Here is a 115,343-nt window from a genome sequence, read left to right on the forward strand (position 1 = left end):
ACCACCCGATCAACCGTCCGGTTCACGATCCCGTCACGGGCCGCGTCATCCATGGTTACGGCCTGCTTCAGCCACGCGTGACACCATCGCTGACGACGGGCAAGGACGCCTCCGTCTTCCAGCGCGTCTTTTCTATCAATCGCGGTATTGACCCCTACGTCTTTACCGTATCCGACGTTTATCAGGACCTCACGTCCGAAGGCACCTTCACCGGCAAGGGCCTTTACGATGTCGATGCCTTCGAGACGGCCCTCAAGGGTCGCATCGATGAAAATGCCGTTTTGTCCCACGACCTTCTCGAAGGCTCGTTTGCGCGCTGCGCACTTGTGACCGACGTGGAACTGGTCGAAGACTTCCCGACCCGTTACGAAGTCGAAGTCTCGCGTCAGCACCGGTGGGCGCGTGGCGACTGGCAGCTTCTGCCTTACATCATGGATGCCAAGCGCGGCGTGACAGCTATCGGCCGCTGGAAGATGGTCGATAACCTGCGCCGCTCGCTGACGCCGATTGCATGGTTTGCAGCCTCTGTCCTCGGCTGGTATTTCATGGGCCCGCTCGGTGCGCTAATCTGGCAGATTCTGCTGATTTTCTCGCTGTTCGTCGCTCCCACCATATCGCTGCTATCAGGCATCGTGCCGCGCTCCACCGATATCGTACCGCAGGCGCATTTTCACTCGATGTGGGCAGAAATCCGCGCCACCAATGCGCAGGTCGCACTGCGTATTGTCTTCATCGCCGACAGCGCCTGCTTGATGGCCGATGCCATCGCTCGTTCGCTTTACCGCTTGTTCGTCAGCGGCAAGCTTATGCTGGAATGGCGCACAGCCGCCAGCATCCAGTCCAGCGCGCAGGGCAGCATTTTTGATTATTATCGCCAGATGTGGCATGCGCCTGTTGCAGCCCTTCTCGGCCTGGCGCTTGCTTCCCTTCCGGGTGACAACGCGTTTCTCGTTGGCCTTCCCTTTGCTCTGCTATGGATTCTATCTCCGGTCGTCGCATGGTTTGTCAGCCAATCTGCCGAGACCGAAGACCGTCTGTTCGTATCCGAACATGTGTCGAGCGAGTTGCGCAAGATCGCGCGCCGCACATGGCGTTACTACGAAGCTTTCGTGAATGCGAAAGAGAATTATCTGCCGCCGGACAACTATCAGGAAACGCCGGAGCCCGTCGTTGCCAGCCGCACGTCGCCGACCAATATCGGCGTCTACCTGCTGTCGGTCATTTCGGCACGTCAGTTCGGCTGGATCAGCNTTTCCGAAACCGTCGAGCGGATGGNAAAAACCATCGAGACGGTTGAAAAGATGGAGAAATATCGCGGCCATCTCTACAACTGGTATCACACCGATACCTTGCAGACGCTTGGCCCCCGTTATGTCTCCGCGGTCGATAGTGGCAACCTTGCCGGCCACCTGATCGCCATCTCGTCAGCCTGCCGCCAGTGGGCGGAAGCGCCGTCGGCCCATCTTCAGGGAAATCTCGATGGCATCGGCGATGTCGCCGGTATCCTGCGCGAGACGCTGAAAGAACTGCCCGATGATCGAAAGAACCTGCGGCCTCTGCACCGCCGCCTGGAAGAGCGGATCATCGGTTTCTCCAACGCTCTCGCATCGGTCAAGCGCGAGCATGAATTCGCGTCGATCCGTGTCATCAATCTTGCAGTGTTGGCCCGAGATATCCAGAAGCTCGCATCCAACCTCAATCTCGAGGTCAAGTCGGAGCAAAGCGCTGAGGTCACCCGTTGGGCACAGTCACTGCTCGATTGCTGCGAAGCGCATATTTCCGACAGCGCCTTCGATCTTTCCACCATCGATCCGCTGCGGGATCGTCTGAACTCGCTTCGCGATCGCAGCCGCAATCTCGCCTTCTCGATGGACTTCGCGTTCCTGTACCGCAAGGATCGTCGCCTGCTGTCCATCGGCTACCGCGTGGATAGCCAGGAGCTGGACGAGGCCTGCTACGACCTTCTGGCGTCAGAATGCCGCCTGACCAGCCTGTTTGCGATTGCCAAGGGCGATCTGCCGACGGAACACTGGTATCGTCTCGGTCGTCAGGTCGTGCCGATCGGCGCACAGGGCGCGCTCGTCTCCTGGTCCGGCTCGATGTTCGAATATTTGATGCCTCCGCTGGTCATGCAGGAGCGTCACGGCGGTATTCTGAACCAGACCAACAATCTGATCGTCAAGGAACAGATCAGCCATGGCCGTCGCCTCGGCACACCGTGGGGTATTTCCGAAGCGGCGTTCAACGCCCGCGATCACAACATGAACTATCAGTATACCAACTTCGGCGTGCCGACGCTGGGCCTGAAGCGCGGCCTTGGCCAGAACGCGGTCATCGCGCCCTATGCCTCGATCCTCGCCTCGCAATACGACCCGGACGCGGCTCTGGAGAACCTCGACAAGCTGCGCAAGCTGGGTGCTCTCGGCCAGTACGGTTTCCACGATGCTGTCGACTTCACACCGACCCGCGTGCCGGATGGCAAGGTCTGCGCCATCGTCTACAACTATTATGCCCACCACCATGGCATGTCGATTGCGGCTGTCGCCAACGTGGTCATGGACGGCGTATTGCGCGAACTCTTCCACGCCGATCCGGTGATCGAAGCAGCCGAACTGCTGCTTCAGGAAAAGGCACCGCGCGAAGTGCCTGTCATGAGCGCCAAATACGAGCCGGAAACACCTGGCAAAGAACAGGCGGATCTCTTGCGCGCAGAAGTGCGCACCATCAACGATCCTGCCGTGCGTGACCGTGAGGTCGTATTCCTGTCGAACGGTCACTATTCGACCATGCTGACGGCAACGGGTGCCGGTTATTCCAAGTGGAATGGTCAGGCGATATCGCGCTGGAAGGCCGATCCGACCGAAGATCGCTGGGGTACCTTCCTGTTCCTGCGTGATACGACATCCGGGCAATGGTGGAGTGCAACAGCCGAGCCACGAGTTGCCGAAGGCGAAAAGACCAAGACCGTCTTCTCGGACGACAAGGTCGAATTCCACAAGACGGTGGGCGATCTGCAAAGCGTGGTCGAGTGCATCGTCGCTACCGAACACGATGCCGAAGGCCGTCGCGTGACGCTCCTGAATGTCGGTTCGGAAGATCGTTATATTGAAGTGACGTCCTATCTGGAGCCCGTCATCGCAAATGAAGACGATGACAATGCTCATCCGCTCTTCTCGCGTATGTTCGTGCAGACCGAGATCGGCAAGCGTGGTGACGTCATCCGCGCATGGCGCAACAAGCGCAGCCCGAGCGAACCCGGCACTGTTATCGCGCATCTGGCTGCCGATAATGCCGGTCCCGCCCGTCCCACCGAGTATGAGACGGATCGTGCCAAATTCATCGGTCGTGGACGCTCGCTGGGTGAAGCTGCGGCTTTCGATGCGGCGGCTACGCTTTCCAACACGGATGGGTTTACGCTCGACCCTATCCTGTCACTTCGTCGCGTCGTCCGCGTCCCGGCGGGCAAGAAGGTCAGCGTCATCTTCTGGACGATCGCCGCACCCAACCGCGAAGACGTGGACAAGGCCATCGACCGCTACCGCCACCCGGATGCCTTCGCGCATGAATTGGTGCATGCCTGGACCCGCACACAGGTGCAGATGCGCCATGTCGGCGTGACCTCGCAGCAGGCAGCTGCCTTCCAGCATCTGGCCCGTTACCTCGTCTATCCCGACATGCATCTGCGCGCCGACTCCGATACGCTGAAAACTGGTCTCGGCTCCCAGCGCTCCCTATGGCCGCTGGCAATTTCCGGGGATTTCCCGATCTTCAGCCTGCGTATCAATGACGACATGGACATGGATATCGCCAAGGAAGCCTTGAGCGCGCATGAATATCTGCGCGCCCGTGGCGTTATCTTCGATCTCGTCATCGTCAACGAGCGGGCCGCCTCCTACGCGCAGGATATGCAGCACGCCCTGGACTTCATTTCCGAGGCACAGCGCCGCATCAACCCGGCAGATGGCGGCAGGCAGCATGTCTTCTCCGTCCGCCGCGATTTGATCGATGAGGAAACATGGTCGGCGCTGCTGGCTGCATCGCGTGTCGTTCTTCACGTTCGCAACGGCAAGATTGTGGATCAGGTCAACCGCGCAGTATCTCTGTTTGCGGCCCATCGTGGGCCGGAAGGCAGCGACACTGCACAGGCTCGCCTTCCAGCACCGATGTTCCCGCATGCGGAGCCGGTCGAAGACGCGCATGATCTCGATTTCTGGAACGGCTTTGGCGGCTTTACCAAAACTGGTGACGAATATGTCGTGCGCCTACACGGTGGCCAATCGACGCCGCATCCTTGGATCAACGTCATCTCCAACGAGAAGTTCGGCTTCCACGTTTCTGCTGAAGGTGCTGCCTTCACATGGAGCCGCAACTCGCGTGACTATCAGCTGACCCCATGGAGCAACGACCCCGTCGTCAACCGTCCGGGCGAGGCGATCTATGTCGCGGACGTCGACAGCGGCAAGATATACTCACCGTTTGCCGCACTGTCTCGTAACCCGGAAGCGATTTTCGAAACCCGTCATGGCCTCGGCTATTCCGTGTTCCGAAGCATTGAAGACGGTCTCGATATAGAAGTCACCCAGACGGTTGATCGTGAAAAGCCGGTCAAGCTGTCTCGCCTGACGGTTCGTAACGTCGGCACACAGAACCGCCGCCTGAAGACCTATGGTTATGTCGAATGGGTTCTGGGCAACAACGTCCAGAAGTCTGCACCGTTCATTCTCAGCTCTCATGATGAGGAAAGCGGCGCGCTGTTTGCGTCCAACCCCTACAGCATCGACTATAATGCCCGCACCGCTTTCTTGGCGTTGGAAGGCCCGGCTGGCAGCTTCACCACCAGCAAGCGCGAGTTTATCGGCCGCTATGGCTCGATCCATGCTCCGCAGGCTGTGTTGTCGGGTGCTGCCCTGTCTGGCAGCCTGGAACTCGACGGCGCGCCTTGCGCCGCCGTCATGCAGGAAATCCACCTGAAACCGGGCGAAGAGAGGCACCTGTTGTTCTATGTCGGTGATGCCGATACCGCAGAAGAAGCACGCGCACTGGTGAAGGATATTCGCCAGTCAGACTTCAACGCGGTGCTGGACGCCAACAAGACATTCTGGAACGGCTTTATCGGCCAGTTGCACGTGTCCACACCGGATGCCAGCTTCAACCACATGGTCAACAGCTGGCTGCCATATCAGGCACTGGCCTGCCGCATCATGGCGCGCACCGCATTCTACCAGTCCAGCGGTGCCTTCGGCTTCCGTGATCAGCTGCAGGATACGCTGGCGTTCCTGCTCTATCAGCCGGACCTCGCGCGTGAGCAAATCCTGCGCGCCGCCGGTCGACAGTTCCCGGAAGGTGACGTTCAACACTGGTGGCTGCCACTGACGGGCGCCGGTGTCCGCACGACCATCTCCGACGACGTCGTCTGGCTGGCCTATGCCACCCACCAGTACATCGTCGCCACCGGCGACAAGGGCATCCTTGAGGAAAGCATTCCGTTCCTCAAAGGCCCTGCCTTGACGCCCGGCCAGCACGACGCTTTCTTCCAGCCGGAGACGACGGACAATGCCGTCAGCCTCTACGAGCACGCCGCACTGGCGCTCGATCTGGCCATTTATCGCACCGGAGAAAACGGCTTGCCGCTCATCCTCGGCGGCGACTGGAATGATGGCATGAACCGCGTAGGCGTCGCCGGCAAAGGCACCAGTGTGTGGCTCGGCTGGTTCCTGTCTGGAACGCTTCGCGATTTCATTGAAATTGCCGAAGAGCGCCGCGATCTGGACCGCGTCGAAAAGTGGAAGACCCATCGCGACAAGCTGCGGGCATCGCTCGAAACCGCTGGCTGGGACGGCGAATATTACCGTCGCGGTTATTTCGATGACGGCACCCCGCTCGGTTCCATCACCAGCGAGGAATGCCGCATCGATTCGCTCGGCCAGAGCTGGAGTGTTCTGTCAGGCGAAGGCGAAGAGCAGCGTTCCGCGCAGGCCATGGACGCCGTAATGAAGGAGCTCGTTGACGAGGAAACGGGCATCATCCGTCTCTTCACGCCGCCCTTCAAGCGCTCTCCGCAGGATCCCGGCTACATCAAGGGCTATCCACCGGGTGTCCGTGAAAACGGCGGCCAATATACGCACGCCGCCACCTGGGTCGTTCTGGCGCTGGCCAAACTGGGCCGCAACGAGGATGCATGGAAATGCTTCTCGATGCTCAACCCGGTCAACCACGCGCTCGACCGCTCGGCTTCGGAAACCTACCGTGTCGAACCCTATGTGGTGACGGCGGATGTCTATGGCGAAGGTGCCTATGCTGGCCGTGGTGGCTGGAGCTGGTACACCGGTTCTGCCGGCTGGCTCTACCGCGCTGCCGTCGAAGGCATTCTCGGCATCACCCGCGTCAACGGCACGCTGCACATTGCACCGTCCTTGCCGGAGGCATGGGATAACTTCTCTGCAAGGATCACGCTTGAAGGCAAGGTCCGCGAAGTCTCGGTCAAGCGCACCGTTGGTTCGCCGGATATCGAAGTATCCGTCGATGGCAAGCCAGTCACGGGCAAGGACAGAGCAATCCCGTTCGATTAAGGGTTCGGGGCTTCGGCCCCAACCGCTCAACAAAAAGCCACGGCTCCAGACGGTGCCGTGGCTTTTTCATTTTGATGAAGGTTCGCTCAGCGTGTGCCGAAAATCGCCGATCCCACCCGCACGCTCGTCGCGCCGAATTCCACCGCAGTTTCGAAATCACCCGACATGCCCATGGACAGNTTTTCCAGTCCGCATTCTCCGGCAAGCTTTGCCAGAAGCGCAAAGTGTGGACCGGGATTTTCATCGGCGGGCGGAATGCACATCAGACCTTCCACATTCAACGCCAGCTCATCCCGGCACATCGCAACAAAGGCGACCGTCTCACGCGGGTCGATACCTGCCTTTTGCGGCTCCAGCCCGGTGTTGACCTGAACGTAGAAACGCAGCGCCCGCCCCTGCTTCTTGACTTCTTCGGCAAGTGCTTTGGCAATCTTCTCGCGATCGACGGTTTCGATCACGTCGAACAGCGCAACCGCATCCGCCGCTTTGTTGGATTGTAGCGGCCCGATCAGATGCAGCTCGATACCAGCGGTCTTTTCCTTCAGAGCGGGCCACTTGCCCTGCGCTTCCTGAACGCGGTTTTCGCCGAAAGTGCGCTGGCCGCAATCGATCACGGGCTGGATCGCATCGCCATCGAATGTCTTGGACACCGCAACGAGACTGACACTACCGGCTTTCCGCCCTGCTTTTTCCGCAACCGCTTCAATCCGCTGCGTGACATCCAAAAGGCGCGCTTCGATTTCCATGACCAGACCTTCATTTAAACTCGAGGAGAGTGGGTTCAGTAGCCGCCGTTGGGCTTGATGCCAAGCGCCATTGTCACCATTTGAACGCTGTCACCCAAGATTGCACCCGCAGCAGCCCCGCCAAACTTGACGCATACGCCGTTTCGTGGTGAAGGTCAGCGCGAATTTTCCCCTTGATACCCGGATTTCAGAAGTATGGCCATCGAACGTTATAATCCTCGCGACGCAGAGCCGCGCTGGCAGCNAAAATGGAACGAAGACAATGTCTTCGTGACAGATAACAGCGATGCCCGTGAGAAATATTACGTTCTCGAGATGTTTCCATATCCATCCGGCCGCATCCACATGGGACATGTCCGCAACTATGCGATGGGTGACGTCGTTGCCCGCTACAAGCGTGCGCGCGGTTATAACGTGCTGCACCCCATGGGCTGGGACGCCTTCGGCATGCCTGCGGAAAACGCCGCCATGCAGAACAACGTCCATCCCAAGGACTGGACCTATCAGAACATTGCCAGCATGCGCGGCCAGTTGAAGTCCATGGGCCTGTCTCTGGACTGGACCCGTGAATTTGCCACTTGTGACGTGGAATATTACAGCCAGCAGCAGGCGCTGTTCATTGACTTCATGGNAAAGGGTCTGGTCTATCGCAAGCAGTCCAAGGTCAACTGGGACCCGGTCGATCATACCGTGCTGGCCAATGAGCAGGTCATCGACGGGCGCGGCTGGCGCTCCGGTGCCTTGGTCGAACAGCGCGAATTGACGCAATGGTTCTTCCGCATCACCGATTTCAGCCAGGACTTGCTGGACGAACTGGATCAGCTCGACCAATGGCCGGAAAAAGTCCGCCTGATGCAGAAGAACTGGATCGGCAAGTCGGAAGGCCTGTCACTGCGCTGGCAGACGGTGGCCTCCACCGCGCCTGCGGGCTTCAACGACATTACGGTTTACACGACCCGCCCCGACACGCTGTTCGGCGCATCGTTCCTGGCCATCGCCGCCGATCACCCCTTGGCCAAGACCCTGTCGGAGACCAACGCTGACATCGCTCAGTTCTGCGACGAATGCCGCCGCCAGGGCACGTCGCTCGCTGCTCTTGAGACAGCCGAAAAGCGCGGTTTCGATACCGGCGTCAAGGTCGTTCATCCGCTCGACCCGTCTTGGGAACTGCCTGTTTACATCGCCAATTTCGTGTTGATGGATTACGGCACCGGTGCCATCTTCGGTTGCCCGTCCGGCGACCAGCGCGATCTGGATTTCGCCCGCAAATACAATTTGCCGGTGGTGGCCGTTGTCATGCCGGAAGGCGAAAACGCTGAAACCTTCGGCGTTGACGATACCGCCTATGTCGATGACGGCGTCATGATCAATTCGCAGTTTCTCGATGGCATGACAACGACGGAGGCTTTCGAAGCCGTCGTGTCGAAACTGTCAGCGCAGACACTGGCCGACGCGCCACAGGCTGAGCGCAAGGTCAATTTCCGTCTGCGCGACTGGGGTATTTCCCGCCAGCGCTACTGGGGTTGCCCGATCCCGGTCATCCATTGCGAAGTCTGCGGTGTCGTTCCGGTTCCAAAGAAGGACCTGCCGGTCAAACTGCCTGATGACGTGACCTTCGATGTGCCCGGCAATCCGTTGGATCGCCACCCCACATGGCGTCATGTTTCCTGCCCGCAATGCGGCCATGCAGCACGGCGCGAAANCGACACGATGGATACATTCGTCGATTCGAGCTGGTACTTCACACGCTTCACAGCGCCTTGGGAAAGCCAGCCGACCGACCCGAAGGTCGCCAGCCATTGGCTGCCGGTGGATCAGTATATCGGTGGCATCGAACACGCGATCCTGCATCTGCTCTACTCGCGCTTCTTTACACGCGCGATGAAGGCCACCGGCCATGTGGACGTAAAGGAGCCCTTCAAGGGCCTGTTTACGCAAGGCATGGTCGTGCACGAAACCTATCGTCTCGGCGAAGGCCAGAACGGCCAATGGGTTGTGCCTGCCGATATCCGCATCGAGGAAGTGGACGGCGCACGCCGTGCCTTCCTCTTGTCAGGCGGTGACGAGGTTCAGATCGGCTCCATCGAAAAGATGTCGAAGTCGAAGAAGAACGTTGTCGACCCCGACGATATCATCGCCTCCTACGGGGCCGATACCGCTCGCTTCTTCGTTCTGTCGGACAGCCCGCCCGATCGTGACGTGATATGGTCGGAAGCCGGTGTCGAAGGCGCACACCGCTTCGTACAGCGCGTCTGGCGCATCATCGGCGAGGCGGCGGATGAGTTGAAATCCGTCAAACCGGCTCCAGCCACGCAGGGCGAAGGACTTGTGGTCTCCAAGGCTGCCCACAAGACGCTGAAAGCAGTGCAGGACGATCTGGACAAGCTGGCCTTCAACAAGGCGATTGCCCGCATCTATGAACTCGTCAACACGCTGGCCGGTCCGTTTGCGGATATCGCCAATGGTGGCAAGGCAGACGATGTAAAGGCCGCCGCGCGTGATGCCGCCGAAATCCTCATCCGCCTGATTGCACCGATGACGCCGCATCTGGCCGAGGAATGCTGGACGGCGCTGGGCAATGACGGCCTTGTTGCGCAAAGCCCATGGCCTGCCTTCGTGCCTGCATTGATCGAAGAAAATGACGTCGTCATGCCGGTTCAAATCAATGGCAAGAAGCGTGGCGAATTGACAATCGCGCGCGATGCGGATCAAGATGCCGTCAAAGCGGCGGTGATGGAACTGGATGCCGTGAAAGCGGCGCTGGCCGGAGCCGAGCCGNAAAAAATCATTGTGGTGCCACAAAGGATTGTGAACATTGTTGTCTGATGCCTATTCCAAATGGGGCCGCATAGCAGCCGCAATCTCTGTCGTTTTGTGCGCTGGCATCCTTGCAGGGTGCCAGGTCCGCCCGCTCTATAGCCAGGCCTCCGGTACGCGTGAGAAGTTCGAGACCGTGAACTTTTCGTCAGCTGAAGACCGGATCACGCAGGAAGTTCGCAACCATCTCGTCTTCCTCGCTTACGGCGGTGCTGGCGCTCCGAAAACCAAGGAATACGACGTCAAGCTGACAGTGACATCCAGCGCGACCTCCACCGAGGTCACCGACGACACCAGCCTGTCTGTCAGCAAGAACAACTATGATGGTCCCTATCCAGGGCGTGTCAGCATGACAGGCAAATATGTGATAACCCGTATCTCCGATGGTCAGGTTCTGCGCGCAGCAACCCGCACCGTCACTTCCATGCTCGACCTGCCGCAGCAGGAATTCGCCAAACTCCGCGCTATCAGGGATGGCCAAAACCGTGCGGCACGGGAACTGGCGGAAATCATCGGTACGGATATCGCCGCCACGCTCGGCCGCTAAGAACCGGCTGATGACGGAAATAAAATCCCATGAATTCGAACGCTTCGCCGAAAAACCGGCGGAGCGTTTTCGTGTTTTTGTCCTCTACGGACCTGACCGCGGTCTTGTCTCCGAACGTGCGTCCCTCATCGCGTCGAGAACCGGCATCGATCCCAACGATGCTTTCGCATCGCTGAAGATTACCGCTGCCGATCTGCAAGGTGATCCCGGCCGTCTTCTGGATGAGGTCAATGCCATTGGCCTTTTCGGCGGCGAAAAGCTGGTCTGGGTCAAGGGCGCCGCCAATGAAAAGGCGCTGGTAGACGCCCTGCAGATTCTGTCGGAAACCCCACCCGAATCGAGCTTCCTCATCATCGAGGCAGGCGATCTGAAGAAAGGCACCGGCCTTCGCAAGATCTCAGAGCCATCACGCGCCATTGCCGCCATTCCCTGCTACGCCGACGATGCCCGCGCATTGAACGCGCTGATCGATCAGGAGTTCTCGACCGAGCACCTGCGCATCGCACCCGCCGCTCGTCAAAGACTGACGGAATCGCTTGGCGGCGACCGTATTGCATCGCGCAACGAGGTGCGCAAGCTGGCGCTCTATTGCCGGGGCCGCGATGTGATCGAAGAAGACGATGTCATGGCCATTATCGGTGACGCGAGCGCCGTGTCCGCCGACGATGCCGTCGATGCGATTCTCAAGGGTGACCGCAACGCCTTCTTTCACGCCACCCAGAAAATCATCGCCTCCAAAACGCCGATCTTTCTGGTCCTGCAAGGTTGCCTGCGGCAGTTCCAGCTGCTGGACCAGATGCGGGCCGAAATGGACGACAAGAAACAGCAGGCCGGTCAGGTCATGCTGACGCTCGGGCGCGGCGTCCACTTCCGTCGCAAACCGATCATCGAACGCGCGCTGCGCACATGGCAGCCAGCGGCGATTGCGCGTGAAATGAACCGATTACAGTCAGCCATACTCCAAAGCCGCCAGCGACAAAGCCTGGAGGAAAGTGTGGCCTTGCTGACCCTGCTCTCAACCACGCTACAATCCGGGCGTGGTAGCTGACGATAACCGAATACGAAAAAGCCTCCACGGTGCAAACCGGGAGGCTTTTTTAAATCCTGTGACAGATGATGGATCAGTCGCCCTTACCCGGCTCAGCCGNAAAATATAGATCGAGCTTGCCGCTGACGCCGTCCATCTCCTTGGCTTCGGGCATCGGATCGCGCTTGATGGTGATGTTGGGCCAGATTGCCGCATATTCGGCATTCAACGTCAGCCACTTGTCGAGACCTGGCTCCGTATCCGGCTTGATTGCCTCTGCGGGACATTCGGGTTCGCACACACCACAATCGATGCACTCGTCCGGGTTGATCGCCAGAAAATTCTCACCCTCGTAGAAGCAGTCGACAGGGCACACTTCAACACAGTCGGTATATTTACAGCGAATGCAATTATCAGTCACGACATACGTCATGATGGACTCCAGAATATGCAAGGCCGGGTCATTGAGCTATCGAACACAAGCCCTCGCCCGGAATTCAGAAAGGGCATTTTTGCAAGTGAGGTAATGCCTTTACCAAGAGATAGCAAGGACAAACGTTTCTGAAAAACCAGCCTATATGAGTGATTTATTCCAGGCCAAGTCGACGTCTTTGGGTTGGATAGCTGCCAAGGTCCATCACTCGAAGCCTTCGCCGCTATCGGAAATAAACCGGTCGAGTGCACGGCGCTCTTTCTTCGTCGGGCGTCCGCTACCTGGCTCTCGCATCGCCTGCTCGAATGGTGTCATGTGGTCGCTTGGTGCGGGTGGTGGGGTCTGGTCGTCGTAGAGAAGCTTGGCTTCCTCATAAGGACCACGTCGCTCGCCGGAAGCCAGAACGACAAGAATACGGCTCGAACGCTCGAAGGAAAGTTCCAGCTTATCACCCAGCTTCACCAAATGGCTGGATTGGCGAACGGCATTGCCGTTGATCCGTACATTGCCGGATTGAATGTAGCTCTGGGCAAGGGAGCGGGATTTGACCATACGGGCGAAGAACAGCCACTTGTCGAGGCGCTGACGGCCTGCATCCTGTGGCTGTTGCNTTTCACCCATACCTTACTTCTTCAGCTGGTCCTTCAGAGCAGCGAGCTTGGCGAAAGGCGAATCCGGGTCCAGCGGCTTCTCCTTGCGCGGTGGCTTGGCTTCGAAACGCTGCTGACCCTGCGGCTTGCCGCCACGGTCGTTGCGATCAGGTCTGTCCTTGCGCTCGCCACGATCGGGACGATCATTGCGATTGTTGTTGCTGTTGCGGTCTGGACGACCACCGTCGCGTTTGCGGTCGCCGTCACGCTTGCGATCACCATCGCGGGCAGCGCCATCACGACCGGCATTGTCACGCGGCGCAGGCTTGCGGTCTTCGCCACCCTCTGCACGGCGTTCTCCCTGGCCACGGTTGCCGGGACGCCTGTTGTCGCTGCGCTGGGTGTCGTTACGACCGCCGGGACGCCACAGCAGAACCGGCTTCGGTTCGGTGACTTCGGCAGGTGCAGCGTCAGCGGACGGCTCCTGCGCCGTCTCAGTGGCTTCAGTTGCTGCTGCCGCTTCTTCTTCCGTTGCAGCGGCAGGCGCTTCTTCCGCCTTCACGTCGGCAGGAGCCTCCGCAGCGGACGTGTCTTCCGAAGATGTTTCTGCATCAGCGTCATCATGTGATGCCGTCTCTTCAGACGGCGCAGCGTCGGCAGACGCTTCAGTCTTTGCAGCATCGGTAGTCTGGCCAAGGAAGATCGCAGCCTCTTCGGCGCTCACCTGATCGGCACGGTAACCAAGACCTTTGAGAATTTCTTCCATATCGTCGAGTGTCGCACCCAGAATGGACAGCATGGCGGTGGTCGTTGTGAAACGACGTCCGTCATAAGCACCTTCAGGACGCGCCTGTGCACCCGGCTTCCACTGCAACAGTGGACGGATAAGATCGGCAAGGCGTTCCAGAATGTCGATACGCACGGCGCGCTTGCCCAGGAAGCGGAAGCCCGCAAGCTTGTAGAACATGCGCTCATAGCTGGCATCCGTCACCACAGACGTGCGGCCGGCGGCAAGAACCGGGATGAGATCACCGTAACCGGGCTTGCCCAGACCATCGTTCTTCAGCGCCCACAGCAGCGTCACCAGCTCCGCCGGAGCAGGCTTCAACAGCGCAGGCAAGAAAACGTGGTAGGCGCCAAAGCGAATGCCGTAGCGGCGCATGGAGGCGCGCGCATCCTGATCCAGCGTCTTGACCTCTTCGGTCACGTCGCGACGGAACAGGACGCCGAGATTTTCCACCAGCTGGAACGCCAGACCCTTTGCCAGACCCTGAAGGTCTTCGGCGCGGGAAATATCGTCCAATGGCTTCAAGACGGTTGCGATCTGGTGGTTCACGAAACGCTCGATGCGGGCAACGGCGTGATCACGCGCATTGCCGCTCAACTGTTCGTCGGCCAGCATGATGACACGCGGCTTCATGATATTGTCGCCAGCGGTCAGACGAGCGACGGGTTCACCCAACCAGCGGACCAGCCCATCAGAGCTCAGCGCGAGATCGCTGTTGCCACTGGCATGCAGGCGCGCGGCACGCGCCTCGTATTCCAAAGCAAGCGCCTTCTGCGCTGCGCCTTGCACAGCCTTGGCATCTGGACCTTCAGCTCCGGCCACCGGTGTAAACCGGAAACCCGCCAATTGGCCGACATGATGTCCTTCAACAAAGACATCACCATTCACACTGATTTCAGCTTCAAGCATCGCATTCTCTCTTAGGCGCCTCATGAGCACAGATGTCCTGCGATCAACAAAGCGTTTCGTCAACCTGTCATGTAAGGCATCGGACAATCGATCTTCGATTTCCCGAGTCTTTTCTTGCCAGTGTGTCGGATCGGCAAGCCATCCTGGGCGGTTTGATACATACGTCCATGTTCTGATCTGCGCAATCCTTGCAGATAGCGTATCGATCTCTCCGTCGGTGCGGTCCGCCCGCCGCACCTGTTCGGCCATGAAATCCTCATTAACGGCTCCACGTTTGACGAGGTCGAAGTAGAGGGTCGAAATCAAGTCGGCATGCTGTGCCGGCGCGATGCGGCGAAAATCCGGTAAGGCACAGGCCTCCCACAGTTTTTCCACGCGCGCAGCATTGGTGGTTATGTCCACGATTTCAGGATAACGCGCAAGATGTTCCAGCGCCTGCTGGTCGATTGCGGGCAATGCGCGCGTCAATCCCTGAATGGTTGGAGGCGTATCGAGGCTCGCCCGCAAATTTCCAATAGATGAATAATCGAAGTTCTTGGTGCGCCATTGCAGCACTTTGACCGAATCGAACTGATGTGATTCGACCCGGTGCACGAGCTCGTCATCGAAGGGATCGACCTGACCCGTCACCCCGAACGTACCATCGCGAAGGTGGCGACCGGCACGACCGGCAATCTGCCCCATCTCGCCGGCATTCAGATTGCGGAACTGATAACCATCGAACTTGCGGTCCTGCGCAAAGGCAACATGATCGACATCGAGGTTGAGACCCATGCCGATGGCATCGGTCGCGACCAGATATTCGACGTCACCGGACTGATAGAGACCGACCTGTGCATTGCGTGTTCTGGGGGAAAGCGCACCCAGCACCACAGCCGCCCCGCCACGCTGGCGGCGCACCAGTTCGGCAATGGCATAGACCTCGTCGGCGGAAAACGCGACGATGGCCGTGCGCTGCGGCAGGCGGGTGATTTTCTTCTGTCCGGCGTAGAATAATTGCGAAAGCCGGGGCCGCTCCACCACGACAATACCCGGCAAAAGCNTTTCCAGAATAGGTCGCATGGTGCCAGCGCCCAGCAGCAGCGTTTGCTCACGACCACGAAGATGCAGGATGCGATCGGTAAAGATATGGCCGCGCTCGAGGTCTCCGGCCAGTTGCACCTCATCGATAGCCACAAAGGCCGCCGTGGTTTCACGCGGCATCGCCTCGACCGTGCAGACTGAATAGGGTGCCTTGGGCGGAGTGATTTTTTCTTCACCGGTAATCAGCGCCACGTTGGGCGCACCGACCTTTTCCACCAGCCGCGTATAGACTTCACGGGCAAGCAGCCGCAACGGCAGGCCGATCACGCCGCTTCCATAGGCAACCATGCGCTCGATGGCATAATGCGTCTTGCCGGTATTGGTGGGTCCAAGAACGGCCGTAACACCGCGGCCGCTCAAGATCATGGGGCGAGAATTCAACGTATTATCCGTAAGATCGACTGAACTGCTGTTTTAGAACCATTCGGAAACGTTCCGTCCGCCTCTTGTCACCACACATGGCAATCGTGAAGGTCAAAGGCAAGGAGGGAACACGCGAAAGGCGCATCGGCCAAGGGTTTTGCCTGNTTTAATGCGACTGGAACATCTTGTGAACGAATCAGAGACGAATCGCTAAGGTTGTGGATTCAGCTTTTGTTCACGGCAACATCTGGTCTGCACGAAGGTTGTTACCACCAAATCCTGAATCGACATATCTGGATTAAAGCGGCTGACCGGCCAACAATCGCGGCCCGCCTTTGTCGGTGGTGCCTGCCGCCTGTCCGATGAAATAGGATTTGAGACCCGGAATCCGGTCCACGATCCCCAGGCCGAAGTCACGCGCAACACGAATGGGTCCGACATCGTTGGAAAACAACCGGTTCAGCACATCGGTGGTAATGCCCATGCGCACCGTATCGAACCGCCGCCATGACTGGTAACGCTCCAGCACGTTCAGCGAGCCGATATCGAGGCCCAGACGATCTGCCTCGACAATCGTTTCAGCAAGGGCTGCCACATCCTTGAAGCCGAGATTGAGCCCCTGGCCCGAAATCGGGTGAATGCCGTGCGCCGCATCACCTGCCAGCGCAAGACGCGGTGCCACGAAAGCGCGGGCCAGCGTCAGACCCAGCGGAAAAGCCCGCCGTGGGCCAACCGGCCTGATAGGGCCAAGCTTGTGGCCGAAGCGGCGTTCCAGCTCTTCCTCGAACACCAGATCGTCTGCTGCCACCAATTGATCGGCGTCAGCAGTGCGCTCCGTCCACACCAGCGACGAACGATTGCCCTTCAAGGGCAGAATGGCAAAGGGGCCGGACGGCAGGAAGTGCTCTTCGGCGCAGCCATTATGCGGGCGCTCATGTTCCACCGTCGTGACGATGCCGGATTGATCGTAGGCCCAATGTACCGTCTTGATGCCGGCCATATCGCGAAGCGCCGAGCGGACACCATCGCAAGCCACCAGCAGCCGTGTCTCGAACGTGGAGCCGTCGGACAGCGTGATAAGATTGCTGCGATGTCCGGCCTCGAAGCCGGAAACACTCAGGCCATGGCGGATGGTCACGCCCAGCCGTTCGCACAGCCCGCGCAACGCCCCCACCATGGCGACATTGGACACCATATGCGCAAAAGGCTGGCCGTCTGCCACGTCGCCATCGAAGGTCAGAAACACCGGGCGGACCGGGTCGGAGGTCTTGGAATCCGTTACGATCATCTTGTTGATCGCCTGCGCTTCCGGCAACAACTCGGTCCATATGCCGAAAACATCCAGCATCCGCGATGCCGCGGCGATGATCGCGGACGCCCGCATGTCCTTCTTCCAGACATTATCANGGGCAGCCTCGATGACCTCGACATTCAGATGTGGCGCGCCCTGCTTGATGGCGACAGCAACGCCAAGTCCGACATATCCGCCGCCTGCAACAACCACATCCAACATCATGACTTCTCCCGCATTCTTGTGAATCTCACAGCTCCACTATAGACCATCACCAAAGGTCTTCCTACAGCCGGAGCATGTCGAAAATGTCGCGCCCTCTCGAAAATACAGCGCCGATGGAAAAACTGATTTCCACGCTCGATCTCGAAAAGCTCGAGGAAAACCTGTTTCGCGGCACAAGCCCACAGGTTGGCTGGCAGCGTGNTTTCGGTGGTCAGGTCATCGCCCAGGCGCTGATGGCCGCGCAACGCACCGTGCAAGACGACCGTTTCGTCCATTCCCTGCACGCCTATTTCATGCGCCCAGGCGATCCCCTGGTGCCGATCATCTATCAGGTCGACCGCATCCGCGACGGGGCAAGCTTCAATACACGGCGCATCGTCGCCATCCAGCATGGTCACGCGATTTTCTCCATGTCGGCATCTTTCCAGATCGATGAGGGTGGCTTCGACCATCAGGCAACAATCCCCACCGTTCCCCAGCCGGAACAGTTGATGAGCGAAGAGCAGATGCGCGACGCCTTTTTGGCCAAGGCGCCGCCCGCCATCCGGAAATACTGGGNAAACAAGCGCCCCATCGAGATCAGACCGGTTTCGTTGACGCATTACATCTCGAAGGAAAAGCTCGATCCGCATCAGGACATCTGGGTCAGAGCGGTCGGCAATGTACCGGATGACCGACACTATCAGGCGGCGGTTCTCGCCTATCTTTCCGACATGACATTGCTCGATACATCGCTTTACGCTCACGGCACGACGATCTTCGACCCCGCCGTTCAGGCCGCAAGCCTAGACCACGCCATGTGGTTTCACCGACCCTGCAAACTGGACGACTGGCTGCTCTATAGCCAGGACAGCCCCAGTGCGTCAGGCGCGCGCGGATTGACGCGCGGCAGCCTTTTTACACGCGACGGCATCCTGGTTGCTTCCATGGCTCAGGAAGGCCTGATCCGCAAAATGGCAAATGATTAAATATTAAGCAATTTTTGAATTTCGCATATTAATTTTGCATGAATGGCGCAGGCCCGTGCCTANTTTACAGACTTATTTATTATAACCTATATTTTTCAATAACTTNAAAAAACATCATCAAACTGGCACACGCCTTGAATGTACGAGGTCAGTCGCTGTTATCGATCGGCCAGCGGCAGGAGGGTCGGCTCCATGCCGAGGACAAACNAAGGATGGGAAACCAGATGAAAATTGTGATGGCCATTATCAAGCCGTTCAAGCTGGACGAGGTGCGCGAAGCACTTACCGCTGTCGGCATTCAGGGCCTGACCGTGACCGAGGTCAAGGGTTACGGTCGCCNAAAGGGACACACCGAAATTTATCGCGGCACCGAATATGCGGTCAGCTTTCTTCCCAAGTTGAAGATCGAAATCGCCGTTGCCTCCGATCTCGTGGAGAAGGCCGTCGAGGCAATCGCGTCCTCCGCCAAGACCGGGCAGATCGGCGACGGCAAGATTTTCGTCTACTCGATTGAACAGGCCGTGCGCATCCGTACCGGCGAAACCAACACAGAAGCGCTTTAAGCTCGGCTGACAGGGGAGTTTTCAAACCATGCGATTCAACAAAATTTCAACACTCGGTCGGCTCAGCGTCGGCGCCGGCGCGGCGGCCCTTCTCGCCCCCGCCTTTGCGTTTGCGCAAGACGCCGCGGCTCCGGTTGCAGCTGCCGCCGCAGCCGTTCCTGATAAGGGCGACACCGCCTTTATGTTCCTTTCCACCATCCTCGTCCTGTTCATGGCGATTCCTGGCCTTGGCCTGTTTTACGGCGGCCTCGTTCGCTCCAAGAACATGCTGTCCGTTCTGATGCAGTGCACCGTCATCGCCGCTTCGGTCATGATCATCTGGGTCGTCTACGGCTATTCCTTCGCCTTCGGCGGTTCCGAAAGCCCGTTCTTCGGCGGCTTCGCCAAGATGTTCCTCTCCGGCGTCACCAAGGACAGCACGGCTGCGACCTTCTCGCAGGGCGTCGTCATTCCTGAATACATCTTCGTGATGTTCCAGATGACGTTTGCTGCCATCACACCGGCACTCATCATCGGTGCGTTCGCGGAACGCATCAAGTTCTCCGCCTCCATCCTGTTCTGCATTCTTTGGGTCACCTTCGTTTACTTCCCGATTGCGCACATGGTCTGGGACGCGAAGGGCTACCTCTTCGGTCTCGGCGCGCTCGACTTCGCTGGCGGCACGGTTGTTCACATCAACGCCGGTGTTGCCGGTCTGATCGGTGCGATCATGGTCGGCAAGCGTACCGGCTTCGGCAAGGACATGATGGCACCTCACTCCATGACGCTGACCTATGTCGGTGCAGCCATGCTCTGGGTTGGCTGGTTCGGCTTCAACGCCGGTTCCAACCTCGAAGCCTCCGGCGGCGCGATGCTTGCAACCGTCAACACCTTCGTTGCAACGGCAGCAGCTATCCTGTCGTGGTGCCTGGTTGAAACCTTCACACGCGGAAAAGCATCCATGCTGGGTGCAGCATCTGGCATGATCGCCGGTCTGGTTGCCGTTACGCCTGCGGCCGGTATCGTTGGCCCCATGGGTGCCATCGTCATGGGTATCATCGTCTCTCCGCTATGCTACTTCTTCGTCTCCGTGGTGAAGAACAAGTTCGGCTATGACGACACCGCAGACGTCTTCGGCGTTCACGGCGTTGGCGGCATCTTCGGCGCTCTCGCAACCGGCATCTTCGCAAGTGNCTCGCTCGGCGGCATCGGTTATGCCGGCGAACAGACGATGAGCGGTCAGTTCATGGTTCAGGTACAGGCCGTCGTCATCACGCTTCTGTGGACCGGTATCGGCTCTGCGATCCTCTACAAGCTCGTTGATCTCATCGTTGGTCTGCGCGTTCCAGTCGAAGCCGAACGCGAAGGTCTCGACCTCGCATCGCACGGCGAAGCAGCTTACCACTCTTGATAAGAGAAACGCCGGGCCGGTCAGCGGCCCGCGCATAAAGACGAGAAGCCCGGCACATCGCCGGGCTTTTCGTTTTAAAAGCCATTGGTGATGCCTGANTTTGCATGGTTAATGCCATATTAACCACCCACCCGCTATTTTGCCCTGTCATCCCGTCTCGCCACCTGTGGCCGGACTTCGGAAGCAACGAAAAAACGACAGGTTCAGCATATGGACAGAGTGACGTCTCCGGCTTTCAATGGTCGCGATAACCGCTTCGTACTGACGGCATTCGTCGTGCGCCAGATCATGGCTCTCTGCGGCTTTGCCGTGCTGGCCGTGCTGGCGCTCGGCATCACCGCATTGGCCACGTGGAATGTCGCAGATCCCAGCCTGTCCTACGCCACCGGCAACGAGCCCACGAACCTCTTAGGCCATGGCGGCGCCATCTTTGCCGATATCATGATGCAATTCCTCGGTCTGTCCGCGCTCATCGCCATGCTGCCAATTCTCGCATGGGCGTTTGCGCTGATCTCGGGCCGAAATTTCAACCGCATTCCTGTCCGCCTCGTTGCCTGGATCAGCGGCGCTTTCATCGCTTCGGCCTCTCTCGGCTGCTTTCCCGCCCCTTTGACATGGCCGCTACCCAATGGCATCGGCGGCGTCATCGGTGATATGATCCTGCGCTTCCCGGCCCTTTTCATCGGCGCTTATCCCACCGGCACCTTCGCCACGGTTCTCGGCGTCATTTTCGCCGTTCCCGCAGCCTGGCTCATGCTGTTTGCCTCCGGCCTGCTCGGCGCACCTGACGATGTCGAAGAGGTATTCGTTCCTCAGGCGTCAGCAACCAGCAAGGCCCGCAAGGTCGAGGAGCTAGACGACGAAGGAGACGATGGCGACGGCTTCTTCGCCAACCTGCTCGCCTTCGGCGCAATCGCCCACTATTGGTACATCACCCAGGCCCGTTTCCGCCGCCTGTTCGGCCTGAAGCCGAAGTCGATGCGCGGTGATTTCGAGCAACCCTACGACTTCAACGATTACGAGTTCGGCACGCTGAACGAGCCATCGCGCCTGAAAACGGCCATCAACCGGCTGGATCGCGCCGACCCCTCCTTCGAAGAACGCGCCGAAGCCCGCGCACGCATCGACGTATCACCGCCACCGATTTCGATGGGTGATGAAGACGACGACAGCCTGCCCGCGGGTGTCCTCTCCGGCGACACGCAGTTTTCGGCCCGCCCGCCCGCAGGCCAGACCCGCATCACGCCGCCATCGGCACGTCCAAAGCCCAGCGAGCGCCTTGCCCGCGATGCACAGCCATCCTTCATCGCCAGAGACGGTTTTCAGCTTCCCTCCGTTCATCTTCTCGCTGAGCCCAAGAGCGTCGTGCGCGACAGCACGTTGAACGCAGATGTTCTCGAGCAGAATGCCCGCAGGCTGGAAGGCGTGCTGGAAGATTTCGGCGTCAAGGGCGAGATCATCCATGTTCGCCCCGGCCCCGTCGTCACCATGTACGAGCTTGAACCCGCACCCGGCATCAAGTCGTCGCGCGTCATCGGCCTGGCAGACGACATCGCCCGTTCCATGAGCGCGATTGCCGCCCGCGTCGCCGTCGTGCCCGGCCGCAATGCCATCGGTATCGAACTGCCAAACAAGGTGCGTGAGACGGTCTATCTGCGCGAACTCGTGGCGTCGCGTGATTTCGNAAACAACAAGGCCAAGCTGCCCATGGCACTCGGCAAGACCATCGGCGGCGAAGCCGTCATCGCCGATCTGGCCAAGATGCCGCATCTGCTGGTCGCAGGCACCACCGGTTCCGGTAAATCGGTGGCGATCAACACCATGATCCTGTCGCTGCTCTATCGCATGACGCCGGAACAGTGCCGCCTGATCATGATCGACCCGAAAATGCTGGAATTGTCGGTCTATGACGGTATTCCGCATCTGCTCTCGCCCGTCGTTACCGATCCGAAAAAGGCCGTCGTCGCGCTGAAATGGACCGTGCGCGAAATGGAAGAGCGCTACAAGAAGATGTCGAAGATCGGTGTGCGCAACATCGATGGCTTCAACACCCGCGTTCAGCAGGCGCTCGACAAGGGCGAGGTGCTGACCCGTACCGTGCAGACCGGCTTCGACCGCCAGACCGGCGAAGCCATGTACGAAACAGAAGAATTCGATCTGAAGCCCCTGCCCTACATCGTCGTCATCATCGATGAGATGGCCGATCTGATGATGGTGGCTGGTAAGGACATCGAAGGTGCGGTGCAACGTCTGGCCCAGATGGCGCGTGCCGCCGGCATCCACGTCATCATGGCCACACAGCGCCCTTCCGTGGACGTCATTACCGGTACCATCAAAGCCAACTTCCCGACGCGCATCTCCTTCCAGGTCACCTCCAAGATCGACAGCCGCACCATCCTGGGCGAACAGGGTGGCGAACAGCTGCTCGGCATGGGCGACATGCTCTACATGGCCGGTGGCGGACGCATTCAGCGTGTCCACGGCCCCTTCGTTGCCGATAACGAGGTCGAAGAGATCGTGTCCTATCTCAAGACGCAAGGCTCGCCGGATTATCTCGAAGCCGTCACCGAAGACGATGACGAAGAGGATGGCGGCGGTCCGGCAGGCACCGGCAATCTGGCCGAGTCCGAAGACCCTTACGATCAGGCAGTTGCCGTTGTGCTGCGGGATGGCAAGGCATCGACATCCTATGTCCAGCGCCGTCTGGGCATCGGTTACAATCGCGCCGCGTCGCTCATCGAGCGCATGGAGCAGGAAGGCATCATCGGTCCCGCCAACCACGCGGGCAAACGCGAAATCCTGGTGCCGACCGAACAGGATTGATTAGGGAACGGCAAACAACGCAACGGTGGCTGAATACCGTGTTCCCTCACGGAAATATCAGCAACCAAGGCGTGGTTTCGGCGTTATATCAAACTGCCTATGTCATGAAGCCGCCGCGNTTTTTCGGCATACGGAATGCGATGAAGGAGNAAAGAATGAAAAAGAATATTCCGGTCGCGTCCGCGCAGTCTAACGCCTTTGAAGGCAACATGACGCGCCGTGGTGTGATGACCCTGTTTTCGGCGACAGCAGCGATGGCCGCTCTCCAGCCCTTCGCCGCCTTCGCACAGGCCGATGCGGCAGCGCAGAAGATCGCCAGCCACTTTTCTTCCGTCAAAACCATGATGGGCGAATTCGTACAGTTCGGCCCGCGCGGTGAGCAGACGGGTGGCAAGTTCTATATCGCCCGCCCCGGCAAGCTGCGGTTCAACTATGAAGACCCATCCCCCATGCGCGTCATTTCCGATGGCAAGAATGTCGTGATCGGCAACAACAAGCTGAAAACCTGGGATCTCTACCCGCTGTCGAAGACACCTCTCAGCCTGCTTCTGTCCGACAAGATTGATCTCGGAAACCAGAAGGTCCGCGATGTCAAACAGGAATCAGATCTGACGACCATCGTCCTTGGCGACAAGAGCGTCTTCGGCGATTCGACCATCACGCTCATGTTCGACCCAAAAACCTTCGATCTGCGCCAGTGGACCACCACGGATGCGCAGAACAAGGATACGACTGTGATGANTTTCAACGTTCAGACCGGCATGGCCTTGGACGACAAGGTCTTCGCCATCGATTACGAAGAAGTCCGCGGTCGCGGTTGATCAAATCTTTAGGGTCGAGAAAAGCATTTCCGTTTTCTGCCTGATGTAATAAGCCTGCCTCCACCTTTTCTTGAAGGACAAACGGAGCGCAGGCATGACTTTTTCGATAACCACCTGGAACATCAACTCGGTGCGGCTGCGCATGCCGATCGTCGAGCAGTTTCTCGTGCGTTACAAGCCAGATGTCCTCTGCCTCCAGGAAACGAAATGCCCCAATGGCGAGTTTCCACTCAAGCCTTTGAAGGCTCTCGGCTACGAACACATCATCATCCATGGCCAGAAAGGCTATCACGGCGTGGCCATTGCCTCGAAACTGCCGCTGACCGAAGATCACCGGCAGGACTATTGCGGCATTGGCGACGCGCGCCACATATCCGGCGTCATCCAGGTCGGCTCGCGCAAGATCCGCCTGCATAATTTCTACGTTCCCGCAGGCGGTGACGAACCGGATCGCTCGATCAACCCGAAATTCGGTCACAAGCTGGATTTCATTGAGGAGATGAAGGCATTGAGCGCCGACGGCGTTCCCGGCACATCCTCTATCCTCGTCGGTGATCTGAACATCGCACCATTGGAAAACGATGTCTGGTCACACAAACAGCTGCTGNAAATCGTCAGCCACACGCCTGTAGAGACGGACGGCATGCTGGAGATCATGAAGAAGGGCAACTGGCTGGACCTGATGCGCCTGAACGTGCCGGAAACCGAAAAAATCTACACCTGGTGGAGCTACCGCGCCAAGGACTGGGAAGCCGCCAATCGCGGTCGCCGCCTCGACCACATCTGGTCCTCGCAAGACCTCGGCCCCTCACTGGACCGCATCGAAATCCTGCGCGAAGCCCGAGGCTGGAACCGCCCATCGGACCATGTGCCTGTGACGGCGCATTTCAAATTTTGAGACTTACGAGAAGCGGCCCTGCAGTGCCGTTGCGCCCGCTGAAAGCGCGGCGATATTGTCCCTGATACGGGTCATGACCACGTCCGCCACATTGGGAAATTCTTCGATCATGCGGTGAAAAAGAATGCGGGTGATGCGGATGACCTCGGAATCCTCCGAGGCGACGGCGGTATATTTGCGCTCGCAGAGCGTGAAGAGGGCCAGTTCCGACAACATCGTGCCAGCCGTTGGCGCTGCCTGAAGCTCCGCTTGTCCGCTCCGACCGGTGCTGTAGAGATGAAAGCCGCCACGGGCGATGACGAAAGCGCATTCAGAGGGCGAGTGCTCCCGAAACAGCGCCTGTCCCTGCGCAATCTTGCGGCGCTCGGCACCGAACGCAATCAGTCGCAACTGGTCGTCGCTCAAACCCTGAAACAGAGGCACCTGCGCCAAAAGCTGGATATCGTCGTTCAGTGCCATTTCGTTCGAAGNCCCGGATCACTCAAGAGTAGGATAGGTTTTCGAACAACGGCGCGGTTATGACAAGCCCGCGCCGCCAGAAATGTCGTCACGGCACAATCTTGTAGCCACCGTTTTCTGTCACCAGAAGCTCCGCATTCGACGGGTCGCGCTCGATCTTCTGGCGCAAACGGTAGACGTGGGTTTCGAGCGTGTGCGTTGTCACACCGGAATTATAGCCCCACACCTCTTCGAGCAGCACATCACGCGTCACGACGGCACTGCCAGCGCGGTAGAGATAGCGGATGATGGCCGCTTCCTTTTCCGTCAGGCGGATTTTCTTGCCGTCTTCGGTCGTCAGCAGCTTCTGGCTGGGCTTGAACTGGTAGGGGCCGACGGTAAACACCGCGTCTTCGCTCTGCTCATACTGGCGTAGCTGCGCACGAACGCGCGCCAAAAGCACGGCAAAGCGGAACGGCTTTGTCACATAATCATTGGCGCCAGCCTCCAGACCAAGGATCGTATCGGAATCCGTATCGTGGCCAGTCAGCATGATAATCGGGGCTTTGAAGCCGTTTTTACGCATCAGCTTCACGGCCTCGCGCCCATCCATATCAGGCAGACCGACATCCATGATCAGCAGATCGACCTGCGTGGATTTCGCTGTCTGAATTGCGTGATTGGCGTTGGCACCGGTGAGAAGATTGAACTCCTCATAGGGAGACAGTTGCTCGGCAAGTGTCTCGCGAAGGTCGTCATCGTCATCCACAAGGAGAAGTGTACGGGCCGTCATGGGATATCTCAGCCTTTCATTGTATAGTNAAACATGTCGCACAAAACTGCTTACTCGNTTTGCAGGAATGACATGCCTTTCGCTTTAGTGAGCCAATTCAGCGGTTTGAGGCCGCTACGTCAACCCTTCGTCGTAAGATTAGGCGGAGCTATGAGGTCACGTTGGCTCACCTGCAAAGCAAAATCTCGTGAGAACGATGCTCAAGAACAGAAAAAATCCGCCGAAATCGCCTGCGAAACTCATTCTCCGCGCCGCGCCGCGCTATAAAACCCGCGCTTTGCTTCAGCTTGGCCATCTCACATTTCAGGCCGCGATAGGCCGCAATGGCCGCACATGCCTCAAGCGGGAAGGCGATGGNAAAACACCGATGACCACCATGCCGATACTGTATGGTTTTCATCGCGGCGACAGGATTTCCGCTTTAAAAACATCGCTGACGATGCATCGCACCCGCTCCGATATGCTATGGTGCGATGCGCCTGCGGACCCCAACTATAACCGCCCTGCCAAAGCACCCTTCAAGCCAAGCCATGAGGAAATACAGCGGCAGGATGGTCTTTACGATGTCTGTCTCGTTCTCGACTGGAACATCACATCTCGCCGCCGCAATCTCGGTTCGGCGATCTTCATGCACATGATCCGGCCCGGTTATGAGCCAACAGCGGGATGCGTGGCGCTGCATCCTCGGGACATGCGCCGCATTCTACCGTTTCTGCGCAAGGGCAGAAAGATCATGGTCCTGTAGACAGGACGAGAACAGTTACTATTCCCGGCCTAGTCTCAATTCACTGCCACTCACGGATATCCACGAAGTGGCCGGCCACCGCAGCCGCAGCCGCCATGGCGGGCGAAACGAGATGGGTGCGGCTCTTGTAGCCCTGGCGCCCTTCGAAGTTGCGGTTGGAAGTGGACGCGCAACGCTCGCCGGGCGCAAGACGGTCGTCATTCATGGCAAGGCACATGGAGCAACCGGGTTCACGCCACTCGAAGCCCGCTTCGAGGAAAATCTTGTCCAAACCTTCCTTTTCGGCTTGCTCTTTCACGAGACCGGAACCGGGAACGATCATGGCAGATACGGTCGGCGCAACCTTGCGTCCCTCGACAACCTTGGCAGCAGCGCGCAAATCCTCGATACGGCCATTGGTGCAGGAGCCGATGAAGACGCGGTCGATGGCGATGTCCGTCATCTTCGTGCCCGGCGTCAGGCCCATATATTCCAGAGCGCGCTGCTTGGAATTGCGCTTGTTCTCATCCTCGATCACTGCCGGATCAGGAACTTCACCCTGCACGGACACGACGTCTTCCGGCGACGAGCCCCAGGACACGATCGGCGGCAGGTCGGCAGCATTGAGCACCACGACCTTGTCGTAATGCGCGCCCTCGTCGGACTTCAGTGTCTTCCAGTAGGCAATGGCCTGCTCAAGCACCTCACCCTTGGGCGAACGCGGCTTGCCCGTGATGTAATCGAAGGTCGTTTCGTCAGGCGCGATAAGCCCGGCGCGCGCGCCACCTTCGATGGTCATGTTGCAAACCGTCATGCGGCCTTCCATGGACAGCGAACGGATCGCTTCGCCAGCAAACTCGATAACGTGGCCGGTGCCACCAGCCGTACCGATCTCGCCGATGATGGCCAGGATGATGTCCTTTGCCGTCACACCGTCCGGAACCGCGCCATCCACACGCACCAGCATGTTCTTGGCCTTTTTCTGGATCAGCGTCTGCGTCGCCAGAACATGTTCCACTTCGGACGTGCCGATACCATGCGCCAGCGCACCGAAGGCGCCGTGCGTCGATGTATGGCTGTCACCGCAGACAATCGTCATACCCGGCAGTGTGAAACCCTGCTCCGGTCCGACGATGTGAACGATGCCCTGACGCTTGTCGCGCTCGGAGTAATATTCGACGCCGAATTCCGCAGCATTCTGCGCCAGGGCTTCGACCTGAATCCGGCTTTCCTCGTTCTTGATGCCCTCAAGACGATCCGAGGTGGTGGGAACATTGTGGTCCACCACCGCCAAGGTGCGGGTTGGCGAATGAACCGGACGACCGGCCAGGCGCAGCCCTTCGAAGGCCTGCGGGCTCGTCACCTCATGCACGAGGTGACGGTCGATGTAGAGAAGACAGGTTCCATCCGGGTCGCGGTTGACGACGTGATCATCCCAGANTTTATCATAGAGGGTGCGAGGTGCGCTCATGGCTATATCCATCGGATTTTGAAAAATTGAATTGGGTTCGCAGCAAAACTGACAGTCTCTTTGAAAGAGATATCAGGCAAACGTAAGTCGGCCGCCGAGCGCGCCGGAAATGCGCGCGAAAAACCGTGCCGGCAGACGCTTATGATCCTGCAGCACAAAAATGTTTTGCGCGAGACATCCGAATTTCGATCCCATTCATCCCTCATAGCAGATCGGCNTTTCAACGGCAATATTGCCGTACTGGGCGAAAACGCACGCCCGACCGACCGAAGATGGATAAAACTGCCATCTCGCACGTTAGCGTCTGTCAGAGCCATATCACGATGCTATAACGCTGTCGTGAAGGCGGGGGCAATGATCAGAGCATAGCTGCATATGTTGCAGTGAGAAGGAGGATACGTCTTGGTATCTGAAAAGGCACTTATTTCAAAAATCACCTGGCGGCTCATGCCGTTCCTGGGACTTCTCTATCTTATCGCCTATATCGACCGGCAAAACGTCAGCTACGCAAAGCTGCAAATGGTCGGCGATCTCGGCCTCAGTGAATACGCTTACGGTTTGGGCGCATCGCTGTTCTTCATCGGCTATTTCATCTTCGAAGTACCGAGCAACCTGCTGCTCACCCGCTTCGGCGCCAGTCGCTGGTTTGCCCGCATCATCATTTCCTGGGGACTGGTCACGATCGCGCTGGCCTTCACCAGCAGCCAGACCATGTTCTACATTCTGCGCTTCCTGCTGGGTGCCTGTGAAGCCGGTTTCTTCCCCGGCGTTCTCTATCTTCTGACGATCTGGTTCCCGCGTGACTACCGCGGCCGCATGGTCGGCCTGTTCATGANTTTCAGCGCGCTCGCCAATGCCATCGGTGCACCGCTGGGCGGCATGCTGCTCGATCTCGATGGCCTCATGGGTCTGGCAGGCTGGGAGTGGGTCTTCCTCGCCACCGGCGTTCCCGCCGTCATTGCCGGCATCTTCACCATCTTCTATCTGGACGACACGCCTGAGAAGGCAAAGTTCCTGACCCAGGACGAGAAGGACTGGCTGAACAAGAAGATCGCCTCTGAAAATTCCAACATGGAAGAACATGCCGAAAACGGCTTCCGGGCGTTGATCAACAAGCAGGTTCTGTTCATGTCGCTCTGCTTCGTCGGCTTTCCGTTGGCGGCTTATGGCCTCAGCTACTGGCTGCCGACCATCGTCAAGAGCTTCGGCGTGTCCAACACCACCAACGGCTTCATCAACATCATTCCGTGGATAGGCGTGGCCATTGCCCTTTACGCCATCCCGGCAGCAGCGGACCGCGCGCAGAACAAGATCCCCTTCATCGTCGGTCCTGCCTTTATCGGCGCCTTCTGCCTGTTGATGTCGGCGCTGGTGACGGCACCCGTCGTCCAGTTCACGTTTCTCTGCATCGCAGCCGCTGGCATCTTTGCTGGTCAGCCGGTGTTCTGGAGCCTGCCCGGTCGTTTCTTGAGGGGTGCAGGTGCAGCAGCCGGTCTTGCCGCCATCAACTCGGTCGGCAATCTCGGCGGCTTCGTCGCCCAGAACGTCGTGCCATGGATCAAGGACGAGACGGGCAGCACCATTGCCCCGATGTTCTTCCTTTCCGCCTGCCTTGCCGTGGCTGGCGTCTTGGTCATCATCGCCGGTCGCATGATTGCCAGACAGGAACAGGCACAAAACGCCCGCGCCTGAGTGAAGCTTTCCGCCGCTGGTTCCCTCAAGGTTACCAGCGGCGGAAATACTGCCTTCTTTCCCGCTTAACCGCCATTTCCTATGGTCTGCGCATCCACCGTCCGCATTCAGGAGATCACGATGTCCAGTTTCATCACCAAATTTGCACTGGTCGCAGCGCTGGCCTTGCCCGCCTCATCGTTTGCAGTCGTTTCCGCCCACGCCCAGGAAGCCGTCGTCAAGGCACCCGATGTCGAAGCCTTGTTCACCAGCCCCGACCCAAAGCTCAACGCCAACAAGCAGGTGACCTACAAGATCATCCGCGATCTTCTGGAAGCCGGCCATTGGGACAAGGCCGACCAATATCTGACCGAGCGTTATCTCCAGCACAATCCCAACGCCGCATCGGGCCGCGATGGCGTGATCAAGTTCTTCACCGAAGTCTTGAAGGTCGAGAAAAAACCGATCCCTGATAAAATCGGTTCACCCGTCGCCTTCGTCACGGCAGAAGGCGATCTCGTCACGGTCGGCTTCGTGCATGAGGTCAAGGACCCGAAAGACCCTGCCAGGACCTACACGACAACATGGTTCGACACATGGCGCTTCGTTGATGGCAAGGCGGATGAACATTGGGATTCCGCTTTGAAAGGGCAGTAAACCCTACCCGCGAGGACTGCGGCGCAGGGATTTTTCCACGCGCCGCAACACCAGCGAAAGCCCCAGCGTCAGGATGAGGTAGATATAGGCGACGATGGAATAGGTTTCGAAAAACCGGAACGACCCCGCCGCATAGACCTTGCCCAGCTGGGTAATGTCCATCACCCCCAGCACCGACACCAGCGAGCTGTCCTTGACCATCGACACGAAATCGTTGGAGAGCGGCGGAAAGATCGTGCGGATGGCCTGCGGAAAAATCACGAGTCGGAAGCGCTGATAGCGGTTGAGCCCCAGCGCCTTGGCCGCCTCGATCTGCCCCTGATCGACAGCTTCGATACCCGCCCGGAAAATTTCCGCGATGAAGGCGGCATAACAGATCGTCAGCGCCAAAATGGCCCGCCATGTCAGCGAAAAATCCCTTACCAGCATCGCCTCTACCCACCCGGCTTGAACAAGCGGCGTGATCATCCAGTTGAACAGGCTGACAAAGGCANGCGCGNCGACAAAGGCGATGTAGAACAGCACGACGAGAACAGGAATGCCCCGAACCGTCTCAATGTAGAAACGGGCGATCTGGCGCAAAACAATGCTGTCAGCCATGCCCAGCACGGCAATCACCAGCCCCCATAGCGAGGCCAGCGCGAAAGCCGTCAGCGTTACTGATACCGTCATGCCGATGCCCGTGATGACGGTGGAAAACACCTGCGCATAAATGCCGTTGACTGCAATCACGACAGCAAGCACCAGACCGATGCCGACAAGCGCCACCAGCCACCACGGAAAATCATCGGCAGTGGAAGATTTGGGCCGGGCGCTCACGCGCTTGCCTTTCGCTGGTCAGGTCGCATGTGCTTACTGGCCAAGCTTGTAGTCCAGAAACCACTTCTTATCGAGCGCCGCAAACGTGCCATCTGCTTTCAGCGCCGCAATTGCCGCATTCACAGGCGCCACCAGATCCGACCCCTTCTTGAAGATGAAGCCGAAATCGTCGCCACCCAGGGGACCGCCAATTAGCTTCAACGCACCATCGGAGGCATCGACATAACCCTTGCCCGCCACGCCATCCGTCAACACCAGATCGACATCGCCGGTTTTCAGCGCCTGCACGGTGGCGCCAAAGGTTTCCATCAACTTAACCCGCGGGTTCTGCTCGTTTCCGTCAAGCACGTCATAGACAACGGTATAAAACGGCGTCGTGCCCGCCTGCGCGCCCACCAGCCCCTTGTCGAAAGCGGCAAAGCTTTTCGCGTCGGTAAAGCGCGTCTCGTCGGCGCGCACCAGCATGAACATTTCAGAGCGCATGTAGGGATCGGAGAAATCCACCTTCTCTTTGCGCTCCTCCTTGATGCTGATGCCGGTCATGCCAATGTCGTATTGCCCATCCGACACCGCCTGGATCATCGCATCCCACGATGTGTTCTGATACTCGACCTTGAAATTCAGCCGCCTGGCGATCTCCCCCATCGCATCATATTCCCAGCCGATGGCGCTACCGGATTTCGGATCGACGAATTGCAGCGGCGGATAGGCGTTTTCGGTGACGACAACAACAGTCTTTCCCTTGAGGTCCGGCAGGTCGGCGGCAACGGACATGACAGGCGACATAAGCGTCGCGGCAATAGCGATGAGAAAAGAGCGTCTGAGCAATGTCGTGTCTCCTGCTGGCAATGCGGGAAAATGACATGGTTTGAAGTGTTAGGGCAAGAGCGCACTGATGGCAGGGCGCGTACTTGCCGTGGAGCAAGAGACGAAATACGAATCTTAAACTACTAACGCACCGTCTTGCTTGTAGAACTATTTATTGAGTTAGAATGTAGAACCTTCTGCTCAAGGCCCACACGCCAGTACTCACTTATAATGAACTTTAAGACTGGCTGCCCCCTTAGTTCCTCTACAAGATCGGCGTAATAGCCCTTCTCTTTCGCGAGCTCTGTAAGCTCTCTCGCTCGCAGTCTGGCTATGTAATCTTGGTCCGATGGTTCAACATAGTCACCGAGATATTTGATGTTCTCCTTCAACCAATCGCGGAGAAATTCACCGAATAAGGATTTCCGTTCCATTTGTTAGCATCCCCGTAAACTAGCGAATCCGATGTATTGATTACATAGGGAGCAACAGACCACGTTCAAAAGAAAAGGCGGCCCGAAGACCGCCTTTTTAAAGTTCCCGAAAAACGGAAAAGCTTATTCAGCTGCGCCTTCGGCAGGCTTTGCAGCCTCTTCAGCAGCCTTTGCTGCTGCGGCTTCTTCGGCTGCCTTGGCTTCAGCAGCTTCTGCTGCGGCCTTTTCAGCGGCCAGAGCCTGTGCTGCTGCAACCTTTTCAGCTTCGAGGCGTGCCTTTTCTTCGGCAGCAGCCTGACGCTCGCCGTCGTTGAGCTTGCGAGCGCGAACGCCGGTGTCTTCAACGATACGGGCAGACTTGCCGCGACGGTCGCGCAGGTAATAGAGCTTCGCGCGACGGACCTTACCGCGGCGAACGATTTCAACGCCTTCAACCAGCGGCGAGTAAACAGGGAATACGCGCTCGACGCCTTCGCCGTAAGAAATCTTGCGAACGGTGAAGCTCTCGTTGATGCCGCCGCCGGAACGGGCGATAACGACGCCTTCGTAAGCCTGTACACGGGTACGTGTACCTTCCGTTACGCGCACGTTGACGCGAACGGTGTCACCTGGAGAAAATTCTGGAAGCTTGCGCTTCGCTTCGATCTTGGCAGCCTGTTCGGCTTCCAGCTGTTCGATAATGTTGGTCATATTAACCTCTGAGTTCTTCTGAAACAGCCAGAGCGCTCAACTGTCATCCCTTGAAACCAGGTCTCGGGACCATGCCTTGCGGCAGGAGCGGGTTCACCATTCTTTGCTTGCGGTTAAAGGGGTAAACCCCAGTTCCACGCGGGCCATTACAGCAAGACAACGCATTTGTCATCCCNTTTGCAAGATTANTTTGTCGGTCACGACCTAATTGTCGTCCGTCCCATCACCGGATATGGAGTGACGGGGGCGCAAGATGCGCCGGGAGGGGTCATGTCATTCTTCATCATTCTGCTGCTGCTTGCCAGCGGCTTTCTGTCCGGCGCGGTCAATGCCATCGCAGGCGGAGGCACGTTTCTGACCTTCGGGGCCATGACGCTTGCCGGTATCGCCCCGATTTCCGCCAACGCCACCTCTTCCATCGTGCAATTTCCCGGCTACGTCACGTCCGTCATCGCCTATTGGCCGGAAATTAGGGCCCACTGGAAAGGTGCTGTTTTTCTGGCCCTGCTATCGATTGCTGGATCGACCGCTGGCGCGCTTCTTCTGTTGTCGCTGGACAACCCGGCCTTTCGCCAGCTCGTGCCCTGGCTCCTCCTCGCCGCCACACTTTTGTTTGCCTTGGGGCCATGGCTGCGTCCGCGCACGAATGCGCAGCGCTCGCCCGGCAGCGCCGCGAGCCTCATCGGACAATTCTTTACGTCGATCTACGGAGGCTTCTTCGGCGCTGGCATGGGCATCATGATGCTGGCGGTCCTGGGCCTGACATCAGGCGGGACCTACCATCACCTCAATGCTTTGAAAAATCTGCTCGCCGTCGTCATAGCCGCCGTCGCCATCGTGGTTTTCGTCGGCGGTGGTGTCGTGGCATGGCCCGCAGCGCTGATCATGATCCCGGCATCGGCCATCGGCGGTTATAGCGGCGTCTATATCGCGCGGCGCGTACCGCAATGGGTCATCCGCGCTTTGGTGATCTCGGTCGGTTTGTTGCTGTCGGTCTACTACTTCGTCTCGACCTGAGACGTTTTCGCCAGAAGGTCGGGGCGGCGCTCTTTCGTCAGCGCCAGCGCCTGCTCATGACGCCATTTTTCAACGGCCTTGTGGTTGCCGGAGGTTAGAACCGCTGGAATCTCGCGCTCTTCCCACACTTGCGGGCGGGTATAATGCGGATGCTCCAGCAACCCACCCTCGAAGCTCTCATGCACGCCGGAGAGATCGTTGCCCATCACACCGGGCAGAATGCGCACCACCGCATCCAGCAACGTCAGTGCCGCCGGTTCGCCACCGGAGAGAATATAGTCGCCGATGGAAACCTCTTCGAGGCCACGCGCATCGATCACCCGCTGGTCCACACCCTCGAACCGCCCGCAGATGATGATGACGCCGTCACCGGCGGCAATCTCGCGCACCCGCTCTTGGCGCAGCGGTAGCCCACGCGGGCTCATCAAGAGGCGGGGACGTGTATCATCGGTCGAGACAGCATCGATTGCCGCCGCCAGCACGTCCGGTTTCAGCACCATGCCAGCGCCACCGCCAGCTGGCGTATCGTCCACGCTGCGGTGCTTGTCTGCCGCGAAGTCCCGGATCTGGACCGGCTCGATCTGCCACTGGCCGCGCTCCAGCGCCCTGCCCGCCAGCGAATGGCCCAGATGCCCCGGAAACATGTCCGGGTACAGCGTCAGAACGGTTGCCTTGAATGTCATGTTATTTTTTCTTGCCGAAGATCGGATGATCCGGATCGTCCTTGCCGTCTTCAGGATTGTCGATCAGGCCAGCGGCAAACGGATCGATCAGAANTTTTCCGCCTTCGAGATCGATTTCCAGAACGGCGGCCTCGGAAAAGGGAATGAGCGTCGGACGGCGACCAGCACCTTTCAGCTCCAGCAGATCGCCAGCGCCGAAATCATGAACAGCGGCAACGGAGCCGTAGCTCTTGCCTTCGGCATCGACAGCCTCCAGCCCTTCAAGATCGGTATAATAGAATTCGTCTTCTTCAAGATCGTCGTCGGGCAGGTTGTCGCGCTCGATGAACAGTTCCAGTCCGTTCAGAGCTTCCGCCGCATTGCGGTCGTTGATGCCGCGAAAGCGCACGATGACCACGGTCTTCGCTTCGCGAATTTCAAGGATTTCGAACATCCGGCCATCGGCAGCAATCAGGTTGCCGTATTCTCCCAATGCAGTCGGATCATCCGTGAACGAGCTGACCCGGACTTCGCCACGCAGCCCTTGTGCCGCGCCAATCTTGGCCATGAGAATAGGGTTTTCCAGCTTTGCCATCGGTCGTCCGTTCCGGTGTTCGTCTTTTAAAGTCTGTGTACGGCATGTTGCGGTCAAAATAAACATAAACGGGTGGCGCGGAAATCCACACCACCCGTTCATATCGTGCCAACCGGACTTATTCGGCAGCAGTAGCTTCTGCAGCAGCAGCAGCGGCGTCATCGGCCTTCTGCTTCTTCTCGGCAATTCGCTCTACGGCCTTCTTGCCTGGCTTTGCCTTTTCAGGGTTGCTGCGGGCATCGCGCGTTACGATGCCGGCTTCTGCGAGGAAGCGCAGAACGCGGTCTGTTGGCTGTGCGCCCTTGGCAATCCATTCCTTGATCAGGTCGCCGTTGATCTGGATGCGATCAGCGTTGTCCTTGGCAAGCATTGGGTTCCAGGAACCGACCTTCTCGAGGAAACGGCCGTCGCGTGGCGAACGGGCGTCTGCAACGACGATCTGGTAGTACGGGCGCTTCTTGGAACCACCGCGTGCGAGACGAATTTTCAGTGCCATGTTGTTTCTCCTTAAGAATGGCTAGTCCGCCGGTCAGGCGGTCTTGTCGGTGCCGTTGTGTTCAGCGGCAATTGCTTCATGATGCCGGATGACTTCCTTGATGATGAAGTTCAGGAACTTCTCGGCGAAATCCGGGTCCAGATCGGCGTCCTTTGCCAGGCGGCGCAGGCGTTCGATCTGGTATTCCTCGCGCGCCGGGTCCGCCGGCGGCAATTCGTAGGTTGCTTTGAGAACGCCCACCGCCTTGGTGCGTTGGAACCGTTCCGCCAGCATATGCACCAGCGCCGCATCGATATTGTCGATGGACTGGCGATATTGCGAAAGTTGAGCCTTTACGTCTGCGTCGGTCATCACAGCTCTCACTTCTTCTTCCCAAAACCGGGCAGGCCGGGAAGTCCGCCAAGACCCGGAAGTTTCGGTCCGCCCAGACCGGGAAGACCGGGCATTCCACCAAGACCGGGCGGCATGCCACCCGGCTTGCCGAGACCGGCTGCTTCCGCCTGTCTCTGAAGGGCTTCAAGCTGCTTGGGGTCCATATTGGCCAGATCAGGCATGCCGCCCATTCCACCACCAAAACCCATCTTGCCCGCAAGGCCGCCCATCATCTGTTTCATGATGCCGCCCTTGCCCTTGCCGCCCATGGCTTTCATCATGTCGGCCATGCCGCGATGCATCTTGAGCAGCTTGTTGATTTCGGCGGCATCCGTGCCGGAACCGGCAGCAATGCGCTTCTTGCGGCTGTGCTTGAGCATGTCAGGATTGGCGCGTTCGGCCTTGGTCATCGATGAAATGATGGCGATCTGGCGGTCGAACATCTTGTCGTTGAGACCCGACGCCGCCATCTTGTCCTTCATGCCGGACATGCCGGGCATCAGACCCATAATGCCGCCCATGCCGCCCANTTTCTTCATCTGACCAAGCTGGTCGGCCAGATCGTTCAGATCGAACTTGCCCGACTGCATCTTCTTGGCCATCGCCGCGGCTTTTTCCGCATCGATGTTTTCAGCAGCCTTTTCGACCAGCGAAACAATGTCGCCCATGCCGAGAATTCGGTCGGCGATACGGCGCGGATGAAACTCGTCCAGCTCGCCCATGCGCTCGCCGGTACCGATCAGCTTGATCGGCTTGCCGGTGACGGCACGCATCGAAAGCGCTGCACCACCGCGACCATCGCCATCCATACGGGTCAGCACAAGGCCGGTAATGCCAACGCGCTCATCGAAGTTACGCGCCAGATTGACGGCGTCCTGACCGGTCAGACTATCCGCGACCAGCAGGATTTCGTGCGGTTTGGCGTTTTTCTTGATCTCCGCCATTTCCATCATCAACGGCTCGTCGATGTGGGTACGACCGGCGGTATCGAGGATCACGACATCATGGCCACCGAGCCTGGCAGCCTGCACGGCGCGCGAAGCGATATCGGTCGGCGATTGTCCGGCAATGATGGGCAGCGTATCGACGCCGGTCTGCACACCCAGCTGGCGCAACTGCTCCTGAGCTGCTGGACGACGCGTGTCGAGAGATGCCATCAGCACCTTCTTCTTGTCGCGTTCCGTCAGGCGCTTTGCAATCTTGCCTGTCGTGGTCGTCTTACCCGAACCCTGCAGACCCACCATCATGATGACGACGGGGGCCGCCGCGTGCAGATCGATCGCCACGCCTTCGGAGCCCAGCATCTCGACCAGCTCGTCGTGGACGATCTTGACGACCATCTGGCCGGGCTTGATGGCTTTGAGAACCGAGGCACCAACGGCCTTTTCACGCACCTTGTCGGTGAAGGAACGCACGACTTCCAGCGCAACGTCCGCTTCCAGAAGCGCACGGCGAACCTCGCGCAGGGCAGCCGTTACATCGGCTTCCGAAAGCGCGCCACGGCCGGTCAGTCCATTCAGAATGGAGCCAAGGCGGTCCTGGAGGTTTTCAAACATTGCGTCATCCTTCTTCGTTCCGGGGAACCCGAAACGTCGGTGCTTTTGCTGTCAAAAACAAGACGCATAGCCAAAAAGCACCCGANGGCGCTTCGCGCTGTCGGATGTTTGCCTCCGGGATCTTCTATACCTTGCGGGTCCCGGTCGGCGGCGTGCGGTCATGAAACTGCCAGCTGATTGGCGCGGATAAACAGGAAAAGGCCATTCGAGTCAAGGAAAACGTCACATTTGCCGCTTTACGCTTANTTTTTCGAGAGCTTGGCGGTATATTCCTGCTCATAGCGCCGGATGGCTTCATTGTATTTCAGCGTATTGGTCGAATCCTTTTTGGCCTCCATCGCCATGGCTCGCACCCAACGGCCCGCTTCCTGGGAATATTCATAGGGCGTCAGATTATGCTCTTCGAGAACGGCGGCGGGATCGATCTTGAGTTTCGTCGCCGCCTGCAGATGGCCCTGCACCCGTGCGTAATCATCCAGCGTCGCCAGCTTGCCCTCGATATCCACCTGCTCGGTCTTCGCAAACCGGCCACGGTTGGGATCGCCGAATGCCTCGCCGAACACACGCATGATATCGCCATTCGACCCTGACGTCTTCAACGCTTCGGTAAACGCCACATTGACGGCTTCAAACGACTGCTTGTTCAAACCAAGAACGGCAAACACCTCGGCCTCGTCCTGCTTGTTGGCAATGCGCCCATTCGCGGACGCCCATTCCTCGAACGTCACTCCATTGACGGGCGCTGGTAGCTGCTCGGCAGATACGGGCATCGCGAGCAACACCATGAGCAAAAATGGCAATGACAGAAATTTGATGATGGTCACGGTCTTGTCTCCCGGAAACAGGCATTGGCAAAATAATATCTACTGGAGGATGTATTTTAAACCCGGGAAGCAAAAAACGGCAAGACCGCAATGCGCCGCCATTGAATGCGCAGACGTGCAGACCTAAACTTGGAGAATGAAAAGACGCACCCTCTTCAAACTCTCTTTCCTCGGCGCGCTTCTGGCGGGTGGCGGTCTTTATGCGCGCCAGTCCAGCGCCAGCGCCTATTACAAAGGCCCGCTATCGGACCATTTCGATGGAGCGCGTTTCTTCAACCCCGGTGGCGAGACACCCAACGGTTTCATGGACCTGATGAAATGGCGGTTCGATGGCAACAAGGCGACATGGCCGGAGGCCTATCCCAGCCCGTTTCCCTTCGTCAAACCCGATGAGCGCGTCAACGGCAAAGACCTGCGCGTCACCTTCGTCGGCCATGCGTCCTTTCTCATCCAGACGGCGGGCATGAATATCCTCGTCGATCCCGTGTGGTCGGAGCGGACAAGCCCCTTCAACTTCGTTGGCCCCAAACGCGTCAACCCGCCCGGCATCAAGTTCAACGATCTGCCGCCCATCGACATCGTGCTGGTCACACACAATCATTACGACCATCTCGATCTGGAAACGCTACACCAGCTTCACATCGCCCATAAACCGCATTTCATCACGCCACTCGGCAATGATGTCGTCATTCGCACCCGCGTCGAGGCGGCGAAGATATCAGTGGGGGATTGGGGTGATGTGCTGAATGTGGCGCCTGATGTGAAAATTCATTTCGAGCCCTGCCATCACTGGTCGGCGCGTGGCCTGAATGACCGGCGCATGGCGCTGTGGGCGGCCTTCGTCATCGAAACACCGGGCGGTAAAATCTACCACATCGGCGATACCGGCTTTCACAGCGGCCTTAATTACCATGCCGCGCGCNAAAAACACGGCGGCTTCCGCCTCGCCAACCTGCCATTCGGCGCATATGAGCCGCGCTGGTTCATGAAAGGCCAGCACCAGAATCCGACTGAGGCCGTAGAAGGCATGAAAATTTGCGGCGCGGCTTACGCCTGCGGCCATCACTGGGGAACCGTTCAACTCACCGATGAGGCCATCGATGCACCGATCATTGCGCTTAAGGCAGCGCTGACGGAACACGGCGTAGCGGAAGATCGCTTCCGCCCCATGCATCCGAGCGAAGTCTTCGACGTACCCATGACATGAGGCTTGTGGGACAGGCGCTTTGACAGTTCAGCGCCTCGCTTTCACGTCCTGAGAGTTTCGCTCCCAAGCGTCTGCGTCGTCCCACAATACCCCAACGTCATTACTTCTTCTTGGTCGTGCTTTCGCTGGCTTTCACCTGCGATCCAAGTGTCGGTGCCGCCGCTTGTGCGGCCTTGTCTTTTTTAGGTTTTCTAACTTCTTTGTTGCTGCGAACTTGACCCTTGGCCATAGTATTTTCTCCCTGCTTCGTTCGCCAATTAGCGGACATCTGGAGAGCAAAGGCAAGCGGTTTATTATGGTGTTTTTTGGGTTGGGTGGATGCCACGGTGGCAGCTGCCATTCTGATATGCCCGATAGCAGCCTTGAAGGGCGATGGTGCGAGAGGGAAAAGGTCGGCGTATGCCGCTCACCCCCCTCTGTCCTGCCGGACATCTCCCCCTCAGGTGGGGAGATCGGTAAAAGGCACGCTGACTGCTCCAATCGTAGCCGTCAGAGGGATGCACCGGCAAAACAGGCTGTCGTCCCCGCCGCAACGTTCAAGATGTCCGGTGAGCCCGCCCCCAGCCAATCTCCCCACCTGAGGGGGAGATGCCCGGCAGGGCAGAGGGGGGTGAGCGGCACCCTCCAACGCCACAATAAAAATACTTCCCAACCAAATCAACACCTTACCCGAAAGCCCGCNAAAAACATCAAAAAATCCTCCACACGTTTCTCCACCTCCCGCGAATCACCCGCACAATTGTCCCGTTCCGCCCTCGGATACACCGCAAGGCGTTGCGGCGAGGCGGGACCGGCGCTGGTGACAGGGAGGTTACGCATCCTCTCTGTCACTGGGGTCCGGCAGCAATCCCCCCGGCGGCAACGGGAGGAGGAGGACACCGGTTTCGGACCGGCCRGTGTCATTCTCCCGATGNCCGACCTGGCCGCRTCGTGAGGTGAAGACTGAACGTCTTCGCCATACCGATGCATCCGCCAGGAGCTTGGTCGCCGGGTGTACCGACAGCTCATCGTCCCCCAGGTCGAACGCGACCACGGGGATTGAAGCGAAAGTCAGGCGGTACACAGGAACACGCTGCATCTGCCCCGCACTGTTGCGAAACAGCGCGGACGGATCGCAAGAGACTGCCGCATCCACCACGGACGYGGCAGCCCTTGCGRAMAACGGATCGATCCTTCCGCCCCTKGATWAYMGGCGCGGGAGCAAATCGAAGGCAGGTGCAGCCGAACTGGCAGGGCGRTCATCCAGCAATGGAGTTCGCCACCCGGATGGGAAGGGTCGGACCTTGRMYWTGTCCGACCGGTTCTCCGGCAAGGTTTCSCCTTTGCCATCCGGKTTCTGCCAGCCGTGGCAAGWGGATTGCTGTTTGGCCNAAAGAGCCGAACGGGGCGCTGAAAGGTGCCATTYTNTAMACKACCMAACGAGGCAGCTTGCAGCGNCCCGTCCGAAATACCATGGCCGCAAATGGTTRTGGGMMCWGAGAACAGATCAAGCCACGGGCAGGYGCTGCCGCGTGAACGGCGAAGCRTGCGTGTGTGGTGGCCGGGGTTTTTGACAGGATTGGATTTGGTGGCGGAGTGTATGTTTGCGTTTGCGGGTGTGGCTCACCCCCTTCTGCCCTGCCGGGCATCTCCCTCACAGGTGGGGAGATTGGCTGGGCGCTGGCTCGCCGGTTCGACCGCATCTTCAGCGCCAGCCCCTCCCGAAACTGATGAGAGGGGCTAGAGGTTGCCGCGAGTCGATCTNCCCACCTGTGGGGGAGATGCCCGGCAGGGCAGAGGGGGCGAGCTTGCTCCTGCACTAACGTCCTCTCGCCACTCCCCCGTAAACATCAACTGCGCACCGAGAGAACAGCGCTCACCAAACACTGGTAATTCCCCATCATTTCCGCCATATAGAGGCAACTGCGCAGCCACCCTGCGCGATCACCCCCAACAGGTTCAGGATCATGTCTGATACGGTCGAATTTGCGAAGATGAATGGGCTTGGTAACAAGATCCTTGTTGTCGATATGCGCGGCCGCAAGGATATGGTCACACCGCAGGCGGCGATTGCGCTGAACGCCCATGCTGAAACCGCCTTTGACCAGATCATGGCCATCCACGATCCGCGTGCGCAANGAACGGACGCCTATATCGATATCCTCAATTGCGATGGCACCAAGGCGCAAGCCTGTGGCAATGGCACCCGTTGCGTCGTGCAGGCACTGGCGTCGGAGACCGGCAAGAAGACCTTCACCTTCCAGACCGTTGCGGGCATTTTGAACGCCAGCGAACACGAAGACGGTATGATTTCCGTCGATATGGGCATGNCCCGCTTTCGCTGGGACGATATACCGCTGGCCGAGGAATTCCACGATACCAGCCGCATCGAGCTTCAGATCGGGCCGATCGACAACCCCGTTCTGCATTCGCCAGCGGTCATGTCGATGGGCAATCCGCATGCGGTCTTCTGGGTGAAAAGCGATCCCATGACGTTCGATCTCGAGCGCTTTGGTCCGTTGCTCGAAAACCATCCGATGNTTCCGGNAAAAGCCAATATCACGCTGGCGCAGGTCATCTCCGACACAGCCTTGCGCACCCGCACCTTCGAGCGCGGCGCGGGCCTGACGCTGGCCTGCGGCTCTGCCGCCTGCGCCGCTGCCGTTTCCGCCGCCCGCACCGGGCGCACGGGCCGCACCGTCGAGATCGATGTCGCCTCCAGCCCCGTTCGCATTCCGCTGACCATCGAATGGCGCGAAGACAACCACGTCGTCATGACCGGTCCCGCCGAGTGGGAATGGGCTGGCAGAGTCGATCCCGTCAACGGCACCTGGGCGCGCGATACGGCGCAGGAAAAGGCGGCCTTATGAGCGGCGTCGAGGTCATAACCTTCGGCTGCCGCCTCAACACCTACGAATCGGAAGTGATGCGGGCGCAGGCTGAAAAGGCAGGGCTGAACAATGCCGTGCTGGTCAACACCTGCGCAGTCACCGGCGAGGCCGTGCGTCAGGCCCGTGCCGCCATCCGCCGCGCCCGCCGGGNAAATCCGCATGCCCGCATCATCGTCACCGGCTGCGCCGCACAGACGGAAAAGCAGACCTTCGCCGAAATGCCGGAAGTGGACGCCGTGCTGGGCAATGAGGAAAAGCTGACAAGCGCTTCCTACCGCGCTTTGCCGGATTTCGGTGTTTCTGCCGAAGAAAAGCTGCGCGTCAACGATATCATGAGCATCAAGGCCACCGCGCCGCAGATGATCAAGCATATCGATGGGCATGTGCGCGCCTTCATTCAGGTGCAGAACGGCTGCGACCATCGCTGCACCTTCTGCATCATTCCCTATGGTCGCGGCAATTCGCGCTCGGTTCCCATGGGTGCCGTGGTCGAACAGGCCCGCAAGCTGACAGAAAACGGCTATTGCGAAATCGTGCTGACCGGCGTGGATGCAACAAGCTATGGCGCGGACCTGCCCGGTGAGCCATCACTTGGATATCTGGCCAGGACGCTGCTGAAGCAGGTGCCGGAGATTTTGCGGCTACGCCTCTCCTCCATCGACAGCATCGAGGCCGACAAGCATCTCATGGACCTGATTGCGGACGAGCCACGCTTCATGCCGCATCTGCATCTGTCACTCCAGCATGGCGATGACATGATCCTGAAACGGATGAAGCGCCGCCACATGCGCGCAGATGCCATCGCCTTCTGTCATCAGGTCAGGTCGTTGAGGCCCGAAATCGCATTCGGCGCGGACATGATCGCCGGTTTCCCGACCGAAACCGAAGAGATGTTCGAAAATGCCGCAACGCTTGCGGAAGAATGCGGCATTTCCAGCCTGCACGTCTTTCCCTACAGCCCACGCCCCGGCACGCCTGCAGCACGCATGCCGCAACTGGACCGAGGCCTGATCAAACAGCGTGCGGCCCGGCTTCGTGAACGTGGTAATATCTTGAGCCATGCGCATCTCGACCGGATGGTCGGCACCGAGCAGACCATTCTCGTCGAGAACAGAGGCTTTGCGCATACCAAAAATTTCACACTCGTTGCCGCCCCCGATCTTGCCGCCCGCACACTTGCGCAGGTGCGGATTACCGGTCACAACGGGAAACACTTAGATATGCAATGTCTGGCTGCGCAGGTCGCCTGACGGAACGATACGGAACGATCATGGCCCTCGGCTTCATCAAAAAAGTCTTCTCCTTCGGCAAGGACAAGACCGAGACAGACAAGCCGGACAGCGATGCCGCGATTGAAAAGGGCAACGAAAATGCCTCTTTCGAAGAGGTACTGATCGAAGCGGAAGCTCATGCGCCTGTAACCGACGATCCGGTTTCAGACCTTGAGATGGAAACCGCAGGCGGCCCTGCCCCGGACGCAACCATTGCTGATGAAGAACCAGAAGACGACAAGCCGCTTTTGCCGGGTCCTGAGCAGGCTGGCGATATGGGCATCGTGCCACTTTCACTGCTTCAGGCGGAAGCCGAAGCGGACGAGCTACCCGCAACGGACGTGAATGATCCAGACGCGCCACTCGACACACTGGCCATGGACGCCTTGCTGGATGAGGCAGAGGCCGTCACCGCGTCGGAGACGACCGAAACACCGGTTACACCATCCGTTCTGCCAAAAGGCTTTTCCTTGCCAAGCGAGCGCGTGGTGCTGGTCGAAGCTGAACCGGAGCAGAAACTCTCCTGGTTCCAGCGCCTGCGAGCAGGCCTGTCGCGCACCTCCATGCAGCTCACCAGCCAGATTTCCGCGCTCTTCACCAAGCGCAAGCTGGACGAAGACACGCTGGACGAGTTGGAGGATCTGCTGATCCAGTCCGATCTCGGTCTGGAAACCGCCATGCGAATTACTGGCGCGCTGTCATCGGAACGTTACGGCAAGGATGTCAGCGGCGAAGACGTTGCGCGCATCATGGCTGGCGAAATCACCAAGGTTCTGGCACCCGTCGCCAAACCGCTGGAGCTTGATCTGTCGCACAAGCCGCATGTCATTCTCGTCGTCGGCGTCAATGGCACCGGCAAGACGACCACCATCGGCAAGCTCGCCGCCAAGCTTTCCGGCTCGGGCCTCAAGGTAATGCTGGCCGCAGGCGATACGTTCCGCGCCGCAGCTATCGAGCAGTTGAAGATTTGGGCAGACCGCACCGGATCGGAATTCATCGGCACCAAGCTGGGTGCGGATGCGGCGGGTCTCGCCTATGATGCGTTTGAGCAGGCGCGGACCNAAAAATGCGACGTTCTCATCATCGATACTGCCGGTCGCTTGCAGAACAAGACCGAGCTGATGGACGAACTTGAGAAGATCGTGCGCGTGCTTGGCAAGCTCGACCCCGATGCACCGCACACGGTGTTGCAGACCTTGGACGCGACGACGGGCCAGAACGCTCTCAACCAGGTGGAAATTTTCCGCAATGTTGCAGGCGTGTCCGGCCTGATTATGACNAAATTGGATGGCACGGCCCGCGGCGGTATCCTCGTTGCCATCGCTGCCAAACACAAATTGCCGGTGTATTTCATCGGCGTCGGCGAAGGCGTTGACGATCTGGAGCCATTCGAGGCGGAAGATTTCGCCAAAGCGATTGCGGGAGTATGAGTATGGACGTGGAAAGCAATCAGCGCGAAAGCGAAAAAATGGTCCGCGAGATCAGCCCGCTGCTGAAATTCGTGCTGGAGCTTGGACCGCTGGTCGTGTTCTTCTTCGCCAATTCCCGCGGTGAATGGCTAGCAAACACATTTCCTGTGCTGACGGAATTCGGTGGCCCAATCTTCATTGCCACCGGTCTGTTCATGATTGCCACCGCTCTCGCGCTGACCGTATCATGGATTCTTACCCGTACCTTGCCGATGATGCCGCTGATCTCGGGCATCGTCGTCCTCGTCTTCGGTGCACTGACGCTCTACCTGCNAAACGATACCTTCATCAAGATGAAGCCGACCATCGTCAATGCGCTGTTCGGCGTCATCCTTCTGGGCGGGCTGCTGTTCGGCCATTCGTTGCTGGGCTACGTCTTCAACTCCGCTTTCAAGCTGAACGAAGAAGGCTGGCGCAAGCTGACATTTCGCTGGGGCTTCTTCTTCCTGTTCCTGGCGGTCCTCAACGAAGTTGTCTGGCGCGGATTTTCCACCGACACATGGGTCGCCTTCAAGGTCTGGGGCACGATGCCCATCACCATTCTCTTCACCATGGCGCAGATGCCGCTTATCATGCGCCATTCGGTTGAGCCGTTGACGAAAGAGAAAAAATGACCCCTGCGCAGATGCCCGGCTCCCGCCCCTCCTCCCATATCTGGTTTGGCGTGGCCGCAGGAATTTTGCTGTTGCAGATCGTCATTTTGTATTTCATGGGCCGCGTTCCCATCTGCGAATGCGGTTATGTGAAACTGTTCGAGCCGGGCGTGAACACGCCGGGCAACTCGCAGCATCTGGCAGATTGGTACACACCATCGCACATCATCCACGGCTTCCTGTTTTACGGACTGGCATGGCTGCTGTTTCGCAATCGTTCGATCGGTTTCCGTCTTTCCATCGCCGTCCTCATCGAGGCCGCCTGGGAACTTCTTGAAAACTCGCCCATCATCATCGACCGCTATCGCACCGCCACCATGGCGTTAGGCTACAGCGGTGACAGCATTCTGAATTCGGCGATGGACACGGTGTTCATGGTTACAGGATTCTTTTTCGCCGCCCGCGTGCCGATATGGCTGACCGTCGTGGTCGCCATTGTCTTCGAGATTTTTACCGGCTGGCTCATCCGCGATAATCTGACCTTGAATGTCCTAATGCTGGTAGCACCCATCGACGCCATCAAGGAATGGCAGAACGCGCTTCCGACACCTTAACTCAATCGGCGGCGGCGGCNTTTTCGATGGCGGGAATCATCTCCCGCTCATAGGTCGCGACATCGATAGGACCGACCTTCTTGTAGATGATAGTACCGTCTCTATCCACCAGATAGGTCTCNGGGATACCATAGACACCCCAGTCGATGGCCGCTTTACCGTTGGGATCGATGCCGATAGCGGCATAGGGATTTCCGAGTTCGCCCAGAAACCGCAAGGCATTGTCGGATTTATCCTTGTAGTTGATGCCGACAATGTTCAGCCGCTCATCCTTGGCCAGTTCCTTCAACATCGGATGTTCCTGCCGACACGGCACACACCAAGACGCAAAGACATTGACGAGGGTCAGCTTGCCCTTGATGGCCTCATCATTAAGAGCTGGAACATTGGCACCCTCCAGGGGCGGCAAAGACAAGGACGGGGCCTTGGTGTTGATCAACGCCGACGGAATGGCACTGACATCAAGGCCATTGACGTCCTGCTCATACAGCATTTTCGCGGCAATGGCGGCAAAGCCAGCAAAGGCCAGCAGCGGCAAAAGCGCCAGAACATAGCGCGCCTTCTTGCCCGAGGGTACGGGACCACGTTCCGTGTCTTTCATCATGGTGTCGGTTGCTCCACGGAGCCAGTGCGGCCCCGGCGGCGAATGCCGGAGGCTTCCAGCTCAGCCATTTCACGCTGGCGCGCGCGCCCGTCCATCATGATCCAGCCAATCAAAATGGCAACGATCAGCCCGGTCAGACCGTAGGACATGCCGATATAAAATGCGTGGCTCATGACTTGGCACTCTCCCGACTTGCCCGGCGCGCAGCCAGTCGGCGCTGGACGGCTATGCGTCTGCGCCAGATTTCGTTGCGCATGGCGGCGATGTGCAGGGTAAAGAACAGCAGCGTGAAGCCAATGGCCATGGTCAGCAGCGGCCATAGAAATTCAGAGGCTATCGCAGGTCCACCAAGACGCAGAACGCTGGCTGGCTGGTGCAACGTATTCCACCACTCCACGGAAAACTTGATGATCGGGATGTTGACGAAACCGACGAGGATGAGCACTGCACTGACGCGGGCCGCCTTGGATGGATCGTCCATCGCCTTGTTGAAGGCGATAAGGCCGAGATACATCAGAAACAGGATGAAGACGGACGTCAGCCGCGCATCCCAGACCCACCACGTGCCCCACATGGGCTTGCCCCATAGGGAACCGGTGATAAGTGCAATCAGCGTGAAGGCAGCACCAATCGGCGTTGCGGATTTATGCGCGACATCTGCCAGCGGATGCCGCCAGACCAGCGTGCCAATCGCCGCCACTGCCATGACGGTATAACACATCATCGAAAGCCAGGCGGCTGGCACATGCACATACATGATGCGCACGGTATTGCCCTGCTGATAATCACTATCGGTGGTGAAGGCCATATAGAGGCCTGCGGCAAGACAGAGCGCCGAAAGCGCGGCCAGCCATGGCAAAATGCGAGAGGCCAATGCCAGGAACCGCGTCGGGTTGGCAAGGTCGCTGAACTTGGTAATCGCAAGGCTCTTGTCGCTCATGGCGTCTTTCTACAGTGAGACCGGGGTTGCGGCAATTGATCCTTATCAATCCATGGAACTGCGCAATGCCAAAGCTGCGAAGAATGGACCGATGACCGATGAAAAAAGTGTGATGCCGATAAGGATCAGGAAGGGCGGCATGAAAGGTGCCGGATCCTGAACCGCAGCATAGGAGGCGCTGACCCCAAAGATCAGCACTGGAATGCAGAGCGGCAACACGAGAATGGACACCAGCAACCCACCGCGCGGAAGGGCTACCGCAACGGCAGCACCCACTGCCCCTATAAATGTTAGCGCCGGTGAGCCGACAAGCAAAGTCAGCATAACGGCACCGATGGCCACTTCACTCATATTCATGAACAGTCCAAGCAGAGGAGAGGCAATGACCAACGGCAGGCTGGTTGCCGTCCAATGCGCGAGGCATTTGACCAGAACGGTCNAAACGAGTGGANTTTCCTGCATGAGGATGAGATCAAGCGAACCATCGTCACGTTCCGCTTGAAACAGACGGTCGAGGCCAAGAAGTGCTGCGAGTAATGCTCCAATCCACACAATGGCTGGGCCGATGCGCGACAGAAGATTGAGGTCAGGGCCGACACCGAAGGGAATGACGGCGACGACGGTCATGAAGAAAAGAACGCCGATGAGCGCGCCGCCGCCAGCGCGGATGGAGAGTTTAAGGTCTCGGAGGAAGAGGGCGATCATGGGATGGTTTTCCCAAATGAGGATAGACCGCACCCAGTGGATAATGGATGGGTTCGATGGGTGTCGCTACCCCCCTCTGCCCTGCCGGGCATCTCCCCCACAGGTGGTGAGATCGACTCGCGGCGACCTTTCGGCCATCTCTTACGTCGAGAGTGACGTGGTGTCAGAGCGCCCAGCCGATCTCCCTCCTTGTNGGGGAGATGCCCGGCAGTGAAGAAGGGGGTAGCGGCAAACTCGACATTCATCACCACACCTCCTCCCCCACCCCAGCAAACCCCGTCATCCGCAATTCCTGCGCATTCTCCAACCCGAGCNGCTGATGGGTCGCAGCAATCACGATGCCGCCATTCGCCAAATGCCCTTCCACCAACGCCGTAAACATTGAATCTGCGCTCGCATCCAAAGCGGCAGTTGGTTCGTCCAATATCCATACCGGCCGCCATGCAACCAGCAGCTTGGCCATCGCGAATCGGCGTTGTTGACCTGCCGAGAGATAGCCGAATGGCAGATGAGTGATGCCGGACAAACCGACAATTTCTGCGGCCTTCTCGATGCCAACCGACGTGCCGCCACTGAAATCGCCCAGAAACGCCTTCCAGAAGTCGAGGNTTTCGNAAACGCTCAGTTCCTGCTTCATTGCATTTCGGTGGCCGAGATAATGGCTGGCTTCATGGGCGCGGGTGTCACTTTCGATCCCTTCGCCGGCTATCTTTACGGTCCCCGTTTCCGGCTGCAAAAGCCCTGCAATAACGCGTAAAAGCGTAGACTTTCCCGATCCATTCGGCCCCGTCAACATCAGAGCCTCACCACTCGTTAACTTGAAGGAAACATTCATGAATATCAAATCTTCGCCGCGACGGGCGGCAAGATTTTCTGCTGTCAGCAGCATGGCGTCATCTCGTTTAAGATTTTAATCATCTCGATGGCNAAAAAATCGATTAAGTTGTTTTCCGGTCTGGCACGTTTCTGAGAAATTATCTATATGGGTGTCAACCACGCCAGCGGTCGGCGTGATCATCATACGGCGCCGGACCTGACGTTGCGAAAGCAGCTTCTCGTGCGGACAGCGGAAATGACCGTACCCGCATCCTGATGTGCACCTGTGCACAGGGGTCCGCACGCGCGTGTTGGCTATCAGAGGAAGCGGGGTTTCTATCCGTGGCTAAATCTCTAGACAGTTTCAATTGTCGCTCCATTCTTACCGTTGACGGTAAGGATTATGTTTATTTCAGTTTGCCGAAGGCAGAAGCGAACGGCCTGACAGGCGTTTCCAAGCTTCCCTATTCGATGAAGGTTCTGCTTGAGAACCTGCTGCGTTTCGAAGACGGCCAGACCGTTACCAAGGAACACATCACGGCCGTTGCCGATTGGCTGAACAACAAGGGCTTGGTCGAAAACGAAATCGCCTACCGCCCTGCCCGCGTGCTGATGCAGGACTTTACCGGCGTTCCAGCCGTTGTCGACCTTGCCGCCATGCGCGATGCGATGGTGGCATTGGGTGGCGATCCTGAAAAGATCAACCCGCTGGTTCCCGTCGATCTCGTCATCGACCACTCCGTTATCGTTGATGAATTCGGCACGCCAACCGCGTTTGCCCGCAACGTGGAACTGGAATACGAGCGCAACGGCGAGCGTTACCGCTTCCTGAAGTGGGGCCAGCAGGCGTTCAAGAACTTCCGCGTCGTTCCGCCCGGCACAGGCATCTGTCATCAGGTGAACCTCGAATATCTCGGCCAGACCGTCTGGACCAAGGAAGAAGACGGCCAAACCATCGCTTACCCCGACACCTGCGTCGGCACCGACAGCCACACGACCATGATCAATGGCCTGGGCGTTCTGGGCTGGGGCGTTGGTGGTATCGAAGCCGAAGCGGCCATGCTTGGCCAGCCGGTGTCCATGCTTCTGCCTGAAGTCATCGGCTTCAAGCTGACGGGCAAGGTCAAGGAAGGCGTCACCGCCACCGACCTCGTTTTGACCGTGGTGCAGATGCTGCGCAAGAAGGGCGTTGTTTCCAAATTCGTCGAATTCTTCGGCCCCGGCCTTGATTCGATGACGCTGGCAGACCGTGCCACCATTGGCAACATGGGCCCGGAATATGGGGCGACCTGCGGTTTCTTCCCGGTTGACGGCGAAACCATCAACTACCTCACCATGTCTGGCCGCACCAAGGACCGCATCGCGCTGGTGGAAGCCTATTCGAAGGCGCAGGACATGTGGCGCACCGGCGACGGTGCCGAACTCGTCTTCANCGACACGCTGGAACTCGACCTCGGCGAAGTCGTGCCATCCATGGCTGGTCCGAAGCGTCCGGAAGGCCGCATTTCGCTGGAAGGCATCGCCTCCGGTTTTGCGACGTCCCTCGAAACCGAATACAAGAAGCCCGGCCAGCTCAACACCCGTTATGCGGTTGAAGGCGAAGAGTTTGATCTGGGCCATGGCGACGTTGCCATTGCCGCCATCACATCCTGCACTAACACGTCCAACCCTTCCGTTCTGATTGCAGCCGGTCTTCTGGCCCGCAACGCAGTGGCCAAGGGTCTGACATCCAAGCCTTGGGTCAAGACGTCGCTCGCACCGGGATCTCAGGTTGTTGGCGAATATCTGGNAAAGTCCGGTCTTCAGAAAGATCTGGATGCCATCGGCTTCAACCTCGTCGGCTTCGGCTGCACGACATGCATCGGCAACTCCGGCCCGCTGCCAGCACCGATCTCCAAGACCATCAACGACAAGGGTCTGATCACGGCTGGCGTTCTCTCCGGCAACCGTAACTTCGAAGGCCGTATCTCGCCGGACGTTCAGGCGAACTACCTCGCTTCCCCGCCGCTCGTCGTCGCTTACGCATTGGCTGGCACCGTTCAGAAAGACCTGACAACAGAGCCTCTGGGCGAAGACCAGGATGGCAACCCTGTCTACCTCAAGGACATCTGGCCGACATCTGCCGAAATTCAGGAATTTATCCTGAAGTACGTCACGCGCGAACTCTACGAGTCCAAATACGCCGACGTGTTCAAGGGTGATGAGAACTGGCAGGCCGTTCAGGTTCCTCCGGGCCAGACCTATGCCTGGGACGACAAGTCCACCTACGTTCAGAACCCGCCATACTTCGTGGGCATGGGCAAGACCGGCACCGGCCTGAAGAACATCAAGGGCGCACGCGTTCTCGGTCTCTTCGGCGACAAGATCACCACCGACCACATTTCTCCGGCCGGTTCGATCAAGGCTGCCTCTCCTGCCGGTGCTTATCTTACCGACAATGGCGTGGGCGTTGCCGACTTCAACCAGTACGGCACGCGCCGTGGCAACCACGAAGTGATGATGCGCGGCACGTTCGCCAACATCCGTATTCGCAACCACATGCTTGGTCCAAACGGTAAGGAAGGTGGCTACACCATCCACTATCCGTCCAAGGAAGAGATGTCGATTTACGATGCGGCCATGGCTTACAAGGCTGAGGGCGTTCCGCTCGTCATCTTCGCAGGCGTGGAATATGGCAATGGTTCTTCGCGTGACTGGGCTGCAAAGGGTACGAACCTTCTGGGCGTAAAAGCCGTCATCGCGCAGTCGTTCGAGCGTATTCACCGCTCCAACCTCGTTGGCATGGGCATCGTTCCATTTACCTTCGAAGACGGTACGACATGGGCCAGCCTCAACCTCAAGGGCGATGAGACCGTCGAGATCGATGGTCTCGAAGGCGATATCAAGCCACGCGAGAAGAAGATTGCCAAGATCACCTATGGCGACGGCACCGTGAAGGAAATTCCACTTCTTTGCCGCATCGATACGCTGGATGAAGTGATCTACATGAACAATGGTGGCATTCTGCAAACCGTTCTCCGCGATCTGGCTGCATAAGCGTCGCAACAGAATGAAAGAAAGCGCCGGGAGCAATCCCGGCGCTTTTGCGTGGAGCGATTGCGGAAATGTACCGATCTTTCGTGATCGGTCCTCACCCCATCGTGACTTTCTATTGAAGAGATATCAGCGCTATTTTCGCAGCGCATTCCGACGTGTATTGATAGCATCAATAGTCTGGGAAAGCGTCCAGACAAGGGTTTCGCAATGTCTCTGAAATATGGGTTTCTGACATTTGGTCTTTCACTGTGTTTCAGCGCGCTGACTGCCGTATCGGTTCAGGCGCAGGAACAACAGGTGAAGGGCGTTGTCGAGCTTTTTACATCGCAAGGCTGCGCATCCTGCCCGCCTGCAGACGAGGCGATGCGCAAGCTTATCCAGAGAGGCGACGTGATCGGCCTGTCCTATCACGTGGACTACTGGAATTATCTCGGCTGGGCGGATTCGCTGGCATCCAAGGAAAACACCGAGCGCCAGTATGGCTATGCACGGGCGCTGGGCCGTAACAACGTCTATACGCCGCAGGCCGTCGTCAACGGCCGCGATCACGTCAAAGGCGCCGATATGCAGGCGATCTATAACAGGCTGGACACCTTCAAGAGCGAAGGCGAAGGCCTGAGCGTGCCGGTGAAGGCGCAGCGTATCGAAGATGAGATTGCCATCGATATCGGGGCGGGCCAAGGCAAGGCGGAAGTCATTGTTGCCTATTTCACGCGCGAGCAGATCGTCGATGTCCAGAAGGGCGAAAACGAAGGAAAGAAGATTTCCTATTGGCACAGCGTTTATGACGTACAGACCGTTGGCATGTGGGATGGNAAATCAATGGTCGTGAAGTTGCCGGCAACGGTTATGAGCAAGGCCNAAAAACGGCGGCTGCGCGGTTCTGTTGCAGACCAAGGACGGTCAAGGCAATCCGGCCGCAATCATCGGCGCGAGCGTTCTTTCACCATCGGNAAACTAAAATAAGTCGCCTGTATAAGGTAGATCCGATCCGGGCATTGGGGGCTGGGGGTAAAGGGTCAATGCACCGGACCGGGTCATCTTGGTGCCTAGGCATCAATTGACGATAGCTGTATCCCACCCAAATCGGGCCATGATTTGACCGAAATAGGGCATTTGACGCCTGTTGGCCTGCCCAAATCATTACCATTATCAGTGCATTTTTGAAGCCGTGGCAAGACTTGCAATTTTGCCTGAGCGCCGTCAGACTGTCATTCCTGTGTCATATGCAGTTGAGCGAGGTTGCCTGATGACTGATCAGCCGGATTTGCAGCGTGCAGGTTCATCTCAAAAAGATAGCTCGTCCATCATCGATCTTCGGGAATACAAACAGAGCAAGGACGCCTTGCCGATAACCTTCCATCGCCGCGAGCTGGATGCGATCTTGCGCATTTATGGACGCATGGTGGGCGAAGGAGAATGGCGCGACTATGCCATCGACCACCTGAAGGACAGAGCTGNTTTTTCCGTCTTCAAGCGATCCGGTGAGATGCCGCTGTTTCGCATCGAGAAAAACCCGAAACTTGCCGCCAAACAGGGTGCGTTCAGCGTCGTCAATGTCGACGGTCGTATCTTGAAGCGTGGCCAGGATCTCCAACAAGTTCTGAAGGTCTTCGAAAAGGTTCTGAAACTGATAGAGTGAATGTTGCGCATACTGCGACAAACAAAAAAGGCGGCTCGGGAGCCGCCTTTCCATATTCTATCAATCAGACTTACTTGTCGCGATTTCCAAGAAACTGCAGCATGAACATGAATAGGTTGATGAAATMGAGGTAGAGCGTGAGCGCGCCCATGATGGCCTTACGGCCAGCTGTGGCAACGTCGTCACCGTCGAAATACATTTCCTTGATCTTCTGCGTATCATAGGCGGTCAGACCAGCGAAAATCAGTACGCCAATGGCGGAGATCGCAAAGCCCATGGCAGACGATTGCAGGAAGATGTTCACAACCGACGCGATGATGAGACCGAACAGACCCATGATCAGGAACGAGCCCATTCCGGACAGGTCCTTCTTGGTAGTGTAGCCGTAAAGCGATAGCGCGCCGAAGGAAGCAGCCGTGATGAAGAATGTCTGGACGATGCTTTGGCCGGTATAGACCAGGAAGATCGACGACAGGGAGAGACCCATCAGAGCGGCGTAACCCCAGAAGGTACCCTGTGCAGCCGGAACACTCATTTTCTGAATGCGGAAGCTGAGGAAGAATACCATGGCGAGTGGCGCGAGCATAACGACCCAGCGCAACGGCGAGCCGTATAGAGCAACACCGAGGCCGGTCAGCATCTTGCCGTTAGGAAGTGTAGCGGCAGCAGCCGAAGGATCGTTCGTGGTCGCCAGCATTATCGTTAGGAATGCGGCGACACCGGTGATCGCAAGACCTACAGCCATCAGGTTATAGACCTTCAGCATATAGGTGCGCAGACCTTCATCGATCATCGCACCAGACTGTGCACGACCCTGGGTCATACGATTCTGGTAATTGTTGAAGTCAGACATTGTACCCTCTTTTGAGCTCCGAATTGCTACGGTGTCGGCATATCGTCGTCTTTGGACCATATCCCAGGCGCCGCTGCGGAGCTACAGCAAGCCTACAGAAGAATATGATGATATCGCTTTATAGATACAAGAGCTTTCAGAGCCGAAAAAACACCGTATGCGTGAAAAGCGATAACGTTTTGGCGATCTCGAACCCCAATTAATCGTTAAGGTTAAGTAGCGCGCAACTTTTCGTATCACTCGCCCGCATGGCGCAGAACCGGTGCTGCCTTCTGCCCCAGAATTCGCCACGTCCCTATGAGGCCAATTCCGACCGTCATGACCANGGCAACGACAATCGTGCCTACGGCGACATCAGGCAGGAAGCTGGACGGCAACTTCATGATACGCGCAATGACGAACCATGCCGACACCCCGCCAGCAAGAAGCGCGAAGACGGCGGTTGCCAGTCCGAGTATCATGTACTCATAGGAAAACGCGCGGATCAGCATGGCGCGAGTGCCACCCAGCGTTTTCAAGATAACGGCATCATGGGTGCGGGCGCGGTTGCCAGCAGCAAGCGCTCCCGCCNAAACCAGTACCGAAGCAATCAGTGCAACGGCCGCAGCTGCGCGGATGGCTATGGCAAGCTGATCAACAAGGCGGTTGACCACATCCAGCGCGTCTTTCACCCGAACGCTGGTGATGGTGGGATAGGCATTGGTGACGGTGCGCAGGATTTCGCCTTCCTTGGCGGGCGTGGCTGAAGGGTCAGCAAGCGTCGCCAGCCATGAATGCGGTGCGCCTCTGAACGTATTGGGTGNAAACACCATGACGAAATTGAGTGACATGGATTCCCATTGAACATCGCGCAGATTTGCAATTTTCGCGGTGATGTTGCGCCCCAACACGTTGACAGTAACGCTGTCCCCGAGTTTCAGACCAAGTTCACCCGCCTCTTCCGCAGCAAAGGAAACGAGCGGTTCGCCGCTGTAATCCTTATCCCACCACGTACCATGAGACAGCTTGGCGTTTTCCGGCAAGTCCTGCGCGTAGGTGATGCCGCGATCTCCACGTAAAACCCAACGGCCCGCAGGCGGCACCTCAATCTTGGTGACGTCCTGCCCGTTCAGCGCAAGAATGCGCCCGCGCAACATCGGCACTTCGGTCAATACACCCTCGGGTGCTTCGCGTTGAACGAGACTGCGAAAACCATCGCGATCCGTTCCCTGGATATCGACGAAGAAGAAGTTCGGCGCCCGCTCCGGCAGGCTTCCGGTCAACTCACGACGGAGATTTCCATCGATCAGGGTGAGCGTCACCAGCAACGTCAGACCGAGGCCAAGCGACAGGACGACCGATGGCGTCAGCGCGCCGGGGCGGTGAATATTGCCGATGGCGAGACGCAAGGCAGCGGAATGAACACGCGGACTTTTCTTGGCAATTGNCTTGATGCCCCATGCTACCAGTCGTAGCACCACGAAGGCAAAGGCAACGGCTGCCAGAAACACCGAGGCGATATAGCGCTGCTCTGCCGAAAAGATTGCCAGTGCGGCGAGAGAGGCGAGAAGAAGTGCTGTCGCGACAAGGTAAGGCCACGACGGCAACCTGTTGTCCTCGAAACCCTGCTCGCGGAAGAGTGCCGTTGCGGGCACCTCTCGCGCCTGCCCCAGCGGCAGAATCGCAAAGGCCAGCGTGGTCAGCAGACCGAAGACGGCAGCTGTGGACAAGGCACCGGGATAAATCGCCAGTTCATCGGGAACGGGGAGAACACCCTCCAGAAAGCGCATGGCGACCAGAGGTGTGATGGCCCCGAGCGCCAGCCCGATGGCAACGCCGATAACGGCGATGAAGGCGATCTGGNAAAGGTAGGTCATGGTCACGACGCTTGCAGGTGCGCCAAGGCATTTCAGCGAAGCAATTGTCGTGCGTTTCGAATCGAGAAAGGCACGGACGGCATTGGCAACACCCACGCCACCGACGATCAGAGCAGTCAGGCCAACCAGCGTCAGGAATTGCGAAAACCGATTGACGTTTTCCGTCAGCGATGGTGCTGCACGATCACTGGTGCGAATGGACCAGCCTGCGCTCGGGAACGCGGTGTTGGTGTCTTCCGTTATAGTTGCGCGTTTCGAGGTGTCGGTCAGGCGGANTTTGTAGGCATGCTCCACGAGGCTACCTGCCTGTATCAGACCGGATGCCGCCAACGCGTCGCGGCTGACAATAAGACGCGGAGCAAAACCAAATCCGTCCGACAGCGCATCGGGCTCGGTAACCACCGTTCCAGACAGTTTGAGACGGACATTGCCCAGCAACAACTCGTCACCAATCTTGATGCCCAGCCGCTCCAGCAGCAGGGGAGCGGCGACCGCACCGTAAGCATCGCCCTGCTTTGCCAGCAATTGCGGCAGCGGCGTTGCCGGCTCAGCGTCGAACGTACCATAGAGCGGATAGGCGTTATCGACCGCCTTGACTTCGGCCAGTGTCTGTTGCGAACCATCGGCCAGCCGCGCCATGGAGCGGACCCCACTCGACACGGCGACTTGGCCGAGGCTGTCCATATAGCCGCGCTCTTCGGCCGTTGCCTCGCGGTTGCGCAACTCGAAGCGCACATCGCCCGCCAGAAGGGATTGACCTTGGGTGGCAATGGAACTGGTGATGGCGCGCGACACGGAATTCACAGCCGCAATGGCACCGGTACCGAGCGCGATACAGGCAAGAAAAATGTAAAAGCCGCTGAAGCCGCCACGAATTTCACGCCTGGCAAGCCGCAGCGCATTGCGAATATTGAACAGAGACGGGATGAAACGCGTCATGCGGAAACCGCCTGCGCGACGGCAGACGTCGCGCTATCGCCCTCGATCTGACCGGACCGCACCTTGATCTGGCGGGAGCATCGGTCTGCCAATGAGATATCATGGGTGACAAGAATCATGGTCATGCCGCGCTCGGCCTGCTTGGNAAACAGGAGATCCGCAATCTGCTTGCCGGTATCCGTATCCAGATTTCCGGTGGGCTCATCGGCGATCAGTACAGCAGGTGACGGCGCAAGTGCGCGGGCAATCGCCACGCGCTGCTGCTCGCCACCCGAAAGCTGGCCCGGATAATGGTTGAGCCTTTCCCCAAGCCCAACGGCCATCAGCTCTTTTTTGGCGATCTCGAAAGGATTGGCGGCATTTGCCAGTTCCAATGGGACCGCAACATTCTCCAGCGCCGTCATATTGGCAATCAGATGAAACGACTGAAACACGATGCCGATATTCTTGCCGCGAAATTCCGCCAGTGCGTCTTCGCCGAGCTTATGAAGCTGCGTTCCCGCAATCGTGATCTCACCCGTATCCAGCCGCTCCAGCCCGGCAAGAACCATCAGCAGCGTCGACTTGCCGGAGCCAGAAGGTCCAACGATGCCAACCGCTTCGCCCTCGTTGATGCTGAGATCGATGCTTTTCAGAACGTGAACGGAAGCAGCAGAATTTCCCAGGGTGAGATCAGCCTTATTCAGCTCAATGATGCTTTTCGTCACAATTCGCGTTCCTATATCTATGGGGAATGGCAATCTTTGGAAGATTCAAAACTCTCGCACTGCCAGACAATTAGGAAGATCATCATGCGTTTTAAAGCTGTCGCCGCTCAATTCCTTGTCATCTGCTGCGCGCTTTCACCATCCCTTGTGCAAGCACAAGATAAACCGGTGCAACTGGTCGGTCTTGGAGACAGTCTGATGGCGGGTTATCAACTGCCGCCGACGGACAGCTACACCGCCCAATTGGAAGCCGCGCTGAAGGCCAAGGGCATGGATGTCACCATTACCAACGCTGGCGTTTCCGGCGACACGAGCTCAGGCGGGTTGGCACGAGCGGACTGGTCCGTACCGGATGGAACGGATGGCGTTATCCTCGAACTGGGTGCCAATGATGCGCTACGCGGCGTTTCCCCTGACGAGACGGAGAAGAACCTGGATGCGATTATATCCGGTTTCCAGAAACGCAATATTCCGGTTCTTCTGATGGGTATCATGTCTCCGCCGAACATGGGTGATGATTACGCCAAACGCTTCAACCCCATTTATCAACGCCTTGCAGAAAAGCATGGCTTACAGCTTTACCCGTTTTTTCTTGATGGTGTCGTGCTGAATGAAGCGCTGCAACTGGAGGACAGGATGCATCCAAACACNAAAGGCGTGGCCGTGATGGTCGAAAAATCGACGCCGACGGTGGAGACCTTCATCAAGGCTATCGGTGAGCNAAAAAAATAAGCGCTTGCACCAGACAGCGTTGCATGATTCGCTGTGCTTGTTCTGCCAAAAGATTCGGGGAGCTCGCCATGCCGAGACTGTTTACCGCCCTCGAAATTCCGCGCAATGCGGCAATGAGTCTCTCATTGTTGCGCGGTGGTCTACCGGGAGCCCGGTGGATCGACGTGGAGAATTATCATATCACCCTACGCTTTATCNGGGATATCGACGGGCGCACCGCCGATGAGGTCGTCAACCGGCTAGACCGGATAGACAGACCAGAATTTCCCGTCAATCTGACGGGGATAGGATCATTCGGTTCGAAAAAGNCCCACTCGATCTGGGCCGGCGTTTCCCCTTCTGCGGAAATGACGGCGCTGCAAGGGGAGATAGAGCGGATTTGCCAGAGACTGGGCCTTCCACCAGATCCGCGCAAATTCACGCCGCACGTCACCCTGGCACGGCTCAGAAACTCAAGGCTGGATGATGTCGTCCACTATCTCTCGGGACGCGGAGATTTTCGCACATCCCCCTTCACGATCGCCCGTTTCGTGCTGATGTCGTCGAAGGAATCGGTCGGTGGCGGTCCTTACATCGTTGAAGAGGAATTTCCTCTTCAGGAGGCATGGCCCGTTTCCAGCTTTTCCAGTGCGGGGATACAGCCGTCCAAAAGCATGGTGTAAACGGTCTGAAAACCGTCTTCATCACCGTAATAGGGATCGGGAATATTCTCGCTTCGGCCAATTGCATACTGGCTGAAAAGATGGATTTTGTGCCTGTACTGAAGCGGGCAAGTCGCCCGTAGCCGGTCAAGATTATCTTCATCCATGGCGAAGATGACATCGAAGTCCAAGAAATCCACCGCCCTGACCTGGCGCGCTTTCTGACTTGAAATGTCGATGCCATGTTGCCTGGCAACAGCGACAGAGCGTGGGTCTGGCGGATGGCCAGCGTGCCAACCTCCGGTGCCAGCCGAATCGATCAGAAATCGACCTGCAATGTTCTTTGTCTCGACCAGATNGGAGAAGATGCCCTCGGCCAATGGCGAGCGACAAATGTTTCCCATGCAAACAAAAAGGACAGCTATGCGNTTCATAGATCATATAAAGCAAAACTATGAGGCAGTTGTGCGATAAGACTTGGCAGAAATGCCTCATCCACAGCAAACATAAGGGGAAGCTCATGCAATATGCCAAACTCGAGAGAGACGTCATCGAAAGGGAACTCGCCGAGCTACAAGGATGGACCCTGCGGGAGGACGGGCTGGCAATCGTCAGAGCCTACAAATTCTCGAACTTCGCGGAAGCCTTCGGTTTCATGGCGCAATGCGCATTGGCGGCTGNAAAGCTCAATCATCACCCCGAATGGTCGAACGTCTATTCCCGCGTGAAGGTTTGCCTGACGACGCATGACAGCCAGGGAATTACCGAACGAGACTTTCTTCTGGCAAACGTAATGCNAAAGGCAGCAGCGGGCAGGAGCGATTGAACGGAAAGGCTGCGCGCCTATATAGGGTCCATGACCAAAGGACACACGACGATGGATGACGTGAAAATTGGTGAAATACTTCTGTCCGGCGAGCCTGACACGCAGGAACAGCGCGAGCAACAGGTTCGCGCCAAGTTCTGGCCGAAGATGAAGCGTGTGATGAGCAAAGTGCCCTTTGCCCGCGATGCTGCAGCCGCATATTATTGCGCGGTGGACCGGGAAACACCGTTTCGTGCCAAGGGTGTTCTGTTTGCAGCCCTTGGCTACTTCATCATGCCGATCGACGTTGTTCCAGACGTTTTCGCCGTCATCGGCTTTACCGATGACATTGCTGNTTTAACGGCTGCCCTTGCCATGATCCGCGCCCATATCNAAATGGAACACTATGAAGCCGCCGACGCTGCCCTCGAGCGGTTGCGCGATGAGTAACGGCTCTGTGATTGCTTGTGCGAAGCTGCGCTAAACACTGACAAATTCTTGCCTGAATCTTTGTGTCATTGCTGATTGGGTGGCCACGTCATGTGTTTGCTTTTCGGTCATTGGACGTCGCTTATCTGTTACACAGCAGTGCAAATCTCGAGTTTTAGCGTTGGCGTTGACGGTTTGGTAACCGATCTTTAGCCAATATCATCATGACGGACCCACCTCGGCATCGGCCCGGCGCCAGCGTTCGGCCAACTGGAAGACAATAAACCCGGCAGGAAATTCAATGTTTGTAAGAAGTGTAGCAACCGCAGTCGCAATTTTGTTGACCAGTGTCGGCATAGCCTCTGCACAGTCGCCCACGCGCATCCAGCAGTTCAACGCATGGGGTGCCTATTCGTACAAATCGGGTAAAAGCACTGTCTGCTATGTTCTTTCTATTCCGACAACCAAAGAACCCGCAAGCGTCGATCACGGCGATATCTTCTTCATCGTCTCCCAGCGTCCCGGCCAGAATATTTCCTACGAGCCACAGGCTATGGTTGGTTATTCTCTCCGCGAAAGCTCGAAGGTCAACGTCACCATCGACAGCAAGAACTTCGTGATGTTCACCAAGGACAAGGCCGCCTGGGTTGAAAACGCTGCCGAAGAACCCGCACTCGTTGCTGCCATGAAGGTCGGCAAATCCATGACGGTCAAGGCAACCTCGGCTCGCGGCACCGCGACGTCCTATTCCTATTCGCTGTCTGGCATTTCGGCTGCTCTGAAGCAGATCGAAAGCTGCAAGTAAGCACACCTGTATCAANTTTGAGATGGCCGGTCATTGACCGGCCATTTGCGTTTTAGCTGNTTTGATGCTAAAGGCGCGGCAACAAATACAGGCGGAAGCGCGAAACGTGCCCCGCCTTTGANTTTTCTCCACATGCAGACGATTTTCGCCTCACGTTCAGGCCTGNTTTCCGTTCTGCGATGGCCGATGGGATAAGACGATGTCCGTACTGGAAGCGACCACCGGTCTGGTGGTCAAAACGCCGATGATTTCGAATGCCGACCTCATGTCAGAAAAGCCGACGCTGATCGGTATGACACGTGAGGAAATGGCAGATGCGCTGATCGACATCGGCGTGACCCNAAAGCAGTCGAAAATGCGCGTCAGCCAGCTTTGGAACTGGCTCTATGTGCGCGGAGTCTCCGATTTCGANCACATGACAAATGTGGCCAAGGAACTGCGCGAAAAGTTGAAACTCCATTTCACCATCGCGCGCCCGGAAATCGTTGAAGAACAGGTTTCCAACGACGGCACCCGCAAGTGGCTGATGCGCTTTCCACCACGCGGTGCAGGTCGCCCGGTCGAGATCGAAACCGTTTATATTCCCGAAGAAGGTCGCGGCACATTGTGCATTTCCAGCCAGGTTGGATGCACGCTGACCTGCTCCTTCTGTCACACCGGAACGCAGCGTCTGGTACGCAACCTGACGGCGGAAGAGATTCTGGCGCAGCTTCTGGTCGCCCGTGATCGTCTCGGCGATTTCCCGGACCGTGAAGCGCCGCAGGGTACGATCATGCCCGCAGAAGGCCGCAAGGTCTCCAACATCGTCATGATGGGCATGGGCGAACCTCTCTATAATTTCGAGCACGTCNAAACTGCTTTGCTGATCGCGACCGATGGCGATGGCCTGTCGCTTTCCAAGCGCCGTGTAACGCTCTCTACCTCNGGCGTCGTGCCGGAAATCTTCCGCACCGGTGAAGAAATCGGCGTGATGCTGGCGATCTCCCTACATGCGGTGCGCGACGAGCTGCGCGACATGCTGGTGCCGATCAACAAGAAATATCCGCTGAAAGAGCTGATCGATGCCTGCCGCAACTATCCCGGCGTGTCGAATGCGCGGCGCATCACCTTCGAATATGTGATGCTGAAGGACGTCAATGACAGTCTGGAAGATGCCAAGATGCTGACGCAGCTTCTGAAAGGCGTTCCGGCCAAGATCAATCTTATTCCCTTTAATCCATGGCCGGGCACGAACTACCAGTGTTCCGACTGGGAGCAGATCGAGAAGTTCGCGGATTTCATCAATCATGCGGGTTACGCCTCACCGATCCGTACTCCACGCGGACGAGACATCCTCGCCGCCTGCGGTCAGTTGAAGTCGGAATCCGAGCGCATGCGCAAAACAGAACGCATGGCGTTCGAGGCGATGATGATCGCCAATCATGGCGCGGACGACTGATAAAGAAAAAGAATTGATGGGTGCGTTCAGCGCTGCGCGATTGATTTCGTTTTAACCCTTTCTTAAAGAGGGCCAAGAAAACAAAACAATCGGAGGAATACCCCATGCGCGCACTGATTCTGGCGCTCGCCGCCGCAACGGCCATTGCCCTGCCTGCGAAAGCTCAAGATGCGACGGTAGCCGTCACTGCCATCGTTGAACATCCAGCACTGGACGCGGCACGCGATGGCGTGAAGGCAGCGCTTGCCGAAGCTGGCTACAAGGAAGGCGAAAACCTGAAATTCGTCTACCAGTCCGCGCAGGGCAATCCCGGCACCGCATCGCAAATCGCGCGTCAGTTTGTGGGCGATGCACCTGATGTCATCGTTCCCATTTCCACACCCTCTGCGCAGGCCGTTGTCGCCGCTACCCGTGACATTCCCATCGTCTTCACCGCCGTATCCGATCCTGTCGGTGCGCAGCTGATCAAATCCATGGAAAAGCCCGGCCGTAACGTCACTGGTCTCTCAGACAAGCTGCCGGTTGCCGAGCATCTGGCGCTGATCAAGGAAATTACCCCCAACGCCAAGACCATCGGCTACATCTACAATTCGGCCGAAGCCAACTCGGTCTCGACGCTTGAGCTTCTGAAGACAGAGGCAGCAAAGGTCGGTCTGACAGTCGTGGAATCCGTGGCCACCAAGTCTGCCGAAGTGCAGGGCGCGACCCGCGCGCTGGTAGGCAAGGCTGACGTGATCTACGTTCCCACTGATAACACCATCGTCTCGGCCTTCGAAGCCGCGGCTGGTGTTGCAGCCGAGGCAAAAATCCCACTATTTGCTGCAGATACGGATTCCGTTGCCCGCGGTGCGATCGCCGCACTCGGTTTCAACTATTTCGACGTGGGCAAGCAGACCGGCGCCGTTGTGGTTCGCATCCTGAAGGGCGAAAAGCCTGGCGACATTCCTGCGACCGTTGCCGTCGGCACCGATCTCGTGTTGAACAAGAAGGCCGCTGAAAAGGCGGGTGTAACGTTCCCTGAAAGCGTAACGAAACGCGCGACCAAGATCATCGACTAAAAGGCGGCTTGCCTTCTCCGTCATCCTCGGGCTTGTCCCGAGGATCTACCCACGTTCAATGAAAGTTGGACGGCAGCAGATGCTCGGGACAAGCCCGAGCATGACGAAAGAGTGGTTGGCGGCACGAGTGGCAGTCTAAGGACTGTTTCAATTGCAGCCCACATCGCGGTGGGGCACAAACCAAGGAATTCTACCGTGAGTCAAATCGCATTCTGGGGTGCCGTCGAACTGGGGCTTGTCTTTGCCTTTGTCGCCATCGGCGTTTATCTGGCATTTCGCGTCCTCGACTTCCCAGATCTGACGGTCGATGGGTCGTTTCCGCTGGGCGCAGCAGTTGCGGCGGTGCTGATCGTTGCGGGGTTTAATCCTTGGGTGACGACGGGCGTTGCCATGGTTGCGGGTGCAGCAGCCGGTATGGTGACGGCGGTCTTGAACGTCCGGTTCAAAATCCTCAACCTTCTTGCCTCGATCCTGACGATGATCGCGCTGTTTTCCGTGAACCTGCGTGTCATGGGCAAGCCCAATGTAGCTCTGCTCAATCAGGACACAGTCATCGAACCCTTCTACGGCTTAGGCATTGCAGACTATCTGCTGCGCCCGCTTTTCGTCGGTGTCCTCGTGGTGATTGCCGTCATCCTCGTCTGGCGCTTTCTGGAAAGCGATGCGGGCCTTGCCATGCGGGCAACCGGTGCCAACGCCAGAATGGCGCGAGCACAAGGCGTGAAGACGGGTAACCAGATCTATCTCGGCATGGCGCTGTCCAATGCGCTGGTAGCGCTAGGTGGTGCCCTGTTTGCACAGACCAACGGCTTTGCCGATGTGACCGCCGGTGTCGGCACCATCGTCGTTGGTCTTGCCGCCGTCATCATCGGTGAAACGTTGTTCGGCGCGCGCGGCATCTTGGTTGCGCTGATCGGCTGTGTCCTAGGCTCCATCGCCTATCGCCTGGCAATCCAGCTAGCGCTCTCCAGTGACGCACTTGGTCTTAAAGCCTCCGACCTCAATTTCGTGACCGCCGTGCTAGTCGCCGTCGCGCTCATTCTTCCACGCCTGCGCCGCGGGGGAGCAACATCATGATTTCATTGTCCGACATTCAGGTCGTCTTCGGGCGCGGTACGCCGCTGGAGAAGAAGGCACTCGCCAAGGTCGACCTCACCATCGAGGACGGCTCCTTCGTCACCGTCATCGGCTCCAACGGTGCCGGAAAATCCACGTTACTCGGTGTTCTCGCTGGCGACGTTCTGCCAACTGCGGGGAAAGTGACCATCGGCGATGTGGATGTGACCCGCAAACCGACGGCAAACCGGGCAGGCCAGGTGGCCCGCGTATTTCAGGACCCATTGACGGGAAGCTGCGGCACCCTGACCATTGAGGAAAACCTCGCGCTTGCCGCCGCGCGCGGCAAAATACGCGGACTTCTGCCCGCGCTTGGCGGCGGACGGCGGGCGNTTTTTCAGGAGCGGATCGCGTCCTTGAACCTTGGTTTGGNAAACCGGCTGAAGGACCGCATGGACCTTCTCTCCGGTGGTCAACGTCAGGCGGTTTCTCTGGTCATGGCAACGCTTGCTGGTTCGGATGTACTGCTGCTGGATGAACACACGGCTGCACTCGATCCAGGCATGGCGGAGTTCGTCATGGGCTTGACGCAAAAGGTGGTGGAAGAGCGCAAGCTGACGACTCTGATGGTGACGCACTCCATGCGCCAGGCGCTGGATTATGGCGACCGCACCATCATGCTGCATGCGGGCGAAGTCGTTCTCGACGTCTCCGGCGAAAGCCGCAAGGGACTGCAGGTGGAAGACCTGATCGAGATGTTCCGCAAGATACGCGGCCAGACATTGGATGACGATGAGTTGCTGATCGGCTAGAATATCCAAGGAAAAACGCCGTGCGCCTGGGGTAGCACACGGCGTTTCGTTGCACCGNAAAGATTACATTTTCGGCAGCAAGACCTTATCGATGACATGAATGACGCCGTTCGACTGCTTGACGTCTGCAATCGTCACATCGGCCACGTTGCCGTTCTCGTCGGTCAGCGTGATCTTGTTCATGCTCTGCTTGGCTTTCAGAACGCAACCACCAACGGTTTTCACATCATGGGTGCCACCATCGTCCTTGATCATCTTCTCGATGGCTGTGGACATGGCGTCAGCTGCAACAACATGGCAGGTCAGGATTTTCGTCAGCTTCGCCTTGNTTTCAGGCTTCAGAAGCGTCTCGACGGTTCCCTTTGGCAAAGCGGCGAAAGCTTCATTGGTTGGCGCGAAGACCGTGAACGGACCCTTGCCCTGCAACGTTTCCACCAGACCGGCGGCCTTGACGGCGGCAACAAGCGTGGTGTGATCTTTCGAATTCATCGCATTTTCAACGATGTTCTTGTTGTCGTACATCTCAGCACCACCAACCATCGGATTCTTGGCTTGGGCTGCGAATGCAACGGTGGAAACGGCTGCGGCAAGCGCAATTATGCGCAGGCTGGACGTCATCATGGCGTTTTCTCCTCTGGTTCCGATAATCGCCATCAGCGTTTTGCAGGTGACGTATCCGGTACATGAGAAGATACGGGCCATGTTCAGGCAAAGTTTCAGCTGTACTGAATTATTTTTTAAAGCTGCCGTGTCGTTCCGCTGGCAAGCACGGGACCGGTGGGNTTTCCAGTTGGAGAGCCGCCATATGGCTCAAGGCTGACGGCAAGCGTCATGCCGTCTTGAAGCTGGCTACGCATGTCGGCGGGAATCATCANTTCAGCGNTTTCATGCGGATCAACGAGACCCAGCGAGTAAGGTGTGCCATCCTCCTTGACCAGCCAAAGCTGCAGGGACTTCTGCGCTTTTTCACCAGCCGCCATCGGCGTCAACACCATGCGACCGGTGCSGGCGTCGTAGGATACCATCAATGCCATGGGATCGTCGGGTGAAGACAGCTCCGCCATGTAGGACATCTTTTGAGTCTGCGAAGACCAGGGCAGCACCACGAACGAGCCTGCTGCAAGGACTGCACACGCCGTGGTCAGCGCGCTGACGCCGCGCCAGAAAGCAAGAGAGCCCCACAATGATGGCAGGAAGCCCGCCTTTGTCTGTTTATCTGACTGGAACAGGCGTGATTCAATCGCCACATAGGTCGAAATATCAGGCGCAACCGGCTTGTAGCTCTCGTTGAGGCCGGCAAAATGGTCCTCCCATTGCCGGACACGCCGTGCGAAAAAATCTTCGGAGCGAATACGGTGTTCAACCTGCCGCCGGTCGTCCGCAGACAACACGCCAAGCACATATTCGGCGGCGATTACGTCGTCCTTTGGAATATCGCTATCGTCAGGTTTGGTCATCGCTCCATGCACTCTTTCAGCTTGATGAGACTACGCCTCAACCATGTTCGCATCGTATTCAACGGCACCAGGTAATGCTCCGCCAGGTCCTGATAGCTCATGCCATCCAGATAGGCTTGCCGGACGGCGTTGGCCCTGNTTTCCTGCAGCTCTGCAAGACATAGGTCTATGCTTCGGCCGGAATCCTTATGCAGCAGTGCCTGTTCCGGGTCCGGCGCAGTCTCTGCCAGATCGGGAACATCGTCCAGTTCACTGGCGATCGGTTTACGTGAACGGATAATATCTATCGACTGGTTGCNGGCGATGGCTGCCAGCCACACCTCGGCAGTGCCGGACCTAGCAGAAAACAGCTGCGCGCGCTGCCATATTTTTACATAGACCTCCTGTAACGCTTCGTCTGCGTCAGTACGGTCTTTGAGTATACGAAGACATATCGAGAAAAGTTTCGGGCTCGTTAACTTATACAACGAAGCGAATGCTTTGCGGTCTGACAAGGCCACAAGGCCGATCAGCGTGGTCAGGTCGTCTTGCCGCATCGTTTCATCCCGCCACAAGGCCAGTTCCCGATTGGCACGCAAGCTGGCAGGGTGCTCCCTAAAATGCAAGCGCCACTTTCAGCAGCTTCAACGAAACATCACTGAGCCTGCGCGNAAAAAATCTTTGCGGCAAAGACGGAGAAAACGCCTGCAATCGTATAATCCAGACCACGCAGGACCTTGGCGTTGCTTTGAAGCCAGCCGGAAAGACGATCTGCTGCCACGACGATACCGATGCCAATCGGCAGGGCGACCACGATCGACCATAGGCCAAGGAAAATCAGCTTTCCGGTTACGTGCGGATCAGATGCGCTGACGAATTGCGGCAGAAACGTCATGAAGAAGATGATGACCTTCGGATTGAGCAGATTGACCCATAGGCCATTCAGCAGTGCGGACTTCTTGGAAGCCTTTGCCTTCTGCTCTCTGGGACGCTCCATCACGAAATTCGAGCCCTTACGGATGGCCTGTATGGCCAGCCAGACCAGATAGGCAGCACCACCCGTTTTCNAAACGAGAAAGGCAGTGGGCGAGGCCACGATGAGAGCCGCTACCCCAAAGGCGACAAGCATCGTATGCACTGTAATACCCAGATTGGTACCCACCAGCGTCATGAAGCCGGCGGTACGGCCTTCGCGCAGGGAACGGCTGATCCAGAGCGTCATATCCGGGCCAGGCGTGACCGACAGAAGCAGAATGGCAATGGTAAAAGCAATCAGGGTTGGCAGGCTGGGTAGAAAATCCACGGCGGCACCACACTCGCAAAGGGTTGATGCCTGTTCATAACGCCGTTTCGCGAGCCTGCCAACTGCCCGATNAAAGAATGCCGCGCGCAACGACGCGGCAGGTAGATCAGCTGTTCAGGAACGACTTGAAATCATCGCTGTAGGCTTCGTGCCAGCGCGACAGAGGCGGTCGANTTTCCACGATATCGCTCGCAGCCCAAAGGATGCGTTTCTCATCTGTCTTCCGGTTGACCTCACCGTCAGGACAAAGAATGTAGAAATCACCGTTGCCGATACTATCAATCATGAAGTCGACCGTCTGTTCCGGCGTCCACGCCCCGGATGGTTTCTCCGTCCGGCCGTTGGCAGTGAGGCCGGTAAAGACAAAACCGGGAATGAGAAGATGGGCGGAAACATTACCGTTTGGTGTATTTCTCAACTCATACTGCAATGCCTCGGTAAAGGCCTTCACACCCGCCTTGGACACGTTATAGGCCGGATCGCCCGGTGGCGTGGTAATGCCCTGCTTGGAGCCGGTGTTGATGATGAGACCATGCTCACCATNGGCCAGCATGCCTGACCCAAACACACGGCTACCATTGACCACGCCCATAAGATTGACGCCGAAAACCTTATCCCAATTGGCCTGCGGCCCGAACATGGCGCTGCCGGGCTGGACGCCGGCATTGTTCATCAGCACATGGACGCGCCCGAAACGCTGAATCACAGCACGCTCCAGCGCTTCCAGTTCGTCGAGTTTCGAAACGTCTGTTGGAATGGAGACAATCTGCTCGTTGCCATTCTTGGCAAGCGCAGCGATCTCACTTTGTGCAGCACCCAGTTTTTCTCCGTCGAGGTCAACAAGCACGACGCTCATGCCGAAACTGGCGAATTTGCGGGCAGCGGCGAGGCCGATACCGGATGCAGCGCCGGTAACGACGGCAACATTGTCTTGAGCAAATGCGTTGTGAAGGATCGTCATTGGTTTCTCCNTTTCGCCACCGCTTCAAATACCCGGTAGCGACGTCCCATGGAACCATGCGCTCTACTGACGCAGTGATTAGTCTAGTCGTATCAGGCCGCAAAGTCACATGAAGATGAAAGCGTTGCATCGGAGCGCGGTTTTGCATTTTTGTTGCAAGCGCCGATAAACTCGCTAAAAGTGCCGAAATCCCAAGGAAATGGCGATATCCAAATGTCGCCGACACGCAAATGGATTTCACTGATGGCACTTCCTAAAGACGTAAAGAAAGTCGTTCTCGCCTATTCCGGCGGACTTGATACCTCCATTATTCTCAAATGGCTTCAGACCGAACTCAACGCAGAGGTCGTCACCTTCACCGCCGATCTTGGTCAGGGTGAAGAGCTGGCACCGGCGCGTCAAAAAGCCGAGATGATGGGCATCAAGGAAATCTTCGTGGAAGATGTGCGCGAAGAATTCGTGCGCGATTTCGTCTTCCCGATGTTCCGTGCCAATGCTGTCTATGAAGGCGTCTATCTGCTGGGCACATCCATTGCCCGCCCGCTGATTTCCAAGCACCTGATCGACATCGCCAAGAAGACCGGCGCCGATGCCATTGCCCACGGCGCGACCGGCAAGGGCAACGACCAGGTTCGTTTCGAGCTTTCCGCCTATGCGCTCAACCCAGACATCAAGATCATCGCGCCATGGCGTGACTGGACGTTCAAGAGCCGTACCGACCTTCTGAACTTTGCCGAACAGCATCAGATCCCTGTTGCAAAGGACAAGAAGGGCGAGGCTCCGTTTTCCGTCGACGCCAACCTTCTGCATTCGTCATCCGAAGGCAAGGTTCTGGAAGATCCGGCAGTCGAAGCTCCGGAATATGTGCACATGCGCACGATTTCGCCGGAAGCCGCACCTGACAAGGCAACCGTCATCAAGGTTGGTTTCCGCAAGGGTGATGCCGTGTCCATTAACGGCGTCGAAATGTCGCCTGCGACACTTCTGGCAGCCCTCAACGATTACGGTCGCGACAACGGCATCGGCCGTCTCGATCTGGTCGAAAACCGCTATGTCGGCATGAAATCGCGCGGCGTTTATGAAACACCCGGCGGTACGATCCTGCTCACCGCTCACCGCGCCATCGAATCCATTACGCTGGATCGCGGTGCCGCCCACCTCAAGGATGAGATCATGCCGCGTTATGCGGAACTCATCTATTACGGCTTCTGGTTCTCGCCAGAGCGCGAAATGTTGCAGGCTCTGATCGACAAAAGCCAGGAGCATGTCGAAGGAGAGGTGACGCTGAAGCTCTACAAGGGCAACGTCATGGTCACCGGTCGCGAGAGCGACAAATCGCTATACTCCGACAAGCTGGTCACCTTCGAAGACGACCAGGGCGCTTACGACCAGAAGGATGCCGCGGGCTTCATCAAGCTTAACGCGCTGCGTCTTCGTACATTGGCAAAGCGCAATCTCGGCAAGTAAGCCTTTAATCTACCAACGTAAAAGNCCCGGTCAGCTTCCTGCCCGGGGCTTTTTCATGTCTGCCTGCGCGATATGATCACGAAACCTATATAGCTTGCAGCCGCACCCAGTTCCATCATCGGAATGATAGTACCGAAGCCCGCCAAGGGTGATCCAAGCAGCGATGCCGCGACACCGGCAGCAAAGCCTGCGCTCATCTGGATAAAACCCATCATCGCAGACGCAGAGCCCGCAATATGCGGGAACGGCGTCATGCCGGCGGTGATGATATAGGGTGTCAGCAGTGCAAGCCCGAATGTCGCGACCGCTACGGGCGCCATTATCGACAGGAAAGAGGGTGTGATGAAGTGGACTGACAGAAAAATCATCACGCCGCCGAGCGCCGACATGCTGACCCCGATGACCGAGCAGCGAAGGTTTCCGATTCTAAGCGCAATCAGGCGCAGCATGATCGAGCCGAAGAAGTAGGAGCCGGATTGCATCAGCATTCCAATGCCGAACTCCGTGGGCGATAATCCGACGTCGTTGATCAGCACGAAAGGCAACATGGTGGATTGCGCATAGAGAGCGCCGACCGACCCGCCAAGTACCAGCGCCGACAGCAAAAAGCGCTGCGAGGCCAGAAGTTCGCCATAGGCGCTGAGCAGGCGCGACGGGCGAAGGCGAGTTGGGTCCGGTATTGTCGTTTCGCGAAGACAAAAACTGATTGCCATAATCGACATCAACCCGAAAGCGAGCATCAGCGCGAAAACCGATTGCCAACCGAAGGCCAGCAGAGACAGGCCGCCAATCGTCGGTCCTGCGGCTGGGCCAACCGCCAACATGATGCCGATGAGATTGAGAATGCCGGTTGCTTGCGGTCCACTATATTGATCTCGCACCACGGCGCGGGCGACGGTCACGCCAACCGACGCACCGATGCCCTGGATGAGGCGTGAGGCAAGCAGGATGTCGACATTCGGCGCGAAAGCTGCCAGCACCCCGCCAAGAAGATAAATCAGGAGAAAGAGGATCGTTGCCTTGCGACGACCAAACGCATCCGACATCGCACCGGACACAAGCTGCGCAACAGCGAAGCCACCGAAATACAGTGTCAGGCTCATCTTGATGGCCGATTCCGTCGTCGCAAACGCCCTGACGAGTTCCGGCATCGCAGGCGTATAGATTGCCATCGACACTGGCCCAAGTGCTGTCAGCATGGCGCCGAGAACTGCAGTGCGGCGAACCGTCATGGCGGGAGATATTGTGCTCACCTCTGGTTCTGCCGACTTTTTTCGCTGACTGCCGTTTGCAGATTTTTCTGCACGATCATCAGAAGCGCGTGAAATTTCTCAAAATTACCGCCGTCGAAACCACTGACCGCCTGATCTATCAGAAGGCCAACCTCCTCACGAACAGCAAGCAGCAGAGCGGAAGAGGTTTGCGTCAGGTAGATGCATTTGGAGCGGCGGTCGTCCGGGTTGGGGCGTCTCTCCACCAGTTCGAGCGATTCCAGCCTGTCGAGATAGGTGCAGACCGTCATCGGCTCGAGCCCGATGCGCGTGGCGATATCGGCCTGTTTGCTGCCATCAATGGCAGCAACGGTCAAAAGCGCCCTCGCCTCACCCGGCGTCAGGCCAAGTCCTGCGTCGCTGATACGACGCTCGAAAGCGCTGTTCAGAAACCGAACGCTGCTGTTGAGCAGGAATGCCAGCGATTCTTTTTCAGTCGAAGTGGCCATGCATCACCTGTTTCATAAGCGTTCCTTACTAAAAACTATGCAGCCATATGGCAAGGGACTGCGCACGTTGTTGATCCTCTGATATTGAAACGCAGCCACAGCCATGCCCATATGACGCATGAAGCGCATCTGCATGAGGACGAACCGATGACATCGACCACAGCCCAATATTCCGCCATCACGGACTGGAACGGAACAAACGGCCTGCCTCGGTTCGATGCTGTCAGAGATGAGGATTTTGCCGGTGCCTTCGAAACCGCGGTGGCAGCCCACGATGCGGAAATCGACGCGATTGCCGATAATGCAGAGGCACCCAGTTTTGCCAATACCATTGTCGCTCTCGAAGTTGCCGGAGATGCACTGTCACGTGTGTCTGCGCTGTTCTGGAACAAGACCGGCGCTCACACCAACCCTGACATTCAGGCGCTGGAGCGCAATATCGCCCCGAAAATGTCACGCCATTATTCGAAAATCGGCATGAACGAAGCGCTGTTCAAGCGCATCGACACGTTGTGGGAGAAACGCGACGAATTGGCCCTCACCGGTGAAGAGCTGCGGGTTCTCGAACGCCACTGGAAGGGCTTCGTACGCGCTGGTGCCAAGCTTGCCAAAGACCATCAGGAACGGCTGGCCGCCATCAACGAGGAACTGGCCGGGCTCGGCGCAAAATTCGGGCAAAACGTTCTCGCCGACGAGAAAAGCTGGAAACTGCTGCTCACCGAGGAAGACGAGCTCACAGGCATCCCCGATTTCCTGAGAGATTCCATGGCGGGTGCTGCGCGCGAGCATGGCGACGACGGCAAATTCGCCGTCACCCTGTCGCGCTCGATCATCGAACCGTTCCTGACATTTTCCGAGCGCCGAGACCTGCGTGAGCAGGCCTTCAAGGCTTGGGTCGCCCGCGGTGAGAACGGTGGAGAGACCGACAATCGCGAAACGGTGAAGCGCACGCTAGAACTGCGTGACGAAAAAGCAAAGCTTCTGGGCTACACCAATTTCGCCGCCTACAAGCTGGATAACACCATGGCGAAAACGCCTGATGCCGTGAACACGCTTTTGATGCAGGTGTGGGAAAAAGCGGTCGAGCGCGCCGGTGAGGAAGAAGCCGAGCTGGCAACTGTCATCAGCGATGAAGGCAAGAACCACGACGTCATGCCATGGGACTGGCGTCATTACGCCGAAAAACTGCGTGCGAAAAAATTCAGTTTTTCCGAGGCCGAGCTTAAGCCGTATTTACAGCTGGNAAAGATCATCGAAGCCTGCTTCGACGTTGCGCAACGACTGTTCGGCATCCGCGCCGTCGAGATGAAAAATGTAACCGCCTATCACCCGGATGTGCGGACGTTCGAAATCCGCAACGAAAAAGGCGATATCGTTGCGATGTTCCTTGGCGACTTCTTCGCCCGCCCATCGAAACGTTCCGGCGCCTGGATGAGCGCATTCCAGTCGCAGCACAAGCTGCCCCTGAAGAACGGTACGGTTGGTGAATTGCCGATCATCTACAATGTCTGTAATTTTGCGAAACCATCACAGGGCAAACCAGCGCTGCTTTCGCTGGATGATGCCCGCACGCTGTTCCACGAATTCGGCCATGCGTTGCACGGCATGCTATCCAACGTGACCTACCCGTCGGTCTCAGGAACGAGCGTTTCGCGTGATTTCGTTGAACTGCCATCGCAGCTTTACGAACACTGGCTGACAGTGCCCGAAATCCTTGAGAAATATGCCCTTCACTACGAGACGGGCGCTCCGATGCCGAAGGCGCTGCTGGACAAGGTTCTGGCCGCACAAACCTTCAATGCCGGTTTCAACACAGTCGAGTTCACCTCCTCGGCGCTGGTCGATATGGCGTTCCATACACGTGGTGCTGTCGATGATCCGATGGCCGTGCAGACCGAGGTTCTAGAATCGCTCAACATGCCGAAGTCCATCGTCATGCGCCACGCCACGCCACATTTCCAGCACGTCTTTTCCGGCGACGGCTACTCGGCAGGCTATTATTCCTACATGTGGTCGGAAGTTCTCGATGCAGACGCTTTCGCAGCTTTCGAGGAAACCGGCGATGCCTTTAACACCGACATGGCACGTAAGTTGAAAGACAACATCTATTCTGTGGGCGGCTCGGTTGATGCAGAAGAAACCTACAAGACTTTCCGTGGCAAGATGCCAAGCCCGGAAGCGATGCTGAAAAAGCGAGGACTGGTTTCAGGCCAAGCTTGACAAACAGCGCCTGAAAACTGTCATAAAACTCTGATAGGGCGTTTCTGCAAGGGGCTTATGTGGTAGCCCCCCTTTCGCTTTTGCNAAAAAAAGGTTATAGGCCCGCCAGACTAAATTGGCGCATCTCAAGATATGACGNCCCAACCTCAGAGATATTGAACAATGGCAATTCGCAACATCGCGATTATCGCGCACGTTGACCATGGCNAAACGACGCTCGTTGACGAGCTTCTGAAACAGTCCGGTTCGTTCCGCGAAAACCAGCGCGTTGCAGAGCGCGTCATGGACAGTAACGACCTGGAAAAAGAACGCGGCATCACCATTCTCGCCAAGGCGACGTCTGTCGAGTGGAAGGGTGTTCGCATCAACATCGTCGACACCCCCGGCCACGCCGACTTCGGTGGTGAAGTCGAGCGTATCCTATCGATGGTGGACGGCGCGATCGTTCTGGTCGACTCGTCTGAAGGCCCAATGCCGCAGACCAAGTTCGTGGTTTCCAAGGCGCTCAAGGTAGGCCTCAAGCCTATCGTCGCGATCAACAAGATCGACCGTCCCGATGGCCGCCACGAAGAAGTCATCAACGAAGTGTTCGACCTTTTCGCGAACCTCGACGCGACTGACGAGCAGCTCGATTTCCCGATTCTTTACGGCTCTGGTCGCGATGGCTGGATGAACGTCAACCCGGAAGGCCCTAAGGACGAAGGCCTGGCACCGCTGCTCGATCTGGTTCTTAAGCACGTTCCTGAACCAACGGTTGAAGAAGGTCCGTTCCGTTTGATCGGCACGATCCTCGAAGCCAACCCCTTCCTCGGCCGCATTATCACCGGTCGTATCGCATCCGGCTCGATCAAGCCAAACCAGGCCGTCAAGGTTCTGGGCCAGGATGGCAAGATCATCGAAACCGGTCGTATCTCCAAGATTCTCGCATTCCGCGGCATTGAGCGCACAGCTATTGACGAAGCCCACGCAGGCGACATCGTTGCCATCGCCGGCCTGTCCAAGGGTACGGTCGCCGACACGTTCTGTGATCCTTCGGTTACCGAAGCGATGACGGCGCAGCCAATCGATCCGCCAACGGTTACGATGTCCTTCATCGTTAACGACAGCCCCTTGGCTGGCACTGAAGGCGACAAGGTCACATCGCGCGTCATCCGCGATCGTCTCTACAAGGAAGCCGAAGGCAACGTTGCGCTGAAGATCGAAGAAGCCGAAGGCAAGGACTCGTTCTTCGTGTCCGGCCGTGGCGAATTGCAGCTTGCCGTTCTGATCGAAACCATGCGTCGCGAAGGCTTCGAACTTGCTGTATCGCGTCCACGCGTTGTGATGCAGAAGGATGAAAACGGCCAGACCATCGAGCCGATCGAAGAAGTCGTCATCGACGTTGATGAAGAACATTCTGGTATCGTTGTTCAGAAGATGTCCGAGCGCAAGGCTGAGATGACCGAGCTTCGTCCATCCGGCGGCAACCGCGTTCGTCTGAAGTTCCTGGCTCCAACGCGTGGCCTCATCGGCTACCAGTCCGAACTGCTGACGGACACACGCGGCACGGCCATCATGAACCGTCTGTTCCACTCCTACCAGCCGTTCAAGGGTGCTATCGCTGGTCGTGTTCAAGGCGTTCTGCTGTCGAACGGTTCCGGTGAAGCTGTTGCCTACGCCATGTTCAACCTGGAAGATCGCGGCCCGATGATGATCGAGCCGGGCGAAAAGGTTTACGCTGGCATGATCATCGGCATTCACACACGTGACAACGACCTTGAGGTCAACGTTCTCAAGGGCAAGCAGCTCACCAACATCCGCGCCGCTGGCAAGGATGAAGCCGTGAAGCTGACGCCGCCGATCCGCATGACGCTTGACCGCGCCCTGTCTTGGATTCAGGACGATGAACTGATGGAAGTGACTCCAAAGTCCATCCGTCTGCGCAAAATGTTCCTGGATGCCAACGATCGCAAGCGTTTCGACAAGGCAAAACTTGCTGGCTGATTTGCCAAAAAGTTTTTAATTCGAAGAACCCGGCCTCCGCGCCGGGTTTTTTGTTATCTGGCCTCTTCTTTACGCGCCCGGCATTTATTCGCGGGACTGAGTCGGACGGCGCTTGCTTCAATGGTAAATATAGCGTTAATTTTCAGGCTTCATCCACATGAATAGGCTGTGGGTAAGCTTCGAGCCGTTAACCTTTATGGCTGGTAAGTTTTCTCCGCCGGGGTCAGAATCGCGTTATGAAAACGTTATCCATAGACATTCGCCGAGCAGAGCCGGACGATGCGCGCGCTATTTCCGAAGCGCACAGGTCGTCATGGCAGCAGGCCTATGCGGGTCTCATTCCCCATAAGCCACTGCGGCAGATGCTGGACCGGCGCAACGAGACGTGGTGGCGCAAGGCGACACGCGGCTCGTCCACCATGCTGGTCGTGGAAATTTCTGGCATCGTTGCGGGATACACGACTCTGGGCCTCAGCCGGGCCCGCGGCCTTCCCTATGATGGCGAAATTTACGAGATTTATCTGCGGCCTGAATATCAGGGCATGGGACTAGGCTCTGTACTTTTCATCGAAGCGCGGCGTCTGCTGAAATCTCTCGGCTGCAACGGCGTTGTCGTGTGGTGCCTTGAAGACAGCGATGTCGCCAGCCGTTTCTTTCGCTCGCATGGCGGTAAGGACGTAGCGGAAGGCATGGAAGATTTCGACGGCACGCAGTTGCGTAAGCTCGGCTATGTCTGGCACTAACTCTCAATCCCTCACCTGCNTTTGAAACAAACGCGTTTTGACGTCTCTGTGTTTCGACAGGTGTACCATGTGGGTGCGGTTTGGCCTTCAAATACACGCGATTTTGCGCTATTGCGGCGGTAAGCGTTTATTATGGCCCTGCTATCAGTAAGATTTCGGAGTGAGAGATGGAAAAGTTCACCAAACTGACGGGTGTCGCTGCCCCCATGCCGGTCGTTAATATCGACACGGATATGATCATTCCGAAGGACTACCTCAAAACCATCAAGCGCACCGGCCTCGGTACCGGCCTGTTTGCGGAGTCGCGCTATCTGGAAGATGGTTCGCCAAACCCAGATTTCGTTTTGAACAAGCCCGCCTATCAGAAAGCCCAGATTCTCGTCGCTGGCGATAATTTCGGCTGTGGTTCCTCGCGTGAACATGCGCCCTGGGCGCTGCTGGATTTCGGTATTCGCTGCGTCATCTCCACCAGCTTTGCCGATATTTTCTACAGCAACTGTTTCAAGAACGGTATTCTGCCGATCGTCGTCAGCCCGGAAAATCTGGAAAAACTGATGGATGACGCGTCGCGTGGCTCCAATGCCGTTGTCACGGTCGATCTCGAAAATCTCGAAATCAGCGGCCCTGATGGCGGCACGATCTCGTTCGAACTCGATGAGTTCAAGCGTCACTGCATGCTGAACGGCCTCGACGATATCGGCCTGACACTGGAACATGCCGGTGCCATCGAAGGTTTCGAAAAGACCAATGCTGCCGCCCGCCCCTGGGCCTGATCGCTTCCGCCCGCATTGAGAGCCGGTTTGATCTCCACACGTACCGAATCGTCTCTAGCCTTCCTTGAAATAGGCCATCTCCAAGGCTAAGAAGCCCGCACCCCACAACGATTGACGTTGTGGGNAAAGGATTTTGACGCGCCTGCCGCTTAAACCAAACATGGNTTTGCGGCGTGGCCAAGGAGGGNTTTCATGACAGTGCGCACGCTTTTCCTGCTGCCCGGTGACGGCATCGGCCCCGAAGCCATGGCTGAAGTCCGCAAGCTGATCGATTATCTGAACAGCGAAAAGGCCGCAGGCTTTACGACCGAAGAAGGCCTCGTTGGCGGCAGCGCTTATGATGCCCATGGCGTCGCGATTTCCGACGCGGACATGGAAAAGGCGCTCGCGGCAGACGCGATTCTGTTCGGTGCAGTCGGTGGTCCCAAGTGGGATAGCGTGCCTTACGAGGTGAGACCCGAATCCGGCCTTTTGCGCCTGCGCAAAGATCTAGAGCTGTTCGCCAACCTGCGCCCGGCGATCTGCTACCCGGCACTTGCTGCCGCATCCTCTCTGAAGCAGGAATTGGTCGAAGGTCTCGATATCCTCATCGTTCGTGAATTGACGGGCGGCGTTTATTTCGGCGAGCCAAAGCAGATCATCGATCTCGGCAACGGCCAGAAGCGCGGCATCGACACCCAGATTTATGACACGTTCGAAATCGAGCGCATCGCCAGCGTCGCATTCGAACTGGCCCGCACCCGCGATAACCGCGTCTGCTCCATGGAAAAGCGCAACGTCATGAAATCAGGCGTTTTGTGGAACCAGGTCGTGACGGAAACCCACGCGGCCAAGTTCAAGGATGTGGAGCTCGAGCATATGCTGGCGGATGCTGGCGGCATGCAGCTGGTGCGCAAGCCCAAGCAGTTTGACGTCATCGTCACCGATAACCTGTTTGGCGATATGCTGTCCGATGTTGCGGCCATGCTGACTGGCTCGCTCGGCATGCTACCATCCGCTTCGCTTGGTGCGCCGGATGCCAAGACCGGCAAGCGCAAGGCAATGTATGAGCCTGTGCACGGCTCTGCCCCTGACATCGCCGGCAAAGGCATTGCCAACCCCATCGCCATGATCGCGTCTTTCGCCATGTGCCTGCGTTATTCCTTCAACATGGTGGATGAAGCCACCAAGCTGGAAACGGCCATCGCCAACGTGCTGGACAAGGGCATCCGCACCGCAGACATCGTCTCGGACGGCAGCCGTCAGGTCAGCACGTCTGNAATGGGCGATGCGGTTCTGGCAGAATTCAAGGCACTTTTGGCGGCGTAAGAGAAACCGGCTGGGCAGGGGGCGTTGCGCCTTGCCCGGCATTGTCTTCCGGCAAAAGGTGCTCATATCGCTTGTCTGTCAGCGTTTTCAAAAACGCGACGATAGCATCTACCCGCTTGTCATCCAGCGCGGGCGCTGAGGTCAGCTCTGTCATGGCGATGTTGTCAGCCACCTCAGGCGCATCCCAAGCTTGCCCCGTCTCCGGGTTGATCTGACGGCTGGCCTTCTTGCNTTTGTATTTCACGTNAAACAGCACCACGGTGCGCAAGTCCTTGAACACGCCATTATGCATGTAGGGTCCGGTAATAGCGACATTCCGCAGCGTCGGCACCTTGAACTTGCCGCGCTGTGCCGGATCGCCCGCGACGGCCGGGTTCTGCGCCAAACCGAGATCGACGGCATCAGGCTTTGAACCATTGGCCGCCCGCACCGCCTTGTTGGCGGGAACGCCGATATTGAAATATTTGTGGTTTGTGAAGACACCGTCGGAGAGGCCATTGGTGCCGCGGATTTCATGACACGTATTGCAGTTGGTAAATTGTGTCGAGGACATCAGCACACGGCCAAGCTCTTCCTGATCGGTCAGCTTTTCTTCACCCCGCAGGAAGCGATCATATTTCGAATCGAAAGTGGAGAACTCGTCGGTTCGTTCAAAGGCTGCCAACGCCTTGGTCATCGCTGCAAAGGCGGAGTCGTCGCTCTTGAACACATCGCTACCGAATTGCGTGCCAAAGGCTGCCGCATAATCCGTATTTTCCTTCAGCCGCTTTGCGATCGTGGTTTTGTCCGGCATGCCCATTTCAATTGGGTTCAATGGCGGGCCAGCGGCCTGATCTTCCAGTGTCGATGCGCGTCCATCCCAGAACTGGCCGCCAACATATTCGCCAACGGCGTTCTTACCNAAAGGTGGGGAGAATTTCGCGTAGGCTGCACTCGGCACGTTGCGATCACCCAGAGACGCGCCGTCATCACCCAAGGAGACATCATGCCCGACCTTGTCGGTCTCGCGCCCATCTGTAAAGCCCAACCCCGGCATATGGCAGGTAGAGCAGGACATGGTGCGGTTCATCGAAAGGTTAGTGTCTTCAAAGAGGGCTGCACCCAGCTTTTCCAGCGTGGCATAATCTTCGCCGCCATGCGCAGCGTCGCCAGTCCCGATACCCGCAGGCAGCAGGAGACACGCACTTGCAGTAATGACGCAGATGATATGCCTGATCATGGCAGACGCCGAAATCGATGAAACTGGGGTGCTCTATAGCACTTCAATTCCGCGAAGCACAGAAACTTTCTCCGTCCGCTCCACTTTGCCGCAGCGGATGGTTCAGTCGATCTGGAAATAATTCTCGAAGGATTCCGGAAAGTTCTGCCGTGCCACCCGCTCATCGATAACGAGCATGGATTGGTAGGACAGAGGATCGAAATCCTTGTCCGCAGGTAGCACCTCACGACCAAATAACAGGCTGAGACGGGCCGCATCGAGGTTTCCACGCTCGAACGGCTCGGCTCCGAACTGGTGCCACAGCGCGTGCAGGAAGGCCGCATCCACCTTGTGTTCCGCCGAGTCATTCCGTGCACGGCGGGGAATGTGTTTGACGGGCGTTACGCCGCGCGGATTTGCGCGGCGTATGGTGAACTGTATGCCCGTGCTCGGCATGCCGGATGGAAAGCCGCGGTGTTTCGTCATTTCAGGCAGCTTTGCCATCGTCTTTTCCTTATGCTTTGCCGATTTTGTCCTGCGTCTTCGTATCGAAGTCGGACGCATCGTGGCGTTCGTGCAATTGTTCCGAAGGATCGCCATTGACCTTGTTGACCATGCGACCCCGCTTTACCGCTGGACGTTCCGCAATCTCGGCCGCCCAACGTTGAAGGTTCTTATAGCTTTTCACATCCAGAAAGACATCAGCCTTCGGATAAGACTGTCCACGTGCCAGATTGCCGTACCATNGCCAGACGGCGATATCCGCAATTGAATATTCCGAACCGGCCAGATACTCGTTGTCTGCCAGATGGCGGTCCAGCACGTCAAGCTGTCGCTTGGCTTCCATAGCAAAACGGTCGATGGCATATTTGATATGAATCGGCGCATAGGCGTAGAAATGGCCAAAACCACCGCCGAGATACGGCCCGGATGCCATCTGCCAGAACAGCCAGTTGATCGCCTCTGTGCGGCCCCTATGATCTTTAGGCAGAAACGCACCAAACTTTTCTGCGAGATAAAGCAGGATCGATCCGCTTTCGAACACACGCGTCGGCTCAGGGGTGGAATGGTCCACCAGTGCCGGGATTTTCGAGTTTGGGTTGGCCTTGACGAAATCCGAGCCGAACTGGTCGCCATCGCCGATACGGATCAGCCAGGCATCATATTCCGCACCCGTATGTCCTGCCGCCAAGAGTTCTTCCAGAATAATGCCGACCTTCTGGCCATTGGGCGTCGCCAGCGAATAAAGCTGCAACGGATGTTTGCCGACTGGCAATTCCTTATCGTGCGTAGGACCTGCAATCGGGCGGTTGATATTGGCGAACTGACCGCCATTGCCCNTTTCCCATTCCCAGACGTCGGCTGGTTCGTAACCGGCGGGAAAATTATTTTCGGGGGATTTCTCGGTCATGAAAATCTGTCCTTGTTGAATGGATCAAGCGCCAGCACGCAGCGCATCACCACAATATAGGGAGGCGGCGACATTCCTCCACCACACGATTGATGAGAAAAACTTAACCTTTGGCAATGGCGTGNAAAAACGTACCCGTCACCAGCCCGCGCCTGCCGCCGGAAGGTCCAAGCGGCTTGCCCTGACCGTCGGCAATCTGCGCAAAGGCATCATCGCGTCCAGCATCGGTCACACGGGCATAGTGAAACTCATGGCCGCGCAGAACCTCGCCTGCCCGCCCCAGCAGACCATCAACGGCAATGGTGGCCTGCCGATAGCCAAGGTTCATCTTGCGTTTGGCAAAGCTGGTGGCATGGGACAAAAGCCCGGTCATGGCATGGCTCACGCCATCGGCATCTTCCAGCCTCTCACCCAGCACCATATAGCCTCCGCATTCCCCATGAACTGGCTTTTCATGCGAAAAGCGTGAGAGACCCGCCTTGAAATTCGTGGCCCCCGCAAGTCTGCCCGCGTGAAGCTCGGGATATCCACCCGGCAACCAGCAGACATCGCAGGAGGCGTTGGGCGATTCATCGGCAAGGGGCGAAAACGGGATGATCTCCGCACCCGCTTCGCGCCAGTGACGCTGAAGATGCGGGTAGAGAAACGTAAAGGCGGCATCCTGCGCCAGCGCGATGCGCTGACCGGGCGGTGCGATTGCGGCTTCCACCGAGCCCCGCGAGAGCTCCACCGGGCGCGCCAGCGACNAAAGCGCATCAAGATCAATCGCCTGCTCCATCGCATCGGCAAGCCGCTCGATATGCGCGTCGATCTCAGGATGCTCGCTGGCCTGCACCAGCCCCAGATGACGCTCCGGCAACACCAGCGAGGGATCACGCATCACGCAGCCCGCTACGGGTAAGCCGATTCTTTCAATGGCTTGCGAACAGAGCGTCCGGTGTCTTTCGCTGCCTGCACGGTTGAGCACAACAGCAGACATTTTGACATCCGGATCGTAATGGGCAAATCCGTGGGCAACCGCCGCAGCCGTCTGGGATTGGCCCGATATATCCAGCACCAGCAAAACCGGTATGCCAAACAGCCGCGCCAGATCAGCCGCCGATCCGGTCCGGTTCTCCGGCACCACGATGCCATCAAACAAGCCCATGGCGCTTTCAATCAGCACCAGTTCCGCGTCCTCAGCCTGCTGGGCGAACAGATGCCGCAGCAAATCCGGCTGCATGGCCCAACTGTCGAGATTGAGGCCCGGCGTGCCTGCCGCAAAGGCATGAAAACCGGGATCGATATAGTCAGGCCCGGTCTTGATGCCCCGCACCTTCACACCGCGCCGCGCAAAGGCGCGCAAAAGGCCGATGGTGACGCTGGTCTTGCCCGAACCGGACCGCGGCGCCCCGATGATGATTGCTCGCGCGGTCATGGCCTGCCCTTTTTCACGATAAGTGGTCTCGACATTCACACTGCCTGTTGTTTACCGATGACGGCCATAGCCGTAACCGCTATAGAAACAGAATGGAAACGGATGGNAAAAACCTGCGTCGCGGCTGGACGACCGGCGCTTGCGCGACGGCTGCGGCGAAAGCCGCCTGCGCCGCGTTGCTGACCGGTGANTTTCCATACCCTGTCGAGATCGAACTTCCAAGCGGCAAGCGCGTGAGCTTTTCTCTGGCGACCTCCCAACATGGCCATGGATTTGCGCGCGCTGGTGTCATCAAAGATGCGGGTGATGACCCTGATGTGACCCACGGTGCCTTGATCGAAAGCACGCTGCGGCGTGGACAGCCGGGGACAGGCATCACCTTCAAAGCGGGCAGGGGTGTTGGCACCGTCACCCGCCCTGGACTTCCCTTGGCCATTGGCGAACCCGCCATCAACCCCGTGCCCCGCAAGATGATCGAGAAAGCCATCCACGACGTCGCCGGAGACAATACCGATTTCGAAGTGGAGATTTCTGTCGAGAATGGCGAAAGGATTGCGGNAAAGACGCTGAACGGCAGGCTCGGCATCGTCGGCGGTATTTCCATTCTCGGGACCACCGGCATCGTCATTCCCTTTTCCTGCTCGGCCTGGATTCACTCCATCTGGCGCGGCATTGATGTAGCACGCGCCGAGGGGCTAACCCATATNCTCGGCGCCACAGGCAACGCCTCGGAAAAAGCTGGACAGGCATTTCATAGCCTGCCGGAAACAGCCCTGATCGATATGGGCGATTTTATCGGCGGCATGTTGAAATATCTGCGAACGCATCCCGTCGAGAAACTCACCATCGCTGGCGGCGTCGCCAAGATGACCAAGCTGGCGCAAGGCATGCTCGATGTTCATTCCAAACGTGGCTTGGCGGACCTGGATGCGCTGGCGAAACTCGCCACAGAGGCGGGCGGAGACGAGATGCTGGCGGATGCCATCCGCCACGCCAACACGGTGGCACACGCCTTCACCATGGCAGGCGGCGCGGGTATAGATCTTGGCAATGTCGTTGCAGAGAAAGCCTGGCAAACGGCGGCCGACGCTCTCAATGTGCCGGAAACGGCGCTCGAAATTCTGGTGTTCGATAGGGATGGGGCTATGAAGGGGCGCTTCGGCTTTGCGCCATCCCGTCACGTATCCGCTTTCCCTTCCGGCGAGCGGAATCGGCGCACATAATCCGTGCTGTAAAGCGCGCTCTCACGAAAATCTTCTGACGCTAGCCCCTTGCCGACGAAAATCAGCGCCGTGCGTTCCACCGGTTCTTCCGCAAGCTTGGTCTCAATATCAGCGAGCGTCCCGCAAATAACCCGCTCCTCCGGCCAAGAGGCCCGCACCACGATAGCGACCGGGCACTCCGCCCCATAAAGCGGCGTCAAATCCTCCACCACCTTGGCAATGGCATGGATGGCAAGGTGAATGGCGAGCGTCGCTCCCGTCGCACCGAAGGCCTTCAACGTCTCCGTTTCCGGCATTTTGGACGCACGACCGGACACGCGGGTGAGCACAAGGCTCTGCGCCACCTCCGGCACCGTCAATTCCCGCCGCAACGTGGCAGCGGCGGCGGCAAAGGAGGGGACGCCGGGTGTAACAGTGTAATCCAGCCCCAGACGCTCCAGACGGCGGATTTGCTCGCCCATGGCGCTCCAGACGGAGAGATCACCAGAATGCAGCCGCGCCACATCCTTGCCCTCACGCGCAGCGGCCACATATTCCGCTTCGATATCGTCTAGCGATAGCGCTGCCGTATCAACGATACGAGCACCGGATGGGCAATAATCCAGCAGCGCCTTCGGCACCAGCGATCCCGCATAGAGGCAGACCGGGCAGGCTGCGATCAGATCACGTCCACGTACAGTGATAAGGTCTGCCGCACCGGGACCGGCACCGATAAAATGAACCGTCATTCGTCATCTCCTAAAGTGGCAAGCGCCACCGTCATGTCGCCAATCACCATACGCGGGGCGATAAGCCTTGATCGTGGCCCCAAAGCCGCAAGCGCCGCTGCTTCGCTGAGGCTCGGGGACCCGGAATGTTTCAGGCTGGTCGCCGATTGTGTGATCGTGCGGGTGCTTGCAGCTTCGAAATCCGCTTGAGCCACCACAATAAAGGCCATGCCAAGTTGCGTGGCTGCTTCCAGCAATCCGGGCTCATCGGCTTTGATAGGTGCTGTTGCAATGACATCAATCTTCACACCAAGCGCCTGCGAAACCTCGTCCAATGCAGCGATAACAGTATCAGCATCAACACCCCTGCGACACCCAATCCCCGCCACAATCACGGCTTGATCCATGCCCATTGGGTGACCGGCATAGCGGGACGCCAGCCTTGCATGGAGCCAACCGGGGATGAGCGGGCAACCTCAAGGCGTATCAACGAACCGCCCAACCGCGCCTGCGCCGCCAGCAGTACGGCTTCCATCTCCAGCGTCACCGCATTGGCGACCAACCGCCCGCCGGGCTTCAGCGCTGCAATAGCACCGTCCAGCACACCATCTTCGCTGCCGCCGCCACCGATAAAGATGGCGTCGGGCGCAGGCAGACCATCGAACGCCTTCGGCGCTGCACCAATCACGACCTCCAGCCCCGGCACACCAAACGCTACCGCATTGCGCTTGGCACGTTCAGCCCGCTCAGAGTGCTGTTCGATATCAATGGCCCGCAAGGAAGGATGCGCCAGCATCCACTCGATGCCGATGGAGCCGGAGCCGGCACCGATATCCCACAACAATTCGCCGTGACGCGGCGCGAGGGAGGATAGGGTTACCGCCCGAATTTCACGCTTGGTCATCTGGCCATCATGCTCGAACAACGCGTCATCCAGACCTTGCGTGTAGGGGAGGATACGGGCCTTTTCATCTGCAACGACATGGATTGCCACGACATTCAGCGGATCGATATCATCAAGAGAAAATGCGGATGCATTACAACGACGCACCTTCTCCCGAGGACCGCCCAAAGCTTCCAGCAGAATAATATCCGAACGCCCGAACCCTGTTTCCGCCAAAAGGGCAGCCAAAAGGGCAGGGGCTTTTTCATCCGATGTCNAAACGATAAGNTTTGCAGCGGAATGCAGATGGGGGCGAATGAGATCGATGGAGCGTCCATGCAAAGACACGCATTCGACATCTTGCAAGGCCCAGCCAAGTCTGGAGGCAGCCAGCGAAAACGCCGATGGTGCAGGGTGGGAGATAGTTTCTTCCGTCGCTACATGCCGAAGCAGGGTGACGCCAACACCGTAAAAGAAGGGATCACCGGAGGCGACCACACAGACTTTTCGGCCACGCAGCGCCACCACATCCGCCATTTCGACGTCAAATGGCACCGGCCATGGNCGTGCTTCACCCTTGATCGCATCCGTCGCCAACATTAGATGCCGCTTGCCGCCAAACACGAATTCCGCATTTTCGATGGCGTAGCGCGCATCCTCGCCCAGCCCGGCAAGACCATTTTCGCCAATGCCGACAATGGAAAGCCATGGCGGAATCGCCTTTTCAGTGGATACACCACCGATTACGGCATATTCAGAGGCCATGACACGCTCCATACTCATTCTCGGTGGCACGGCGGATGCCCGTATTCTGGCCGGNAAACTGGCGGAAGGCTCCGGCTACCGGTTGCTTTTGTCCATGGCTGGCCGAACCCGTGATCCGGTACAGCAACCCGTACCGATGCGAACCGGTGGCTTTGGTGGGTCCAGCGGACTGGCCGCCTTTATAACTGAAAACCAGTTCGATCTTCTGGTGGATGCGACCCACCCATACGCGGCGCGGATATCTGCGAACGCCGTTCAAGCAGCGGAACTGACCAATGTTCCGCTTGTGTCGCTGGAGCGCCCTGCTTGGAAGAAACAACTCGGCGATGACTGGCAAAACGTGGCAGATGTCGAAAGCGCTATGAAAGCGCTCGGTGCAAACAGCACCAACGCTTTCCTCGCTCTCGGTCGCCAGGAATTGCTGCCCTTCGAGGCCGCGCCGCAACACCATTATCTTATCCGCAGCGTCGATCCGGTCGAGCCGAAGTTGGCAGTGCCTAATGCCCGTTATATCACTGCGCGCGGGCCCTTTACCTTGGCGGACGAAATCAACCTCATGAGCGAAAACCGGATCGCGGTTATCGTCTCCAAAAACTCCGGCGGCACAGCGGCCTATGCGAAAATCGAGGCAGCGCGGCAGCTTGGTATCAAGGTGCTTATGATCGAGCGCCCGGACCTTACCCGCGCCGCGACCGTGCCTAGTATCGATACGGCGCTGGCAACTATTCGCCATCAGCTTTCCCNTTTGGACGAACGTGGTGAATAAACCATTGGTTGCTGCCCCTCACGTTCGATCAACCGTGTTTCCACCGAACCAACAATGATGCAGGTCGCCATATCGGCCATATCGCTTGAGGCTTCAGAGAGTGGCACGACCCGCATACGCTCATCCGCCCGCCCTGCAGCGCGACCAAAAATGACCGGTACGGAACCCGGTAGATGCGCGCGCAGGACATCGAAGGCTGTCGCAAGTTGATGCGGACGCGCTTTGCTGATGGGGTTGTAGAACGCCATCACGAAACCGGCCTCAGCCGCTAAAGCCAACCGCTTTTCGATCAGCGACCACGGCTTAAGATTATCCGAGAGCGAAATGGCGCAGAAATCATGCCCCAGCGGCGCACCGGCTTTTGCAGCCACTGCCAGCATGGCCGTGACGCCGGGCACGACGCGAAAATCGATCTCCCGCCATGCCGGAGGACCGTTCTCAATAGCCTCACAGACGGCAGCAGCCATGGCGAACACGCCAGGATCGCCGCCTGACACGACGCAGACCTTGCCGCCCGCAGCAACCAGCGTCAGTGCTGCCTCCGCACGGGAGAGTTCCTCGCGATTATCAGATGCGTGGCGGCGTTGATGCGGCTGTAGCGAGAGACGGTCGAGATAGGGAATGTAGCCGNAAAAATCTTCCGCTTCACGCACAGCATCCAGCGCTTCCGGCGTGATTTGTGCCAGATTGCCTGGGCCAAGCCCCACAACGGTGAGACGACCGCTCATGCGGCGTCTCCACCCGAAGGCCTGTCTTTCCAACCCGGCACCAGCACCAGCGAGAAGTAAGGCGCAGGCGAACCGTCATGCTCCACCAGACTCATGGCATGGCCATTTTCCATCGTGCCGCGCTCCACATACAAAGCGCTTTGCAGCTTGCCGGCTCTTTCCAGAGCCCGGCGGANTTTCGGGAGGTTACGANCGACCTTCATGATGACGGCACCATCCGTGCCAGAGAGACGTTCGGTCAGCGTTTCCTCAGCAAGTGTACCCGGCAGAACGCTTAAGATATCGTCGCCCTGCACCAGCGGCAGACCTGTCATGGACCAGCAGCCGGACATGGCGGTGATGCCCGCCACGACCTCTGCTGGATAAGATGGTGCCAAACGCAAATGCAGGTGCATATAGGAACCGTAAAACAGTGGATCCCCTTCCGACAGCACCGCGACATTGCGCCCGGCATCCAGATGCACCGCAATGTCACTGGCGCACTGGTCAAAGAAATTGGCGATAGCACCGCGGTAATCATCGCCGTTTTTGTCGCTTTCGACTGTTACTGGATAGACCAGCGGCATTTCCAGTGTGCCGGGGCGGATGAAGTTTTCAACGATGCCGCGACCATTGCCCGTGCTACCCTTCTTGCAGAAGAAGGCAACGACATCGGCATTCTCGATGGTACGCACGGCTTTCAGCGTCAAAAGCTCAGGGTCACCAGGACCTGTGCCAACACCGATCATCTTGCCTTTCGATGCCTTTGAAGGCTCTGGCTCAAACATCGCCACGCTCATAGACCCGGCCTTGCAACTGCATTCACCGCCGCTGCCGTCATCGCCGAACCCCCAAGACGACCCTTGACGATGGCATAGGGAATGCCAAGTGGGCTTTCTTCCAAGGCATCTTTGGATTCCATCGCCCCGACGAAACCAACCGGCATGCCAATGATGGCGGCGGGACGGGGCGCGCCTCGCTCCAGCATTTCCAGCAGAAAAAAAAGGGCCGTCGGCGCATTGCCGATAGCCACCAACGCGCCGTCCAGTTTTTCGGCCCACAGGTCAAGCGCTGCCGCCGAACGCGTGTTGCCAATGGTCTTTGCAAGTCCGGGCGTGCGCGGATCACGCAACGTGCAGATCACATCATTGCCAGCGGGCAGGCGCGCGCGGGTCACGCCATGCGCCACCATTTCCGCATCACACAAAACAGGCTTCCCGGCTTCCAGGGCGCCGCGTGCGGCAACCACGAAATCTGGCGAAAACCGAAAGTGCTGCGCGGCATCCACAAGCCCGCAGGCGTGGATCATGCGGATGGCAATCTCAGCCTGATCAGGCGTAAACGCAGATAAATCCGCCTCATCGCGAACCATCGCGAAAGAGCGCTCATAAATTGCGTTACCATCGCGGATATAGTCGTATTCAGTCATCGATCTTCCTGTCGGAGCGCCGCGACAATCCGGTCCTTGCCAAGACGGGCAAGAAGGGTGTGGGCATTTTCTCCGGGCTTATGTTCTTTTTCATATAATCGGGCAAGCCGAGAAAGCGCGGCCTCTTGTTGTGAGAAGGGCAAAACCACATCGGGAGGATCGCCAGCTCGACCGGAATAGGTGAAAGCAAGCCCCTCGGCGCGGCCTGAAAAGGCAAGCGGCGCAGCGTTCGGATGGGCGCATCCCTTGCCACACCCGGAGAGATGCAGCGTGAGAGAGCTGTCCAGAAGCGGTGCACAGTCCACTGCTGCGTGGTCCGCCAATTCCTTTGTGACAAGAAAACCCGAAGCGCAGGCAGATTTGCCCGCGCATACTGCGATCGCAGAACGCGGGTCATCGGCACGGGTCACAAAACCGGCTTCAGGCGCGTGGTCAAGAAGCGCCTGACAAGCCACCTCGTCACCAAGAAAAAACAGGGCGTGGGCGGGGCCTGGTTTTACGAACTTCATCCCGAGCGTGGAGGCGAAGGCGCAGAGAGACGACAGTGCCTTGGCCGGAAGTTGACCATACGCAGGCGCGAGGACGGTGGCGAAAAGGTTTTCTGAGAGACGCAGCAGTCCGAAAGGCTGACACAGGGCTGTGGCTTGTGCATCCCCAGTCTGCTGAATAAGCCAATCCGCACAAATCGCCTGGATTTGCGCNAATGTCGAGGTCGCGCCCTCTGGCCTCCGATCCTCGTTCAGCGAGATGAGACAGGAGATGGGTGACGGCATCGGCTGCATTTTCTGTGTGCAGCGAACCAACCCGCAATGCATTGGCTTCTGAACCGCCCAGCATCAGCTGCCAAAACACGTCATTATTGAGACGGACAGCTTTCAACCGGATATCCGCCAGCAGATCATCCATGATCACGTTACCACCGCCATCAACGACGACAGACATTTTTGCTGCTAGCCGTTCATGGAGGTGGAGCTGATCTGCGCGCTCGCATATCCGGCTTACGATTTCACCGGTATCAGCAATTGCCGTTTCATCGATCCCCGCCAGTGGCGACGTTTCCACCGCCAAGCCATGCCGTAACGGCAAGCCCAGAGCGAGAACGTCCATCTCTAATGACACGGCACTCTCGGTCGTCAGCCCGCGAAATTGCAGGCTGCCCCGGGCGGTGATGTCGACCAGACCATTGCCATGCCGGACAGCAAGGGTGCACAGCGCTCCCAAATCATCAGGCGAAACATGAGCCGTGAGAGCAATGCGGGATAAGAGCCCATCACCGGTCTGCATCGGCGCCGACAGAGCCGGGCAAACGCCGCGACGTGCGAAAGGCTGGACATCGGCGCGCGTGGCAGCATTCATACCTTCGCCCTCGCCAATTTGGGAGCTATCAGCATTTCCAGCTCTGCATCGACAGCATTACGGCGGCTGTGCCAAAGGCCGCGACGGCGAGCGGAAAGAAAACGCTGTGCCATTATCTCTGCCGCCTGCGGGNTTTCTCGCAAAATGAAATCGCGAACATCTTCATTGCCGAAGTAAGCATCATACAATGCTTCTATCAAAGATGACGATACGGCGTGGGTGGTCTCGGCAAAACCGATCAGCCTGTCCGCCGTTTCTGCAAACTCCGCAGCCCCACGTGGCCCATGGCGCATTTGCCCGGCAATGAAGCGCGGATTGATGGCGCGGGCGCGCACCACGCGGGTAATCGCCTGCGCGATGGAACGAGCACGGGGACGGGCCGGATCGGTCGTGTCCAGCGCCACCACATCGGCCGATTGGCCGAGCGCCGCCTTGGCCGCCGTATAACCGCCGATGAAGGCAACGTCGGACGAACCATCCAGGAGGTCGCGGCCCGGATCGTCCCCGGTGTGAACCAACAGATCGGCCTTTTCCACCTGGTCCGCGAAGCCCTCATCGGCAAACACGTCAAGCCCATCCGCCCCGCCAAAGGCGTGGCTGGCCGCATCCAGATAGGTCTGGCCTAACTCCTCGCGCTCGTCCCAGCGTCCATTTGCCAGCTTTTCTTCAATGCCCGCGCCATAGGTGCCTGGCGCAGAACCGNAAATACGGGCAGGGATATGACCGAGACTAGCAGCCTCTTCGCCCAAAGGGTTGTCGCCTGGCGATTCTTCACGCCTTGCAATTGCTTTGGCGGCAGCGTCGAGCAGTGCGATGAGCGCCGGAAACATATCCCGGAACAGACCGGAAATGCGGAACGTCACATCTACGCGTGGCCGTCCAAGCGCTGCGGGTGGCAGGATTTCGATGCCAGTCACCCGGCCGGTTGCCGGATCGTAGATCGGTCGCGCGCCCATTAAATGCAGGGCTTGCCCCACATCTTCTCCACCGTTGCGCAAAGATGCCGAANCCCAGAGGTCGAAGACGATATGCTTTGGCCAATCGCCATGGCTCTGCAAATAATGCCGCAGGACCTCTTCGCCCGCCATGCGCCCCAGCTCGAAAGCAGTGGCTGTTGGCATGGTGCGCGGATCTGCGGCGTAAAGATTACGCCCCGTCGGCAGCACATCCAGCCGCCCGCGCGCTGGTGCACCGGAAGGGCCAGGAATAATATGCTGCCCGTTGAGTGCAGCAATCAGCGCAGCCTTTTCAGCCGACGCACTTTGCGCTCTCGACTGATCTGGCTCACCATCCGCACAGCGGCCAAACACATGCTGTCCGTCTTTGATCGCGAAATCCTTGAGATCGCAGAGAAAAGCATCAATGCGTGAAAGCGCGGTATCGGAATCGTCCTGCTTGCCGACGCCAGCATCTTCGGCCAGACCAGTTTCAAGCGCCTTCTCGACGATAAGCTTGGCCAATCTGTCGCGGCGGCGGCTGTCCAATCCATCGGCCTGCGCATATTCATCGACAAGCTGTTCCAGCGCCATCTGTTCAGGCGAAAGTCCAGCATCGATTAAAATAGGCGGAATATGGCCGATGGTAACGGCAGCGATCCGCCGTTTGGCAACGGCTGCTTCGCCGGGATTGGACACGATAAAGGGATAGATCACCGGCAGCGATCCGGTAACGATCTCGGGAAAACAGGTCCGCGATAACGCAACCGTCTTGCCCGGCAGCCATTCCAGCGTACCGTGTGCACCGACATGAATAATTGCATGTGCGCTCGGGCTTTTCTGCATCCACGCACCGAAAGCGACCAGTGCATGCCGAGGCGGCAGGGCCGGATCGTGATAATCCACCCGCCGGTCTTCGGTGCGGCCACGATCTGGCGCAAGAGCAACTGTTACTGAGCCGAAACGAGCGGCACGAAAATGGAATGTTCCGGCTGTTACAGCAGTATCTGCATCCGCTTCACCCCATGTTTCGTCCAAGGCCAGATTGGCAGCTTTGGGCAGGGCGTCGCGGAACGCTGAGTAGTCGGCCAGCGTAAAAGTAGTCGTCTCATTTTCAACCCGGTCAAGCAACGCCCGCGCCGTCTCTGGAATATCGTCCACCGCATAACCGGCGTCGCGTAAGTCGCGCAGGACCTCCAACACACTTTGCGGTACATCGAGACCAACCGCATATCCCGTTCGCCCCGGTGCAGCGCCTGGATAATCCGGCATGAGAATGACGACACGCCGCTCAGCAGGTGCCGCATTCTTTAGCCGCNAAAAGGCAGAGAGACGATCGGCAACCTGCTCGACGCGATCACGCTCCGGGATATGGACTAGGCCGCGCCCGCCGTCTGGGTAAGGCTGTTTAAAGGAAATAGCGCCCGCCAGAATACGCCCATCCAATTCCGGCAGCACCACATGCATGGCGAGATCGGACGGGTTGAGCCCGCGCATGTTTTCCGCCCAACCATCGCGGCGGGTGGTGGCCATGATGACCTGAAAGGTTGCGACGCCCAGCCGGTCGAACAGGCTCTTGCCATCTTCGTCCGAATGGCTGGCGAAAGCTGTCGCTGCTATCATGGCTGCCGGTTCCAAGGGAACGAGCTTTTCTTCCAGAAACCGGATAGCGTCGCTGTCTTTCAGACCGCCGACAAAGATCGGAAGCGGCGAAAAGCCGCGTTCACGCAGTGCCTCATATAGCGCATCGATCGGCGCAACGTCTTCCGCCATCAGCATGGAACGATAAAACAGGATGGGCACAAGCGGCGTACCGGCCTCGTAACAATCCAGCGCCGCCGAAAGGTCAACCACGCCTTCACCGGGCCGGTAGAATCCGCATTTGGGCAACGGTTCTGCTGCAAGATCGGGCCAGACTTCCCCTCGCGCCAACGCAGCAAGCCCTCTCGCAATCCGGTCCATATTTTCCGGCCCGCCTTCGCGGAAGAAGGAAAGGATTTTGGACTGCGTTGGTAGATCGACCGTGGACGCAGCTTCGAGTTTCTCATCGCGATCGCTGCATTCGCCGGGCAAAAGCAAGAGCTTTAAGCCACGCCGCCGCGCCATTCTCGACAACTCGTCCACGCCGTATCGCCAGCGATCGGCACCGCCGAGAATCCGGATAAGGATAAGTCTGGCATGTTCCGCCGTCTTTTCAATCCACAGATCGACCGACATGGGGTGGCGAAGTTCGGAAAGGTTGGCACACACNAAGGATACCGAGACATCGTTACTACGCTGCCATCCGCGCTCCAGCCCACCCAGATCGCTGGCCGAAAAAGACAGCACCACCACATCCGCCTGACCCTGGTTGAGATCAACCGGCTCTATCAGGTCGTCCAGAGACGAAGATGTGGTGGCGAGGATGTGCATGGATCAGGCTGCCAGCATCCGCTCGATTTTCGCGCGGTCGAGACCCTTTTCTCCGATCACGACCAGACGGCTGCGGCGCACCTCACCGGCAGCCCACGGGCGATCGAAGTAATGGTTGACGCGCGAACCGACCGCCTGCACCTGCAAACGCATCGGCTTGGCTGACACCTCGACAAACCCCTTGATGCGCAACACANTTTCCGATGCTGCGGTTTCGGAAATCCGCATCGCTAGCGCGTTTGCATCCTTTACCGCGTCCAGTTCTACAACGAAGCTGTCGAATTCGTCGTGGTCGTGATCTGCTTCTTCATCATGGTGGGTGTGGCGGTTTTCGATATGCTCTTCCACTGCAAGGCCAAGGCCAATGAGCACGGCAGGATCGATCGCGCCATTGGAAGCCACGATAATTTTAGCAGCCTTTGGAAGATGAGCGTTAATATGTGCCTTGGCGCGTTCGAGACCCGCCGCATCCAGTAGATCGCCCTTGGTCAGAACGATGAGATCAGCGCAGGCAATCTGGTCTTCGAAAACCTCTTCGACCGGATCGTCATGGTCCAGCGCCTCGTCGTTCTGGCGCTGAGCAGCGAGTGCTTCGAGATCATGCGATACCATGCCTTGTGCAAGTGCTACGCCATCGGCCACGGCCACAACGGCATCCACCGTTACACGGCTTTTGATCGCTGGCCACTGGAAAGCCTGTACTAGGGGTTTTGGTAGAGCAAGACCGGAGGTCTCTATCAGAATATGCTCAACGCGTGGCTGTCGGCTCAGAATCTGCTCGATGGCGGGCTGGAAATCATCTGCCACTGTGCAGCAGATGCAGCCATTGGCCAATTCCACGATGTTTTCTTCCGGGCAGTTTTCGATGCCACACCCCTTGAGAATGTCACCATCGATACCGACATCGCCGAACTCGTTGACGATGATGGCCAGCCGCTTACCCTCAAGCTTTTCCAGAAGGCCACGCAGCAGCGTGGTTTTGCCAGCGCCCAGAAAGCCGGTGATGATGGTGCAGGGAACGCGGTTGAGCGTGGTCATGATGTCTCCTCGGTAAAATTCAAAGGGGGAATGCGGGCAACGAGGCCACGCTTCAAACTGTCGGGCCGTCCGCGCCACGGCATCAGCCCGTCGGGCGCAGAGGCCAACAGACGTGCGCCAACCATAAGGTCGGCCGCATCGTCTTCGCTCAGCGATCCAAACATATAGGACCATCCATCGGCGCTGCGAATGGCGGCACTCAAGCCGCGCTTGCAATTGGCAAGGCAATTGACGCTGCGCACATTGACACCCTCTGCGTCACCCAGCGCAATGGCGGCCTGCGCAAGGGTCGCACCGGGGCGAGGGTCCGCATTCGGATCAGCTTCGGACCGGCAACTGCGGCACACATAAACCACGACTCCAGGCGCGGTGTCATGGTGCGTCTTCTCATTCAGGCTGAGCGATGTTGATGTAATATCCAAGAGTGTACTTTCCGCGCCTTCACATGGTCTTGGGGTGCGGATATCGNAAACGGCATGCGGACAACCGCAAAGCCATTGGCGAACAACCGACTGACCGGAGCACCCCGCCCGGCAGACGTTTTTCCTGAAACGGCAGGTCTCCTGGCTTGCGGCTTCAACACCTCGCGCCGCCTTCCCGGACTTGAAGATGTCCAGTGGCTTCCGGCGCGGGCTCACCGCTTACAGTTGCGGGGGCAGCCACGGATTTGTCCGCATAAGCGAAGTGCACCGTGTTCCCTCTTAGCNTTTCCCGTTGCCGGAAAAAGACCGTCAGTCATTAACCCTTATGCCCTGCGGTGCTTTTGTGTCAATGCCGCGTATCATTGCTCACGCATGCGTTTTGGTTATAGTCGCCGCTTTGGAAAAGCATGAGACCCGGAAGGACCAACCGCCATGACCCGCGACATCAGCGACAGCGAAGCCGAACGTCACCGCGCCAAGATGGTCAACCGCAAGGCGGTTCAAGATGCTGAAGTCTCCGAAAAGACCGTCGAAAAAGGTCTGCTGATGATCAACACCGGCCCTGGCAAAGGCAAGTCTACCGCAGCCTTCGGCCTTGCCTTGCGCATGCTGGGCACCGGCAGACGTGTCGGCATTGTCCAGTTCATCAAAGGCGCATGGTCCACCGGCGAACAACAGGCACTCGCCCTGTTCGGTGACCGTGTGGAGTGGCGCACCATGGGCGAAGGTTTCACGTGGGACACTCAGGATCTCAAGCGCGACGTCGNCGCCGCGACCAAAGCCTGGGAGGAAGCCAAGGTGATGATGGCCGATGACACCATCGGTCTCGTGGTTCTGGATGAGCTCAACATCGCATTGCGCTATGATTATCTACCGCTGGAAGAGGTGGTAGAGACCCTGCAAACTCGTCGCCCCGGTTTGCACGTTATCGTCACCGGCCGAAATGCCAAGCAGCCGTTGATGGATGCCGCCGATATGGTTACGGAAATGACGCTTGTGAAACATCACTTCAAAGCTGGTGTGAAAGCGCAATCCGGCATTGAGTTCTAATTCATGACAGCGCGCGTTTTGATGTTTCAAGGCACCGGCTCGGATGTCGGCAAGTCGCTGATGGTGGCAGGGCTGGCCCGCGCCTTCGTCCGTCGCGGACTGTCCGTCATGCCCTTCAAGCCGCNAAACATGTCCAACAATGCCGCCGTCACAGCAGATGGTGGCGAAATTGGCCGGGCACAGGCCTTGCAGGCACGGGCTGCTGGCGTTCCGCTTTCCGTGCATATGAACCCCGTGCTGCTCAAACCCCAAAGCGAGACCGGTGCGCAGGTGGTGGTGCAGGGCAAAGTAATCGGCAAAGCCAAAGCCGTAGATTACCAGCATATGAAGGCAGGGTTGATGCCGCGCGTTCTGGAAAGCTTTGAACATCTCAAGGCGAAAGCTGACATCATCCTGATCGAGGGTGCGGGCAGCGCTTCGGAAGTCAATCTCCGCGCCAACGACATTGCCAATATGGGCTTCGCCCGCGCAGCCAATGCCCCCGTCATCCTGATTGGCGATATCGACCGAGGCGGCGTCATCGCCAGCCTTGTTGGTACAAAGGCGGTTCTGGATGCAGACGATGCCGCCATGATTCATGGTTTCATCGTTAATCGTTTCAGGGGTGATCCAAACCTGTTCGATGAAGGAATGCGCATTATCTCAGATAAAACCGGCTGGAACCCGATCGGCCTCCTGCCGCATTTTGCCGATGCCAATCGCCTGCCAGCAGAGGACGCGTTGGGCCTGACAGCACCTGGGCAGCACAAACCCGGCGCGAAGATCCGCATCGCAGTGCCGATCCTGCCGCACATCTCGAACTTCGACGACCTTGATCCCCTTGAGGCTGAGCCGGATGTCGAGCTTATCAGGGTGCGCCAAGGCGATGTCATTCCCGCAAATTGTGCACTGGTGCTGATTTGCGGCTCCNAATCCACGATCGCCGATCTGAGCGCCCTGAAAAGTTCAGGGCTTGATGTAGATATCAAGGCGCATGCGCGCCGTGGCGGCTTTGTGCTTGGCCTATGCGGTGGCTACCAGATGCTCGGNAACACGGTGGCAGATCCTGATGGTATCGAGGGTACGCCTAACACGATAGAGGGGTTGGGCTTACTGGATATCGACACTGTGCTGACGGGAGACAAAAGGCTCGTTTCTGTCATCGGCCAAAGCTTCGATCACGTTTCTTTCTCCGGCTATGAAATGCATGTCGGTGTAACGACAGGGAATGACAACATGCGTCCCTTCTCTACGATGGGCGACCACGCCGAGGGCGCGATCTCTGCTGATGGCCGCGTCTTTGGCACCTATATTCACGGCCTCTTCGCAGACGACAATCAACGCAGCGCATGGCTGGAGCGACTGGGCGGCGAAAGCTCGGCACTCAATTACGAAGCGCAGGTGGATGACGTTCTGGACCGGTTGGCGGACCACATGGAACGCCATCTCGATCTCGATGCACTACTGGCTATAGCGCGATAGCCAAGGCTAACGCACCGAAAAACGCGATCAACATAGCATCCGCGATACGTGCGAGTGTCAAAGCCTGGCGAATATCGACAGATGTCAAATCGCGCCGCCCACCTTCGCCCATGAACCGCGCCTCGATCATTTGCCCGCCGTAAGACCGAGGACCGGCCAGCGCGAAACCAAGTGCCCCTGCCAGTGCCGCCTCCGGCCAACCGGCATTGGGCGAACGGTGATGGTGCGCGTCTTGGAAAATAGAGCGGAAACCAGCCCGAGGCGAAGCGCCATTCACGAAAAAAGCAGCGAGGACAAACAACAGGCCAGTCAGCCGGGAAGCGGGCAGGTTGACCAGGTCGTCCAGTCGCGCCGACGCCCAGCCAAATGCTTCATGACGGGCAGAGCGATGGCCAATCATGCTGTCTGCTGTGTTGATCGCCTTGTAACCCGCACCGCCGGCAAGCCCCAGAAGCCCTAACCAAACCGCGGGAGCGACGACACCATCGGNAAAGTTTTCCGCCAGACTTTCAATCGCTGCGCGGCAGACCGCAGCCTCATCCAGATTATCGGGATCACGCCCCACGATCATCGAAACGGCTTTACGACCGCCTTCGATACCCTCACGTTCCAAAGCCATCGCCACGGCCTCGACATGCTGCTCCAAGCTTTTCTGTGCTGGCAGGGATGCGCCAAGCACTGCCACGGCCAATATGCCGAACGGAAGCCATAGAAGTGCTGACTGCAACACCGATGCACTCAGCACCGTCGACCCTAGAAGGATAACAAGAGCGGCAACACCCGTGCCTTTGCGACGTAAAAATGAATCACTCCCCCGGTTCCATTTTCTATCTAGGAGCGCGATAAGCGAACCGATCCAGGTTACGGGGTGGCCGATGCGTTTGAACAGCCAGTCGGGATAGCCGAGAAGGCGCTCGATGAGCAGTGATAGGAAAGCGAGAGCGAAGAACATGGGCGAAAAGGTACCAGNAAAAGCACAACCGGCGATCCGCCATGGAGGCAATCTGGGCCACGCGCGCCAGCTTTTTCCGCAGGCGCCCGAACCGTGGATCGATCTTTCCACCGGGATCAACCCGCACTCCTACGCCCATTCGCCCATTCCTGCCAGCGCCTTTGCCCGCCTGCCGGAACCGGGTGCCGTCGAAACCCTGNAAAACATCGCGGCAACGGCGTTCAGCGCGCCCTCTGGCACTCACATTGCCGCAGCCCCCGGAACGCAGATGCTGATGCCGCTCTTGGCACATATGGCTGTCCAAAGCGGCGCGNAAAGATGCGGCGTTCTTTCACCGACCTACGCCGAACACGCCCGCACTGCCCGCATTGCAGGCCTGGCTGTAACCGAAGTCTCTGAAATCAGGGATCTCTTGGCCTTTGACTACGCCGTCGTCATCAACCCAAACAANCCCGATGGGCGGGTGTCTGATCGCACCGAGTTGCAGGGACTGGCAGCAGCCATGCGCAAAAAGGGCGGGCTGCTTGTGGTGGATGAGGCGTTCATCGAGACCGGTCATGCGCAAAGTCTTGCCAATGCAACAACATCAGATGGCCTCATCGTCCTACGTTCCTTCGGCAAGTTCTACGGCATGGCAGGCGTCCGTCTCGGCTTCGCAGTCGCCCATCCCGATGTCGCAGCAGAGCTCGAGTCAAGGCTTGGCCCTTGGGCCGTTTCAGGCCCGGCTCTGCATATCGCAACAGAAGCGCTCGGGGACCACACCTGGCAAGATGCAATGAGACTCCGGCTAAGGGATGATTCGGCACGGCTAAACGAGATGATGATAGAAACCGGTTTAACGATCGCTGGGAGTACGTCGCTCTTTACGCTCGTTCGCGATGAGCGGGTACCGCACCTGTTTGCCCACCTGATGCAACACGGCATTCTGACGCGCATCTTCGATGAGAGACCTAAGGATATTCGCTTTGGTCTTCCAGGAGAAGAGGCCGAGTGGGTGAGGCTCGAAGCAGCGCTGGCTGCGTTCTAGAGCAACGCGATTATCCCAATTCGACGTCATCCTCGGGCTTGACCCGAGGATCTAACGAACCCCAACATTAAACGTGGTTAGATCCTCGCCACAAGGGCGAGGATGACGGTGGAACGGGCAGCGAGCCCATTTACCCCTTGAACAAATAAGCCTCAATCGTTTCAGGCCTCATCTCAATCGAAAAACCTGCCATTTTCGGCGGCATGTAAGCAGCATTCTGAATATCGCAGGGCTCAATGAAGTGCTCATGCAGATGGTCGACATACTCGATGACGCGGCCATCCTTGGTGCCTGAGACGACAAGATAATCGATCATCGACAGGTGCTGCACATATTCGCAAAGCCCGACCCCGCCTGCATGTGGCCAGACAGGCAAATCGTATTTCGCTGCAATCAACAAAACGGCCAACACTTCATTGAGTCCGCCCATGCGGCAGGAATCGATCTGGACCACGTCGATCGCGCCTTCGGCGATGAACTGCTTGAACATGATACGGTTCTGGCACATTTCGCCGGTTGCGACCTTCACAGAACCAATCGCCTGACGAATTTTGCGGTGACCTGCGATGTCGTCAGGGCTGGTCGGCTCTTCGATGAAGAAGGGCTTGGCGAAAGCAAGCTTGTTAACCCACTCAATGGCCTGATCGACCTCCCATACCTGATTGGCGTCAATCATGAGGTAGCGATCGGGGCCGATCACTTCGCGGGCGATGGTCAGGCGACGGATGTCGTCTTCCAGATCGCGCCCGACTTTCATTTTCACATGGTTGAAGCCTGCATCAATGGCTTCCTGACATAGGCGTCGTAATTTATCATCGCCGTAACCCAGCCATCCCGCAGAGGTCGTATAGCAGGCATACCCCTCTTGTTTAAGGATCTGCGCCCGCTCTGCCTTACCGGTTTCGGCTTTCTTCAGGATTGCTAGCGCATCGTCGCGCGTCAAGACATCGGTCAGGTAACGGTAATCGACGATATCGGCGATCTGTTCGGGGCTCATATCGGCCACCAGTTGCCAGACCGGTTTGCCGACCTGCTTGGCCAGCAGATCCCATACAGCGTTGACGACGGCACCCGTGGCCAGATGCATGGCACCCTTGTCCGGTCCGATCCAGCGCAGCTGGCTATCACCCGTCAGATGACGCCAGTATTTGCCGGGANTTTCCAGGACGGCGGAAAGATCGGTACCGATAACCAGATGCCGCATCGCTTCGATGGCCATGCAGCAAATCTCGTTGCCGCGACCGATGGTGAAGGTCAGACCGTGTCCTTTCAAGGTGGTGTCATCGGTATCGAGAATAACATACGCGGCGGAGTAATCCGGATCGGGGTTCATCGCATCTGAGCCATCAAGGCTTTGCGAAGTTGGAAAACGCAAATCGAAAACGCGCAAATCGGTAATCTTGGTCATGGCCTCACTCGCAGTCNGGGGTCACAGAATTTCTTTATTTTTGCAGGTCTCAGGCGACTTCCACCATGCCTTTGATCACACCAGCCTTAGGGTTGGTCAGGTCTGCAAAGCGGGCGGGAACATCGGCCAGTGTCATACGGTGTGTGATCAGCGCTTCCGGGACTTTGCCGGAACGCTGCGCCGCTAGGACCACTTCAAAATCCTCAAGCGTCGCGTTGCGGCTGCCCAGCAACGTTGTTTCGCGCTTGTGGAACTCAGGATCATTGAAGCTGATGTCGCTAGCGACAATCGATACCAGCACGTAGGAGCCGCCATGGCCAACGAAGGAAAAGCCCCGTTCCATGGCTTTAGCATTGCCTGTCGCATCAAAAACGGCGTCGAAGAAATCCCCGCCCGTAATCTCGGATAGGCGGTCCTTATCGCCATCGCCAAGTGCGACGATGTGGGTGACACCTAGTTGATCCTTACAAAAATTCAACCGGTCTTCGCGGCTATCGATCATCGTCACAGCGGCACCATTGAGAACAGCAAATACGGCAACTGCCATGCCGATCGGTCCGGCACCGACGATCAACACCTGCTGACCGGTCTCGACCGCGCCTCGACGCACCGCATGTGCGCCGATGGCCAGAAATTCCGTCATCGCTGCTTGATCAAGAGTGAGACCTTCAGCCTTCAGAACGAACTGTTCTGGCACGCTCAGATATTCCACCATGCCACCATCGCGGTGTACGCCCAACACCCCGATGTTGCGGCAGCAATTGCTTTTGCCTTTCAGGCAAGCGCTGCAATGTCCGCAGGAAATGTAAGGGATGATGGTGACGATATCCCCTACAGCCAAATCGCTTCCTTCAGGTGCATCTTCCACCGTGCCGGATAACTCATGTCCCATAATGCGGGGATAGGAGAGGTAGGGTTGATTGCCGGTGAAGATATGTAAATCCGTGCCGCAGACGCCTATGCGGCGGATACGCACCAGAACATCGCCCTCGCCGCGGTGCGGCGTCGGCAATTCCTTGGCTGATAAAAGCCCGGGCTTATCGCNAAAAATCGCCAGCATATGTCACCTGTCAGAAAGAGAGTAAAAACGCACGGCATTGCCGCCAAATACTGCATCATGGTGGGCAGCGGGTACGATGCTGCGGCTGAAATCCAGCCATGCCTGATAATCGCCAGCCAGCCGCAAGACGGGCCAGTCGCTGCCAAACATCACCCGTTCAGCACCGAACAGATCGATAATGGTTTCAGCATAGGGCCGCACTGCCTCAGGCTTTTGATCACCGCGTTCGGTTAGCAGACCTGAAAGCTTGCAATAGACGTGGGGAAGGGCAGCCAAAGCCGCCATATCCTTGCGCCAATTGTTGTAATGACCGATTGCGATCAACGGCTTTGCACCGTGATCAATGACGATTGGAAGCCCGGTATGGCGGGTCGCGAAGGCAAGCAGATGCGGCAAATGCCGAGGGAGAACCAGCGCATCGAATACAAGGCGGTGATCGATCAAGGCTGTGACAGCTGGATCAAGCGCAGGATCCACTATCCAGCTGACATCGGCGATGTCCTGCAACATCGGTCGCACACCCTTAAAGGTAGGGTGGGCTGCGCGTCTGATGATCTGTTCAGACGCGTCCGGTGCCTTCATATCGAGCCAGCCGACAACGCCTTTAATGAAGGAATGCTTGTCGGCCAGCGCCAACATGAAATCCGTATCACCAGCCGTTTCCATCGTCTGCACCAGCACTGTGCCAGTTACACCCGCCTGCTGCATCAATGGCAGCAAATCGTCAGGAAGAAAATCCCGGTAGATGGCAGCCAAAGAAGGCGGCGGCCACTGGCCGGCACGATCCTTCAAAAGCCAGAAATGCTGGTGGGCGTCGATCAGCATGGTCAGACATTGCCTCCCGGTACCGGCGCACCCTCAGCAATCAGGTCGCGCTTTTGCAGTTCGCGCCAGAATTCAGCCGGAATATCCTGCTCGAACCATTCTATATTGGATGAAAGTTGCTGTGCGTTGCGCGCGCCGGACACCACTGTAACGGACGCGGCATGCGCCAGCGGAAATTGCAGCGCAGCAGCCTGCAACGAGACGCCAAGCTCTTCGCATACATCATGGAGGGCATCGACCTTGGCCAGAATATCGGCTGGCGCATCCGCATAATTGAACTTGCGATTGCCCGCCAGAATGCCGGAATTGAAAACACCCGCCATAACGATGGCAACGCCGCGTGTGGCACATGTGTTCAGGAAATCGAGGCTGCTCTGTTCAAGCAACGTGTAGCGTCCAGCCAGCATCGCAACGTCGATGTCGAAAACTTCCATTGCGCTGCGAACGACTTCCCATTCATTGACACCAAGGCCGACGGCACCTGTGGAGCCCTCTTCACGCAGCCTGGCCAAGGCCTTGAAACCGCCGCCGGATGTCAATTGGTCCCAGTAATGCTGATGCTTGTCGCCATGCGTAAAGGGACCAATATCGTGAATGTAGAGAATATTCGGCTTCAGAATGCCAAGTCTTTGCTGGCTCGCCTCGAAAGAGCGTAGAATGCCATCGTGGGAATAATCATAGACCGGACGGAAGGGTAGGGGTGCAATATAAGCGTCCTCTTCCGGTCCTACCGTTTCATCCGGCACCATGACACGGCCCACCTTGGTGCTGATCGTATAATCTTTACGCTCATGCTCGGTGACCATCGTACCCAGTCGACGTTCGGAACGGGTATAGCCGTAAAACGGCGCGGTATCGAAATAACGTATGCCGTGCTGCCAGGCCGTATCAAAAGCACCCTTGGATTCCTCATAGGGCGTGACGCGATAAAGGTTGNCCATCTGGGCACAGCCGAGCCCCATCAGCGTGACCTCGACCTCACAACGGGGCAGCTTGCGTTTATCGGAAACTTTCATCGCGGACACTTTCGAAAACTCAGTGTTGGTATGAATGATCGCGACAGGTCGCGATCATCCTAATAATCCAATTGTACTCTCTCCCACCATGCTCGCATTTGGCCCGAGCATGACGAAGAGCAGATATCAATAAAGAACGTTCTTCGCTTCCGGCTTGTCGATGTTGTCTTTGGTCACCACCACGACGCCGGTATCAACGAACTTTTCGACCTTTTCCTTGGCGATCAGCTTGGACACGGTCTGTACGCCCAGTTCACCCATCTGATAGGAGCCCTGAACCACGATGCCGGACAAAGTGCCGTCCTTGACGAAGCCCTGAAGGTCCTGATTGCCGTCNAAACCGATGGCGACAACCTTGCCCGCCTTGCCGGATTGCGCAAGCGCACGACCGACGCCAATGGCAGTGGGTTCATTCGCACCAAAGATGCCCTTGAGATCGGAGTTGGCCGCCAGAACGTCGGTCGTCTGGTTAAGCGCCGTCGCCATCTGCGACTGCGAATAATAGGGGCCGACGATCTGGAGCTTGGAATTCGCCTTGATGTAATCCGTGAAACCGCCAACACGGCCGATTTCGGAACCGGCACCGGCGACGTAGGACATAACGGCGATCTTGCCTTCCTTACCAACCTTTTCGATCAGTGCCTGGGCTGCCAGTTCACCGGCCTTTTTATTGTCGGTTGCGAGGAAGGACTGGTAATATTGCTCGGCACCCTTGGCGAGTTGCGAATCTACGATAACCACGGGGATGCGGGCTTCCCAGGCCTTTTTCACGGCAGGAACCAGCGCGTCAGGATCGGAAGGGGCTAGAACAATGCCTGCGACCTTACGGTTGACGGCATTTTCCACCATGTTGACCTGATCGGCGATGGCCGATTCCGAGGCCGGACCCTGGAAGGTCATAGTGTTGCCCTTGGAGTCCTTGATCGCGGCATCCGCACCCTTCTGGACGTTCTGCCAGAAGGTGGAATTCACGGTCTTGACGATGACGGCGATTTCACCGGCCTGAACAGCGGAAACGCTCCACAGCGCAATCACCGATGTCAAAAGAGCAGTCGTAAGCNTTTTCATGTTTTCCTCCATTGTGCCGGCGCAGCGATATCTCCTCGTCGCCGTGCCGGTTTCCCGCGGAAAAGGTCCGCACCCCTATAGATCATCGGCGGTTGCGCAGCTGGTCGATCCAGACCGTGCCGAGAATAACCAGACCGATGATAATCTGCTGCGTGAAGGCCGAAACGCCGTTCATGTTGAGGCCATTGCGCAAAATACCGATGACGAAGGCGCCGATAGCGGTGCCAGAAATCGTGCCGACACCGCCAATCAGCGATGTGCCACCAATGACGGCACTGGCGATGGCATCGAGCTCATACATAACACCCTCGTTCGGCTGCGCCGTGACAAGGCGGGACATCAGCACGCAGCCGGTCAAACCCGCCAGCGTGCCAGACAACACATAGGTAAAGTTGGTGACGCGGGCCACGTTGACGCCGGACAGCCGCGCGGCTTCCGCATTCGAGCCTACCGCATAGATGTGTCGTCCCAGTACAGAGCGGTTCAGCATGAAGGAAACGGCAATCGCGATCACGATCATCAGAATGACCGGGTAGGGAATGCCGGGAAATACCACATTCGGAAACCCGTCATCGCCAATGTTGACGATGCGAAACAAAGCGCCGTTGCCAAGTTCGCCAAAGGACTCGCCAAGGCCGGACACGGCCCGCGCACCGGTGATTTGCAGAGCGACACCGCGAGCGATCAGCATCATGCCGAGTGTTGCGATGAACGGCGGCAGCTTGAAGCGCGTGACCAGCAGGCCATTGATAAGGCCGCACAGAGAACCCGTCAAAATGCCGAAGAACATGCCAACCGGCACCGGCATGCCCAGCTCTTTTACCGCAAGAGCTGCGACCACACCTGCCAGCGCCAGCACCGAGCCCACCGAAAGATCAATGCCGCCAGTGATGATAACGCAGGTCGCGCCGATGCCGAGCAGGGCAATCGACGTCACCTGCAAGGCAATCGTCATGGCATTGTTGACGGTGAAGAACGCATTGCTGGTGGCTGAAAACACGATCGTCAGAAGCACCAGACTGCCGAGCGCGGCAAATTTCTGGATGATATCCTTCTGCCGGTCGCTGAAGGAAAAACGCTTGGGTGTTTCTGGACTAACCGACATGTCTATCTCCGCTGCTATAGCCGGAGGCATAGCGCATGATTTCTTCCTGATTGGTCTTTGCCGTTTCCAGAATTCCGGTAATTCTGCCTTCGTGGAAAACCGCAATCCTGTCCGTCAATCCCAGCACCTCCGGCAATTCGGAGCTGATGAGAATGACGCCGATACCCTTGGCAGCCAGTTCGTCCATGATTTGGTAGATCGCGAACTTCGCCCCAACATCGATGCCGCGCGTCGGCTCATCGAAGAACAGAACGCGAGACTGGCGAAACAGCCATTTACCGATAATGATCTTCTGCTGGTTGCCGCCGGACAAAAGCCGCACCGTCTGCTTGATGGAGGGTGTGCGGATGTTCAAAAGGTCGACGTAGCGCTTGGCAACCTCGTCATGTTTCTTGAAATCGATCAGTCCGAAACGGCTGGAGACGGCCTCCATATTGGCCAATGACGTATTGGCGGCCACCGACATCTTGATGGCAAGACCATCGGTCTTCCGATCTTCTGAGAGATACGCGATGCCGTTTTCAATCGCATCCTGTGGCGACTTGATGGACAGGGTACGTCCCTCGAAAGTAACCGTTCCCGCGTCAAAGGCATCGGCTCCGAAAATAGCCCGCGCCACCTCGGTGCGACCGGCGCCCATCAAACCTGCGAACCCTAAGATTTCCCCACGCCGAAGCTCGAAACTGACATCGTGAAACACGCCGGTGCGTGTCAGCCCCTCAACCGCGNAAATCACCTCATCGGTTGGCCTGGATGTTCGCTCTGGAAACTTTTCCTCGAGCGACCGGCCCACCATTCGCGTGACGATATCGTCAACCGTAACAGCCTTGAAATCATCGGTCGAGATATGACGGCCGTCGCGCAAAACGGTCACGCGGTCAACGATCTCTGCCATCTCGTCCAGCCGGTGCGAGATATAGACGATGCCGACGCCTGATGCCTTGAGATCGCGGATGACCTTGAACAAGAGCCGCGTTTCCTGCTCCGTCAATGATGACGTCGGCTCGTCCATGATCAGGACTTCGGCATCGAGCGACAGTGCCTTTGCGATCTCTACCATCTGACATTGGGCGACAGATAGGCCGCGCACCAGCTGGTCAGGGTTGAGATCGACGCCGAGCCGGTCGAGACAGCGTTTAGCGTCAGTGCGCAACTTCTTGCGGTCAACCAGAAATGCTCTCTTCGGCTCTCGAGCCAGATAGATGTTTTCGGCGATACTCAAATGCGGAACGAGGTTCAGTTCCTGATGAATGATGGCAATGCCGGCCGCCTCCGATTCCAGCGGCGAGGCATACTGAACTTTTTGCCCTTTGTGCAAAATCGTGCCGCTCGTCGGCTGGTACACACCGCTGACGATCTTCATCAGCGTCGANTTTCCAGCGCCANTTTCACCGCAGACGGCATGAACCTCGCCTGAACGCAGATCGAAATGCACGTCACTCAGCGCTTTAACGCCTGGGAACTCCTTGCTGATATTGTCCAGCCGTAGCAGAACGTGGCCATGCTCACGCACGGCGGCGGCGTCCACAATTCTGTTCTGAGCAGTCGATGCGCCGTGCGACATCCAGATCCTCCCGATAGCGCCCTAACTCCACCCAAGGCGCTGCGAATAGGAGAGATGGTTAGGCCGCATTTTCATCTTGGTCAAGCCAATTTTGGAATGTGGTGGAGATGAGTGTCATTTGATATTGATCAATCNAAAGAAATATCTAAAATTATATCACATTTTCAATGCTATAAACATTATCTTGCGTCTGTTTGACGTTGAGGATACGGTAAGGCCAAATCTTAGGAAGTGCGCCATTCGCGCAGAACTCATATGAATGGTCAGGCCAAAATTATGGAGCCGCGCAGGCTTTATCAGCAGATTGCAGATCAGATCCGCGAATTGATCGAGAGCGGAGAATTTCAGACGGGTTCGCGGCTTCCGCCGGAGCGTGAGCTGGCACAACGGCTTGGCGTCTCGCGCCCGTCTCTGCGCGAAGGGCTTATCGCACTGGAAATCGATGGAAGCGTCGAAATCCGCATGGGCTCCGGTGTCTACGTCCTACCCGAACCAGTGCAGTCAAGCACGCGAACCAAATCGCTTGGCGAAAGCCCGACGGAATTGATGCAGGCGCGGGCAGCGCTTGAAGGCACCACCATCGTGCTTGCCGCCAGTCGCATCGATGCGGACGCGCTGAAAACATTGCGGTCCACGCTAGATGCGATGCGCAATGAAATAGAGGCTGGACGCAAGCCTCTGGATCAAGACCGGCAGTTTCATATCATCATTGCCGAACAATCCGCCAACAGCGTCCTTGCCCGCCTCGTTGCAGATTTGTTCGATGAGCGTCACAGCCCGATGTCCGCACAGTTTCGGGTCAAATTCGAAGACAAGAACACCTGGACATTCGCCTTACAGGAGCATGAGGCTATTCTGGCTGCTCTGGAGGCGAAAGATCCATTACTGGCGCAATCGACAATGCATAGCCATCTTGACAGCTCCAGACGGAGATGGGTCGAGAATTAAAGACGACAAGCTCGAAAGAGCGGATTTTCGCGAGGAGGAGACCGCGTGACAGACATTTCAGAAGCCACCATTTTGCTCAACACAAGGGACAACGTCGCGGTTGCGCGTCGTTCCATTCAGCCCGGTGGTGCCACCGGTCGTGGAGAGTTGACTGCACTTGAGCTGATCGGGCGTGGGCACAAAGTGGCCCTCTCGACCATCAAAACCGGTCAGGATGTCATCAAATATGGTCAGATTATCGGTATCGCGACGCAGGACATCGAACCGGGTCGGCACGTTCACCTCCACAACCTGGCCATGGTGCCATCCGAGCACGCCCATCAATTCAGTGTCGATATCGAAGNAAAGGGCATGCTACCGCTGGATCAGCGCCGCACCTTTTTGGGCTTCGACCGCGGAGCAGGCGGTGTCGGCACACGCAACTACATCGGAATCATCGCCTCGGTAAACTGTTCCGCCACAGTGTCGCGCTACATAGCAGACTATTTCAACCGCGATGGCGGACTTGACGGTTTCGACAATATCGATGGCGTCGTGGCATTGACCCATGGCACCGGCTGTGCGCTCAACGCCAAGTCGGAAGGCTACAGACTGTTGATCCGCACCATCCAGGGCTACGCTCGGCACCCTAACTTCGGCGGCATCCTGTTGATCGGGCTAGGCTGTGAAACCAACCAGATTGCACCGATCCTCGAACACTACAAGATGGAAGAGGGCGAACGCCTTCGTACCATGACCATTCAGCAGCATGGCGGCACACGGAAAACCATCGAGGCGGCAATTGCCCAGATCAAGGATATGCTGCCCGTCGTCAATGCTGCAAAGAGGACGGAACAGCCATTGTCGGCCCTGAAGGTTGCCTTGGAATGCGGCGGTTCGGATGGTTACTCCGGTATTTCCGCCAATCCAGCCCTGGGTTATGCCTCAGATCTCATCGTCCAGAACGGCGGCACGACCGTGCTGGCGGAAACGCCCGAAATCTACGGTGCCGAACACCTCCTTACACGCCGTGCCATTACCCCGGCAGTCGCTGAAAAACTTCTGCAGCGCATCGATTGGTGGCGGGATTATACCGCTCGTAATGGTGACGAGTTGAACAACAATCCCTCCCACGGCAACAAGCTGGGAGGTCTGACCACGATCCTCGAGAAGTCACTGGGTGCTGTCGCAAAAGGCGGCTCCATGCCGCTGAAAGCCGTCTACGAATTTGCCGAAACTGTCACGGAACCCGGNTTTGTCTTCATGGACACGCCTGGCTATGATCCGGTCGCCGTCACAGGCCAGGTAGCAGGCGGCTGTAACGTCATCTGCTTCACCACCGGTCGTGGCTCCGTCTCGGGCTTCAAACCTTCGCCGTGCATCAAGATTGCCACCAACACCGAAATGTACGAACACATGAAGGAAGATATGGACATCAACTGCGGTGAGATCGTTACCGGTCGTGAGACCATTGAGGAATCCGGCAAAAGAATCTTCGAGCACATCATCGCTGTCGCATCAGGCGATAAAACCGTGAGCGAGATTTATGACTACGGCGATAATGAATTCGTGCCGTGGCAGGTCGGGGCTGTTACTTGAGCATGTGTCCCACGTGAAACATGAAGCCCTAGCATAAGCTCAAAAGCACCCTTATGGATAAGGACCGGGAGGTTCTACACCCTCCCGGCCGAGCTCGTTAATGCTTGAAATGACGCATGCCTGTGAACACCATAGTGACATTATGCTCGTTCGCCGCGTCGATCACATCCTGATCCCGCATCGAACCACCGGGCTGAATAACCGCTGTCGCACCAGCGGAGATCGCGGCGAGCAAGCCGTCTGCAAAGGGATAGAACGCCTCGGACGCAACCGCGGAACCTTTGGTCAGTGGCTCGGCAAGCCCCATCGCCTTGGCAGCGTCTTCAGCCTTCTGGGCCGCGATTCGCGCTGAATCGATGCGGCTCATCTGGCCAGCACCGATGCCTGCCGTCTGGCCGTCCTTGGCATAGATCACCGCGTTGGATTTCACATGCTTGGCAATCTTAAAGGCGAACTTCATATCTTCAAGCTCTTGCGCTGTCGGTGCGCGGTTGGTTACGACCTTAAGGTCGAGATCTTCGACCATGCCATTGTCACGGCTCTGGACCAGAAGACCACCGGATACGGTTTTCGCCGTAATACCAGCAGCGCGCGCATCTGGTAGACCACCGGCTGACAGAAGACGCAGGTTCGGCTTGCGAGCAACGATCAGCTTGGCTTCTTCGGTTACATCAGGTGCAATGATGACTTCGGTGAAAAGCTGGATGATTTCTTCAGCGGTTTCAGCATCCAGCGTGCGGTTCATGGCAATCACGCCACCGAAAGCAGAGACGGGGTCACAGGCCAGCGCACGCTTGTAGGCATCCAGCAAGGTGGTCCCCGTTGCAACACCGCATGGATTTGCATGCTTGATGATGGCGACGGCTGGTGCATTCTCGGGCAGGAATTCTGCGACCAGCTCGTAAGCAGCATCGGTATCATTGATATTGTTGTAGGAAAGTTGCTTGCCCTGCAGAAGCGTGGCCGTCGCAACACCGGGGCGCTTGTCTCCGGTCAGATAGAAGCCAGCACTCTGATGCGGATTTTCGCCGTAACGCATCTTTTCCTTCAGCACGCCGCCAATCGCGCGGTAGTGCGGCGTCTCGATGGAGAGCGCTTCGGCAAACCAGTTGGAAATAACCGCATCATACGCTGCGGTGCGCGCATAAGCCTTGGCAGCGAAACACTGGCGCAGCGCATAGCTCGTCTGACCGTCTTCGGCCTGCAATGCTTCCAGCAATTCTGGATAATCGCTTGGATCGGTCACCACAGTGACATAGGCGTGGTTCTTGGCCGATGCGCGGATCATGGCAGGACCGCCAATATCGATANTTTCTACCGTCGTCGGATAATCGCCACCCTTGGCGCGGACCTCTTCGAACGGATAAAGATTGATAACGGACAGATCGATGGCTTCGATACCGTGCGCCTGCATGGCTCTCACATGTTCGGCATCATCTCGGATCGCCAGCAGGCCACCATGGACATTGGGGTGCAACGTCTTGACACGGCCATCCATGATCTCAGGAAATTGAGTGATATCAGAAACGTCAGTGACCGGAAGACCTGCATCGGCAATGGTCTTCGACGTGCCACCTGTCGACAGAAGTTTCACGCCCAGCTTGACCAGAGCGCCCGCCAGCTCGACGATGTCAGTCTTGTCGGAGACCGAAAGCAGCGCAGTGCGGATTTTGACTTTGTCGGGAGCGGGAATTTTCTTGGAAACGACGGCCATTAAGACAACTCCGTAATGCGGAAAAGAGAAGCCGGTGAGCTAACCATCCGGCGGTTGCCGTCGCGTTAGCACAGCTTTACGTATTAATAAACATGGGGAGACGGAAGACGCCGATGCTACGGCGTCTTTTCGATAATCCAACGAACATCGACTGTGTCAGGAGGGTTGAACGAGATTTCGATCTGTTGCGAAGGACGAATGCCTGAGGCATCCGCCATGAATACGTCTTCCGCAATTGTAACAATTTGCCCGGGCGCGGNAAACACCCAGCCTGTACCATCGACTGCGGTCATCAAAACGGATTCGTCATTCAGCTGAACCAACTCTATGGAAGGGTGAATGTGGAAACGCGACACGGCATCAAGGCGTTCTATGGTTCTTTTCTTACCATCTTGAGATGGCTGAATGCTATCGCGGCCCTTAATCTTGGTTCCTGTAACATTCAGTTCCAGTTCGCGCTCGTGTATATATCCGAATTGCTTGAGATACCCATCGTGAGATGTCACCAGCACGTCGGCACCCTTGTCATCCATATGTCGCTCGATGTTTACGTCCGTCACACCCGGTATGACGATAGGCCCGATAAGCCTTGAGCGCGAGAGGCGTGAAGACGAGGTGTCATCGAGGGTCACTGTAGAATGCGCTGCTGTTGAACGGCTTGCGCGCCTAAAATCTGTGGCGGCATNGGGTGGAAAACCTGAGTTGACGATGAACCGGTTTCGAACCGAAGACAGCTCGAAGGACAGGCATCCACAATGCGCGCCCTTTGAAAGCTCAAGTGTCTGGGGAAGACCGGTGTCTACGATGACGACAGTCGATCCCGCCGATAACCGTTGATAGGCGATATCAGGCATCGCGCGAGAAGGCCGGCCGGATGTCTCATCGTATCGCAACACGGAAGCCAGTTCATTGGCAAGCGTAACCGTCGCACCGTTGAAGAGCGCCAGATCACCATCCTGATGACGAAAGAACCGGATGGCAGGAAACATGCGATCAATCGCAGGAACGAGGCCGGGCGGTACGTCATGTCCGAGATTGATATAGCTTTGTCGCAGCGGCAGCAGATCCAGCAGAAGGTCCAGCATCACACGTGGGTTGCGCGACACGTGTCCGCCATCCGGCAACACTTGCCGCTCCAACTCACGGTCAAGTTTCATGCCATGACGTGCAATATTTACCGCTCTATTCGGCAGTGAAATCGATGCGACAG

The 115,343-nt window shown here is 57.6% G+C and carries 102 protein-coding genes, 1 pseudogene and 1 riboswitch (2 of these 104 only partly in view); of the genes and pseudogenes, 45 read left to right on the plus strand and 58 right to left on the minus strand.

Translation table 11 applies throughout. The features are described 5' to 3' along the window. A protein-coding gene (locus CUC55_RS11240; RefSeq protein ID WP_103087884.1) for a glycoside hydrolase family 94 protein crosses the window boundary here: on the plus strand, positions 1-6,569 show its 3' portion. Its footprint begins 1,924 nt before the window's first position; only the last 6,569 of its 8,493 coding nucleotides appear in the window; its start codon lies beyond the left edge, outside the window; it ends in the stop codon at positions 6,567-6,569. 86 nt (positions 6,570-6,655) lie between these two features. Here the strand turns inward: CUC55_RS11240 and CUC55_RS11245 are convergent, their stop codons facing one another. Then, on the minus strand, positions 6,656-7,315 hold the full coding sequence (locus CUC55_RS11245; protein WP_103087885.1) for a YggS family pyridoxal phosphate-dependent enzyme: 660 nt from the start codon (positions 7,313-7,315) through the stop codon (positions 6,656-6,658). Between the two features lie 195 nt (positions 7,316-7,510). Between CUC55_RS11245 and leuS the strand changes: the two genes are divergently transcribed. The 3 genes from leuS to holA are packed head-to-tail and all read left to right on the plus strand — an operon-like array spanning position 7,511 to position 11,727. Further along, on the plus strand, positions 7,511-10,141 hold the full coding sequence (gene leuS, locus CUC55_RS11250; protein WP_103087886.1) for a leucine--tRNA ligase: 2,631 nt from the start codon (positions 7,511-7,513) through the stop codon (positions 10,139-10,141). After that, the gene (locus CUC55_RS11255; protein WP_245303909.1) at positions 10,131-10,679 is read left to right on the plus strand and encodes a hypothetical protein; all 549 of its coding nucleotides are present in this window, start codon (positions 10,131-10,133) and stop codon (positions 10,677-10,679) included. The genes leuS and CUC55_RS11255 overlap by 11 nt, the downstream gene beginning before the upstream one ends. A gap of 10 nt (positions 10,680-10,689) precedes the next feature. Further along, on the plus strand, positions 10,690-11,727 hold the full coding sequence (gene holA / locus CUC55_RS11260) for a DNA polymerase III subunit delta (RefSeq protein ID WP_067645902.1): 1,038 nt from the start codon (positions 10,690-10,692) through the stop codon (positions 11,725-11,727). Positions 11,728-11,800: 73 nt separating this feature from the next. On the opposite strand, the gene fdxA is transcribed toward holA, so the two are convergent. From fdxA to CUC55_RS11280, 4 genes are all read right to left on the minus strand, one after another. Then, entirely contained in the window at positions 11,801-12,139 is a 339-nt protein-coding gene (gene fdxA, locus CUC55_RS11265) for a ferredoxin FdxA (RefSeq protein WP_103087999.1), read from the minus strand. A 204-nt stretch (positions 12,140-12,343) separates the two neighbouring features. Next, complete coding sequence (locus tag CUC55_RS11270; protein WP_103087887.1) at positions 12,344-12,760, minus strand: RNA-binding S4 domain-containing protein; 417 nt, start codon at positions 12,758-12,760, stop codon at positions 12,344-12,346. Between the two features lie 3 nt (positions 12,761-12,763). Then, on the minus strand, positions 12,764-15,874 hold the full coding sequence (locus CUC55_RS11275) for a helicase-related protein (RefSeq protein ID WP_103087888.1): 3,111 nt from the start codon (positions 15,872-15,874) through the stop codon (positions 12,764-12,766). Positions 15,875-16,169: 295 nt separating this feature from the next. After that, positions 16,170-17,411, minus strand: a complete 1,242-nt coding sequence (locus CUC55_RS11280) for a ubiquinone biosynthesis hydroxylase (RefSeq protein ID WP_280953206.1) — start codon at positions 17,409-17,411, stop codon at positions 16,170-16,172. A 59-nt stretch (positions 17,412-17,470) separates the two neighbouring features. On the opposite strand from CUC55_RS11280, the gene tesB reads away from it, so the two are divergent. The 6 genes from tesB (at position 17,471) to CUC55_RS11310 (ending at position 24,850) form a co-directional block, all read left to right on the plus strand. After that, positions 17,471-18,355, plus strand: coding sequence for an acyl-CoA thioesterase II (gene tesB, locus CUC55_RS11285; RefSeq protein ID WP_103087890.1), 885 nt, complete (start codon positions 17,471-17,473; stop codon positions 18,353-18,355). Positions 18,356-18,567: 212 nt separating this feature from the next. Beyond that, entirely contained in the window at positions 18,568-18,918 is a 351-nt protein-coding gene (locus CUC55_RS11290) for a P-II family nitrogen regulator (RefSeq protein ID WP_170063870.1), read from the plus strand. A gap of 28 nt (positions 18,919-18,946) precedes the next feature. Further along, on the plus strand, positions 18,947-20,308 hold the full coding sequence (locus tag CUC55_RS11295; RefSeq protein ID WP_103087892.1) for an ammonium transporter: 1,362 nt from the start codon (positions 18,947-18,949) through the stop codon (positions 20,306-20,308). A 210-nt stretch (positions 20,309-20,518) separates the two neighbouring features. Next, a complete protein-coding gene (locus CUC55_RS11300) occupies positions 20,519-23,131 on the plus strand; it encodes an FtsK/SpoIIIE family DNA translocase (protein WP_103087893.1) in 2,613 nt (870 codons plus the stop codon). Positions 23,132-23,235: 104 nt separating this feature from the next. Then, positions 23,236-23,952 (plus strand): outer membrane lipoprotein carrier protein LolA, encoded by a 717-nt coding sequence (locus tag CUC55_RS11305; protein WP_103088000.1) that lies wholly within the window; start codon positions 23,236-23,238, stop codon positions 23,950-23,952. Between the two features lie 94 nt (positions 23,953-24,046). Then, a complete protein-coding gene (locus tag CUC55_RS11310) occupies positions 24,047-24,850 on the plus strand; it encodes an exodeoxyribonuclease III (RefSeq protein ID WP_103087894.1) in 804 nt (267 codons plus the stop codon). A gap of 3 nt (positions 24,851-24,853) precedes the next feature. On the opposite strand, the gene CUC55_RS11315 is transcribed toward CUC55_RS11310, so the two are convergent. Both CUC55_RS11315 and CUC55_RS11320 read right to left on the minus strand, forming a co-directional pair. Next, positions 24,854-25,309 (minus strand): cyclic nucleotide-binding domain-containing protein, encoded by a 456-nt coding sequence (locus CUC55_RS11315; protein WP_067645916.1) that lies wholly within the window; start codon positions 25,307-25,309, stop codon positions 24,854-24,856. A gap of 88 nt (positions 25,310-25,397) precedes the next feature. Beyond that, positions 25,398-26,081 carry a response regulator transcription factor gene (locus CUC55_RS11320; RefSeq protein WP_067645918.1) on the minus strand — a complete coding sequence of 228 codons (684 nt, stop codon included), beginning with the start codon at positions 26,079-26,081 and terminating at the stop codon, positions 25,398-25,400. Between the two features lie 196 nt (positions 26,082-26,277). Between CUC55_RS11320 and CUC55_RS11325 the strand changes: the two genes are divergently transcribed. After that, positions 26,278-26,826 (plus strand): L,D-transpeptidase family protein, encoded by a 549-nt coding sequence (locus tag CUC55_RS11325; protein ID WP_067645921.1) that lies wholly within the window; start codon positions 26,278-26,280, stop codon positions 26,824-26,826. A gap of 40 nt (positions 26,827-26,866) precedes the next feature. On the opposite strand, the gene leuC is transcribed toward CUC55_RS11325, so the two are convergent. Continuing rightward, positions 26,867-28,276 carry a 3-isopropylmalate dehydratase large subunit gene (leuC, locus tag CUC55_RS11330; protein ID WP_103088001.1) on the minus strand — a complete coding sequence of 470 codons (1,410 nt, stop codon included), beginning with the start codon at positions 28,274-28,276 and terminating at the stop codon, positions 26,867-26,869. Between the two features lie 402 nt (positions 28,277-28,678). On the opposite strand from leuC, the gene CUC55_RS11340 reads away from it, so the two are divergent. Both CUC55_RS11340 and CUC55_RS11345 read left to right on the plus strand, forming a co-directional pair. Continuing rightward, positions 28,679-29,968: an MFS transporter gene (locus tag CUC55_RS11340; protein WP_103087896.1), complete on the plus strand. Its 1,290-nt coding sequence runs from the start codon at positions 28,679-28,681 to the stop codon at positions 29,966-29,968. Positions 29,969-30,088: 120 nt separating this feature from the next. Next, a complete protein-coding gene (locus tag CUC55_RS11345; RefSeq protein WP_082760193.1) occupies positions 30,089-30,604 on the plus strand; it encodes a nuclear transport factor 2 family protein in 516 nt (171 codons plus the stop codon). Positions 30,605-30,607: 3 nt separating this feature from the next. On the opposite strand, the gene CUC55_RS11350 is transcribed toward CUC55_RS11345, so the two are convergent. From CUC55_RS11350 to rplS, 3 genes are all read right to left on the minus strand, one after another. Continuing rightward, complete coding sequence (locus CUC55_RS11350; protein ID WP_103087897.1) at positions 30,608-31,423, minus strand: amino acid ABC transporter permease; 816 nt, start codon at positions 31,421-31,423, stop codon at positions 30,608-30,610. 33 nt (positions 31,424-31,456) lie between these two features. Next, positions 31,457-32,209 (minus strand): transporter substrate-binding domain-containing protein, encoded by a 753-nt coding sequence (locus CUC55_RS11355; RefSeq protein WP_067646258.1) that lies wholly within the window; start codon positions 32,207-32,209, stop codon positions 31,457-31,459. 578 nt (positions 32,210-32,787) lie between these two features. After that, positions 32,788-33,354: a 50S ribosomal protein L19 gene (gene rplS, locus CUC55_RS11365; RefSeq protein WP_067645929.1), complete on the minus strand. Its 567-nt coding sequence runs from the start codon at positions 33,352-33,354 to the stop codon at positions 32,788-32,790. 270 nt (positions 33,355-33,624) lie between these two features. Between rplS and CUC55_RS11370 the strand changes: the two genes are divergently transcribed. Further along, a complete protein-coding gene (locus tag CUC55_RS11370; RefSeq protein ID WP_067645931.1) occupies positions 33,625-34,371 on the plus strand; it encodes a sulfite exporter TauE/SafE family protein in 747 nt (248 codons plus the stop codon). Here the strand turns inward: CUC55_RS11370 and trmD are convergent. The 5 genes from trmD to ffh all read right to left on the minus strand — a co-directional run bounded on the left by trmD (position 34,353) and on the right by ffh (position 38,052). Continuing rightward, positions 34,353-35,054 carry a tRNA (guanosine(37)-N1)-methyltransferase TrmD gene (gene trmD / locus CUC55_RS11375; protein WP_067645934.1) on the minus strand — a complete coding sequence of 234 codons (702 nt, stop codon included), beginning with the start codon at positions 35,052-35,054 and terminating at the stop codon, positions 34,353-34,355. The two genes, CUC55_RS11370 and trmD, sit on opposite strands and share 19 nt — an antisense overlap. A gap of 1 nt (position 35,055) precedes the next feature. Next, positions 35,056-35,628, minus strand: coding sequence for a ribosome maturation factor RimM (gene rimM, locus CUC55_RS11380; RefSeq protein WP_103087898.1), 573 nt, complete (start codon positions 35,626-35,628; stop codon positions 35,056-35,058). Positions 35,629-35,746: 118 nt separating this feature from the next. Beyond that, complete coding sequence (gene rpsP, locus CUC55_RS11385) at positions 35,747-36,124, minus strand: 30S ribosomal protein S16 (protein WP_067645938.1); 378 nt, start codon at positions 36,122-36,124, stop codon at positions 35,747-35,749. Positions 36,125-36,157: 33 nt separating this feature from the next. After that, positions 36,158-36,475, minus strand: coding sequence for a chorismate mutase (locus CUC55_RS11390; RefSeq protein ID WP_067645940.1), 318 nt, complete (start codon positions 36,473-36,475; stop codon positions 36,158-36,160). A gap of 8 nt (positions 36,476-36,483) precedes the next feature. Then, complete coding sequence (ffh, locus tag CUC55_RS11395) at positions 36,484-38,052, minus strand: signal recognition particle protein (protein WP_103087899.1); 1,569 nt, start codon at positions 38,050-38,052, stop codon at positions 36,484-36,486. A 960-nt stretch (positions 38,053-39,012) separates the two neighbouring features. Here ffh and CUC55_RS11410 point away from each other — a divergent pair. Next, the gene (locus CUC55_RS11410) at positions 39,013-40,083 is read left to right on the plus strand and encodes an MBL fold metallo-hydrolase (RefSeq protein ID WP_103087901.1); all 1,071 of its coding nucleotides are present in this window, start codon (positions 39,013-39,015) and stop codon (positions 40,081-40,083) included. Positions 40,084-40,183: 100 nt separating this feature from the next. Here the strand turns inward: CUC55_RS11410 and CUC55_RS22730 are convergent, their stop codons facing one another. Next, a complete protein-coding gene (locus CUC55_RS22730) occupies positions 40,184-40,423 on the minus strand; it encodes a hypothetical protein (RefSeq protein WP_157940948.1) in 240 nt (79 codons plus the stop codon). Between the two features lie 1,606 nt (positions 40,424-42,029). Between CUC55_RS22730 and dapF the strand changes: the two genes are divergently transcribed. The 5 genes from dapF (at position 42,030) to CUC55_RS11450 (ending at position 46,900) form a co-directional block, all read left to right on the plus strand. Next, positions 42,030-42,932: a diaminopimelate epimerase gene (gene dapF, locus CUC55_RS11430; RefSeq protein WP_103087903.1), complete on the plus strand. Its 903-nt coding sequence runs from the start codon at positions 42,030-42,032 to the stop codon at positions 42,930-42,932. After that, complete coding sequence (gene mtaB, locus CUC55_RS11435; protein WP_103087904.1) at positions 42,929-44,203, plus strand: tRNA (N(6)-L-threonylcarbamoyladenosine(37)-C(2))-methylthiotransferase MtaB; 1,275 nt, start codon at positions 42,929-42,931, stop codon at positions 44,201-44,203. Before dapF ends, mtaB begins: the two co-directional genes overlap by 4 nt. A gap of 20 nt (positions 44,204-44,223) precedes the next feature. Continuing rightward, positions 44,224-45,654 (plus strand): signal recognition particle-docking protein FtsY, encoded by a 1,431-nt coding sequence (gene ftsY, locus CUC55_RS11440; RefSeq protein WP_103088002.1) that lies wholly within the window; start codon positions 44,224-44,226, stop codon positions 45,652-45,654. Positions 45,655-45,656: 2 nt separating this feature from the next. After that, positions 45,657-46,307, plus strand: coding sequence for a septation protein A (locus tag CUC55_RS11445; protein WP_103087905.1), 651 nt, complete (start codon positions 45,657-45,659; stop codon positions 46,305-46,307). Then, complete coding sequence (locus CUC55_RS11450; protein ID WP_067645957.1) at positions 46,304-46,900, plus strand: DUF2585 domain-containing protein; 597 nt, start codon at positions 46,304-46,306, stop codon at positions 46,898-46,900. Before CUC55_RS11445 ends, CUC55_RS11450 begins: the two co-directional genes overlap by 4 nt. Before the next feature lies 1 nt (position 46,901). On the opposite strand, the gene CUC55_RS11455 is transcribed toward CUC55_RS11450, so the two are convergent. The 5 genes from CUC55_RS11455 to ccmA all read right to left on the minus strand — a co-directional run bounded on the left by CUC55_RS11455 (position 46,902) and on the right by ccmA (position 50,038). Further along, the gene (locus CUC55_RS11455) at positions 46,902-47,501 is read right to left on the minus strand and encodes a DsbE family thiol:disulfide interchange protein (RefSeq protein WP_210200678.1); all 600 of its coding nucleotides are present in this window, start codon (positions 47,499-47,501) and stop codon (positions 46,902-46,904) included. Continuing rightward, entirely contained in the window at positions 47,501-47,677 is a 177-nt protein-coding gene (gene ccmD, locus CUC55_RS11460; protein WP_067645961.1) for a heme exporter protein CcmD, read from the minus strand. Before ccmD ends, CUC55_RS11455 begins: the two co-directional genes overlap by 1 nt. Next, positions 47,674-48,444: a heme ABC transporter permease gene (locus CUC55_RS11465; RefSeq protein WP_067645963.1), complete on the minus strand. Its 771-nt coding sequence runs from the start codon at positions 48,442-48,444 to the stop codon at positions 47,674-47,676. Before CUC55_RS11465 ends, ccmD begins: the two co-directional genes overlap by 4 nt. Positions 48,445-48,489: 45 nt before the next feature. Beyond that, the gene (gene ccmB, locus CUC55_RS11470; protein WP_103087907.1) at positions 48,490-49,149 is read right to left on the minus strand and encodes a heme exporter protein CcmB; all 660 of its coding nucleotides are present in this window, start codon (positions 49,147-49,149) and stop codon (positions 48,490-48,492) included. Positions 49,150-49,393: 244 nt separating this feature from the next. Beyond that, entirely contained in the window at positions 49,394-50,038 is a 645-nt protein-coding gene (ccmA, locus tag CUC55_RS11480) for a heme ABC exporter ATP-binding protein CcmA (RefSeq protein ID WP_103087908.1), read from the minus strand. 269 nt (positions 50,039-50,307) lie between these two features. On the opposite strand from ccmA, the gene acnA reads away from it, so the two are divergent. The 3 genes and pseudogenes from acnA (at position 50,308) to CUC55_RS11495 (ending at position 54,643) form a co-directional block, all read left to right on the plus strand. Next, a complete protein-coding gene (gene acnA, locus CUC55_RS11485; RefSeq protein ID WP_103087909.1) occupies positions 50,308-53,001 on the plus strand; it encodes an aconitate hydratase AcnA in 2,694 nt (897 codons plus the stop codon). Between the two features lie 207 nt (positions 53,002-53,208). Further along, positions 53,209-53,962: pseudogene (locus CUC55_RS11490) on the plus strand (DUF1223 domain-containing protein). Positions 53,963-54,250: 288 nt separating this feature from the next. Further along, positions 54,251-54,643, plus strand: a complete 393-nt coding sequence (locus CUC55_RS11495) for a DUF2794 domain-containing protein (RefSeq protein ID WP_103087910.1) — start codon at positions 54,251-54,253, stop codon at positions 54,641-54,643. Positions 54,644-54,713: 70 nt separating this feature from the next. Here CUC55_RS11495 and CUC55_RS11500 read toward each other — a convergent pair whose 3' ends face one another. The 3 genes from CUC55_RS11500 to CUC55_RS11510 form a co-directional block, all read right to left on the minus strand. Then, positions 54,714-55,496, minus strand: coding sequence for a Bax inhibitor-1/YccA family protein (locus CUC55_RS11500; RefSeq protein ID WP_103087911.1), 783 nt, complete (start codon positions 55,494-55,496; stop codon positions 54,714-54,716). Positions 55,497-55,732: 236 nt separating this feature from the next. Next, positions 55,733-58,291 (minus strand): ABC transporter permease, encoded by a 2,559-nt coding sequence (locus tag CUC55_RS11505; RefSeq protein WP_103087912.1) that lies wholly within the window; start codon positions 58,289-58,291, stop codon positions 55,733-55,735. Then, a complete protein-coding gene (locus CUC55_RS11510) occupies positions 58,288-58,998 on the minus strand; it encodes an ABC transporter ATP-binding protein (protein ID WP_103087913.1) in 711 nt (236 codons plus the stop codon). Before CUC55_RS11510 ends, CUC55_RS11505 begins: the two co-directional genes overlap by 4 nt. An 84-nt stretch (positions 58,999-59,082) precedes the next feature. On the opposite strand from CUC55_RS11510, the gene CUC55_RS11515 reads away from it, so the two are divergent. Next, positions 59,083-59,730, plus strand: a complete 648-nt coding sequence (locus CUC55_RS11515) for an arylesterase (RefSeq protein ID WP_103087914.1) — start codon at positions 59,083-59,085, stop codon at positions 59,728-59,730. 68 nt (positions 59,731-59,798) lie between these two features. Next, complete coding sequence (gene thpR / locus CUC55_RS11520) at positions 59,799-60,392, plus strand: RNA 2',3'-cyclic phosphodiesterase (RefSeq protein ID WP_103087915.1); 594 nt, start codon at positions 59,799-59,801, stop codon at positions 60,390-60,392. Here the strand turns inward: thpR and CUC55_RS11525 are convergent. Then, on the minus strand, positions 60,326-60,805 hold the full coding sequence (locus CUC55_RS11525) for a low molecular weight protein-tyrosine-phosphatase (protein ID WP_103087916.1): 480 nt from the start codon (positions 60,803-60,805) through the stop codon (positions 60,326-60,328). The genes thpR and CUC55_RS11525 overlap by 67 nt on opposite strands. Before the next feature lie 86 nt (positions 60,806-60,891). Here CUC55_RS11525 and CUC55_RS11530 point away from each other — a divergent pair, with 86 nt between their 5' ends. The 7 genes from CUC55_RS11530 (at position 60,892) to CUC55_RS11560 (ending at position 66,774) form a co-directional block, all read left to right on the plus strand. Next, positions 60,892-61,197: a 4a-hydroxytetrahydrobiopterin dehydratase gene (locus CUC55_RS11530; protein WP_103088003.1), complete on the plus strand. Its 306-nt coding sequence runs from the start codon at positions 60,892-60,894 to the stop codon at positions 61,195-61,197. 51 nt (positions 61,198-61,248) lie between these two features. Then, a complete protein-coding gene (locus tag CUC55_RS11535; protein ID WP_103088004.1) occupies positions 61,249-61,626 on the plus strand; it encodes a YkvA family protein in 378 nt (125 codons plus the stop codon). A gap of 280 nt (positions 61,627-61,906) precedes the next feature. Beyond that, entirely contained in the window at positions 61,907-62,410 is a 504-nt protein-coding gene (locus CUC55_RS11540) for an invasion associated locus B family protein (protein ID WP_067645988.1), read from the plus strand. A gap of 244 nt (positions 62,411-62,654) precedes the next feature. After that, positions 62,655-63,848 carry a dual-specificity RNA methyltransferase RlmN gene (gene rlmN / locus CUC55_RS11545; RefSeq protein ID WP_425352823.1) on the plus strand — a complete coding sequence of 398 codons (1,194 nt, stop codon included), beginning with the start codon at positions 62,655-62,657 and terminating at the stop codon, positions 63,846-63,848. A 104-nt stretch (positions 63,849-63,952) separates the two neighbouring features. Next, complete coding sequence (locus tag CUC55_RS11550; protein WP_067645992.1) at positions 63,953-64,906, plus strand: ABC transporter substrate-binding protein; 954 nt, start codon at positions 63,953-63,955, stop codon at positions 64,904-64,906. Between the two features lie 195 nt (positions 64,907-65,101). After that, positions 65,102-65,983: an ABC transporter permease gene (locus CUC55_RS11555; protein ID WP_067645994.1), complete on the plus strand. Its 882-nt coding sequence runs from the start codon at positions 65,102-65,104 to the stop codon at positions 65,981-65,983. Continuing rightward, on the plus strand, positions 65,980-66,774 hold the full coding sequence (locus CUC55_RS11560) for an ABC transporter ATP-binding protein (RefSeq protein WP_103087917.1): 795 nt from the start codon (positions 65,980-65,982) through the stop codon (positions 66,772-66,774). Before CUC55_RS11555 ends, CUC55_RS11560 begins: the two co-directional genes overlap by 4 nt. Positions 66,775-66,837: 63 nt before the next feature. Here the strand turns inward: CUC55_RS11560 and CUC55_RS11565 are convergent, their stop codons facing one another. From CUC55_RS11565 to CUC55_RS11585, 5 genes are all read right to left on the minus strand, one after another. Further along, positions 66,838-67,395 (minus strand): fasciclin domain-containing protein, encoded by a 558-nt coding sequence (locus CUC55_RS11565; RefSeq protein ID WP_103087918.1) that lies wholly within the window; start codon positions 67,393-67,395, stop codon positions 66,838-66,840. 116 nt (positions 67,396-67,511) lie between these two features. After that, positions 67,512-68,231, minus strand: coding sequence for an anti-sigma factor (locus CUC55_RS11570; RefSeq protein ID WP_103087919.1), 720 nt, complete (start codon positions 68,229-68,231; stop codon positions 67,512-67,514). Then, on the minus strand, positions 68,228-68,767 hold the full coding sequence (locus CUC55_RS11575) for a sigma-70 family RNA polymerase sigma factor (RefSeq protein ID WP_103088006.1): 540 nt from the start codon (positions 68,765-68,767) through the stop codon (positions 68,228-68,230). The genes CUC55_RS11570 and CUC55_RS11575 overlap by 4 nt, the downstream gene beginning before the upstream one ends. A gap of 98 nt (positions 68,768-68,865) precedes the next feature. Continuing rightward, the gene (locus CUC55_RS11580) at positions 68,866-69,513 is read right to left on the minus strand and encodes a LysE family translocator (RefSeq protein ID WP_103087920.1); all 648 of its coding nucleotides are present in this window, start codon (positions 69,511-69,513) and stop codon (positions 68,866-68,868) included. 106 nt (positions 69,514-69,619) lie between these two features. Continuing rightward, positions 69,620-70,474, minus strand: a complete 855-nt coding sequence (locus CUC55_RS11585; protein WP_103087921.1) for an SDR family NAD(P)-dependent oxidoreductase — start codon at positions 70,472-70,474, stop codon at positions 69,620-69,622. 243 nt (positions 70,475-70,717) lie between these two features. On the opposite strand from CUC55_RS11585, the gene CUC55_RS11590 reads away from it, so the two are divergent. After that, positions 70,718-71,941, plus strand: coding sequence for an argininosuccinate synthase (locus CUC55_RS11590; protein WP_067646280.1), 1,224 nt, complete (start codon positions 70,718-70,720; stop codon positions 71,939-71,941). Positions 71,942-71,994: 53 nt separating this feature from the next. Here CUC55_RS11590 and CUC55_RS11595 read toward each other — a convergent pair whose 3' ends face one another. Both CUC55_RS11595 and CUC55_RS11600 read right to left on the minus strand, forming a co-directional pair. Continuing rightward, positions 71,995-73,173: a multidrug effflux MFS transporter gene (locus CUC55_RS11595; protein ID WP_067646002.1), complete on the minus strand. Its 1,179-nt coding sequence runs from the start codon at positions 73,171-73,173 to the stop codon at positions 71,995-71,997. A 17-nt stretch (positions 73,174-73,190) separates the two neighbouring features. Beyond that, positions 73,191-73,661: a MarR family winged helix-turn-helix transcriptional regulator gene (locus CUC55_RS11600; RefSeq protein WP_067646004.1), complete on the minus strand. Its 471-nt coding sequence runs from the start codon at positions 73,659-73,661 to the stop codon at positions 73,191-73,193. A 147-nt stretch (positions 73,662-73,808) separates the two neighbouring features. Between CUC55_RS11600 and CUC55_RS11605 the strand changes: the two genes are divergently transcribed. The 5 genes from CUC55_RS11605 (at position 73,809) to leuB (ending at position 80,688) form a co-directional block, all read left to right on the plus strand. After that, complete coding sequence (locus tag CUC55_RS11605) at positions 73,809-75,881, plus strand: M3 family metallopeptidase (protein ID WP_103088007.1); 2,073 nt, start codon at positions 73,809-73,811, stop codon at positions 75,879-75,881. 162 nt (positions 75,882-76,043) lie between these two features. Next, positions 76,044-77,864, plus strand: coding sequence for a translational GTPase TypA (gene typA, locus CUC55_RS11610; protein WP_103087922.1), 1,821 nt, complete (start codon positions 76,044-76,046; stop codon positions 77,862-77,864). A 236-nt stretch (positions 77,865-78,100) separates the two neighbouring features. After that, positions 78,101-78,607 (plus strand): GNAT family N-acetyltransferase, encoded by a 507-nt coding sequence (locus tag CUC55_RS11615; RefSeq protein WP_067646008.1) that lies wholly within the window; start codon positions 78,101-78,103, stop codon positions 78,605-78,607. A 167-nt stretch (positions 78,608-78,774) separates the two neighbouring features. After that, a complete protein-coding gene (gene leuD / locus CUC55_RS11620; RefSeq protein ID WP_067646010.1) occupies positions 78,775-79,380 on the plus strand; it encodes a 3-isopropylmalate dehydratase small subunit in 606 nt (201 codons plus the stop codon). A gap of 192 nt (positions 79,381-79,572) precedes the next feature. Further along, positions 79,573-80,688 carry a 3-isopropylmalate dehydrogenase gene (gene leuB / locus CUC55_RS11625; RefSeq protein ID WP_103087923.1) on the plus strand — a complete coding sequence of 372 codons (1,116 nt, stop codon included), beginning with the start codon at positions 79,573-79,575 and terminating at the stop codon, positions 80,686-80,688. Here the strand turns inward: leuB and CUC55_RS11630 are convergent. The 4 genes from CUC55_RS11630 to CUC55_RS11645 form a co-directional block, all read right to left on the minus strand. Further along, positions 80,666-81,907 carry a cytochrome-c peroxidase gene (locus CUC55_RS11630; protein WP_103087924.1) on the minus strand — a complete coding sequence of 414 codons (1,242 nt, stop codon included), beginning with the start codon at positions 81,905-81,907 and terminating at the stop codon, positions 80,666-80,668. The genes leuB and CUC55_RS11630 overlap by 23 nt on opposite strands. 102 nt (positions 81,908-82,009) lie before the next feature. Next, positions 82,010-82,390, minus strand: a complete 381-nt coding sequence (locus CUC55_RS11635; RefSeq protein ID WP_067646016.1) for a hypothetical protein — start codon at positions 82,388-82,390, stop codon at positions 82,010-82,012. Positions 82,391-82,400: 10 nt separating this feature from the next. Further along, positions 82,401-83,297, minus strand: a complete 897-nt coding sequence (gene yghU, locus CUC55_RS11640) for a glutathione-dependent disulfide-bond oxidoreductase (protein ID WP_103087925.1) — start codon at positions 83,295-83,297, stop codon at positions 82,401-82,403. Between the two features lie 103 nt (positions 83,298-83,400). Beyond that, positions 83,401-84,714 (minus strand): cobyrinic acid a,c-diamide synthase CobB, encoded by a 1,314-nt coding sequence (locus CUC55_RS11645; RefSeq protein ID WP_103087926.1) that lies wholly within the window; start codon positions 84,712-84,714, stop codon positions 83,401-83,403. Between the two features lie 92 nt (positions 84,715-84,806). On the opposite strand from CUC55_RS11645, the gene CUC55_RS11650 reads away from it, so the two are divergent. After that, complete coding sequence (locus CUC55_RS11650) at positions 84,807-85,937, plus strand: cobalt-precorrin-5B (C(1))-methyltransferase (protein WP_103087927.1); 1,131 nt, start codon at positions 84,807-84,809, stop codon at positions 85,935-85,937. Here the strand turns inward: CUC55_RS11650 and cobM are convergent. The 3 genes from cobM to cbiE are packed head-to-tail and all read right to left on the minus strand — an operon-like array spanning position 85,892 to position 88,292. Beyond that, the gene (cobM, locus tag CUC55_RS11655; protein WP_067646024.1) at positions 85,892-86,665 is read right to left on the minus strand and encodes a precorrin-4 C(11)-methyltransferase; all 774 of its coding nucleotides are present in this window, start codon (positions 86,663-86,665) and stop codon (positions 85,892-85,894) included. The two genes, CUC55_RS11650 and cobM, sit on opposite strands and share 46 nt — an antisense overlap. Next, complete coding sequence (locus tag CUC55_RS11660; protein WP_067646025.1) at positions 86,662-87,057, minus strand: cobalamin biosynthesis protein; 396 nt, start codon at positions 87,055-87,057, stop codon at positions 86,662-86,664. Before CUC55_RS11660 ends, cobM begins: the two co-directional genes overlap by 4 nt. After that, positions 87,036-88,292 (minus strand): precorrin-6y C5,15-methyltransferase (decarboxylating) subunit CbiE, encoded by a 1,257-nt coding sequence (gene cbiE / locus CUC55_RS11665; RefSeq protein ID WP_103087928.1) that lies wholly within the window; start codon positions 88,290-88,292, stop codon positions 87,036-87,038. The genes CUC55_RS11660 and cbiE overlap by 22 nt, the downstream gene beginning before the upstream one ends. Here cbiE and CUC55_RS11670 point away from each other — a divergent pair. Further along, the gene (locus CUC55_RS11670; RefSeq protein WP_103087929.1) at positions 88,291-89,058 is read left to right on the plus strand and encodes a cobalt-precorrin-6A reductase; all 768 of its coding nucleotides are present in this window, start codon (positions 88,291-88,293) and stop codon (positions 89,056-89,058) included. The genes cbiE and CUC55_RS11670 overlap by 2 nt on opposite strands. Here CUC55_RS11670 and CUC55_RS11675 read toward each other — a convergent pair. The 8 genes from CUC55_RS11675 to CUC55_RS11705 all read right to left on the minus strand — a co-directional run bounded on the left by CUC55_RS11675 (position 89,025) and on the right by CUC55_RS11705 (position 97,357). Continuing rightward, entirely contained in the window at positions 89,025-89,786 is a 762-nt protein-coding gene (locus CUC55_RS11675) for a precorrin-3B C(17)-methyltransferase (protein ID WP_103087930.1), read from the minus strand. The genes CUC55_RS11670 and CUC55_RS11675 overlap by 34 nt on opposite strands. Beyond that, positions 89,783-90,565: a precorrin-2 C(20)-methyltransferase gene (locus CUC55_RS11680; protein WP_103087931.1), complete on the minus strand. Its 783-nt coding sequence runs from the start codon at positions 90,563-90,565 to the stop codon at positions 89,783-89,785. Before CUC55_RS11680 ends, CUC55_RS11675 begins: the two co-directional genes overlap by 4 nt. After that, positions 90,562-91,194, minus strand: a complete 633-nt coding sequence (locus tag CUC55_RS11685) for a precorrin-8X methylmutase (RefSeq protein WP_067646035.1) — start codon at positions 91,192-91,194, stop codon at positions 90,562-90,564. The genes CUC55_RS11680 and CUC55_RS11685 overlap by 4 nt, the downstream gene beginning before the upstream one ends. Then, positions 91,191-91,703, minus strand: a complete 513-nt coding sequence (locus CUC55_RS23420) for a hypothetical protein (protein ID WP_342587814.1) — start codon at positions 91,701-91,703, stop codon at positions 91,191-91,193. Before CUC55_RS23420 ends, CUC55_RS11685 begins: the two co-directional genes overlap by 4 nt. Further along, on the minus strand, positions 91,654-92,550 hold the full coding sequence (locus tag CUC55_RS11690; protein ID WP_342587815.1) for a hypothetical protein: 897 nt from the start codon (positions 92,548-92,550) through the stop codon (positions 91,654-91,656). The genes CUC55_RS23420 and CUC55_RS11690 overlap by 50 nt, the downstream gene beginning before the upstream one ends. Then, complete coding sequence (gene cobN, locus CUC55_RS11695) at positions 92,547-95,897, minus strand: cobaltochelatase subunit CobN (protein WP_103087932.1); 3,351 nt, start codon at positions 95,895-95,897, stop codon at positions 92,547-92,549. Before cobN ends, CUC55_RS11690 begins: the two co-directional genes overlap by 4 nt. A 3-nt stretch (positions 95,898-95,900) precedes the next feature. After that, a complete protein-coding gene (gene cobW, locus CUC55_RS11700; protein WP_103088008.1) occupies positions 95,901-96,938 on the minus strand; it encodes a cobalamin biosynthesis protein CobW in 1,038 nt (345 codons plus the stop codon). After that, on the minus strand, positions 96,932-97,357 hold the full coding sequence (locus CUC55_RS11705; RefSeq protein WP_067646041.1) for a DUF1636 family protein: 426 nt from the start codon (positions 97,355-97,357) through the stop codon (positions 96,932-96,934). Before CUC55_RS11705 ends, cobW begins: the two co-directional genes overlap by 7 nt. Positions 97,358-97,471: 114 nt before the next feature. After that, positions 97,472-97,683, minus strand: a riboswitch (cobalamin riboswitch). Positions 97,684-97,789: 106 nt separating this feature from the next. Here CUC55_RS11705 and cobO point away from each other — a divergent pair. Together cobO and CUC55_RS11715 are read left to right on the plus strand one after the other, a co-directional pair. Continuing rightward, the gene (gene cobO / locus CUC55_RS11710; protein WP_103087933.1) at positions 97,790-98,407 is read left to right on the plus strand and encodes a cob(I)yrinic acid a,c-diamide adenosyltransferase; all 618 of its coding nucleotides are present in this window, start codon (positions 97,790-97,792) and stop codon (positions 98,405-98,407) included. A gap of 3 nt (positions 98,408-98,410) precedes the next feature. Next, positions 98,411-99,868 (plus strand): cobyric acid synthase, encoded by a 1,458-nt coding sequence (locus tag CUC55_RS11715; protein WP_103087934.1) that lies wholly within the window; start codon positions 98,411-98,413, stop codon positions 99,866-99,868. On the opposite strand, the gene cbiB is transcribed toward CUC55_RS11715, so the two are convergent. Then, entirely contained in the window at positions 99,855-100,820 is a 966-nt protein-coding gene (gene cbiB / locus CUC55_RS11720; RefSeq protein ID WP_103087935.1) for an adenosylcobinamide-phosphate synthase CbiB, read from the minus strand. The two genes, CUC55_RS11715 and cbiB, sit on opposite strands and share 14 nt — an antisense overlap. Between cbiB and cobD the strand changes: the two genes are divergently transcribed. Continuing rightward, positions 100,819-101,847, plus strand: coding sequence for a threonine-phosphate decarboxylase CobD (cobD, locus tag CUC55_RS11725; RefSeq protein ID WP_103087936.1), 1,029 nt, complete (start codon positions 100,819-100,821; stop codon positions 101,845-101,847). The two genes, cbiB and cobD, sit on opposite strands and share 2 nt — an antisense overlap. Before the next feature lie 130 nt (positions 101,848-101,977). Here the strand turns inward: cobD and CUC55_RS11730 are convergent, their stop codons facing one another. From CUC55_RS11730 to CUC55_RS11760, 7 genes are all read right to left on the minus strand, one after another. Then, positions 101,978-103,255, minus strand: a complete 1,278-nt coding sequence (locus CUC55_RS11730; protein WP_103087937.1) for an L-fuconate dehydratase — start codon at positions 103,253-103,255, stop codon at positions 101,978-101,980. A 49-nt stretch (positions 103,256-103,304) separates the two neighbouring features. Next, positions 103,305-104,315 (minus strand): zinc-binding alcohol dehydrogenase family protein, encoded by a 1,011-nt coding sequence (locus CUC55_RS11735; protein ID WP_103087938.1) that lies wholly within the window; start codon positions 104,313-104,315, stop codon positions 103,305-103,307. 3 nt (positions 104,316-104,318) lie between these two features. Continuing rightward, positions 104,319-105,140: an amidohydrolase family protein gene (locus CUC55_RS11740; RefSeq protein ID WP_067646054.1), complete on the minus strand. Its 822-nt coding sequence runs from the start codon at positions 105,138-105,140 to the stop codon at positions 104,319-104,321. A gap of 2 nt (positions 105,141-105,142) precedes the next feature. Beyond that, positions 105,143-106,156 carry an aldo/keto reductase gene (locus tag CUC55_RS11745; RefSeq protein WP_103087939.1) on the minus strand — a complete coding sequence of 338 codons (1,014 nt, stop codon included), beginning with the start codon at positions 106,154-106,156 and terminating at the stop codon, positions 105,143-105,145. A 126-nt stretch (positions 106,157-106,282) separates the two neighbouring features. Further along, entirely contained in the window at positions 106,283-107,224 is a 942-nt protein-coding gene (locus CUC55_RS11750; RefSeq protein ID WP_103088009.1) for an ABC transporter substrate-binding protein, read from the minus strand. A gap of 82 nt (positions 107,225-107,306) precedes the next feature. Continuing rightward, positions 107,307-108,329, minus strand: coding sequence for an ABC transporter permease (locus CUC55_RS11755; protein ID WP_067646058.1), 1,023 nt, complete (start codon positions 108,327-108,329; stop codon positions 107,307-107,309). Further along, positions 108,319-109,893 (minus strand): sugar ABC transporter ATP-binding protein, encoded by a 1,575-nt coding sequence (locus CUC55_RS11760; RefSeq protein WP_245417744.1) that lies wholly within the window; start codon positions 109,891-109,893, stop codon positions 108,319-108,321. Before CUC55_RS11760 ends, CUC55_RS11755 begins: the two co-directional genes overlap by 11 nt. Before the next feature lie 255 nt (positions 109,894-110,148). Here CUC55_RS11760 and CUC55_RS11765 point away from each other — a divergent pair, with 255 nt between their 5' ends. Together CUC55_RS11765 and CUC55_RS11770 are read left to right on the plus strand one after the other, a co-directional pair. After that, positions 110,149-110,841: a FadR/GntR family transcriptional regulator gene (locus CUC55_RS11765; RefSeq protein WP_067646062.1), complete on the plus strand. Its 693-nt coding sequence runs from the start codon at positions 110,149-110,151 to the stop codon at positions 110,839-110,841. Between the two features lie 45 nt (positions 110,842-110,886). Further along, positions 110,887-112,419, plus strand: a complete 1,533-nt coding sequence (locus tag CUC55_RS11770; RefSeq protein WP_103087940.1) for a UxaA family hydrolase — start codon at positions 110,887-110,889, stop codon at positions 112,417-112,419. A gap of 97 nt (positions 112,420-112,516) precedes the next feature. On the opposite strand, the gene purH is transcribed toward CUC55_RS11770, so the two are convergent. Together purH and CUC55_RS11780 are read right to left on the minus strand one after the other, a co-directional pair. Then, entirely contained in the window at positions 112,517-114,133 is a 1,617-nt protein-coding gene (gene purH, locus CUC55_RS11775) for a bifunctional phosphoribosylaminoimidazolecarboxamide formyltransferase/IMP cyclohydrolase (protein ID WP_103087941.1), read from the minus strand. A gap of 116 nt (positions 114,134-114,249) precedes the next feature. Then, positions 114,250-115,343 carry the 3' portion of a heparinase II/III family protein gene (locus CUC55_RS11780; protein ID WP_103087942.1) on the minus strand. Its footprint extends 529 nt past the window's final position, so 1,094 of the gene's 1,623 nt are visible here — the last part of the coding sequence; its start codon lies beyond the right edge, outside the window; its stop codon occupies positions 114,250-114,252.

The organism is Agrobacterium bohemicum, assembly GCF_002896715.1.
GTDB lineage: Bacteria > Pseudomonadota > Alphaproteobacteria > Rhizobiales > Rhizobiaceae > Agrobacterium > Agrobacterium bohemicum.

Bases quoted from the DNA above. Each gene is read 5' to 3' on its own strand.
- holA (WP_067645902.1), top strand. From the start codon at position 10,690: ATGACGGAAATAAAATCCCATGAATTCGAACGCTTCGCCGAAAAACCG.
- CUC55_RS11315 (WP_067645916.1), bottom strand. From the start codon at position 25,309: ATGGCACTGAACGACGATATCCAGCTTTTGGCGCAGGTGCCTCTGTTT.
- CUC55_RS11320 (WP_067645918.1), bottom strand. From the start codon at position 26,081: ATGACGGCCCGTACACTTCTCCTTGTGGATGACGATGACGACCTTCGC.
- CUC55_RS11345 (WP_082760193.1), top strand. From the start codon at position 30,089: ATGTCCAGTTTCATCACCAAATTTGCACTGGTCGCAGCGCTGGCCTTG.
- CUC55_RS11355 (WP_067646258.1), bottom strand. From the start codon at position 32,209: ATGTCGCCTGTCATGTCCGTTGCCGCCGACCTGCCGGACCTCAAGGGA.
- rplS (WP_067645929.1), bottom strand. From the start codon at position 33,354: ATGACCAACATTATCGAACAGCTGGAAGCCGAACAGGCTGCCAAGATC.
- CUC55_RS11370 (WP_067645931.1), top strand. From the start codon at position 33,625: ATGTCATTCTTCATCATTCTGCTGCTGCTTGCCAGCGGCTTTCTGTCC.
- trmD (WP_067645934.1), bottom strand. From the start codon at position 35,054: ATGACATTCAAGGCAACCGTTCTGACGCTGTACCCGGACATGTTTCCG.
- rpsP (WP_067645938.1), bottom strand. From the start codon at position 36,124: ATGGCACTGAAAATTCGTCTCGCACGCGGTGGTTCCAAGAAGCGCCCG.
- CUC55_RS11390 (WP_067645940.1), bottom strand. From the start codon at position 36,475: ATGACCGACGCAGACGTAAAGGCTCAACTTTCGCAATATCGCCAGTCC.
- CUC55_RS22730 (WP_157940948.1), bottom strand. From the start codon at position 40,423: ATGGCAGCTGCCACCGTGGCATCCACCCAACCCAAAAAACACCATAAT.
- CUC55_RS11450 (WP_067645957.1), top strand. From the start codon at position 46,304: ATGACCCCTGCGCAGATGCCCGGCTCCCGCCCCTCCTCCCATATCTGG.
- ccmD (WP_067645961.1), bottom strand. From the start codon at position 47,677: ATGAGCCACGCATTTTATATCGGCATGTCCTACGGTCTGACCGGGCTG.
- CUC55_RS11465 (WP_067645963.1), bottom strand. From the start codon at position 48,444: ATGAGCGACAAGAGCCTTGCGATTACCAAGTTCAGCGACCTTGCCAAC.
- CUC55_RS11540 (WP_067645988.1), top strand. From the start codon at position 61,907: ATGTTTGTAAGAAGTGTAGCAACCGCAGTCGCAATTTTGTTGACCAGT.
- CUC55_RS11550 (WP_067645992.1), top strand. From the start codon at position 63,953: ATGCGCGCACTGATTCTGGCGCTCGCCGCCGCAACGGCCATTGCCCTG.
- CUC55_RS11590 (WP_067646280.1), top strand. From the start codon at position 70,718: ATGGCACTTCCTAAAGACGTAAAGAAAGTCGTTCTCGCCTATTCCGGC.
- CUC55_RS11595 (WP_067646002.1), bottom strand. From the start codon at position 73,173: ATGACGGTTCGCCGCACTGCAGTTCTCGGCGCCATGCTGACAGCACTT.
- CUC55_RS11600 (WP_067646004.1), bottom strand. From the start codon at position 73,661: ATGGCCACTTCGACTGAAAAAGAATCGCTGGCATTCCTGCTCAACAGC.
- CUC55_RS11615 (WP_067646008.1), top strand. From the start codon at position 78,101: ATGAAAACGTTATCCATAGACATTCGCCGAGCAGAGCCGGACGATGCG.
- leuD (WP_067646010.1), top strand. From the start codon at position 78,775: ATGGAAAAGTTCACCAAACTGACGGGTGTCGCTGCCCCCATGCCGGTC.
- CUC55_RS11635 (WP_067646016.1), bottom strand. From the start codon at position 82,390: ATGGCAAAGCTGCCTGAAATGACGAAACACCGCGGCTTTCCATCCGGC.
- cobM (WP_067646024.1), bottom strand. From the start codon at position 86,665: ATGACGGTTCATTTTATCGGTGCCGGTCCCGGTGCGGCAGACCTTATC.
- CUC55_RS11660 (WP_067646025.1), bottom strand. From the start codon at position 87,057: ATGGGCATGGATCAAGCCGTGATTGTGGCGGGGATTGGGTGTCGCAGG.
- CUC55_RS11685 (WP_067646035.1), bottom strand. From the start codon at position 91,194: ATGACTGAATACGACTATATCCGCGATGGTAACGCAATTTATGAGCGC.
- CUC55_RS23420 (WP_342587814.1), bottom strand. From the start codon at position 91,703: ATGAAGTTCGTAAAACCAGGCCCCGCCCACGCCCTGTTTTTTCTTGGT.
- CUC55_RS11740 (WP_067646054.1), bottom strand. From the start codon at position 105,140: ATGCTGATCGACGCCCACCAGCATTTCTGGCTTTTGAAGGATCGTGCC.
- CUC55_RS11755 (WP_067646058.1), bottom strand. From the start codon at position 108,329: ATGTCGGTTAGTCCAGAAACACCCAAGCGTTTTTCCTTCAGCGACCGG.
- CUC55_RS11765 (WP_067646062.1), top strand. From the start codon at position 110,149: ATGAATGGTCAGGCCAAAATTATGGAGCCGCGCAGGCTTTATCAGCAG.